We start from the raw sequence: 115,343 nt of genomic DNA, 5'->3' as shown, positions 1-115,343 counted from the left end.
TGCCAAAGTCCTCCTACCAGGCTGATTTGTTTGTTGCAGCGACCTTGTCAGCGACGAGTATAGGGATCACCGCCCGTGTACTTGCCGAGATGAAAAAATTACGCACCCGCGAAGCGAGAACAATTCTTGGCGCGGCCATGATTGATGATATCTTAGGGTTGGTAATTCTAGCTATTGTCAGTTCTGTGGTGATTAGTGGGGTAGTTGATCTGGTCATGGTAGGGCGCGTTATAATTTCTGCTACCCTGTTTTTTACTGTTGTTATCACTCTTGGTCCTTGGATTATCCGGAAGGCAGTAAGCTTTTTTAAATTTCTTGAGCTCTGGGAAGCTAAACTGTTTATTTCATTTATCTTTGTCATGTTGTTGGCATGGATAGCAACGCTGATTCATTTAGCAACTATTATCGGTGCGTTTGCGGCAGGACTCATTATTCATGATGGTTTGTTTGAATCGCGCACACGTTCTGCAAGTGATTCTTTAAGTATTCATAATCTTGTAGCGCCGCTTGAATCTATTTTGGCTCCATTATTTTTCATTCTCATCGGGATCCAGGTAAAACTGGAATCCTTTTGGGATTGGCAGGTACTGCTAATGGCCAGCGGTCTGATCGCTGCAGCTGTTGTTGGTAAATTAGTGAGTGGCTTGGGGGCAGATCGCAAAGATGATCGCTTGTTGATTGGGATCGGTATGTTACCGCGCGGTGAGGTTGGATTGATTTTTGCGTCTATAGGAAGAACATTGGGAGTGATGTCTGATCAACTGTTTTCAGCGATTGTTTTGATGGTTATTGTGACTACCGTTATTGCGCCGCCTTTTATTAAAGCCCGTTATGGCAAAAGTGATCAAAAAGGGGAGAAAGCATGAAGTTAAGCCAAATTGATATTTTGGCTGATGTTAAAAGGGCGCTGGAGGAAGATGTTGGGAATGGCGATGTTAGTGCTGCCTTACTGCCTGCTGAGTTATTTGCCGAGGCCGAAATTATCTCGCGTGAACCGATGTTGGTTTGCGGGCGCCCCTGGGTCGATGCTGTTTTTGCCGAGGTAAATCCTGCGATTAAATTGGATTGGCTGGTAGACGAAGGGCAGTGGCTTGGTCAGCCTGCCACTCTATGCCAAATTAAAGGCCCAGCAGCTGGAATTTTAACTGCTGAGCGTTCTGCTTTGAATTTTTTACAAACCTTGTCAGCTACCGCCACAAAAACCCATGAGTACCGGCTAAAGCTACAAGGCAGCAAGACTCGTTTACTGGACACCCGTAAAACATTACCAGGTTTACGCCATGCCCAAAAATACGCTGTAGCCTGCGCGGGAGGGGTCAATCATCGTATGGGTTTATACGATGCGTTTTTAATTAAGGAAAACCATATTAAAGCCTGTGGTTCTATTAGTCAGGCAATTAACCAAGCAAGACAAATGCGGAGTGATTTGCTGGTTGAGGTCGAAGTAGAGACGCTTGAGGAGATGCACGAAGCGTTGCTCGCCAGACCCGATCGTATTTTGCTCGATAATTTTAGCAATGCTATGCTGATGGAAGCAGTAGGAATTGCTAAACCTTATGGTTGTGAACTGGAAGCCTCAGGCGGTATTGATTTGAATACCATCGCTGCGGTAGCACAAATCGGCGTTGATTATATTTCAATCGGAGCTATTACGAAATCAATTCAAGCCATTGATTTAAGTTTACTGGTTAGGGAAGTTAAATGAATTCATCGATTGTTTTTTCTGGCGGCGGTACGGCTGGCCATGTCACACCTAACTTGCCACTCATAGAAGTGCTGCGACAGGAGGGTTGGCAAATTGATTATATTGGCTCAAAAGATGGTGTCGAAAAGGACATGATCAGCGCTTTAAATATCCCTTACCATGCTGTTAGCAGCGGCAAATTAAGAAGATATTTTAGTTGGCAAAATTTTTTGGATCCGTTCAAAATTCTTCTTGGTATCGTGCAGTCTTATTGCCTATTACGCAAGCTTAAAACAGAGATCGTTTTTTCCAAGGGTGGTTTTGTTGCTTTTCCAATTGTTGTGGCGGCCTGGTTAAATCGCATACCAGTTATTGCCCACGAATCAGATATGAGTCCCGGACTTGCTAACCGGTTAAGCTTTCCTTTCGTCGATAAAATTTGCGTTACTTTTGGAGCAGCAAAAAAACATTTTAAGAAACCAGAAAAGGTGGAAATAACTGGTACGCCTATACGACAAGAGCTATTCAAAGGTTCGAAAGAAAAAGGTTTGGATTTATGTGGTTTTAATTACGACAAGCCTTGTGTATTAGTGATGGGAGGAAGCCAGGGCTCGGTAAAACTGAATACAGCCTTAAGAAGCATTTTGGATCCGTTGACTGCTTCCTATCAGGTGATTCATTTATGTGGTAAGGGAAAATTGGATAGCAACTTGATTAACCATGCTAATTATTGCCAACTCGAATACGCGACTAGTGAGTTGGCGGATTTGTTTGCCGCAAGCGATTTGGTTATTTCACGAGCAGGAGCTAATGCGCTTTATGAAATTCTGTCTTTGCAGAAACCTCATGTTTTAATTCCGCTTTCTGCCAAAGTTAGTCGGGGCGATCAAATTCAAAATGCGCGTTATTTTGCCCAGCAGGGAATTAGCAAGGTCGTTGATGATGACAATTTAACAGCAGAGAATTTACTGGCTGCAATTACTGAAGCTGGCCAGCAACGTGAAGAAATTATTGCTAAAATCAAGGCGCTTCATATTGAATCAGCTACCTTGAAAATTATTGCTCTCATCAAGGAACAGTTGCATGCTGAACACCCTAAAACTATATGAGTACATCGAGCAGGAATGGCAGAAAGAAATTCTGCCAAGCTTGTGCGATTACATTAAAATTCCGAATAAATCCCCCCATTTTGATGAGCATTGGCAGGAACATGGTTACATGGAGCAAGCGGTTAACCATGTTGCTGATTGGTGCAAAGCGCATGCTCCAGCAGGAATAATTTTGGAAGTTATCCGTTTGCCAGGCCGTACCCCCTTATTGTTTATGGAAGTACCCGGTCAGGTGGATCAGACGGTATTACTCTATGGCCATTTAGATAAGCAACCGGAAATGACTGGCTGGCAAGAAGGGCTTGGTCCTTGGCAACCTGTAATACGCGATGGACGTCTTTACGGCCGAGGCGGGGCTGACGATGGTTATGCTGCGTATGCATCATTGACGGCGATAAACGCATTGCAAGAGCAGCAACTGCCCCATGCTCGCTGTGTGTTAATTATTGAGGCCTGTGAAGAAAGTGGCAGTTATGATTTACCTTATTATATCGAAGCATTAAAAGACAAAATTGGACAACCTTCTCTGGTTATTTGCCTGGATTCTGGTGCCGGTAATTATGAGCAATTATGGATGACGACATCTTTGCGCGGTAATGTTGTTGGTGAATTATCGGTTGAGTTGCTTAATGAGGGGGTGCATTCTGGCAATGCTAGCGGTATTGTTGCTGATAGTTTCCGTGTAGCCAAACAATTAATTAGCCGTATTGAAGATGAAACAAATGGCGAGATTAAATTGGCAGCACTGCATTGTGATATTCCTCAGGAGCGTGTGAAACAGGCAAATGCCTGCGCCGCTGTTCTAGGTGATGAGGTTTACTCTGGTTTCCCTTTTCATACTGGTGTTGAACCGGTGACGCATGATAAACAACAACTCGTATTAAATCGTACCTGGCGCCCGGCCTTAGCTATCACAGGGGCTGAAGGTTTGCCCGCCATAGCAGATGCAGGGAATGTACTTAGAGCGAAAACAGTATTCAAGCTTTCTATGCGTCTGCCGCCTTTAGTCTGCCCCCAAGAGGCTGCGACAGCCTTGCAACACACATTAACACAAAACCCACCGTATCAGGCAAAGACCAGTTTTCGTATTGATGATAGTGCTAAAGGCTGGAATGCTCCATTGATGGCAGACTGGTTGGCAAAAGCAGTGGATGAGGCTTCATTGGCTTTTTATAAGAAAACTGCTGTGTATATGGGGGAGGGCGGTACGATTCCCTTTATGGCGATGCTGGGTGAAAAATTCCCTGATGCACAATTTATGATTACAGGTGTTTTGGGCCCGCACTCTAATGCCCATGGTCCTAATGAATTTTTGCATTTAGAAATGGTAAAAAAATTAACGGCTTGCGTCGCCTATGTGCTTCATTCACATTTTATATCATTAAGTCTCGACAGATAAAAAAAATACTGAGATACTCACTTGGCTCGCACAGGAGGAGTCTGATGCGAGACAAACGGTTTAACAAAAACCGTATAGTCCAATCAATAAAGGAGAATAAAAAATGAAAGCAAGTTTGTTTGCTGTTGTCTGGTTGCTGTTGGTCATAATCCTTCCAATTCATGCTGCAACCAATCAGCTCAATACGGTAATCCCGGCCGCAAGCCAAAAATTGAATGCTAAAGTAGATCTCAACAAAGCGGATATCAATACTCTTGCCAAGGCTTTTAAGGGTATAGGGAGAAAACGTGCCGAAGCGATTATCAAATACCGCGAAAGTAACGGGAGTTTTAAATCAGTGGAAGAGTTATCTCATGTGCGCGGGTTAGGAAAGCAATTCGTGGAAAAGCATTTACTCCAATTACAAGAGGTTTTTACAGTGAGTTAACCCATACAGGGGGCTGTTAACAGCCCCTGAATTTAACTAATTTATTTTGAACACTAACGGCGCGGGGAATCCCGCCGATTTTTGATAAATATTGAAATAGATTACTTGGTCTGTTTTTATCTTCAAATAAATCTTCATCAAGATCTGTCGATTTTTATCCAAATATGAGTTAAAGTGTTCGCCAAAAAAAAGAAGAGGTTGTTGCAGATGTTTAGGAAATTAAGGGGCGTTTTTTCCAATGATTTGTCCATTGATTTGGGAACAGCCAATACATTGATTTATGTAAGGGATAAAGGGATCGTTTTAAATGAGCCGTCTGTTGTTGCTTTGCGCAATGAGTCGGGTCAGAAACGAGTGGCAGCTGTTGGTTTGGAAGCAAAACGCATGCTGGGTAGAACACCTGGCAATATCAATGCAATTAGACCAATGAAGGATGGAGTCATCGCAGATTTCTTTGTTACAGAAAAAATGCTGCAACATTTCATTCATAAAGTGCATGAAAACCGGTTCTTGCGCCCAAGCCCGCGTGTCTTGGTGTGTGTGCCTTGTGGTTCCACACAGGTTGAGCGTCGTGCAATCCGTGAATCAGCCATGGGTGCAGGTGCGCGCGAAGTCTTCCTGATTGAAGAGCCGATGGCAGCAGCCTTGGGTTCTGGTATGCCAGTGGAAGAAGCCAGTGGTTCTATGGTCGTGGATATCGGTGGCGGTACTACTGAAGTCGCTATTATCTCTCTCAGTGGTATAGTCTATCATCAATCAGTACGTATTGGTGGTGATAAGTTTGACGATGCCATTGTTTCTTACGTGCGTCGCAATTATGGTACTCTGATTGGCGAAACTACTGCTGAGCGCATTAAGCACGAAATTGGCTCCGCTTTCCCGAGTCGAGATTTGTTCGAGATCGAAGTCCGCGGCAGAAATTTGGCAGAAGGGGTACCTCGCAGTTTCACATTGACCAGTGCTGAAATTCTTGAAGCCCTGCAAGAGCCGTTGTCAGGTATTGTGGGTGCTGTGAGAGCTGCCCTTGAGTTAGCACCTCCCGAATTGGCGGCAGATATTGCCGAGCGTGGTATGGTATTAACCGGTGGCGGAGCTCTATTGAAAAACATGGATACTCTCTTGATGGAGGAAACGGGTCTACCCGTGCTGGTTGCAGAAGATCCTTTAACCTGCGTAGCTCGTGGTGGTGGTAAAGCGTTAGAAACCATGGATCTGCGTGGCGGTGATTTCCTCTCAACCGAATAACTCAAATAGCAGACTTTTTGCTAAAGGCAAACCTAAATCGGTTAGTTTTGCGTTTGCCTTGGTGCTCTCATTGTCGCTTATGTTTTCAGACTACCGCTATGGATATCTTGATAGCGTCCGTGGTGGTTTTGCCTTGCTTGTTTCTCCATTGCAATACGTTGTTGACTACCCTGTCCGGGTTATTGGTTGGATTCAATCTTTAGTCAGTGCCAAGAAAGCCCTCATTGATGAAAATATAAAATTGCGCTACCAGCAAACAATGCTTGAAGCGGAATTGCAGAAGCTTTTAGTTATCAAGGAAGAAAATTCACAATTGCGCGAATTACTGCTTACCTCGACCAAGGCGAGAATGCGTGCAATGGCTGCACAAATTCTGGCAGTTGATACCACGAGTGCACGGCAGTTAGTTGTCTTGAATAAAGGAAAGCGCGATGGTGTTTATACGGGTCAGCCTGTACTTGATGCTAAAGGGGTCATGGGACAAATTATTGATGTAGGCTATATGACCAGTACGGTTCTATTAATTTCCGATTCTAAAAGCGCGGTTCCGGTAAGAAACAATCGAACTGGCGAAAGGGCCATTTTGGCTGGTACTAACAGTATGAGCCAGTTATCACTAATCAATTTGCCAAGAACCTCGTCGATTAACAAAGGCGATCTCTTGGTTACTTCTGGACTTGGCCGTCTTTATCCAGAAGGTTATCCCGTTGGTCGAGTTGAAGAAATAAAAAGTATTCCTGGTGAAGATTTTATAAAAGTTGATGTTAGCCCTATTGCTTTACTCAACAGGAATCGCCTAGTACTTCTCATCTGGCCTGATAAAGAGCAGACTGCATTAACGGCACAGATTAATGAGCGCATGAATGCCATAGGAGCAAATGCATGAATTCGTTAAATTTGCGTTTGATTATTGCAATCATTTTAGCGCTTGTACTGACTATTTTACCTTTACCGGATCTTTTAGTGGGACTTAGGCCACCTTGGGTTTTGATGCTGGTTTTGTATTTACAGTATTATTTACCTGATCATTTCAATATCAGTCTCCTTGTGATTATCGGTTTAATGCTGGATGTTTTATTAGCTACTGTCATTGGTGAACATGCTTTCGCTCTTTGCTTTGTATCCTGGATAGCCAGTAATAAAGCTCGGCGGTTTTCGTTTTTTTCCATAGGGCAACAAATGGGGCTGATAGGATTTTTCTGTCTACTTTACCAAGTACTGATTTTAACCATAGATGCTTTCTTGGGATTTCATATTGGTTTTCTTATGTCTGTAGGCAGTGCGCTTATTAGTGTTTTATTTTGGCCGTGGGTGAGATTACTTGCGGATGATACCTTGCTTGCCAAGGCGCCTTACCGGCGATAGTTTATTAGGGTCTGTTGAAACGCCTCCCGAAAGCATTGATTGCCTGCCTTTCGCTGCTCATTTACCCAGGAAAAATGTCAACCAGCTCCTATTAGATCTGGAAAATTTATTTTTTAAATCAATATCCTCTTAAGATAGATCTAAGTATTTTACATTGTTATACTGAAAATCATTAAATCCTTTGGCATGGATTGCTATGTGGCTTGTGCGGATTGCCTTATCCCGACCTTATACTTTCGTCGTCTTGGCATTAATGTTATTGATTATTGGGCCATTGGCCATATTACGCACCCCAACCGATATTTTTCCAGATATTGATATCCCGGTGGTCAGTGTGGTATGGGGTTTCAGTGGTATGCCACCCCAACAGATGTCTGATTTAATCACCAGCATTTTTGAACGGGCAGCAACAACAACGGTTAATGACATCGAACATATAGAATCCGAATCGTTGCTTGGCGTCAGTGTGACAAAACTTTTTTTCCATAATGACGTCGATATTGCTGTTGCCTTAAGTCAGGTAACAGCGATTGCACAAACCTTGTTAAAGCAATTACCACCTGGCCAAACACCCCCTCTGGTATTAAGTTACAATGCTGCAACAGTCCCTGTACTGCAATTAATTTTAACTAGCCAAACTTTACCCGAGCAAGATTTATACGATTTAGGTAATAATTTTATTCGAACGCAGCTTGCCACAGTACAGGGCGCCGCATTGCCTTTCCCTTATGGTGGGAAAATACGTCAGGTACAAGTCGATCTTCAGCCGGAAAAAATGCAAACCTATGGTGTTTCGGCACAAGATATTAGTGCAGTGATTAATACACAGAATTTAATTTTACCTGCTGGCACAGAGAAGATTGGCCTGTATGAATATTTAGTCAAACTTAATGCCAGTCCTTTAACAGCGGATGAGTTTAATAATTTTCCCGTGAAAGCATTACCGCATGGTGGCGTGCTTTATATTCGCGATGTTGCTCATGTTCGTGATGGTTTCCCCCCGCAAACCAATATTATTACTGTTAATGGAAAACGGGCCGTGATGATGTCCGTGCAAAAAACAGGGAATGCATCGACCCTTAACATTGTAAGCCGAGTGAAAGCCCTGTTACCTGTCGTAAAAGATATGATGCCTGCAGCCTTGAATTTGTCTACTTTTGGTGATCAATCAATCTTTGTTCTTGCTGCCATCGATGGGGTTATTAGGGAGGGGCTTATTGCAGCCTGTTTAACAGGCTTGATGATTTTAATTGTTCTTGGTAGTTGGCGAAGTACTTTTATTATCGCACTTTCTATTCCTCTGTCTATCTTGGCTTCGCTAACGATCTTGTCTGCCTTGGGGGAGACAATTAATATTATGACCCTGGGTGGTTTAGCACTTGCAGTGGGAATCTTAGTCGATGATGCGACTGTAGCCATTGAAAATATCAATTGGAATTTAGAACAAGGTAAAGAGGTGGAACAGGCCATTCTGGATGGTGCGGAACAAATCGCTATTCCGGCACTGGTTTCAACACTTTGTATTTGTATTGTTTTCGTGCCTATGTTTTATCTGGGTGGAGTAGCACAGTATCTATTTGCTCCTTTAGCAGAAGCTGTTATTTTCGCCATGTTAGCGTCTTATATTTTGTCACGTACTCTTGTTGCGACGATGGCCAAATATTTGTTAAAAAAACATGAGCCTATCCATGATCCAGATAGTCTTAGCCGTTTTCAGCGTTTTCACGCTGGATTTGAAAGATGGTTTGAACGTTTTCGCCAACGTTATCTTACGCTGTTAACAAAAGCATTAGACAACAGAAAGGTTTTTATTCTCAGTTTCCTGGGGTTTATTTTAGTATCAATAGCTCTTTTAGCGCCCTGGCTGGGTTCTAATTTTTTCCCCAGCGTGGATGCTGGACAAATTAAATTACATTTTCAGGCGCCTACCGGGACAAGGGTGGAGGAAAGTGCTCGCTTGGCAGGAGAAATTGGTCATGTTGTTCGCGAACTTGTTCCCGAAGAAGAATTGCTTAGTATCGTTGCCAACATTGGTTTACCTGTCAGTGGTATCAATTTATCCTACAGTAACTCAGCGACCAATGGGGCTAGTGATGCTGATATTTTGATTGCGCTGCAGGAGAATCATAAACCAACAGACGATTATATTCGTGATTTAAGGCCGTTGCTCCAGAAAAAATTTCCAGGAGTCACGTTTTCCTTTTTGCCAGCGGATATTGTCAACCAAACGCTTAACTTTGGCTTACCTTCAGCGATTGATATTCAAGTCATTGGTTTAAAACAGGAGGAAAATATTCGTTACGCCTCTAAAGTATTAGAGCGTTTGAAACATGTCCCTGGCGTAGTAGATGCCCATCTGAGGCAAGCCTTTAACTACCCTGGTTTTCTAGTCGAGTCAAATCGCAGTCGTGCACGTGAGTTGGGGTATAGTCAATTCGATATTGCCAATAATTTGTTGATTACTCTTTCAGGAAGTTTTCAAACCTCACCGACCTTTTGGGTTAACCCAAAGAATCATGTTTCTTATCCCGTGGCCACTCAAACACCACAGTATTATATGAATTCATTACAGGCTTTGGGTAATATTACTGTTGCCAATGCTGCAAAAGATACAGATCCACAGATTCTGGGTGCGATGATGCATGCAAAACGCACTATGGAACCCGTTGTTGTTTCTCACTACAACGTTCAGCCTGTGATTGATATTTTTGCTTCTATACAAGATACCGATCTGGGTTCTGTTTCAAAGGCTATCAATAAAATTGTCAAAGATACCAAAAAGGATGTGCCAAAGGGGTCTTCTGTCGTTGTGCGGGGGCAGATACAAACCAAGGATGAAGCGTTTACGGGCCTCTATCTGGGACTTATTTTTTCTATTCTTCTCGTTTATTTACTTATCGTGATTAATTTCCAATCATGGCTAGATCCGTTCATTATTATTACCGCTTTACCAGCTGCACTTGCCGGTATTGTGTGGATGTTATTCCTTACTCATACTACGCTTAGTGTTCCCGCTTTAACGGGGGCTATCATGTGTATGGGGGTAGCCACTGCAAACGGTATTTTAGTGATTAGTTTTGCGCGGGATCATATGAAGGAAGGCCATGATCCATTTACCTCTGCTCTTGAAGCGGGAAAATCCCGCATACGACCGGTATTAATGACTGCTTCGGCGATGATTATTGGTATGTTTCCTATGGCACTTGGCATGGGGGATGGCGGTGAGCAAAATGCCCCGTTAGGACGTGCTGTTATTGGCGGCTTGTCATTTGCAACAATTGCCACCTTATTTTTTGTTCCTACGATTTTTTGCCTGATTCATAGCCGCAAGCATAAAAAAGAGCAAGGGGAAAAGCATGTCTGACGAAAGCCAATTGCCGATGGCGTCTCACACGTCGCGTCGGGTTATTATTATTGTTTGTCTTATTTTATTGCTTGCCTTTGTTATTATTTTTTTTCGTGTGCAGGCCAAGATGACGTTGCGTGTAGAAACCAATGCGAATGCAGTACCGATTGTGGCGACTCTTACTACTAAGCCAGGTCCTTTGACTGAGGAAATTATTTTACCAGGTAAGGTTGAAGCCTGGCATGAAGCAACAATTTACGCGCGTACAAATGGTTATATTAAAGACTGGTATGTTGACATTGGTAGTAAAGTTAAAGAGGGTGATTTACTTGCTATCATTGAAGCACCGGAAGTCAATGCCCAGTTACACCAAGCTGAAGCTGATTTACACACCGCGATTGCCAATAAAGATTTGGCTGATATTACAGCAAAACGCTGGCTCCATTTATTAAAATCAGATTCTGTCTCCAAACAGGAAACTGATGAGAAAGTTAGCAATCTAAAAGCGACGACAGCAATTATGAAATCCGCGCAAGCCAACCGCGATAGATTGCGTGATCTAGTTAGTTATGAGCGAGTCATTGCACCTTTTGATGGTACGATTAGTTTCCGCAATATTGATATTGGTTCACTCATTAATGCAGGTAGTGGTACTAATGTTTTTTCTTTATTTCATATTGTGCAATCGAATCCTATACGTGTATATGTGCAAATACCACAAACCTATGTGAATAATGTTAAACCGAACATGGAAGTAAGTTTATATTTCACTGAACATCCCGGGAAAAAATTTCCAGCCAAACTGTACAAAACAGCGGATGCGATTAATGTTGATTCCCTGACTTTGCTTGCTCAATTCTGGGCGGATAATCCCAAGGATGAATTACTGCCTGGCGGATATACGGAAGTCCATTTCAATATGCCCCTTTCGTCAAAACTGATTCGGTTACCAGTGAATACACTTATCTTTCGTGCCCAAGGCTTACAAGTGGCTGTAGTTAATAAGAATAATAAAGTGGATTTACGCCCAATCACTGTAAGTCGTGATTTTGGTACGGAAGTCGAGGTTAATACCGGTCTTCAAGTTGGAGAGCTAGTTATTTTAAATCCACCAGATGCTCTTATAGCCGGGCAAGAGGTGAAAATAGCATCCAAAGACAATGAAACACCACAAGAGCCAGCCCCAAAATGAAAAGACTAATGACTCTGATTTTATTTTCGTTATTATTGGCTGCTTGCTCGTTTGCACCCCGATATCAGCGCCCCCCGATGCCTATTCCTGTTGAATACAAAGAAACAAAGGAGTGGAAAAAGGCTAAGGGATATACTCCTACTGCTAAAGGTACGCGTTGGTGGTTTATGTTTAATGATCCAGTGTTAAATGAACTCGAAGAAAAAGTGACTTGTACGAACCAAAATTTGAAAGTTGCCTTTTCCCGTTTTCAAAACGCGCGTGCCGCAGCACAGGTTGCACGTTCTGCTTATTATCCTACCTTGCTTGGGGTAGGAAATGCGGACAGGCAACAAAAATCGAGGAATATTGCTAACCCAAGTACAAATAATTCCTTTAGTGATTTTTTAGCGGGTGTGGATGTCTCTTATGAGATCGATTTGTGGGGGCGGGTGCGGAATTCAGTGGCTGCTAGTGAGAGTCAGTTACGAGCCAGCACCGCTGATCTTGCCGCTACCTCTCTTAGCATGCATGCAGAATTGGCTATGGATTATTTTGCTTTGCGGGGGGATGAAGCTAGCCAACGGGTATTAGATGCGACAGTAGCGGCTTATGAAAAAGGTTTATACATAACTCGTAAACGTTATGATGGAGGGGCTGCACCGATAGCCGATGTTGATCAAGCCATTACGCAACTGGAAAATGCCAGAACTGCAGCAACGGAAATGCGATTGCGGCGTGCTCAACTTGAACATGCCATTGCAGTATTAGTGGGTGAAATACCAGCTAATTTTAAAATGCCCCCTGCAAAAACACGAATGAGTCTGGTTTCTATTGCGCCTGAATTACCTTCTTCACTTTTAGAACGCAGGCCCGATATTGCTGCTGCAGAACAACGCGTGCAAGCGGCAAATTTTGAGATAGGTGTTGCTTGTGCAGCTTTTTACCCGCAAATTAATTTTAGTTCAATAGCTGGTGTTGAAAGTCAAACCCTGGCAAACCTATTTGATCAGCCCAGTCTATTTTGGTCGCTTGGACCCATTAGTGGATTAGCTTTAGTAAAGCCTTTGGCAAACTTGGTATTATTTGATGGTGGCAAATTGCGTGGTTTATTGAACTCTGCAAAAGCGAGTTATCACGAAACAGTCGCTTCTTACCGGCAAACTGTGCTTACTGCTTTCCAGGAGGTAGAAGATAATTTAGTTGCCATACGCCGTCTTGATCAAGAAAACCGAAGTCAAACCGCCGCCACGGCTGCAGCAAAACGTGCCTTGGTCCAAGCAATCGATCGATATAAAGGTGGACTCACTAATTATCTGGATGTCGTTGTCAATGAAAACACCGCCTTACAAGCAGAACTGAATTCGGTGGATATTCGTACTCGCCGCCAGGTAGCCAGTGTATTACTTATTAAAGCTTTGGGAGGTGGATGGTCTTGCCAAACGGACTGTACCTGAATTAGATCTACCCTGTATTCTTTCAATTAATTCTATACTAGAAATTAATTAATAAAATTCTTTAATGGCGTTTTTATTAAAGAAAAATAACTTTCAGGGATCAAGGTATGCCTGCTCATAAAAAAGACTTCGCTCTCTTTGATGCAATGTCGCATGTTCTTTCGTTATTAGAAAATCCGGTACTTCTTTGTGATGTACAAGCCTCAATCCTTTATGCCAATCCTTCTTATTACAGATTGGTAAATATGGATTCAACCGGGTTGAAATTTTGGCATGTTTTTCCAAAGATTAATCAGGTTCCAGATTACTTTAAAGCGGCAGTTAAGTCTCATAAAGAAATAAAAGAAGCCATTAATTTAAACAAGAAAACGTTTATCGTTAGAGTTGTACCCGTCACTAAAATTATTGCACAAAAAACGATCTATATGATTTACTTTGAGGAGATAACTACCTTTTTAAGATTGGAAGAGCAAATTGAGCTTGATAAAGAAACTTTAGCAAATTCATTCTTTAATGCGATTAGAGCACTTGCAGAGGTAGTTGAGACACGTGATCTTTATACAGCAGGGCATCAGAAGCGAACCGCCTCGATTGCCTTGCATATTGCCAAAAAAGCGGATCTTTCAGAAATTAATCTTTTGGCTACCTTGTATTTAGGGGCTCTTATCCATGATGTAGGAAAAATTTATGTGCCTATGGACTATTTAGTAACTCCGCGCCAACTAGAAACTTATGAATATGAAGTTTTAAAGCAGCATGTGAATAAAGGCAGTGAGATTGTAAATAAGATTGTCTGTCCTTGGGACATTGAGGTGATTGTATCCCAACATCATGAGCGGTTGGATGGCTCTGGCTATCCTAAGGGATTAAAGAAAGAAGAGATTAATGAGTTAGCCAAATAGTTGCGATAGCCGACGTTTGGGACGCCATGGTCATAAATAGACCTTATCGAGCTGCTCGTACAATTAAAGAAGCAATTAGTTATTTAAATTCAACAGCAGGCATTTTATTTGATAAAAACTACGTCGAATGCTTGTTGAGTTTGATTCAAGAGGGAGTAACTATTTATTCTCAAGAGGTTTTTTCTTTTTTGGAGTTAAAAACGTTTCTTACCGAATAGGCCCTTGTAATAATTTACCAGTTTTGGAAGTGATAGGTAATAAACGGTACTCACCTGGTTGCAAATTGCCTAATGACCAATCAGCAATGCGATGTCGGACTAATCTTAATGTTGGAAAACCAATCGCTGCTGTCATTCGACGGATTTGATGATTTTTACCTTCCCGCAACACGATCTCTAACCAACTGGTTGGTATGGTTTTACGAAAACGCACAGGTGGATTCCTTGGCCATAGTGGAGGCTCATCAATTAATGTTACTTTAGCTGGCAAAAACCGTGTTTCTCTGATTACTAAGCCTTGCCTAATGGGGAAGAGGTCTTGTTCTTGTGGTATCCCCTCTACCTGAACCCAATAATATTTCTCTTTGTTGGCGTCAGGATGACTGAGCCGATGTTGCAATTTACCCTGATGAGTAAGAAGCAAAAGTCCTTCGCTATTTTTATCCAAACGCCCTGCTGCATAAAAATTCGGTTTATTAATATAGTGAGCCAGCGTTTGTTCATGTATGTCGCCGGTGAATTGGCTTAGAACCCCAAAAGGTTTATTGAATAGTAAAATTTCACTCATGTTGCTTGCAATAGAAAAGTAATTCTTACGTAGCCTATAATGCTGAATCATACCATAATACACTTTGTAGGTTTTATGCCTGCATGTTGGTAATCATTAAATTTTTTTAATGATAAAATCTTGACTTATATATATTCAAAAAGGATACTCGAAGCATTGCATGCTTCGCTTACTGGCTGATAGAGAGCATGCCTTGGTAACTCCCAAACAGACTTATCAATGAATGAATACCCAATAATTTTAAGTGGAGACAAAGGATGTTTAGTTTGAAAAAAACAGCTCTAAGTATACTTGCTTTAGGAAGTAGTGCAGTATTTGCTGGTACTATGGGACCTGTTTGTATCCCAGGTAATGTTACTGTTCCTTGTGAGAGAACTGCATGGGATATTGGTATCAGCGCCCTTTATTTGCAACCAGTCTATGATGCTGATTTTGGTTACTATGGCTCAAACACTACTGGTTCTAATACAACTTTTACTGATTTCGACCCGGATTGGGATTGGGGCTTCAAACTAGAAGGATCCTACCATTTCAATACAGGCAATGACATCAATGTAAACTGGTACCACTTCGACAACGATAATAATTTCACACCAGGGGCTTCATTCGCAAGCGGTAATTATTTGTCTATTAACAGTAAGTGGGATGCTGTTAATGGTGAGTTAGGCCAATTTGTTGATTTCAGTGCAAATAAGAAAATACGGTTTCATGGCGGCGTACAATATGCGCGAATTCAAACTCGTGCACACGTTTATAACAGCAGCGTATTTATTTCGCAATCGTCCGCTACATTTAATGGATTTGGCCCCCGTACTGGCCTGGATCTGAACTACGTTTTTGGAAATGGTCTGGGAGTTTACGCGAAGGCTGCAACAGCGATATTAGTTGGAACTAGCAAATTCAACTGTGGCATATGTTTAACCGAAGGTTCAAAGACTGCCATGGTTCCAGAACTGGAAGCCAAAGTAGGGGCTGATTACACTTATACTATGGCCCAAGGCGATTTAATTTTGGATGCAGGTTATATGTGGTTTAATTATTTCAATGCGCAAAATAACATTGGGGCTGTATTCAGAGGTATTGAAAGTGATTTTTCAGCGTCAGGTCCTTATATTGGCCTAAAATACATAGCCAATGTCTAACTCATTGAGTTATCGGTCGCTGGGTCTTCAGCTTAGCGACCGAGCCAATTGCTGTTGATCATAAGTGGTTATACCCAGTGCAATGAGATGGATTACCAAATTTCAAATCCTTTTCAACATTCTTGCTATCTCCCAACGCTTGCCTGAGCATTGAGTTGAGGTAATCACTAGTAAACACCCTTAGGCCCATTCAGGGCCTCTTCAAGGCAGACTTAATTCAGAAAGGGTAGTGTATATCGGCCACTAAGTGTCCTTATATTCAATTGTGAAGCCATACCTGTTTTTAGTTTAAAGAGGAGATTAAATGCATTTGGGACAAAGAGTTTGAGCGTGCTATGATTAATGTCTTTAACCCAGACGGAGTTATCAATGACCTACGAAAAAATCCATGTTCCAGCTCAGGGACAAGCTATTACTGTTGCTGCTGATTTATCCTTGAAAGTGCCTCAATTTCCTATTATTCCGTTTATTGAGGGAGATGGTATTGGCGTGGACGTGACTCCAGCGATGATACGGGTCGTTGATGCTGCAGTGGCAAAAGCGTATGGTGATAAAAAGAAAATTGCCTGGATGGAAGTTTATGCCGGTGAGAAGGCAACAAAAGTCTATGGTGGAGATCAATGGCTACCCAAAGAAACGCTGGATGCCATAAGAAAATTCGTTGTTTCTATTAAAGGTCCTTTGACTACGCCAGTCGGTGGTGGAATTCGCTCATTGAATGTTGCCATTCGCCAGGAACTTGATCTCTATACTTGTTTACGTCCAGTCCGTTATTTTAATGGTACACCAAGCCCAGTCAGAGAGCCTTGGAAAACCAACATGGTTATTTTCCGCGAGAATGCAGAAGATATTTATGCGGGTATAGAATGGCAAGCCAACTCAGCTGAAGCGAAAAAAGTTATTCATTTTCTGCAAAAAGAAATGGGCGTGAAGAAAATTCGTTTTCCCGAGAATTGCGGTATAGGAATTAAGCCAGTTTCTCAGGAAGGTACGGCGCGTTTGGTCAAAGCTGCTATTCAATATGCGATTGATAATCAGCGTGATTCTGTCACCTTGGTTCACAAAGGTAATATCATGAAATTTACCGAGGGGGCATTCAAGGATTGGGGTTATCAAGTTGCCCGCGAGAGTTTCGGAGCAAAAGAATATCAGGGTGGGCCCTGGATGGAATTAACCAATCCTAAAACAGGTAAACCCATCATAATTAAAGACGTCATTGCGGATGCTTTTTTGCAACAAATTTTGTTAAGACCAGAAGATTATAGCGTTATTGCTACCCTGAACTTAAACGGTGATTATATTTCTGATGCGCTTGCAGCACAGGTTGGTGGTATTGGAATTGCGCCTGGAGCTAATATTGGTGATGAGGTGGCTGTCTTTGAAGCAACTCACGGAACAGCGCCTAAATATGCAGGGCAAGATAAAGTAAACCCCGGTTCATTGATTTTATCGGCTGAAATGATGCTTCGCCATTTAGGTTGGGTTGAAGCGGCTGATCTAATTATCAAAGGAATGGAAGGGGCAATTGAAGCAAAAACGGTTACTTATGATTTTGAGCGCTTAATGCAAGGCGCTACCTGTGTAAGTTGCTCCGGATTTGCTGAAGCGATGATTAACCATATGTAAATAAAGTAATATTCTAAATTGGATAGTTATAAATCAAATTTATAACGAATAAAACGACGCCCCTGAAAAGGGGCGTTTTACGTCCAAAAAAGGACTTTTGGATACAAATAAATTTAGGGTATATTGGCAGCATTAAGAGCTCAACTGCCATTTTAAAGATTAACAGTGAGAGTATTTTTTATACTATTCATAATAACCAGTATGAATGCTATCTAATCAAGATGTTGTTGATTGTCGCAAGGTTTAATTTTTTCAATAATTAAATCATCTTTTTACTGGCCAAAAGTGCATTGTAAGTCTATAAAATTAATAAAGGGTGTATGTCATGAGCGGATGGTCTTTAGAGGAAATAATTGAGCGCAAAAAGGCGGAGTCAGAAGCCTTACCGGCGGTCAGACAGCCGAAGAAGTATAGGGTTATACTGCTTAACGATGATTACACGCCGATGGAGTTCGTTGTAGATGTATTGAAGCGGTTCTTTCACTTAAATGAGGAATTGGCGACACAGGTGATGTTACAGGTTCATATTTTAGGAAAGGGAGTTTGTGGTGTTTTTACCAGGGATATAGCAGAAACCAAGGTCGCTCTAGTAAACGACCATGCTAGAAGCAACCAGCATCCCTTGTTATGTACCATGGAACCCGAAAACTGGTAGTGGCTGGAGAGAGGAGCAATAAAATGTTAAACAAAGAACTTGAATTCACCTTAAATCTAGCCTTTAAGGAAGCCAAAGAGAAACGTCACGAGTTCATGACGGTAGAGCATTTGTTGCTCTCATTGCTTGATAATCCAGCAGCTGGTAATGTGTTACAGGCTTGTGATGCCAACATTGATTCGTTACGACGTGATTTGCTTGAGTTCATTGACGAAACCACCCCTAGGATTCCAGAGGATGAGCTAGATCGAGAAACTCAACCTACACTCGGTTTTCAGCGGGTGCTACAACGGGCAGTGTTTCATGTTCAGTCTGCAGGTAAAACCGAAGTGACTGGAGCTAATGTCCTTGCAGCCATATTTAGTGAGCAGGAAAGCCAGGCTGTTTATTTTTTGCGCCGTGAAAATATAACGCGTTTAGACGTCATTAATTATATCTCCCATGGTGTTTCTAAATATCATAACAATGATATGAATGACAGTATGAATTCCCCGATGGATGATGAAGGATTAGGCGGAGAAGGTAGTGAGTCCCCGCTTGAAAGTTATTGCATGAATCTCAATAAGCGCGCCAGAATGGGTAAAATCGACCCCCTTATTGGGCGCCACGAAGAAATTCAACGCACTATCCAGGTTTTATGCCGTCGCCGTAAAAACAATCCCTTACTGGTGGGTGAAGCAGGCGTGGGTAAAACAGCTATAGCGGAAGGGCTGGCGCGGCGTATCGTTGATGGTGAAGTCCCAGAGGCAATTAGTAACTGTGTTGTGTACTCACTGGATTTAGGAGCCTTATTGGCTGGTACCAAATATCGTGGTGATTTTGAAAAACGTTTAAAAGCTGTTTTAAAACAATTAAGTCAGCAGGATGGGGCCGTATTATTTATTGATGAAATCCATACCATTATTGGTGCAGGTGCGGCATCTGGAGGGGTAATGGATGCTTCTAACCTTATTAAACCTTTACTGGCTAATGGCGAATTGAAATGTATTGGTTCAACGACCTATCAGGAATATCGTGGGATTTTTGAAAAAGACAGAGCGCTTGCCAGACGTTTTCAGAAGATTGATATTACAGAACCAAGTATTGATGAAACCTTTGAAATTCTGAAGGGATTAAAAGGACGCCTTGAAGATCATCACGGCGTTAAGTTTTCTATTCCCGCACTGAAGGCTGCTGCTGAATTATCAGCGAAGTACATTAATGATCGTTTCTTGCCTGATAAAGCGATCGATGTGGTTGATGAGGCAGGTGCATATCAAAATCTGTTAACGGCGACAAAACGCAAAAAAATAATCTCTGTGACAGAAATTGAAAGTGTAGTAGCCAAAATTGCTCGCATACCGGTTAAGAAAGTTTCTGCTCGAGACAAAGATACGTTACGTAATTTGGAACGGGATTTAAAACTGTTAGTTTATGGCCAAGATAATGCAATAACCGCACTTGCTTCTGCAATTAAACTGGCTCGCTCCGGTCTGCGTGAACCGCAAAAACCAGTCGGTTGCTTCCTCTTTGCCGGACCAACAGGCGTCGGTAAAACAGAAGTCACTAAGCAGTTAGCCAATGTTTTGGGTATTGAGCTGTTGCGTTTCGACATGTCTGAATACATGGAAAAACACACGGTTTCACGCCTGATTGGCGCTCCTCCAGGCTATGTCGGTTATGATCAAGGCGGGTTATTGACGGAAGCTGTGACTAAGAACCCTCATGCAGTGTTATTGCTTGATGAAATTGAAAAAGCACATCCCGATGTCTTTAACTTGTTGCTGCAGATTATGGACCATGGCACTTTGACAGATACGAATGGGCGGCAAGCCGATTTTCGTCATGTGATACTCGTGATGACTTCTAACGCCGGGGCCTATGAAATCAGTAGAAATGCCATTGGTTTTTCTTTGCAGGATAACAGCAATGATGGATTAGAGGTTATTAAACGGCAATTTAGTCCTGAATTTAGAAACCGATTAGACGCTATCATTAATTTTGCGCCGCTTGATCAGATGACGATTGGTTTAGTTGTCGATAAATTTATCATGGAGCTTGATGAGCAATTAAGCAATAAAGGCGTAACCTTTAAGGTTGATAAATCAGCTCGAGATTGGCTGATTGAACATGGCTACGATAAAACTATGGGGGCGCGACCAATGGCGCGTTTAATCCAGGAAAATGTGAAGAAACCACTTGCTGACGAATTACTGTTTGGTAAGTTGGCGAATGGTGGTCATGTCACCTTGCAGGTAAAAGATGGCAAGCTTCATTTTGATAGCCATGATCACCGTGAAGGTGTCTGTTGATCCTGCCTGTTCTCACTATTCAAGGCACTCATGCTTTCAGCATGCAGTGCCTTTGTTTTTAGTGGGCGCAGCGAACTTAAGGATTGTAATTTTTGGAGAATGAGATTTTATAGTCGTATTACCGAAAGTTAACAAGTGGTTACCATTTTTCAGATCCTTACTAATTGGGCGATAATATTATCCAATTGATTGAAAATACCTGACTTTGAAGAGGTCATCGGTTTTTGCAAGGTCAATTTGGTTTGGACTTGCTGGTGAAAGCAGAAAAAAATAAGGCTGGCCAATTTGCAAATAGACGGGGTTATTTTATAAAGCATCAATTGTTTGATGAGCAAGTGACGATAGAACTACACTTATTTTTCCAACAGATATATAAAAGTCCTTATCATGATGGGTGATCTGAATCAACGTAATATTGTATATTCCTGTAATGAAAGGGAAACGAGGCAAATTTGTACTGGTTGATGGTTTTAGTGACAGGATTTTTTCCCTATATTAGTCCCTTTCCTTTTTTAAATTCTTATTTTAAAAGAAAAAGAATCAAGAGATTTTTGCAAAAGCCACCTAAGGATTTGTAAAATAATCTCTATTTAAATGGGCAAACTATTCTCCATTAAGAGAATGCGAGACGGCCTGAACAATGGTGACATTTAATAGTAATAGGGCGTTATTTTTACTTGAGATTTCTAATACGCATTGGCCATTAAGCCTGTTTCCTGTTGCAAATTACTTACATTTATGCCGTTATCCAGTTAAAATATTGCCATTATCGAGTTCTGGCTAGTTAATCATACATGCTCAGTGTCATTATCATCGCTAAAAATGAAGAAGCAAACATTAGACGTTGTTTGGAATCCGTGCAATGGGCTGATGAAATTGTCGTTCTTGATTCGGGTAGTAGCGATAATACAGTTGCCATTGCCGAAGAATATACTAAAAAAGTGTATTGCACCGATTGGCAAGGTTATGGCGTACAAAAACAGCGGGCACTTGCTTATGCCACGGGTGATTGGGTATTAAATCTTGATGCCGATGAATGGGTGGACGCAGGACTTAAAGAAACAATCATTGACGCCATTAACAGCGATGCAGCAGATGCTTATCGCATACCCATCTGTATGAGCTTCTATGGGAAACCCTTGCGTTTTTCCTCCAGTCCTAAACGACATGTGCGTCTTTTTAAGCGAGTTGGCGCTCGTTATAGTGAGGATATTGTGCATGAAAAAGTACTGCTTCCTGCAACAGCAAGAATCAGTCGAATAAAGCAGGGAATTATGCACAACTCTTTTCAGGATGTTAGTCATGCCCTCTACAAAATCAATCGTTATTCGTCTTATAGCGCCAAAATAAAGATCGAAGCAAAGAAATCGCCGAGTTTTGGCAAAACGTTATTAGGAACAGGATGGATGTTTTTCCGTTGTTATTTTTTACAACGGGGTTTTTTAGATGGCAAAGCCGGATTTTTATTTGCTGTTTTTAATGCGCAGGGGACTTTCTATCGTGGTATTAAACAGCTTTACCGTGATGCTCAGTTCGAAAAATTACCCAAGACAATAAGAGATAATTAATCGTATGGAAACAACACTCAGTTTTTCACAAAAATTTTCTTTGCATCGTGCTGTTCCCTTCTTGCTGGTCACAACACTCTTTCTTTTACCGATGAGTTCCAGTGGAAAGAGTATTGGTATGGCTTTGTCGGTAGTGGCCATTCTACTATCGCCTTCTTATCGCTCAGAGTTGGCTGGTCTTTTTGCAAAACCCTGGTGCAAGGCTGCCTTAATTTTATTCGGAATCGCTCTACTGGCTTGCTTCTGGAGCCCGGCCAATTTTTCAGAAAGATTTTTTGTCGTAGAAAAATACAGCAAATTGCTTTACTTGCCATTGTTAGTGGTTGGCTTTCGTGATGCTAAAACGAGAAAAACTGGTTTGCATGCATTCCTATGCGCTATTTTTATTACCTGTGCGCTTTCTATCTTGAAGTTTCATGGTTTTTTGCAATCGCTTGCTATTGATCCTGATAATGTGTTTCGCAACCATATTATTACTGGTTTTATGGTTGCTTTTGCGACGTATCTCTCGCTGCTGCTAGCCTACCGTCATCAAGGTTTAAGGGGGCGTATTGCCTACGTTTTACTGGCAGGGATCTACAGCTATCAAGAGCTTTTTATCAATATTGGTCGTACAGGCTACGTCGTTTATCTATTGATGATGGGTATTTTAGTTTTACAACTCTGCTCTTGGCGTCAGGCTATAGCAGGTATTCTGTTGATCAGCTCGGCATTTACATTAGCTTACTTTAAATACCCTTTAATCAACGAGCATGTTAATTCGATTGCCAAAGAATTAAATCGCTACCAAAACAATGATAAAAACTCCGCAGTGGGTTATCGGTTACAGTTTCATGATTTTGCGCACAAGCTATTTAATCAACATCCAGTATTTGGTAATGGTACCGGGAGCTTTACTTATTATTTTAGAACTGAGAAACCAGTACCAGCCTGGGGGCCTAAATTGTTAGAGCCTCATAATCAATATTGGTTGGTTGCTGCGGAATTTGGGATCGTGGGTTTTGCTGCTTTATTGTTCCTGTTTGTTAGTTTAATTCGAGCCAGTTGGCAGCTTAATACAACAAGAGCTATTGCTTTTGCCATGCTGATACCTTTTTTGCTCGGTAATCTCTCCGATTCTTTATTGTTTTATTCAGGATCAGGCTATTTCTTTCTCTTATTCATGGCCTTGTGTCTTGGTGAACGGGTTAGGCCTGAGAAAGAGCTTGGTAATACGCTCTGACAGGCTGGTTCCAAATGTTGATTTCAGGGCGAGAAGAGGATTTCTCTAGATTGCAGCTAAATTCTTTTCAATGCCATAGTGTTTTGGTAAGTATTTTACGATAACAACTAAGGAAACCAGTGCGCAAAAGACCACGTAATAGGCAATCATCATTGTATTAAAGCGATTAATAAGCCAGGTATTAATGGCCGGGGAAAAGCCGCCTACTAAAGCCATGGAGATATTGTAGGCCATGGAAATTCCCGTATAACGTCCTTTACCCGAAAACATTTCTGCCATTACTACCGGTGTGACAGCCTGTTCGGCGCTATAAAAAATAACTAAAGGTAGCAACACCCACCAAGCGGAAATCGTTTGTAAAACCCAAAAACTTGGAATAGCGCAAATTAAATAGCCAAGTGTTGAAAAAACTAAAATATTCTTTCGACCAACTTTGTCAGAAATATGAGCGAACACCGGCACAAATAATAAAGAAAGAACAATAAACAAGGTCTGCATTTGATAAGCTTGATTAAGCGGGACTTGCAAAAACTCATGTAAATAGGTAGAGAGATAGCCCATGAGAGTATAACTGCCGCAGGCACTAATAAATAATAATAAAATAATGTGAAACATAGAGCGATATTGTTTAGTAAGTACATATTTAACAGGCAAATATTTTTCACGAATGTTTTGCTGTAACTGTAGAAAAGTCTCTGATTCCGACAGGTCCCGTCTTAACCACAATCCTAAAATTCCCATTACTCCGCCAGAAATAAACAGAACACGCCAGCCATAACTTGCTAGGGCGTCGTTACCAATAAAGGCAGTGAGAGTAGTACAGGCTAGAATAGCGGCCAATACGCCAATATTGGAACCATTATTAGTCATACTGCTAACCAAGGCACGATGTTTACCTTGTGCTGACTCCGAAAGATAAATCATTGAGCCGGCAAATTCTCCACCGATACAAAATCCTTGTAGTAAACGGCAAATAATTAATAAGAGGGGAGCCAATAATCCTGCTTGTTTATAAGTTGGGAGAAAACCGGTCAAGATGGAAGCAATGGACATGAGTAAAATAGTAAACTTAAGGGTTTTAGCACGCCCATAGCGATCGCCTAAATGCCCTAAAACAATAGAGCCCAGGGGACGCACAATAAATCCTGCAGCAAAGACCAGCATCGTGGCCAGTAAACTCGTGGCAGGATTATTATCAGGGAAGAACAAGCTTGCAATAACAGGCGACAAATAAGCAAACAAACTAAATTCATACCATTCCAGGGCATTCCCAATAATGCAGGCAAGGATACTCCGATATTTTTTCATGAATTATGACGTCCTTTATTGAAATGGCTACCTGCTTGCTTTATGGACCGTATCAGTATCGTAGCCGAGTGAAACAGATGAAACCGGGTGCTGTAAAAAGAAGAATCATAGCATAACTCTTAGTCATGAAAGTCAACTTTACTGGGCAACAAGGATGATGTCTATATTTAGAACAAGAAGCTACAGAATTTCACCGAACCTACGGTAATTGGGTATTTAGCACGCCTGAATAATGGCATAAAATTAGCTTGTAAAATGGTGTTTTATCCTTATAAAGGTAAATTTTACATTAATGAGATGTAAGTTCTTCACTTAAGGTAAATTTTTGTTAGACTAGATAGGGAAATATTCCTAACGATCAACAACGGAGAATGATTATGAAACGTTTAGCCCTTCTGGCAGTTACTGCATGTTTAGCAGTTTTACTGTCTGCTTGCGGTGATAAAGCAGAGAAAAAAGCAGAAGACAATGCTGCAACTACTGTAGAGCAAACTCAGCCAGCCGGTACAACGGATACAACTACACCTAGCGATGCTAACAAGCCTGCTGAACAGCAAAATCAATAATAGCTTCTATATAGAATTTAAAACCCCGCTGTGACTTGTGGGGTTTTTTTTTAAAGAAAATCGAGATCCCAAATGGATAGCTTAGAGCATCTACTGATTAATTTGACCGATATATTACGGGAAAGGAGTTTACGAATTGCCACGGCTGAATCCTGTACCGGTGGTTTACTTGCCGGTTTACTTACGGAGTTGCCGGGAAGCTCGGTTTGGTTTGATCGAGGGTTTGTTACTTATAGCAATCAGGCCAAACAGGATATGTTAGGTGTTAAAGAATCCTTAATCCAGTTCAATGGCGCTGTGAGTCTGCCTGTTGCTGAAGCGATGGCCTGGGGGGCTTTATCACGTAGTCGTGCCGATATCACCTTATCAGTAACTGGCGTTGCTGGCCCTGACGGGGGTAGTCCGGAAAAACCGGTAGGAACGGTGTGTTTTGCCTGGGCTATGACAAATTTTCCGGTACAAAGTAGACGTTACTATTTTCAAAATGCATCTCGGCAACAAATACGCCATCTTGCCTGTCAACGCGCATTACAAGGTGCAATTTCTTTGTTAAATCAAACAACAAAATAACTTCTCACCCCTCATGATAAGATCTGCCTTAGACCCTTAAGAGAGGGTATCACTCACGCTTAAATTTAGGCTAATTCTAAGTTTGCTGCGGACCCATATCTGTGTGATAATTTGCGCTTTGCATACTACTACGGTGGGTGACCTATGGAAGACAATAAACAAAAAGCATTAAGTGCCGCTCTTGCTCAGATTGAACGTCAATTTGGAAAGGGTTCAGTAATGCGTATGGGCGATAATAATGCTGTGCGTGATATTGAAGCCATTTCAACGGGTTCATTAGGGTTGGATATTGCTTTAGGTATAGGTGGTTTACCCAAAGGGCGAGTTGTTGAAATTTATGGTCCCGAATCCTCAGGTAAAACGACATTGACTCTGCAAGTTATTGCCGAGTGCCAGAAAAAAGGGGGTACTGCTGCTTTCGTTGATGCTGAACATGCGCTGGATCCAAGCTATGCGGCCAAACTGGGTGTTAATGTTGATGAGCTACTGGTTTCACAACCAGATACCGGTGAGCAGGCTTTAGAAATCACGGATATGCTGGTTCGTTCTGCTGCAGTGGATGTTATTATTGTCGACTCTGTCGCCGCATTGACTCCTAAAGCCGAAATTGAAGGGGAAATGGGTGATACCCATGTTGGTTTGCAGGCTAGATTGATGTCGCAGGCCTTGCGTAAATTGACTGCAAATATTAAACGCTCCAATACCTTGGTGATCTTTATTAACCAGATTCGTATGAAAATTGGTGTTATGTTCGGTAATCCTGAAACGACCACAGGTGGAAATGCATTGAAATTCTATGCTTCTGTGCGTTTAGATATCCGACGCGTAGGTTCAATTAAGAAAGGTGAAGAAGTTTTAGGTAGCGAAACGCGAGTGAAAGTCGTTAAAAATAAAGTGGCACCGCCTTTCAAAACAACTGATTTTGATATTCTCTATAATGAAGGAATTTCTCGCGAGAGTGAAATCATCAATCTTGGCGCCCAGTTAGGGCTCATTGAAAAATCAGGGGCTTGGTACAGTTATAAAGGCGAAAAAATTGGTCAGGGTAAAGACAATGTTCGCTTGTACTTGAAAGAGAATCCACAAATTGCTGCGACCTTGGAGCAACAAATCAGAGCAGAATTGTTGACTAAAAAGCTGCCTGTAGAAGAATTTGAAGAAGTTAGTGGGTCTATAGATGACTAAAGCCCTGGACTGTGCAATGCGCCTGCTTGCCAGGCGCGAGCATGGTGCATGCGAATTGGCAGATAAATTGGCACAAAAAGGTTATAATCGGCAGGAAAGTAATGAAGCAATTGCCGAATGTCAACGTCTTGGTTTTCAGAGTGATCGTCGTTTTGTTGAGGCTGTATGTCATGTTCGTATCCGTCAAGGCTGTGGTCCTCTTAAAATTCATCAGGAGTTGCAAGCTAAGCACATTGAGTCCGAATTGATTGATGAAATTTTGGCACGGGAAGCAGATCATTGGCTGGATCACGCCTTAGCTGTATGGCATAAGAAATATAAAAAACAGGATCAGGTTTCTTTTGCCGAGTTACAAAAACGGCAGCGTTTTTTATTGTACCGTGGATTTCCCACCGATGTTATCGCTCGAGTTGTGAAAGAAATTTAGGAACTATTAATATTTCTACTATCTTGGCGCTTATGCCTTGATTTTCTGTGCTCCGTTGCTCACATACTATCCTGTATGTTCTGCTGCAATGCTCGAAAATCAAGGCACAAACACTCAAGCTAGCGAAGTGTCAACAGCTCCTGGGAAAGGTAAGTGAATAGGTGAGGAGAGGGGTTTGGTTTGTCCAAGCCAGCTCCAGATATTATATTGTAATAATAACCAGTAGATTCTAAGAGCATGAAAAGTTCAGAAATCAGACAAGCATTTTTAGATTATTTTGCTGCACGAGGCCATCAGATTGTTGAGTCGAGTCCACTTGTGCCTGGAAACGATCCAACTTTGTTATTTACAAATGCGGGGATGGTGCAGTTTAAAGACACCTTCCTGGGATTGGAAAAACGTTCTTACAGCCGCGCGGCCAGTTCTCAACGATGCGTACGTGCTGGTGGTAAGCATAATGATCTGGAAAATGTTGGTTATACGGCACGACATCATACTTTCTTTGAAATGCTGGGTAATTTTAGTTTTGGCGATTACTTCAAGCGTGAAGCGATTCAATTTGCCTGGGAGTTTCTGACCAAGGTATTGAAGTTACCGAGTGAACGATTATGGGTTACTGTCTATGAAGATGATGATGAAGCAGCCGATATCTGGTTGAAGGAAATCGGGGTTTCTGCTGAGCGTTTTTCTCGTTGTGGTGAAAAAGATAATTTTTGGTCTATGGGTGATACTGGTCCCTGCGGCCCTTGTACAGAAATTTTTTATGATCATGGCCCTGAAATTGCCGGCGGACCTCCGGGAACGCCTGAAGCAGAGGGTGATCGTTACATCGAAATCTGGAATTTGGTTTTCATGCAGTTTAATCGCGATAAAGAAGGCCATCTTCATCCTTTGCCTAAGCCTTCTGTGGATACTGGTATGGGACTTGAACGTATCGCGGCAGTGGTCCAGGGTGTACATAGTAATTATGATATCGATAGTTTCCAGTATTTAATTCATGCGATCTGCAAGCTGGCCCCACCTACGATTAATCCGGAGCATCCTTCATTAAAAGTGATTGCCGATCATATTCGTGCCTGTTCATTCTTGATTGCTGATGGTGTAATGCCCGGGAATGAAGGTCGAGGTTATGTTTTACGCCGTATTATTCGCCGTGCAATTCGTCACGGCAATAAGCTGGGTTTACCTACACCTTTTTTCTCTAAATTGGTTCCGGCTCTCATTACCGTCATGGGCGAGGCTTATCCTGAGTTAGTAAATAACCAAAAACAGATAGAACGTATTTTAGCGCAGGAAGAAAACCAATTTGCTCGTACACTTGAGCAAGGTTTACGCTTGCTGCAGGAGAAAATTCAAACGCTGGAAGGAAAAGCAATTCCGGGTGAAATGGCTTTTAGACTGTACGACACTTATGGTTTCCCCGTGGATTTAACAGCGGATATTGCCCGCGAATCAGGGCTTTCCATTGATATGGCTAGTTTTAATCAGGCCATGCAACAACAACGCGAGTTGTCGCAATCAGCAAGTCAGTTTACTACGGATTACTCAGTTTCAAGCCAATTGGATGAAGCATCAGTCTTTCATGGCTACGAAAAAGACAGTATGCAATCTACAGTCACCGCTATACTTTGCAATAGCGTTAAAGTAGATAAATTAACGGCGGGCGGTAAAGCAGCCGTGGTTCTTGAAAACACGCCTTTTTATGCCGAAAGCGGTGGTCAGGTTGGTGATCGTGGTCAACTTCAGGGCGAGAACCTTGTTTTCCAGGTAGAAGATACCCAGCGAGTGGGGCAAGCAATTGTCCATTACGGCCAATTGTTGCAGGGGGAGCTGTCTATTGGGCAAACCATTAATGCCAAGGTCGACTCTGCGAGACGGAATGCAATCCGCTTAAATCATACGGCAACTCATTTATTACATGCAGCCTTAAAAGCGATTGTTGGTCCTCATGTTCAACAGAAAGGTTCATTAGTTGATGCTGAACGGGCACGTTTTGATTTCTCGCATTTTGAAGCACTAACCTCCGAACAGTTACGCCAATTGGAAATTTTGGTGAATGATAGGATACGTGCCAACGATGAAGTAGAGACTCAGATCATGTCGCTTGATGAGGCAAAGCGCAGTGGGGCTGTGGCGTTATTTGGTGAAAAATACAGTGATGCTGTACGGGTACTTTCTTTAGGGGATTTCTCCAAAGAGTTATGCGGCGGCACCCATGCGGCAAGAACAGGTGATATTGGTTTGTTCAAAATCACCGCTGAATACGGTGTGGCAAGTGGTGTAAGACGCATAGAAATGGTAACGGGTGCTTACGCTCAGGCTTGGATTAACGAGCAATTGGGTATTTTGGATGGCGTTGCGCAAAAACTTAAAACAACCCCGGCCAATGTCTCTGATAAATTGTCACAATTTTTGCATGATGCAAAACAGCAGGAAAAAGAATTAACACGCTTGCAGGCCAAGTTGGCGGCAAAATCAGGTACTGATCTGCTTTCTCAATTTCAGGCCGTAAATGACGTTAACTTATTAGTGAAGCAATTGGATGGCATGGACAGTCAAGCGTTGAGGACAACTTTAGATCAACTGAAATCCAGTTTGGATCAGGCTGTGATTGTGTTGTTTGCTATTGAACAGGAGAAGATAAACGTTGTTGCTGGAGTGAGCAAGAATATTTTGGGCCGAGTGCCAACCGCCGCTATGCTGGTAAAACATTTATGCGGCAAGGGCGGGGGCCGTGACGATATGGCCCAGGGTGGAGGGCGTGTTCCGGATGATCTGGAAGAAAAAATTGCCCAGATTAAGACCATGATTGTTGAGCACGTGGGTTAACATAAAAAAGACGGGGCGCTGAAATGGCATTATTAGTGCAAAAATTCGGGGGAACGTCGCTTGCTACGCTAGAGCATATTAACCATGCAGCGGATTTAGTGGCAAAAGCAAAGCAAGCAGGCCACAGTGTGGTAGTCATTGTATCAGCAATGAGTGGGGAAACGGACAGACTCATTAATTTAGCGCATAGTATCAGTGAATACCCAAACGAAAGAGAGTACGCCGCACTTGTTGCTACTGGAGAGCAAGTGTCTATGGCTTTAATGGCGATGGCTTTAATTAATCGCGGCATTAATGCACGTTCTTATACGGGCGGACAGGCAAGAATTCATACCTGTAGCCAATTTAAAAAAGCACGTATTCAGGCAATTGATACCCAGCCGATCCTCAAAGATCTTGAGCAAGGTACCGTTGTGGTTATTGCTGGTTTTCAGGGTATTGATAAAGATGGCAATGTGACGACTTTAGGCCGTGGTGGTTCGGATACAACGGCAGTGGCTATTGCTGCTGCTTTAAAAGCAGATGAATGCCAGATTTATACTGATGTGGATGGTGTTTATACAACTGATCCCAGGATTGTACCTGATGCTAAGCGTTTAGAGCAGATTACCTTTGAGGAAATGTTGGAGCTATCCAGCTTAGGGGCAAAAGTGTTGCAAATTCGTGCCGTTGAATTTGCCGGTAAATATAATATTCCTTTGCGTGTTCTATCTTCATCACAGGAAGGACCTGGAACCTTAATTACCTATCAGCAAAAAAGCAGTATGGAAGCGCCTCTGGTTACAGGCATTGCTTTTAGCCGTAATGAAGCCAAGGTTACTTTATCCGGGGTACCTGATGCGCCAGGTATTGCTTCTGGTATTTTATCCGAAATTAGTGCAATCGGTGTTAATGTCGATATGATTGTACAGCATTTATCGGCTAATAATAAAACCAATTTTACGTTTACTGTTCACCGTGATGAATACCAGGCGACCCTGAAACAACTGCATAAAGTAGCTAAGGAATTAGGCGCCGGGGATGTGGTTGGTGTCAACAATTTAGCTAAGTTGTCGCTTGTTGGCTCGGGTCTTAAGAGTCATCCAGAGGTCGCATCAATCATGTTTAAAACCCTTGCTTCGAAGGGTATCAATATACAACTGATTGCGACTTCAGAAATTAAACTCTCAGTCCTCATTGATACCGCCATGCTTGATGAGGGTGTACGTGAATTACATAGCGTTTTCCATCTTGAAGATGATAGTCGCGATGAATCACGAATCATGCCGGTGAATGTAGCACAGGAATGTTTAGTCGCTGCGAGTAAATTGTAAAGCAGATCAAGATTGTATGTTTTCATGCAATCTTGGTTTTGTCTTTAAGCGAATGCTGCCATTTTGGATTCGCGTTGCACTTTAAGAAAGCGGTAATTTGTAATTAAAGGAGTTAATTATGAGTTTTCTTAGTGAATTTAAACAATTTGCTATGCGCGGTAATGTGATGGATCTTGCCGTTGCCGTCGTAATTGGCGCTGCTTTCGGTAAAATTGTTTCTTCACTGGTCGATGGGATTATCATGCCCGTTATTGGTCTCTTAATGGGTGGCATTAATATTACTGATAAAACCTTTAAAATTGGCGCAGCAGTAATTAAATGGGGTGCCTTTTTACAGACCATCATTGATTTTACAATTATTGCCTTTGCTATCTTTGTTGCCATTAAATTCATTAACATACTGCAGAAAAAGCAGGAAGAAACTGAAGAAAAAATTGGTAAGGAAGAAGCGATATTGATTGAAATTAGAGATCTGTTACGCGAAAAAACAAGTAAAAAATGATGAAAGAGAACCGTCTAGGATTTAAACGATAAGACAAGGTGGTTCTAACAATTCGTCATTTCCCCGAATATTCTAATTTCTCGAGAGCTGACATTTAGACTATCGTATAATTTGCAATACTCTCTTGAATTAGACAGCACAGAGGCATCAAAAGCGACTAGATTCACACCTTCTTGATGGCGAACTGATGGAACTCTTAGTAATGGATGCCCCTCTCCAGCCACACGCCGGCCTGTTTCTCGGCCTCTTATATAATTTACTTCATCACCACTAACCAGGGAACTCTCGTAGCTCCATCGCAGTGAAGCGGGCCACAAGAGCACCATCGAAAGAAACATTTTGCTATTAAGTGCTTATTTTTAGACTAAAATAAGGAGTGAAGCCATTGATAGGGAAAATTCATGAGTGACTTACTTAATCTCTTTGCCGTCATTATTGTGTTTGGCGTGATTTTATGGGCAGTTAATGTGTTTATACCCATGCCGGGTGCAATTAAAAGCTTACTTAACCTTTTGGTTTTAATTGTACTGATTATTTATATCCTCCAGTTTTTCGGGCTTATTCATAATGTGTTGCCGACGATACGGCTATTTAAGTGAGAAAGCTAAAAGGACATTTTCTTATAAAGAAAAGAGGGCAGGCAGCGAATGATGGACATGATATAACGCCAAAAAAAAGGGTGATAAAACAGGTGTTTTCCATTTTTTGCAGCTTGCCAACAGGCTTGAGCGCAAGCTTTGGGCGATGAAGCATAAAAAATGCCTGCCATACCATAAGTTTGCACTGTATCAATGAAGCCTAGTCTGGCGATAGTAATTTTTGTGTTGTTTTCTGCAGCTTGTTGTAAACCTTCCAGATAAATTTCAATAGCAGCTTTGCTGGCACCATAAAGACTATTCTTGGCCCGACCTCGGCAGGCGGCTACTGAACTTAAGAAAATCAACTGATGAGTAGCCTGTTGTTTATGCAAATAACGATTAATTAATTGAACCGTGCTTAAGACATTAATTTTAATTAAATCGTCTATAGTACGAGTATCCAAGGCATTGTTTTCTACAATATGGCTATAGGCGATAAATAGCGCTAACTCATTTGGATGTTGACTTAAAATTTCTGTTAAATGTGTTAAATCACTTGCAAAATCGGTGATGAGAAAATCACACTGAATGTGATAGCGCAAGCGTATATCAGCACTAATAACCTCCAGCTGTGCTTGATTTCGAGCAACCAGTAATAGCGTATAACCGGCTTGAGCAGCAAGGTGTGCAAATTCTTCAGCGATAATGGAGGTCGCGCCTAAGATGACCCAGGTTTTTATGGTCATGATGTGATTCCCAAACGATGGCTAAGATCAGAGTGCATACCACTTTTGTAATGGCTTAATAATTTCTTAAATTGTTCATAATTGGGGTATTGTTGTTGAAATTGTTGTTGGGTCAAGTACATATCTTTTGCCAAATAAATTTTGCCCTGGATACTGGTTATAAAGTCATTCAGATTGCGAATGACTTCTTGTGCTGCTTGATTGTTAATAAAATCAATTGCCAACGTAAACCCTGGTTGCACAAAAGACAATAAACCACTACCAGCCTGTGTCAAGTATTTCAGCACGGCCAAGGTTGGTGTTGCCTGACTGCTATTAATGATTGCGAGTAATTGATTGAAGGTGCTGTGGGCTGTGTTGCTGTCAAATACTGCTTGAAACTGTAATAGCCCCTGGCTGCCATAGAGACGGTTCCAATGTTGAATGGAATCGAGTGGGTTATTAAATTGGCGCAGGGATAGAATTTGCCGGTTTGTTTTCTTGCTGTTGAAATAATAGCGATTAAAATGTTTCATTACCCAGCGGCTGACCAGGCGAAAGGGTAATTTAGGTATACTAAAACGTGATAGTGACTCTGGGGCTTCCAATTCTGTATGGTTAGCAAGCGATAACACTGCGCGTGGTTCATTAAGTAAATCAAGCCAGGCTACTTGATAATCGTATTGGCAGCCGCTTTGTTGCATGCGTTGGAGTAAGGTTTCGAACTCACTGTATTTTTCAGTTTCTACTGCTACAAAAGGGGGTTTCTTAAGCATTTGCAGGGCAACACGTGTGATAATGCCCGTTAAGCCAAGGCCGGCTATGGTGGCATAAAATAAATCGCTATTTACAGCAGGGCTGCAGCGTAAAGATTGTTTCCCTAACTGCAAATCCAACCAGTTCAAATGCTGGCCAAAACTACCCGCATGGTGGTTGTTTTTACCATGGACATCATTGGCAATACCGCCTGCTACCGTAGCACGCAAAGTACCTGGTATGACAGGAGGAATATAGTGTGGATGCACTAAAAAAAGCTCCGCAAAAGTGACCCCACCCTGGCAGATCAACTCACCTGATAATTCATCAAAAGAGAGGAAGTGATTCAACCGCCTTGTATCAACAATGCCTCCGTCGTTGTTAAGACAACAATCACCATAGCTCGAACCATTACCGCGTGCGAGAAGGTTATCCTTGGCAGTCAATAGAGATTGAATTTGCTGTTCATTATCAGGGCGAAAACAATCCGATGTTGTTTGTACAGCGTGACCGAAATTAGAAAGCCGTTTGTTTTTGCTGAGCATGTCTGATCACTAAAAGCAATTGAAAGCTAAGTTTGGCACATTTTCTTAAGAAGTGTAATTATTGGATTAGCGCTAAAAAAATGAATAGGAATAAAAGAAATTTGCCCCGCCAGATATTGAGTCACTACCCAGGAGAGATTATGCCAAATAGTTGACTATGTTTTTTTTAGCTGCCAAATAAGCGAAAGATAATTTTATATCTTATTGATAATAAACAAATTTATTAACTGGCACGTACTTTGCTTAAGGAGTTAAAGCGATAAGTTTTAATGACTTATAGAGTTACTTTCAAGACAGGATGGCTATGGCTGAAAAAGACGTTTTATCGCAGGAAGAAATTGATGCACTGTTAAATTCAGTAGATAGTGAGGAAAATTCCGCGGCAGCTGCCGGCGCTAATGCAGAGCCAGCAGCCATCAAAGACGCAGAGGACGAACCTAATGAGAGCCTGAGTCGGCCGACTGAGCATGTGCAAGTTCTTAATTTTGCTAATCAAGAACGAATTGTTCGTGGTGAATTGCCGGTTCTTGATAAAATTCATGACCGAGCGGCCCGATTTTTTACAAATGATATTTATCAATTGATGGCGAAGGATTTTGACATTAAACAAGAGCCGTTAGCTATTGTTAAACATCGAGAATTTATGGGTAGTTTACCCAACCCTACCTTAATGACCATACGTCGTTTCAAACCTTTGCGTGGTAAAGCGCTAATCTTGTTTGATAGCACCTTTGTCTATGATCTGGTGAATTATTATTTTGGTGGTAGTTCACAATTTCTTGCGCAAACAGATCGCACAGACTTTACTGCTACAGAGCTGCGAGTCATGGAAATCATTATTAGCAAATTGGTTCGTAATATTCAGCAGGCCTGGGCTCCGATTATTAAATTGGATGCATTAAAGGTCGGGGATGAGACTAACCCGCAATTGGTTCATATTGGTGAACCCAATGAGTTGTTATTAGTTAGTCGTTTCAATCTGGATTTTGGTAAAGAGTCAGGTTCTTTTTCTTTTGTTATTCCTTATTCCATGGTTGAACCAATCAAACAACAGTTAGAACTTGGTGCAGCCCGTCCGGATGATGAAATTGATCCAAACTGGATGATGTCTTTACGAGAAGAGTTGATGGAAGTTGAGTTAACAGTAAGTGCATCGATGGCAGAAACCCATACTAGCCTCGGCCAAGTCATGAATTGGCAGGCAGGAGAGTTCATTCCCTTGGAAATGAAAGAGATAGTTACTTTAGACATTGAAAGTACACCTAGTTTTACCGCTACACAGGGCAGTGCCAATGATAAAAGAGCAGTAAAAATTATAAATAAAATCAATTATTAGGGGAGTTGAATGAGCAATCAAACGGATACAGAAGTAGCTGCAAATACCCAACAACCAAATGTCGCACCACAGGATGGTGATGCGGAAAAAATGGAGTTGGTTTTGGATATTCCTGTTGTAGTGACTGTTGAAATTGGACGTACCAAAATGACAATACGTAATTTGTTACAACTTAATCAAGGGGGAATTGTTGCTTTAGACCGTCTGGCTGGCGAGCCCTTGGATGTTTTAGTGAATGGTACGTTGGTTGCTCATGGAGAGGTAGTGGTAGTCAATGACAAATTTGGTGTGCGTCTGACTGATATTGTTAGTAAAACAGAACGAATCAAGCGTTTACGATGAGAATTTCATTTTTTCTATTCCTCGCTAATTTATTACCTTTAACTGCTGAGGCTGCTACCTTATCTTCTAACCCTGCAGCAATTAGTAGTGGTGAATTAATGCGTGTAATGGGTGGATTATTACTGGTAGTCCTGGTGATTGTGTTTCTATCCTGGCTATTGCGGCGTTTAAATGGGACAGGATTAGCAAATACAAGTGGATTTAAAATCATTGCTTATCTGAACTTGGGGACAAGGGAAAAAATTATGTTGGTGAAGGTAGGAAATCGCATTTTACTGTTGGGCGTAGCCTCAGGAAGTATTAATACGTTGCATGATTTTGGGGAAGAACTCCCTGCAGGTTTTGAAGCCGAATCCAAAGCATCATTCACTGCTTTTCTCAAAACAGCGCTGGGTAAGTCTTAAGATGAAAAAAACGCTTCTCCTAACTTGTTTTCTGGCACTGTTTTTAGGGCCTTGGCTGGCTCAGGCGGCGACTACCTCTTTGCCAGCTGTCACGGTTTCTCAAGCACCGGGCGGTGGCCAAACGTACAGCGTTAACTTACAAATACTAATTTTTATGACGTTGTTAAGCGTCTTGCCAGGTTTATTAATGGCAATGACCGCATTCACACGCATTATTATTGTTTTGTCCATTCTACGACAGGCTATTGGTATGGCCCAAACTCCAACAAACCAAATCTTGATCGGCATTGCTCTTTTCATGACCTTTTTTGTCATGTCGCCCGTTTTTAATCAAATTAATGAGCAGGCCTTAAAACCTTACCTTGCCGATAAAATAGAGTTTCCACAAGCAATGGCAAAGGCTCAGGAACCCTTGCGCCTTTTTATGCTGAATCAAACGCGTAAAAATGATTTGTCGCTTTTTCAAAAATTCAGTAACCAATCTTATGTTTCACCGACCGATGTACCTATGACGGTTTTGATTCCTGCCTTTGTTACCAGCGAATTAAAAACAGCTTTTCAAATTGGGTTTCTTTTATTTTTGCCGTTTCTAATCATTGATTTGGTTGTGGCTTCTGTGTTGATGGCAATGGGGATGATGATGTTATCGCCATTGATTATTTCTTTACCATTCAAAATTATGTTGTTTGTCATGGTAGATGGTTGGACACTCGTGTTGGGCTCACTGGCATCCAGTTTTGCCATAACGTAGGAGGGGCTAATGACGCCTGAAACAGTCGTATCGCTCTTTAGTGAAAGTGTATATGTAATGATTATTATGCTGACGGTCTTGATTGTTCCAGGACTTATTGTTGGTTTATTGGTTGCCATGTTCCAGGCGGCGACTCAAATTAACGAGATGAGTTTAAGCTTTATTCCTAAGCTATTTATTACTTTTTTGGTATTGGTTTTTGCCGGACCGTGGTTATTAAAAACCATCATGAACTATACCGATAATTTGATCACTAACATTCCCTATTTGATAGGCTAATCATGAATCTAAACTATCAAACGGTGATTAGTCAGTTTAGCCAGGCGATTTGGCCTTTACTACGTATTAGTGGTTTGTTTATGACCATGCCGTTGATTTCTTCCGTGCTTGTACCGATGAGAATCCGACTTGTTTTTGCCATGACTTTGGCTTTTTTATGTGCCCCAGCCATTTCAACAAGCCTTAGTTTTTTACATTTTAACAGTGCCTATGTAGCCGTTATTGTGCATGAACTGTTACTCGGTTTGTTAATGGGATTTGTTTTGCAATTGGTTTTTCAAGTCTTTGTTCTTGGTGGGCAAGTGATTGCCATGCAGGCGGGCTTAGGTTTTGCCACCATGGTAGATCCGGCAAGTAAAGCAAGTGTCCCTTTAGTCAGCCAGCTTTATTTAATGATGATGAGTTTGACGTTTTTATCACTGAATGGCCATCTTGCCGTGTTAGATGCGTTATTAAGCAGCTTTCGGCAAATGCCTGTAGGTACGATAGGAGTTGGTTTGTCCGCAATAGGCTCGGTGCTGACTTTTTCTGGATGGATGTTTAAAGAGGCTGTATTAGTTTCCTTACCTGCTATCTTGTCACTGCTGATTGTCAATCTGGCTTTTGGTGTAATGACTCGGGTAGCACCGCAATTAAATATTTTTTCTATGGGGTTTCCCATTACGTTGCTAATGGGAATAGTAATTATCCGTATCAGTTTGCCAGGTGTTTCGGCACAAATTGCCGATAGTTTGGAGCAGGGAATGCAACTTATTATAGGATTATTGCACTGATGGCTGAAGACGAACAACAAGCACAGGAAAAAACCGAACAGCCCTCGCTTAAACGCTTAAAGGAAGCACGGGAAAAAGGCCAGGTCGCACGTTCAAAAGATTTTAATGCAACCCTGATTTTATTATTTTCCGGAGGAGGTTTTTTTATTTTTGGCCATTACTTATCTGACCAATTCATGATGATGATGCGTCAATCTTTTGACTTTAACAGCTCCATTTTAACAACGCCAAATCTAACTTTGGAAAGGCTTTATTTCCTGGTGACAGCTGGATTTAGGGCTGCTTTACCCATTCTGTTATTCATTCTCTTATTTTCTCTGAGTGCGCCGCTTTTAATGGGTGGTTGGGTTTTTAGCCTTGAATCTCTACAACCTCAATTATCACGTTTAAGCCTGTTAAAAGGGTTAAAGCGAATGGTGTCACTGAAAGGTTTGATGGAAATGGTTAAGTCATTAGCGAAATTTTTATTGCTCTCTGTTGTCGCTATTTTGGTGTTGCGATGGCAGGTTCCTGCCTTACTTGCTCTGGCTGGTTTTCCTTTGGCTGGGGCAGTTAGCAATGGTTTAATGATTGTAGCCATTTCCTTTCTGATGATTAGTGCCAGTCTTATTTTTATTGCCCTTGTGGATGTTCCTTTTCAATTACATGAACACAACAAGCAATTAAAAATGACTAAACAGGAACTTAAGGATGAATACAAGGAAACGGAAGGTAAGCCGGAGGTGAAGAGTCATATTCGGCGTACGCAGCAAGAAATGGCAAAACGGCGAATGATGAGTGATGTACCGAAGGCAGATGTAGTGCTTACTAACCCCTCACATTATGCAGTCGCATTAAGTTATAAACAAAATGGCAATCGGGCTCCGGTAGTCATAGCAAAAGGGAAGGATTTGATTGCCTTGCAAATTAGCCGAGTCGCTCTTGCCAATGACGTACCTTTATTAACACTACCACCTTTGGCACGTGCTATTTATTTTTCTACTGATTTAAACGCAGAAATTCCCCGGGGCCTTTATGTCGCTGTAGCACAAGTCCTGGCTTATATTTTTCAACTTAATGATAAACGGAGCTATGAAAGAGAGCCGGCTATCTTACAAGATTTGCTCATTCCTGATGAGCTAAAACGGAATGCTGAGGAGAGTCTTTGATGAATGCTATTTTACAAACTATACGTCAATGGATGCAGCAAGGGTTGGGTACGCCGTTGATGCTCATCATTATGTTGAGCATGATGATGTTGCCTCTGCCGGCATTTTGTCTCGACATTTTATTTACTTTTAATATTGCTTTGTCTTTAGTGGTATTACTAGCGGTGATTTACAGTGAAAGGCCGCTCGATTTTGCTGTTTTCCCTACAGTAATTCTTATTACAACTTTATTGCGGCTGGCCTTAAATGTGGCATCGACGCGTATTGTTTTACTCAATGGTCATACGGGCACAGATGCCGCGGGGCAGGTTATCAAATCGTTCGGTGAAGTGGTTATTGGTGGGAATTATGCGGTGGGTTTGGTGGTATTTATTATCCTCGTAGTCATTAATTTTGTGGTTGTAACGAAAGGTGCTGGACGTGTTTCAGAAGTAAGTGCGCGTTTTACCCTTGATTCATTGCCCGGTAAACAAATGGCGATTGATGCTGATCTTAATGCGGGTTTAATTACTCAGGAGCAAGCCATTAATCGTCGTATGGATGTAGCGCAGGAAGCTGATTTTTATGGTTCCATGGATGGTGCCAGTAAGTTTGTACGCGGGGATGCTATTGCAGGAATTTTAATTTTACTGATTAATATTATTGGTGGTTTGATAATTGGCGTTTTACAGCATGATATGGGGTTCATGGATGCTTTGCATAATTATATTTTACTGACTATCGGTGATGGTTTGGTAGCGCAAGTTCCCTCTCTGGTTCTATCTACCGCAGCAGCTATTATGGTCACCCGTGTATCAACTGCTCAAAATATGGGCAATGCAGTGATGATGCAAGTTTTTGGCAATCCCCGTTCCCTCATCATTGCTGCTGCAATTATAGGCCTTATTGGTTTAATTCCCGGTATGCCTCATATTGCTTTTTTACTGTTAGCAGCCGGCTTGGGTGGGATTGCTTTCTTGCTGATTAAACAAAACAAACAAAAAACCAATAATGAGAAGGCTGTTGAAAGTAATGCCAATGTAATCAATGAACCGCTTGCATCGGAATTGTCTTGGGACGATGTAAACCCTGTTGATGTGATTGGCTTGGAAGTAGGGTATCGTCTTATTCCCTTGGTTGACAGCTCACAAAGTGGTTTATTGTTAGCGCGAATTAAAGGGGTACGGAAAAAAATATCCCAAGAGCTTGGTTTCCTTATTCCAACCGTTCATATACGCGATAACCTTGATCTTAAGCCCAATCATTACCGTATTAGTTTGGCAGGCGTCATTATGGGCGAAGCGGCCATTTTTAGTGAAAAATGGTTGGCTATTAATCCCGGACAGGTATTTGGTGAGTTAGATGGTCAACCGACCCGTGATCCAGCCTTTGGTTTAGAGGCAGTATGGATTAACGAGAATCAAAAAGAGGTGGCGCTTACCTATGGCTATACGGTTGTAGATGCATCCACTGTGGTTGCAACACACTTAAGTCAAATTCTTGAGCAAAATAGCCAACAGTTACTGGGTTATGAAGAAACTCAGCAATTATTGGATAAATTAGCAACTACGTCACCAAAATTGGTAAAAGAATTAGTACCTGATACTTTATCGCTTGGTGCGGTCTCTAAAGTTTTACAAGGGTTATTGATTGAACATATTCCTTTATCAGACATTCGCACGATTGTCGAAACATTGGCAGAAGCTGCGCCAAAATCCAAAGATCCGGATTACCTTATCAGTCAGGTCAGGGTTGCCTTATCGCGTCTGATAACGCAAAAAATTAGCGGTTTAAATGAAGAATTGCCAATTATCACTCTAAAACCCGAGTTGGAACAGTTATTGCAAAATACTATTCAGAACAGTAGTCATGGAGTCAGTTTCGAACCGGGAATGGCAGATAAAATACAACAATCCTTGATGCAACTTGCCGCTCAGCAGCAGGCGAAACAAGAGTTGGCTGTACTGGTAGTACAACCTGGAATACGAACTGTTTTGGCACGTTTTGTGCGTAATATTTCCAATAATCTACATGTTTTATCGTATCAGGAAATACCTGATAACAAACAGATACGGATTATTGGTACTGTAGGCTAATAAGGTGGAGGCCTTATGAAATTAAAGCGTTTTGTTGCCAAGGATACACGTAGTGCAATGCAACAAATAAAAACGACCTTTGGTCCTGATGCAGTGATCTTATCCAGTAGTCGTGTTGAAGGTGGGGTTGAAATAGTTGCTGCCGTTGATTTTGATGAATCAGTCATCACGGCAACCGCTGCGGTGGCAAGTCTGGAGCCAACTGGTCAAGCAGGAGGAAAAGATATTTCATCGCCTCTCGATGATATGCGGCAGGAAATTCAAACTTTGCGGGGCATGTTAGAAGCACAATTACGAGGTTATACCGGGCATGGGGAACAGCCTTTGCATACTGTACTCATGCAAAAATTATTGCAGTTAGGGGTTAGTCAACATACAGCTTCCCTTCTAGTCAGCAAAGTTAATCCAAGTCTGAATCAACAGCGTGCCTGGCAACAATTGCTTGGCTATTTTTCAGATGCCTTGCCGATTCGTGATTCACGACGGATAGAGGAGGGTGGAATTTACGCCTTTGTTGGACCTACTGGTGTTGGAAAAACAACCACACTGGCAAAAATTGCCGCTCGTTTTGTTTTGCGTTTTGGTGCTGAAAACTTGGGGTTGGTAACCATGGATACTTACCGGATTGCTGCCCATGAGCAATTAATGGTTTATGGAAAAATTTTGGGTGTCCAGGTATGCGTTGCTCAAGATGATGTTTCTTTAAGTCGGGTTATCAGACAACTGAATGATAAAAAATTAATTCTCATTGATACCGCAGGAATGAATCCAGCCGATGAGCGTGTGGCGGCTCAGATGAATCTATTGAGTTCACGTTTGCATTCAATATCGACAGTCTTGGTTTTACCAGCTACGAGCCACTACCAGGTTTTAAATGAAGCGATTAGTTGCTATCAGCGCGATCGAATCGAGCAATGCATAATTACCAAGCTGGACGAATCATTCGTTTTAGGTGGGGTATTAAGTGCAATCGCAGAAACAGGCATTGAAATAAGTTATTTAACGAATGGGCAGCGAGTACCTGAAGACATTAAGGTGGCTACTCGTCATCAATTGCTTGAGCAATTTATGGAACAGGAACGCAAAGTAAATCTGAGCAATAGCAACGAATTTAAGACTGATGTTGCAAGGGGGATTTATGTCGAAGGCTAAAAAGGTATTGGATCAGGCAGCAGGACTTCGTAATTTATCCCGTTCTAAACCGGTTAAAGTCATTGCTGTGTCAGCAGGGAAGGGAGGTGTTGGCAAAAGTAATGTATCTGTCAATCTCGCAGTCGCTTTAGCCAAGAAAAATAAAAATGTCCTTCTATTGGATGCTGATTTAGGTTTGGCAAATATTGATATCATGCTGGGCCTGCACACCAAATATAATTTATCACATGTGGTGCAGGGACTTTGCCATCTCAGTGACATTATGCTGCAAGATGCGAGCGGAATCCGTGTTATCCCTGCCGCATCAGGTACAGAGTACATGACACAGTTAAGTCCCGCGGAGCATGCTGGCATCATTGATTCATTTAATGAACTCACTGATGATGTCGATTATATGATAATTGATACTGCAGCAGGAATTTCCGACACGGTCTTAAGTTTTGCCCGCTCATCGCAAGAAATTATTGTAGTAGTTTGTGATGAACCTACGTCACTCACTGATGCTTATGCGCTCATCAAAGTCATGTCCAAGCGTTATAACTGGAGTCATTTTCATGTACTGGCCAATATGGTGCGCTCTACCCGTGAAGGCCGGGAATTATTTAATAAACTCTACCGTGTTGCAGAACAGTTTTTAGATGTGCGCCTGGATTATTTGGGGGCTATCCCTTTCGATGAGCGAGTCCATGAAGCAGTAAAAAAACAAAAACCAGTGCTTGTTGCTTATCCTGACTCGCATGCGGCAAAAGCACTGCTACAATTAGCTGAGACGGTTGAGGATTGGCCACTGAAGCAATCGCTGGGAGGGAATACCAGCTTTTTTCTTGAGCGTCTAGTGGCTGGGGAACACTGAAAAGGGTGATTTCAGATAGAAACACTAAGGAGAACGTCGTGGATGCTTTGGCAGCATACGGCAAGGTGAACCAACAAACCCAGGAAACATTAGTTAAAACACATGCATTAATGGTCAAGCGTATAGCACACCATTTACTGGGTCGGTTACCGCATTCTGTGCAGCTTGATGATCTCATTCAGGCGGGTATGTTAGGGCTGCTAGAGGCAGTCAGGCATTATGATTCAACCAAAGGCGCCTCTTTCGAGACTTATGCGGGAATCCGCATCCGGGGACATATGTTGGATGAAGTTCGCCGTAATGATTGGGTGCCACGCTCAGTTTATCGTAATGCGCGAATGATTTCCGAGGCAGTTAAAAACGTAGAAAATCGTTTAGGACGAGATGCTAAAGATCATGAAATAGCTGCCGAGCTCAAACTAGGCCTTGATGAATATCATGAGATGCTCAAAGATTCAGCGGGAAGCCAACTGTATGGGTTCGATGATATTGGTGTAACAGATGATAGCCTAAAAGCTGAGACAGGGAATGCTTCAACAGAACCCCACATTAATGCCTTACATGATGATTTGATTAGCCATTTGGCGCAGGTTATTGAAGGATTACCGAAGAATGAGCGTTTAGTATTGTCCTTGTATTATGAACAAGATTTGAATTTAAAAGAAATTGGCGAAGTGTTGGGGGTAAGTGAATCCCGTGTCTCGCAAATTCATAGCCAGGCAACGCTTCGCATTCGGTCTCGCTTATCGGAGTGACAAACAAATTATGGACGGGTTGACCTTACTTGGTTTAGTTACAGCGTTTTTGGCGATTATCATAGGCCAGATGATTGAAGGGGGCGATATCCACTCCCTGATGAATTTGCCTGCTTTACTGATCGTCCTTGGCGGCACTCTGGGGGCTGTGATGATCCAGACACCTTTCCGAACATTTATTCATGCATTCAGAATTCTGCCGTGGATTTTTCGGCCACCACAACAACCTTTTGATAGGAGTCGTGAGCAGTTAATCGATTTGTCTCGGCGCGCAAGGCAATTTGGTTTACTCTCGTTGGAAGAACACATGGAAAGGGAGAAAAACCCCTTAATGCGTCAAGGTCTCGAGCTTTTAGTGATTGGCGTAGACAAACAAACAATAAGGCAAGTACTGGAAGCGGAAATGATCCGCTGTGAAGAGCAAGACTTGCGTGCGGCCCATGTGTTTGAAAGTATGGGAGGCTATAGCCCGACAATTGGTATTTTGGGAGCTGTACTTGGTTTAATTCAGGTGATGCGTAATTTAGCCGAACCCAGTGAATTAGGGGCTGGTATTGCGGTGGCTTTCGTAGCAACTATTTATGGGGTTGGTTTGGCTAATTTAATGTTTTTACCTATCGCTAATAAAATCAAAAGTTGTATTGCAAATCAAATACATCATGATGAAATGATTGTTGAGGGTCTGGTTTCGATGGCAAGCGGTGAGAGTCCAAATATGCTAAACTTGAAGTTAAACAATTATGGACAACATCATCAGCATGCGCGGAAGAAAAAGTAAAGCTGTAGCTCATGAAGACACTCACCGTTGGATGGTATCCTATGCTGATTTCATTACTTTGCTCTTTGCTTTTTTTGTCGTTATGTACGCTATTTCCTCAGTAAATGTGTCCAAATATAAATCGTTAGCTGAGGGCATGCATTCGGCGTTTACCAAAAAGGGGAAACATCAATCCGTGGCTGAAATTGCCTCGCGAAAAGAAGCTAAAAGTGCATTAGAGAACCCTATTCAGGAAAAAGATCAATTTAATGAATTAATCAAAGCCTTGTCTGATTTACAAGATTCTGATTACCATATGAATCCACAAGATGGCTGGATTGAGCTGGATATTAAAGCAGGGGCTTTGTTTGACAGTGGTAGTGCGGACTTACGACCGATTGCCGTAGTGAAACTGATGCAATTAGCTGACGTTATCCGCAAACTCCCTTATCCAATTGCTTTGGAAGGGTATACCGATAATGTCCCCATTAATACACCGCAATATCCTTCAAATTGGGAATTATCTTCGGCAAGGGCGGCTTCGGTGGCTCGCTGTTTGACAACGTTTGGGGTGGATCAGAGTCGTATTACAGTGACTGGTTTTGGGGAACAGTATCCAGTAGCCGATAACGGTACAGAAGAGGGACGGGCTATGAACCGGCGTGTTAGCCTAATTATTGCCAAAGACAGGACTGTACCACGGCTATTCAATCCGGAAATGAGCTATAAGATTGACAAAGAGGCTACTGATAACGAGCAAACCCAGAGCAAAGAAGACAATGCGGTTGGTAATAGCCAAACGGAAACACCTAATAAGGATAATAATAAGGAAAACCCATGATAATTTTCTGTACTGGAATAATAGTTGGCGTACTTTTTTTGGGCTTAATGCTACACTATCGCAAGCACTTTGCTGATCTAAGACAGCAGTTGGCTGCATTAAGCAATGAGGTAAAGCAATATCAAAATCACCATAGTTTGTTAGTGAATGCTGATTTAGTTTTCGCTAAACAGCTTACTGAAATAAATCGCCAGTTTGTGAGTATGGATAATCAGCTACAGGCGCTGGAAAACAAGCGTGATAACGATGGTAGTTATCAGCATGCTTTGCGTATATTAGAAATGGGTGGGGATAAAGAAGAGATAATTGGTAGTTGTCATCTTTCCAATGCTGAAGCTGAATTACTAATGAACTTGAATGCCTACCGCACTGTAATCAAGAAAACGCCGCAAACTAACCTGTAAATACCAATCACTTTCTTTGCGCAGACAGTCTATTGCCAGTTCTGCGCAGTGGAAATCTATCTATCCAATTATTTTTCACTGATTTGTGAAATGCCCCCCAGGAAAACCTTAGGCCTTGGTCAAATGTTCTGCCTCTCTTTAAATCTCGAAGCCATCCATAATGAATGTCGCCATGACAAGCAGACCAATAGAATTTTTGAAAATATTTTTATTAGCCTGTAAAAATAGCTTCTAACTTGTCTGTTTTTCCTTCTTGTTTCTGTGTATCATCGGCGACAAAAGTGTACTTATTATTAACTAAAAAAGGGAAAGGATATGAAACTTGCTAATAATGCTTTGCGCACAAAAAACATGATCGCGTTACTCCAAGATATGGGGATTAAGGTAGGGAAGAAAGAAGAGGGCAAGGCTGAAGTTAGCTGCAAGGATGAACTGGTTATTTTGAAGCCAGCCACACAGGAAGAGGCTGAAAATCTTGCTGGAGAGATACAAACACTCCTTGAAACAGGTAAGACAAAACCTGCTATTAAACGGTTCACCCTGAGTGATTTACTCAATGCGGAAATTAATGCCGCTACCTGTACGAGTGTTCAAATGACTGAAAAGAACAAACGCTCATTACAGGCTTTATTACCTATTTTAGAACTTGGTTTTGCGCTGGATCCAGAGCAAGAATACCTGAACATTCAACTCCCCTCCATGGCCTATGCGCCTCTGTTTGGCTCTTTGACTTATAAGTACATGAAGCTTGAGGGGGAAACTTTAAGGTTCAATGTTAAAGAATTTTTAAAGGATCATCGCGAGGAACTCGTTTTAATTGATGGGGAAGCCCCCTTATTGTTATGCGATGCGGCTCAATTTGAAAAGAAAAAAGTATTTTATGCGCAAAAACGGTTAAATGAAAACGAAGTAGAGGTGACGCCGCATGTTTTTATTCCCTATGCGGCCAAGCCTCCCGCCTATACGTTTGTTCTAGATACTAGTGGGAGTATGGATGAAAAATATGGGACAAATGGTACACGCCTCCAACAGTTGCAAAAGAGCGTAATAAAATTTGCTGAGGCTTTGTATGCGTTTCACCCCGATGCCACAATCAATATTAAACAATTTAATAGTACAATAAACAATGTCGGTTCCTATAACAAAGGAGATCTAGCGACTTTGCGTATGCAGGTTAATGGCTTAAAAGCAAGTGGAGGGACTAATCTCTTTACTGCCACAACAAACCAATTATCTTCCTTTTCCAGTTCAACAAAGCATACTAATGTTTTGCTCTTTACTGATGGTCAAAATACAGACTCCGCAGAGCAAGACTTGCAATCAAAAATTGAGGCGTTGCAAAATGGTTCGCCTTTAATTCTTGCACGTAACAAATTTTTTATTATTAGTTATGGAGCGAGCCAACCACCGGTTTTACATACTGTTGCCCAAATATTCGGTTCACCAGTTATTAACACAGATAGTCCGGATTTCGTGGCTGCCTTATCGGAGAATGATAAGATGCAGGAATGGGCGGCCGGAAGAGAGTTGTTTACCTGCCGCCTTGTGGTCGAAGCAGAACTCGAAGCAGGACCAGAAACAACCTACGCTTGTTGCTATGATTTGTCGGGACAGTTTACGGCGTTGAAACCTGTACGCTGCAAAGATAATGAAGAATTGCATTTAACGCTTGTAGATGGTGATGATGCGGTAATCCTTGACGATAGAAAACCGGCGGTTAAACCCGTTGTACCTGTTGTAGAACAACTGCCTATGCAGACTCCCGTGTCACCTGGCAGTGTAAAAACAGCAACCAATATGGGAGTATTTAGTGGGGGTACACAACAGACTACAAAACCACCAGTTCAACAAATTACAGGCCAAACACCTGAGGTAGCTACTTTTAACTAGGATGAATCGTTTCCTCCCTGTTTACGGGGAGGAAACAACAAATTATTCAACGCAAAAAAATTATTGCGCTTGAGCGACTGTAGCGGCTATAGCACTTAATTTCACCGGATCGGTCTCACCATTGATGTTAATAATGTTAAGTTTACCTTCCTCATTCGCTTGCGAATCATCATTAAATTCATAGATTGCCCCAACTACCAATAATTGGCCATTTTTTACCTTTGCAGCAAATTCTTGCAAAGCTATAGCGACTTGATTATTAACATTGGTTTTAGCACTGTCGTTATCAGGAGCGCCTTTAACAATCCGCATGTTATTGAGCTCTTTCACAAGCGCAGGGGCTAATTTTGAATAATCACTGTTTGCCGTATGGATGGCTTTACAATTGGAGTGCCCCACAATTATTAGCAGTGAGGAACCAAGATAGTTTACACCATATTCGACTGAACCCAGGGAAGTAACCAGTTGATTACCTATATTACTAATCATAAATAAATTAGCCGCAGGTGTTTTATTGAGTATGTTGGTTTGTACGGGCGAGTCAGAACATGTTAATACGGTGGCATGGGGCTTTTGATTGCTGCCAGGTTGAGAAAGAGGACTGGGAGCAGGGGCTACCGCTGTTACTGGCACTGGTGCCGAAATAACCTCGGCGTCACTCGACTCCTGTATGGGCGGTGGTGTTATACCTACATTCGCCAGTGCAGCATCACTGGCTCGTCCCTGTGTGGCGATACCAAAAAGTGTTATAAAGGACAAAGTTAGAAAAGGTTTAAACATAGTGTCTTTCTCTTAATCTAAAAGGTTTTATTGAAAAAATAATGTTACTGCCTCAATAAACACTTCTCACTATTCTGATTGAAATATCCAAAGCTAATCATTGAAGTAGAAATAGTGGAGGGCAGAAATCATCTTAGCATAATCACTTTTGAAAGGTAGCTTTATCGTAACAAATAAAGTATTGCTTAAATCCGATCTGAGTTCAGTTTCTGGATTGCCATAAGATTGTTCTCTAAACTATAAAATAAGCAGACATAAGAGACAAATTGACGAGAATTTGTTTATACTTTCCTTTCCTTTTTGCCGTAAACGAGAACGATAATGAGTGCGGACTATGAGTTTTCTCCTCATGACTATACAGCGGTTGAATTGACTAGTCAGAGTCATCCACGGATTCAAGTTTGTCCCAAGTATTTTGAACTCGGGTTTAGCCCAGTGTCTCAAATTTGGGGGCGTTATGCAGTATTAGCCCGATTAAAGCAGGCTCTGAATTTTCTACCAGCAGAATATGGTTTTCTTGTCTGGGATGTTTATAGACCCAGGGCAGTGCAAGCCAAGCTTTTTGATTGGATGAGAGATGAGGTGCGCAGTAAATTCCCCTATTTTACGGAACAAGAGAATTATGAGGAAACGTTAAAATATGTTTCTTTACCATGCAGGGTAGGTGATAGCTATTGTTCGCCTCATCTCAGTGGTGGTGCTATTGATTTGACCTTGTTTGAGATGAGTACTGGTAAAGAACTGGATATGGGTACGCCCTTTGATGACTGCACAGAAAAAGCTCATAAAGATTATTTTAACTTACAGAGTGAATTGTCTGTTGAAGAGAAAAACATAAAAGAAAGAAGAAATTCGCTAAATCAGGCAATGACTAAGGCAGGGTTTACCTCTTACCAGTATGAATGGTGGCATTTTGATCTGGGCAATTTATTTTGGAGCCGTGTTTTGGGGAAGGCGGCCGTATTTGGGCCACTGTTTGGTGATCTCGAGTGGCCTGCCGAGATAGAGCACACCCTTCATTCTTCACAGGAATAACCCAACAATTCTAAAGATTTTTCCCAATAAGAAGCAATAAGCGGTTTGGAAAACAAATAATCTGTTAAATTAGGAGCCAAGCGGGCTTTCGCTTCCTTGTGTGCGTTGCTCCAGTCATTTGCTTCGAAATCACCTCGACCCAGATACATTAATGCGAGCAAATCAATTTTTTGTGCAGGATCGAGATCGTTGATGGTTGAACGGACCTCGAGATAAGTTAAATCGTCTTGGTGATCAGCCAATACCTGTGCCCAGTCATATTCATATTCTGAATCGGGCATTTCTTCGCCGAAAGTAACCTCTTCTTTACTATGAAATATTTTTGCTTTTTCAATTAAGGCACAAACGATTTCCGGATTAATATTTAATACATTGATATTTAACATGATTTTCTCCACTATCCTTGTATGATGATTTTTAATCCTTTCTTCTTGCTCATGAATTACTTTATTTAAGCATAGCTGAAAGCGACAAAGGATGGCATTTCAAGGAGAAACCGTTAACCTCCGGAGAGGAGGTTAGCGTCGTGATTGGTTTAGAGTTTATGCCCATGCTCTTCAGTGTCTGTCGGTTGTGGTGGTGTTTGCTCTGATTTCGCCTGCTCTTTCATGCTGCCCATTTTGGCACGCATATCGGTTGATTTTTCTATGGCAGCAATTCGCTGATCGATAAGTTCTTTTCCCGATTCGAGTTTTGCACGTTTCTGGGGATCTTTTTCAGCCTCTAAAGCTTTTGCCACTTGTGTTTGGATGTCTTTTAAGCCCCCTCTAAAAAGCTGGCCATTCCCACAAGAAAACACATGATCATCAACGGGCTTACCGTTCTCCAATTTTTGCATAAGGAATTCACGCGGGGGCTCTGCTTTTGCTTGGGACTCAAAAAATGCCAAGGCTTCTTGTTCTGATGGAAAGGTAAGAATGTTTTTTGTTGGTCCCTCGGGTTCTTTATTATATTTTTTCTTGAAATCTTCTACTATTTTTTCCCAGTCGCTACTTGGTTTTTCTGCTTTAAATGCAGTTTCCGGTGCAGGTTTTTTAGGTCCATCATCCTGAATTGGCTTTTTAGCTTTTTGAGCCTCTTCTTCAAGGGCTTGTTGTTTTTTTCTGGCTACCTCTGCCGCTTCTTCAGCGATGCTGCGCATTTTTTTTCTTACTTCATCTTCAGGGGTGGACATAGTTTTTTCTCCAATCTACTGTATTTATTAAATAAATAAAATTAATACAGTTTGATTCAATATAGATCAATAATAAGTTAGAATAGGCTTTCTAGCAAGTTTGCTAAAACTATTATAACGATACCGTATTTAAAGATACTTTGGGGTTTATGGTACGATTAATTGCGATTTTTTTACAATTCTCTGATGTTAAGGGTAAAACTATAGAAAATCCTCTATAGTCGACTGAAGTGGATGAAAAATGAAAATACAAAAAGTAAATTTAAATGATAAATTTGGCTTATTTAGTGACCATTGGTCACCCAAAATAGTAGGCGATTTAAATGACGCACAGGTCAAATTGGCTAAATTTAAAGGTGAGTTTGTTTGGCATAAACATGATAATGAAGATGAGTTGTTTTTAGTAGTAAAAGGAAACCTGCTAATAAAATTAAGAGACCAAGACATTACTATCCATGAAGGGGAGTTTCTTATTATTCCTAAAGGTGTTGAGCATCTACCTGTTGCTGAAGAGGAAGTTCATGTGCTGCTTGTTGAACCAAAGACGACACTGAATACGGGTGATGCGGTTAGTGAGCTAGTACAAAAAGAGCTCGGTAGAATCTGATGATTGTTCATCAAAACCGGTACAAGCAGGTCCAGGTATTAAAAATGGTCATTCTATGGCCTGAAATTCGCTTTGATTGTACAATATCGTCCTTTAATAAAAACACAATAGGGTACTCATGTTAGAAGTAAATCAAATCACTCTTGGTTTGGCTGATTTGGAGCAGCGTATTAATGCGCTTAGGGGGTATCTTTGACTTCGATACTAAGCGTGAGCGTTTGGAAGAAGTTGTTCGTGAACTTGAATCCTCAGGAATTTGGAACAACCCTGAACAGGCACAAGCTTTAGGGCGTGAGCGTGCGCAGCTGGAGGCTGTGGTTATGCAGCTCGAAAAATTAACCCAATCTATAGCCGATTTAACAGAGCTTTTTGAGTTAGCGCGTTCAGAAGAGGACGAGAGCGCTATTTCTGATGTTGCCGCCGAACTTGCGGTTATCGAACAACAGGTGGCTGGACTTGAATTTAGACGCATGTTTTCCGGAAAAATGGATAACTCGAGTGCTTATCTTGATATTCAAGCTGGCTCTGGCGGGACCGAAGCTCAAGATTGGGCTGAAATGCTTTTGCGGATGTATTTGCGCTGGGGAGAGCATCATGGTTTTACTACAGAGTTAATCGAATGTTCTGCGGGTGAAGTGGCAGGCATTAAAAGTGCTACTATTCATTTTACTGGTGAATATGCCTATGGTTGGTTACGCACCGAAACAGGGGTGCATCGTTTAGTACGTAAATCGCCATTCGACTCTGGTAATCGACGGCATACCTCCTTTTCAGCCGTATTTGTTTCGCCTGAGGTTGATGAAGATATTGATATCGAAATCAATCCAGCGGATTTGCGAATAGATACCTACCGTGCTTCCGGAGCAGGTGGGCAGCATGTTAACAGAACTGATTCAGCAGTACGTATTACACATGCGCCCAGTGGAATAGTAGTTCAGTGCCAGACTGATAGAAGTCAGCACAAGAATAAAGATCAGGCAATGAAACAGTTGCGCGCTAAGCTCTATGAGATGGAGATGCAAAAGAAAAATGCGGCGCAACAAGCCCTGGAAGCAACCAAATCTGATATTGGTTGGGGATCGCAGATCCGTTCTTATGTCTTGGATCAGTCTCGTGTTAAGGATTTGCGTACCGGCGTTGAGACAAGTAATACGCAAGCAGTTTTAGATGGTGATTTAGATCAATTTATTGTAGCAAGTTTGAAAGCAGGAGTAGGGGAAGCATGATAGAAGAACAGCACCTAGATGAGAGTGAAGTTTACCAAATTCGTAAACAAAAATTGGCTGATTTGCGCAGCAGCGGTTTTAATTTCCCTAACCAGTTTCGTCGTCAATATTTAGCCGCCAGCTTAATGAATCAATATGCGGATATTGAGAAAGAAGTTTTGGCAGAAGAACATATAAAAGTTGTTGTTGCTGGGCGAATTGTCCTGCGCCGTATTATGGGTAAGGCCAGTTTTTTTCACATTCAGGATGTTTCCGGACGTTTACAGGTTTATGTACGGCAAAATGATTTACCAGAAATCTATGAGCAATTTAAGCACTGGGATTTGGGGGATATTGTCGGAGTTCGTGGCGAGTTATTCAAGACGAATACCGGTGAGCTAACAGTGAATGCGGAAGATATCGAGTTATTGACTAAATCTCTACGGCCTTTACCTGATAAATTTCACGGTCTGGCTGATCAGGAAGTACGTTATCGTAAACGCTATGTTGACTTAATCGCCAATGAAGAGAGCCGCCAAACGTTTCTATTGCGTTCAAAACTGATAAAAGCCTTAAGGCATTTCATGGACAATCATCAATTTTTGGAAGTAGAAACCCCAATGATGCACCCTATTCCGGGTGGTGCTTTAGCACGTCCATTCGTGACTCATCATAATAGCCTGGACATGCAAATGTTTTTACGCATTGCGCCTGAGCTTTATTTAAAACGGCTGGTGGTGGGTGGATTTGAGCGTGTTTATGAGATTAACCGTAATTTCCGCAATGAAGGTATCTCAACACGCCATAACCCTGAGTTTACGATGGTGGAATTCTACCAGGCCTATGCTGATTATCGTGATTTAATGGATTTCACTGAACAATTATTACATCATCTCTGTGATGTTGTGCTAGGGACGAGAAAAGTGGAATATCAAGGGCAACTAATTGATTTTTCAAAATCTTTTTCTCGAATGACTGTTAAAGAGGCTATTTTGCACTATCATCCTGAACTCAGCGCGGCTCAGATTGAAACGATTGATGGTTGCCGAGCCTTACTCGACAATTTGGGGTTTGCTTATAAGGGCAGTGATGGTTTGGGCAAGCTGCAAATGATCCTCTTTGAAGAAACTGTTGAACACCAGTTAATTCAGCCAACGTTCATTATTGGTTATCCTACCGAAGTATCTCCTTTGGCAAGACGTAGTGATCAGGATCCAGAGGTGACGGATCGATTTGAGTTTTTTATTGGTGGTCGTGAGATTGCGAATGGGTTTTCTGAGCTAAACGATTCACAGGATCAAGCAGAACGTTTTCAAAAACAGGTTGCGGAGAAAGATGCTGGGGACTTGGAAGCGATGCATTTTGACAGCGATTACATTGAAGCACTGGAATATGGCATGCCACCGACTGCTGGCGAAGGGATAGGTGTCGATCGATTAGTTATGCTGTTTACTAATTCCCCTTCCATACGCGATGTCATTTTATTTCCTCATTTACGGCAAACACTTTAGGCTAAAGAGGCAATCGGCTGATTGCCTCTTCTTTCATTCTTATTGTCTGGGTTGGCGTAAATTTTCGGGCAAAGCAAAGCCAGGTGTAGCTCTTTGAGGATTAATATCAATTCCTCCGCGCCGTGTATAGCGTGCATACACAAGTAATTTCTCTGGCTTACAATGGTTGAGAATATCCATAAAGATACGTTCAACACAATGCTCATGAAATTCAGCATGATTTCTTAACGAAATAATGTATTTAAGTAATCCTTCATGCTTGATTTTGCGTCCCTCATAGCGAATGAAAATAGTTGCCCAATCAGGTTGACTGGTGATCGGACAGTTTGATTTCAACAGATTGGAATAAAGAAGTTCCTTGTCAAAAAAAGGCGCTGTTTCTAAAAACTCAGGGGCATAAGTATAACGATTAGTACTGAGATCATAATGGTCAAGATTTATCCCTGCGGGTAAAAGGATTGTAGCTAGTGGTGAGTACTCCCAATGTTGTAGAGTGACTAGAACAGAGACGCCTACTACTTCGCTTAAGTCTTTACACAGAATCTTACTGACTTCCCTTTCGCTGTTAAACCGGGAGGCATTAAAACTATGAAGATAAAGCTTAAGGGATTTGGATTCAAAAATGCGGGGAGACTCGGCCGGAACAATGAATGTTGCCAGGGCAATAACAGGTTTTCCTTTACCATTTAACCAGGAAAATTCATAAGCATTCCAAATATCTTCACCTTGAAAGGGTAGTATGGAGGGTATTTTGATTTCCTGGCGCCGCTCACGTCGCGTTATACTAAATAGGAGTGATTTATCATAACGGGTCGAGTAGACTGTTTTTTTACCGAGAGGAGAATTTTCCAGATTGTTTATTCGTGCCATAATCATGTCCATCCAAGCATAATGGTTAAGAGAGAGCCAGAATATAAACTGGGTTTATCACCAATTAACCCCGTATTGTGTACGGTAACAAAATCATTCTTATGTTGTTATTGAATAAATCAAAAAGTATCTTGCAGGAAGAAATGCGAGTTCTTCCTTATAGAAAGGGGATTAAACTTGCCTTGCCTAAACACATGGAAACACGAACCCCTGTTTCCAGAATTCACTTATTTGATTTACTAAAGCTGTCGATGAGTGTTTATTTTCTTGATGCCAACAGCACAACCCATTTAATGAATCAATATGGAGCCTTGCTTTGTGGCTTTGATTCAGCAGAGGATTCAAAAGGACGCTGTTTACTGGATGTCGCTGAAAAACAATCAGCACTGCAATTAATGCGTAATAGTTCTGATGTTTGCATAACCAATACAATTAAGGTTTATGAAGAACGCCTGGTGAATCATGAAGGAAATGAACAATTCATTTTTTCCGTTAAATTCCCTTGGTTTAACCATAATAATCAATTGGTTGGTTCTGCCGGTTTTAGTTTTAATCTGCATTCAAGTTCATTGATTTATTCTTTACAACAAATCAGAGAGTTAGGTTTGTTTCCACATATCACTGCGCTATTGGGTAATAATTCTTATGCGATTAATAGCCTTGATTTTACGGCGCGGGAAAAGGATTGTGCTTACTGGTTAGTAAGAGGCTATAGCGCAAAGCAGATTGCAGCCAAATTAGGTTTGTCTTTTCGCACTATTGAAGACTATCTTGGCAATATGAAAATTAAAATGAATGTTTCTTCAAAACAGGCGTTAATAGAAAAATTAATCGACGGTTTATGAGAGCGGGAGGGCGTGTATGTTTGCGCTAATCTGCATTTAACAGCTTTTTCATAATCCTTGTAAGGACTTACAGTACCTAATTTCGTCATTGCGAACCTTGGCGAAGCAACCGAAATGATTCTTTGTTAGAAACCTGTACTTGGTCGCTTCACGTCGTTCGCAATGACGACAGATCTTATTCGATTTAAAAAAATAACATACCCTGTGAACTTACTCCGTATTAGCGCGTCAAGAGATATGGCTACGATGGTGTAATGTGTCAGGCTTTAGATATTGATTTTTTTATCATACCGACGATGGCTGTTAAAACGGCTCCCCCAACTAATCCTGAGCCAACATTGCCTAATAATGCGTGAATAGACATATCCCCTAAGCCTAAACTATTTAACATTCCAACGGCTTGAAGGATGTAACCGCCTGCTGCGCCTCCAATAATGCCCGCGATTGAATTACCAAGTGCACCAAGGCTTTTATCTTTCCATGCAGCACCAAGAAGGTGCCCTCCTACCAGCCCGCTCACTAAATTTACTCCCAAGCTCACAAGATCCATAACTAACTCCCTTTAGTTGACTGTTTTAAAAACTAGCATGGGCTATTTTTCACGTCAATGTATCAATGCAACGAAACTAAAATAAGATCAATGACTTCATTTTAACTCTAGACCATAGCGGTATTGACTGTCGTTAGCTTTAGTTCACTTGTGTGTGACTAAAAAAATAGTTCAGGGAATTAATGATTGGTTTTGCTTCTTTAAGAATGTTTTTAAACTTTAAATCAGCATGCTCAAGCAATTTAGTAATTAATAAGCTATTTTTTATCTGATACTTATTAAGATGCTGCGATAAATCAACACTGTTTTTCGGGGAAAAAATGTCATCATGGAGTGAGTGAATAATAGTCACATTTGCATCTATTTTTGTAATGTGGTCTTCATATTGTGCTCGCTGTGAAATATCAAGAAAGAAAGGTCTTATTGAATCGGTGATAAATCCTTTTTTTCCTAAAAGCCTAACTAAAGAATATAAAGTGCTCCTTCGTGAAGATTCCTGATTAATAAATTTCAGCACATCTAGTCTTATTTCTTCTTCTTTTTTATTTTGAAAGCAAAAAGTGATCGCTTGATTCAGTAAGTTTATATCATCACCAGTCGATTCATTTTTCTCGTGCATATATTGACTGTGAAGGAGCATTTTTAACAGCACAAGTTGAGCATAGAAGCTTTTGGGTGATTCCAGGATTTCTGCAAAGCTATTTTGAGCAGAGAAATAAGGACTAATCAGACAAAGCGATTTAATTTTCGGTTTCAGTGGTTCTTTGGATGCCAATTTGCTCATGAATAGGCAAGAGGTTGAAGGGCCAAGAAAAGAATAATAGCCATTTATTTCGGTTGTCGTGATGGATAAATGATCTAAAAAACGGGTAAGCGAATCAAAATCATATTCAGTTGTAGATCGAAGTTCTACATAAGCAGGTATACGCGGAACTAGGCAAGTAAAACCAATCGCTACTAAAGCCCCCACTAATTTCAAGATGCGAGCATCGTTATTCCCCTCCTGGTTAAGGCCGTGAAATACAACAATGGTACCACGTCTCAGTTTCTGATCCGGCTGTGAATAAAAATCTGCCTCCAATTGGTCATGGCAGAAATGCTTTTTCGTCATTGATAAGGTATTTTTTTTAGCTAAAAAAAGAAGAAATTTAATAGAGTCTTTAGTTAAAAATACACTATCAATTGACATAGCCTTTCTGTCCTGTGAGCTGCAGTGGTTAATAACGATAGTTCAAGCGGTTTTCAAATCAATAACATTAAGACATTAAGACAAAGTAAAAACAAGATAAAGATGATTTTACGAATTTTAAAAAATATAACATTTTGATTTATAAATAATATTGAAATTTTTTATTGAAGAATTAAGGAGTTATTCTCGCTTGAAAATAAAATGATTCCTACTAATATTTATAAATATAGGTTAATTATTTTACAGAGTGAATTTCTGTGAAATACGGCATAGGAGATACGGAAATGAGTAATTTATCAAAACGAAAAGGAGATATTTCCAGCACAGCTGAATCTTTATTGAGTCCGTTTAGAGGCCTTCATCAAGAAGTTAATAGAGCCATGAGTGATTTGTATAATTTGTTCGAATCCAGCAACTTGAATTTAGAACATTTTCACAACCTAAGACTATCTCCAGCAATGGATATCATTGAAGATAAAGATTGTCTTAAAATTGAAATTGAAATGCCAGGCATGGATGAAAAAGACATTAAAATTTCTATTAGTGATAACGTAATAACTATTCAAGGTGAAAAAAGTACATCTAAGAAAGATGAAAATAAAAATTATCTGAGCCGTGAAATCAGTTATGGACGTTACGATAGAACCATTACTTTGCCTCAGTCAGTTGATGTTGATAAAGCGAAAGCGTCTTTCAAAAAGGGTATGTTGTGGGTAACGATACCTAAGAAAGCTGAAAGTAAAGGAAAGCTTCGTGAACTCAATATTAATAAGGAATAAATAAGAAAGCTTTCTCTCCTTCAGTATCTTGCTGAAGGAGAGTTTTTTATTGTGATTTTCGGTTAGTTATCTTCATCATCCCAGCTGAGAGTTCCGCCGGCTTGATATTCAATCACGCGAGTTTCAAAGAAGTTTTTCTCTTTTTTGAGATCCATCATTTCACTCATCCAGGGGAATGGGTTTTCAGCACCAGGGTATTGTTCTGGTAAACCAATCTGGCTAAGGCGACGGTTAGCAATGAAATGTAAATACTCTTCAAACATTTCTGCGTTCATGCCCAAAATGCCATGTGGCATGGTATCTCTAGCATATTGATATTCCAACGCTACACCTTCTTTAATCAATTGGATGATTTCCTCTTTAAAATCAGGTGTCCACAAGTGAGGATTTTCAATTTTTATTTGGTTAATGACATCAATACCGAAATTCATGTGCATGGATTCATCACGCAAAATATATTGAAATTGCTCAGATGTACCGACCATTTTATTACGTCTGCCCATAGACAGGATTTGTGTGAAACCAACATAGAAGAAGATACCTTCAAAAATCACATAGAAGGCAATCAGATCTCGTAATAATCGTTGATCATCCTCTGGTGTTCCCGTATGGAAATTAGGATCACTCAAGCTTTGGGTAAAAGGCAGTGCCCAAGCAGCTTTTGTAGCAACAGAAGGGATCTCGCGATACATATTAAATACAGCAGCTTCATCCAGTCCCAAACTTTCGATAATATATTGATAAGCGTGAGTGTGAAGAGCCTCTTCGAAGGCTTGACGTAACAGGTATTGACGGCATTCTGGGTTAGTAATGTGACGGTAAACAGCCAAGACCAGGTTATTGGCTACCAAAGAATCGGCTGTTGAGAAGAAGCCCAAATTGCGTAAAACAATCAATCGTTCGTCTGCAGTTAAACCATTAGGATCTTTCCATAAAGCAACATCAGTGCTCATATTGATTTCATTGGGCATCCAGTGATTAGCACAGGCAGTTAAGTATTTATCCCAAGCCCAAGTATATTTAAAGGGAACTAATTGGTTTAAATCAGCTCGGCAGTTGATAATTTGCTTGTCATCAACATGAATGCGGCCAGCCCCCATTTCTAAGGCTTCCAAGCCGGTAGCACCCATAGGATTGGGTGCTTTCATCGTTTCTAAAGTGGTTATTGACATCAAATTCTCCTCATTATTGGCAAGCTTCGCAGTCAGGATCCAGAATAGAGCATACTTTAGGTTCTGCTTCTATCTTGACTGCATTAAGTGCCCCGTCAGTGACAGTGGATTTTTCTGCATTACTAGCACCCAGGCTACGTAGATAGTAGGTTGTTTTCAAACCGCGTACCCAAGCAAGTTTATATAATTGATCAAGCTTTTTACCGGATGGCTGAGCCATGTATATATTCAGCGATTGGGCCTGATCAATCCATTTCTGGCGACGAGAAGCAGCCTCTACTAGCCACATGGGATCAATTTCAAACGCCGTTGCATAACGTGCTTTTAGTTCAGCAGGAATACGACTGATAGGTTGTACGCTGCCGTTGAAATATTTCAAATCATTAACCATGACTTCATCCCAAAGGCCGAGTGCTTTCAAATCAGCAACCAAATAAGGGTTAATCACTGTAAATTCGCCAGACAAATTAGACTTCACGTAGAGATTTTGATAAGTCGGCTCAATCGATTGTGATACACCACAAATATTGGAAATAGTGGCCGTTGGAGCAATGGCCATCACATTAGAGTTACGCATTCCCTGAGTACGTACCTTGACTCGTAAATCTTCCCAATCCAGACGTTGTGAACGATCTTGCTCAAGGTATTTGTTACGAGTTTGTTGTAACAAATTAATGGAATCAATAGGTAGAATCCCTTTGCTCCATAAAGAACCCTCATAACTTGAATAACTACCTCGTTCTTTCGCTAATTCACAGGAGGCTTCAATGGCGTAATAACTGATTAATTCCATTGATTCATCAGCGAATTCAACAGCTTTTTTAGAGGTATAATCAATTTTGAGTGCATAAAGCGCATCCTGGAAGCCCATTAAACCCAGGCCAATTGGACGATGCTGCAGGTTAGAGTTGCGGGCTTGTGGGACAGAGTAATAATTAATGTCAATCACATTATCAAGCATGCGAATAGCGGTAGTGATGGTACGCTTTAATTTTTCACGATCCAGTTTGCCATTATGGATATGGGCAGGCAAGTTAACACTACCTAGGTTACAGACTGCAATTTCATCCTGTGACGTATTGAGTGTAATTTCCGTACACAGATTGGAGCTGTGAATGACTCCCACGTGCTGCTGAGGTGAGCGCAGATTGCATGGATCTTTAAAAGTTAACCATGGATGACCGGTTTCAAATAACATGGAAAGCATACGGCGCCATAGTTTAAGGGCAGAAATTCTTTTAACATTTTTAATTTCACCACGTTGCGCCTTTTCTTCGCATTGAGTGTACAGGGTTTCGAACTCGCTTCCGTAGGCATCATGCAACTCAGGAACTTCATCGGGGGAGAATAAAGTCCATTCACCATCTTCATGCACACGCTTCATGAATAAATCAGGTATCCACAGGGCCGTGTTCATATCATGCGTACGGCGTCTGTCGTCACCGGTATTTTTACGTAATTCAGTAAACTCTTCTACATCGCGGTGCCAGCATTCAAGATAGGCGCAAACAGCCCCTTTACGCTTACCACCCTGATTTACAGCAACAGCTGTTGAGTCAGCAACTTTTAAGAAAGGTACAACACCTTGCGATTTACCATTCGTGCCTTTGATATGTGCCCCCATGGCGCGAACAGGAGTCCAATCATTGCCAAGCCCACCAGCAAATTTAGACAGCAGCGCATTATCCTTAATTGCACTGTAAATGCCATCCAGATGATCAGGGACTGTGGTCAAATAGCAGCTTGATAACTGGGGTCTGACTGTACCCGAGTTAAAGAGTGTCGGAGTAGAGGACATATAGTCGAAAGAGGATAACAGTAGGTAAAATTCGATTGCTTTATCATCTTTGTTTTGCTCACGAATCGCTAAGCCCATCGCTACACGCATAAAGAAGGCCTGCGGTAATTCATAGCGGACACCCTGTTCGTGAATGAAATAACGATCATAAAGCGTCTGCAGGCTTAAATAGGTGAATTTCATATCGCGTTGGGGTAACAATGCTTTTGCCAGCTTATCCAAATTAAAATCAGTCAATTTGTGTTCGAGCATGCCTTGGTTGATACCTTGGGCAATGTAGGCCTTGAAGTACGCAGGATAGAGGGCTGCCATTTCATCGAAGGTTGCTTCTGTTTGTATATTTAATTTATTTAATGCTTCAGCACGTAAACTGTCCAGGAGTAAACGAGCGCTGACGTAGCTATAATTAGGCTCTTTTTCTACCAGGGCACGAGCGGCCATAATTAAGGCTTTATGAACGTCCTCCAGTTTGGCCTGATTATAAAGGTTACGCAGGGCATCTTTAATAACAGGCTCTGCTTTAACATTATCCAATTCACGGCAGGCTTCGGCAACAATAGTATCTACACGCGCCATATCCAAAGGTTTCAATTCACCATCAGGCATAGTGATGAGCGGCACCTTGTTATCACTGGCTTGTTGTTTTAGAGCAGTTTCTCGGGCTTTACGGTGTTCTTCACGATAGAGCACATAAGCACGCGCAATTTTGTATTGACTGCTACGCATTAAAGCCAGTTCTACTTGATCCTGGATGTCTTCGATATGAATACTGCCGCCGCTTGGATGACGACGTTTAAAGGCTTGAGTAACCCGTTGAGTGATTTCATCAATTTGCTGATGAATCCTATTTGATGCTGCTGCATTGCCGCCTTCTACAGCAATAAATGCTTTAGTAATGGCAACTTTGATTTTGCTATCATCATAGCTAACAACTTTGCCATTGCGCTTTATGGTTTTCAGCAAACCTGGTGCTGTAGCGGTCAATTCCAGTTGACTTGTTTGCGGTACATCTTTTACCGACTCAAGAATCTCAGACATGTTTTCTCCACGGTGTTGTTTGGCCACCCAACTAATTTCAATCCTTAAGATTAGTTGGATCCATATTTAAAAATATAGAATAAATCGTTGCTGAATACAATCTTAAATACACCATATCTGGTGGTATTTTTGTTTTAAAAAAACAATATATTGTGTTTTTTGGAAAAATCAAGAGAACAAAGTGGGAGTAAGCTGTGGATAAGATGTGAGAGTATTGTTAACAGCTTTTTGCAGCGAAAAGCAATTGTTTGAATTTTCAGTTAAAACCCCGCCAGGGATTTTCCAGAATAGAAAATGCTTATTCTTAAGCTAAAATAATTTAAACCATTAGGCAATGGCAATGATTGTAAAGTGGAAGGCAAGAGAGATTTTGCTATAGTTGAAAAGATATTTAAACGAGGGTGGCTTAAAGTTCACTTAAGGATATAACGATGAAAGCTAAAGACGATTCCAATCATTTTAATAATTTTGCAAAGCGGGTTTCACACGCAGTTGGTCAATCCGGGTGTTTTATAATTGCATTGAGTTTAGTATTGATTTGGCTCGTTACAGGCCCTTTATTTCATTTTTCAGATACATGGCAGCTTATAATTAATACTGGGACGACCATTATTACCTTTTTAATGGTGTTCTTAATTCAGAATACGCAAAATCGTGATACGAAAATTCTTAACTTAAAAATTGATGAATTAATCAAAACGAAAAAAAATGCGCGTAATTCTATTTTGGATTTGGATAAATTATCCGATGAGGATTTAAAAAAATTGGAAGAAGAATATAAAAAACTATGTAAAGACAAGTAAGAGTTAATCTGTTTGACACAGTTCTATAGATGTAGAGAGTACGTTACCCTTAAATTATTATTAATATGAAGGCCTCAATTTTTTTTCATCTCGAGGTGTTTTTTCCATTCAAAGTTGATGTAATCATCAATTAATCGTTTAATTTCTGTTTTGGCTCCAATTTTTGTAGGGTGTTCAGTATGAAATTTCTGTAATAAGCAGGGATTACTTGAATCTTTGGTGTAAAAGAAGACTTCACCTTCAGCGTGGTACAGATTACTCTCCGTGGGTTTTATATCATAACAAACCCTAAATCCCTTTGAAGTATATTCTGTCATCACTTCTTGTCCTTACCAGTAATTTGCGGAGAGAAATCTGTGATAGTTAAACGTATTAATCTCCTTTTTTACCGCCATGATCCTGTTTGTTTACAGTTCGCCAGGCACGTTCTTCAGCTTCTTTTTTTGATACACCTTCTTTACGGTATTTTTCTTCAATATGATGGGCTTGGCGTTTTTGCTTGTCGGTATATTTTGACTTATCTCCTTGTGGCATTTTAATCTCCTTATTAGACATTTTCTTATCTTAATTATAGACAATGGTTTTCTGTGATTAATTTTCGAGATTTTTGCTTTAAATGCCCAGTGAGTTCTATTTAATAAATTTCTTGCCAAGAGTAGCTAAAACTGTAAGGAATTCTATACGAATGATGTACCTAAGCATATTTTTTATAAAGCTCCCTTTGGCACTTTCCCAACCGATTATAAAGGCAGGTAGAAGGCCAATGAGGGCATCAGTAGAGTGGATAAAGCTCGTCAAACAATGGTAATGCTTTCGCACTTTAATTTGTTGTTTATGTAAATTCCTATCTAGTTTTTCAATTTTGATAATCAGTTGCTTTCGGGAGTTTTTCATGGGTATTCTGCCTGGCAAAATAAGCTCTTGTTTTCTTGAAACTCATTTTTTCTAAATTGGATCTTAAATATCTTGCTAATAGAAAAGAAACACCAAGGTTAAATAATAAGACCATAGAAATGCCAAAAAAGGCATTACCAACAAGTTGGGTCAAGAAATATCCAAACAACAACATGGCTGATAACCACAACGTAGTGAGTGTAATTAATAACAGACATACATTAATTAACAGAGGATAAATACTTAGCCCTGCTAATTTTGCCTCTAACTTAATAAGACGAGTGACTAGTTTAAAAATGCGTATTTTCCCTGAAACTAGTCCCTCTAAGTGTTCAATAATATTCATTTATTTTTTAATATGAGAGAAAGCAAAAAACCTACCCCACCTGCTATTAGTAAAGAGGTTAGTGGATTTTTTTGTACTTTCTTCAAAAGCTCGTCGGAATACCCTTTAAGTTCATCTTGTACGTCTTCCAATTTATTTAAGCCTTCTTCATAAACGTCATTGGCCAGTTTTTTCCCTTCGTGTAATAAATGATTTGCGGCCTCGCCAACATGAGCTTTACTGCGGCCATTATGTGCGCTTTCTTTGAGAGAGGGCTTTTTATGTGCATGTGCAGCGGTGGTTCGTTTCGTTTCCATGTCTATTTACCTCCTTGGTTATTTATCATTAAGCATAGTTTAAAAATAGACATAAGAGTAAATTAAAAACAATATGCTTCCATTGAAGTACGAAAGCTGTTGCTACTCTTGCCTTTTATCTCTCTTTTGGCAGTCCGCTAAATTGTCACCTATAGTTTAAATATTCCATTTTTAAACAATGCTTCATAATAGATAAGGAATTTTATGAGTAACAAGGGAAAGGCGAAAACACCTGAAAATAATTCAGAACAATATATTCCTGGACAATGGTTCAATACCATGAAAATGTTGGAGAATAATCCTTGGCTTGAACTGCAGATGACTTTAATCAATAAACAAATTCAGTTCTTGAATACGTTTGCCAATAGTATGTGTAGTTATTTCAATTCTACTAATAAACTGCTTAATAAATGGATAGAACTTCCTACAACCAATATTGTGCTAGAAAATATAAATAATATAGCTAAGTCCATGAATTTACCGACGAATTCCGCTATATTACCGCTGCTGGGGAAAGCGATATTTGAACCTACTACAGATATGGATCCTATGCAAACTATCTTGGATATCGTGCAATCTCCTTTAATAACGACAACGAAACCTAAAAGCAAGAAAAAGAATAAGAAATGATTTATTAAATAGAATAAATTATTACATTCTGTCGCTAATTTTTGTTAAAAGGGCAATAGTCATCTATAGTATAAATAGGATCAACTATTAACCAAATTTAATGAATGGGGGTAGTTGTTGAATGATTTTGATGCTTTTATTCTAGTAAAATCAAAAAGTTAATTTATATGCTTAATTGGGAAGAAAGTATCATGGAAAGATATTTGAGAAAAGGGTCCCCCTTATTAGACAATCTTTATCACCAGCATTTTGGATAGTACAGGAATGGTTTCTTTTTCAACAGCACTAATAAAATGATCAAATTGAAGGGGCTGGTGCACAAAAACTGAGGAAACAAACTAAAGCATAATAAAGAATGGATAGTTTTTAAGAAAGGAGAAAAAAATGCTGAAATATATTATTGCCTGGCTACTAGGAGTGCCTATCAGTATATTGATCCTCATTTGGCTGGTTTCTCATATTTTTTAATCTCTAACCACCATGAGGAACATAACTGTAACATAGGAGTGCACTATGAAGCAGAAAAGCCCTCAACAACAACCGCCGCAAGAACAAAAAAAACAACCCGGTATTGAGGCTAAAATGCGGCCTCAACCTGAGTATTTATCTGCAGATTACAAAGGAAGTGATAAACTGCTCGGTAAAACAGCCTTGATTACAGGTGGTGATAGTGGCATCGGTCGTGCCGTCGCTTGCGCTTTTGCAAAAGAAGGCGCGGATGTGATTGTCCATTATTTAAATGAGCATCAAGACGCTGAAAAAACCAAACAATTAATCGAAGCGATAGGCAGGCATTGTTGGCTCATGCCTGCTAATTTACAGACTTATGGTGCCTGTAAGAAACTGGTCACTCAGGCTGAAAAATTAGTTAAGCAGATCGATATTTTAGTGAATAATATTGCAGAACAGCATCCACAAGATACTTTGGAGGAAATAAGTTGTGAGCAGTTAGAACGGACTTTTAAGACTAATTTCTTTTCTTATTTTTACATGATCAAAGCCTTATTGCCTCATTTGAAAAAAGGAGGCGTGATTATTAATACTACCTCTGTAACAGCATACAAAGGAAATGATCACCTAATTGATTATTCCGCAACTAAAGGCGCTATCATTGCGCTTACTCGCTCACTTGCGCAAAACCTTATTTCGCGCCAGATTCGTGTCAATGCTGTGGCGCCAGGCCCTGTTTGGACTCCTCTGATTCCAGCAAGTTTTACAGCAGAACAAGTAGCAGAATTTGGTCAACAAGTACCAATGAAACGGGCAGGGCAACCTGCAGAAATTGCTCCGGCTTACGTATACCTTGCCTCGAACGATTCATCCTATATGACTGGCCAAGTGCTGCATCCTAATGGTGGAGTCATCGTTAATGGCTAATTACATTGAATGGTTAGCATTATAATATTTTACATAGGCTTCATTATCATAAAATAAAAAACAATCAGTAAGCTGATAAAAGCAGGCCATCCTAAAAAAAACCACCAGCGAAAATAGTAATGGTACTCTGCTGGAAGAGACGTTTTATTTTTAATGCACATTATGATGATGTCGCGTAGCTTTATTTGAAAATAAACCACAGGAAACCAGCAACAAGCGGTAAAGGTATAGCCTGTTATAGCCCCCCAGATCCACAGGGATTTAAAGGAGTACCCTGCCAGGTAGATCATCCAAAAACCTGTGAGGGCTTGTATAAAGCCCGAGATACCAGTAAATAGCCAATCTACTAATACGACATATTGATTACAGACTGCCATGGTCGACATGTTTTTTGTAGAGTGCCCATAAAGCAAAACACAGGCAGTACCAAGTCCGGTACCAAATAATAGGGTAGAGCTTAAAATGTGAATATACTTTAGCCATAAATAAAGCATGCATTGTCTCCAAGGATCAAAATAAAAGAATACTATCAAAAGAACAAGGAGCAAGCTTTTATGAAACTCTCCACTACTGTTACCGATTGAGCCTATTAAGTTATCAGTTTTGGGGAGTGGAATAATTGTACTGTTGCTTTATTAAATTGAAGACTATCCTCTGGTTTTCGCATCGTTAAAAGATGCTTATCACAAAAAAGCTGCTTCGTACAATCCCTTCTCTATCGTATTAAGAAGATCCCCCGTTGAAGAAGAAATTTTAAAAACCATCATTCTCTTCATCATAGTTATCAACTTTTTTTTCTAATTTCGGAGGGTCGTCGGTGAAAAAAAGGCGTTTTTTCATGAGATCACGATTTAGGTGAGATTTATTGTTAGGCTTTTCCAACTCACTGCCTGCTAAAGCACTCTTCTTTTCCGTCCCTTGGCTTTTATTTTTTCTGTCAACGGCATGAGGTTGTGGATTTTTGCTCGTCTTGTTCATAACTACCTCCATGTAGTAATTAATTATAGACAAACATGAAGATTTAAATACAGGCTGGTAATTTTAGAATGGTAAATAGCCCTTTCGTATCAACGAAAGGGCTTAAAGTAACAAGTTAATCCTCCCGGCAACAACTCATTCCCCAGCAAGCACCAAAACAGCAGGATAAGGCACTGATGAAGAATAGAATAAAGACACAAAATACACTCCAAGCCGTTGTTTCCGTCGGCGCCGTTACATTCATCGCTTTTTGATGAATGTTCTGATGATGAGAAGCAGGAGAGACAGTGGCGGCGGATACTACCTTGCCAGTATCCATTGATTTCTTAGTGATTACTGAAATCGAAGGAGAAGCCATTTTTGTATAATTGGTTACATGATGGGTAAGAGGCATGGTAATTAAGGCCGATAGAATTAAGGCCAAAGTCCAGGTACTAAAACCATACAGGATACCGAGATTTCTCTGAGGACAATATAAGCGTCCGAGATAACCTGCCGCATACCCTGCAGCTAGCATAACGGCAATGATACCGATAAGAATTCCAAGCATCCCTCCAATGACTACAGTACTTGCTCCCGCATCGCTCATTGTAAAAGCACTCAAGCCTATAGCAAGTCCAAAAAGATTTAAGAGGAAATTCAGTCCTACTGCTACTAAGGCCCCAATGACAATGGCAGACCATGAAATGCGCTTGTAGGTGTGCGAACAATGCGAATGCTCTGTTACTACTACAGATTCTTTAGCCATTATAACTCTCCTTGTTTAATGAGATATATCAAACATGGGATATTAACCAAATTAAGATGAGTATGCTTATTGGGACACCCAAAAGCCAACCGATCAAATAACCCATTTTATCTCCCTATAAAATCATTATTTTAATTTTTATTATTTTGTTAAAAGATTATCCTTTGGTAATTGCAGGATTCTCTCTTAAGCATAGCTTATTTCAAGCTTAACAATAGTAAAAAGGTAGAATGATTGAAAGGCGGACCATTTCTTATTAACAAATTTGACAAGCAATTTTAGTGAGCTAATCTTTGATTGTGCAGTGCACACAAGGAGATGACCATGCATGAACAAATGGAACAGTGGAAAAATAGTGTCCGTAACTTTCAACAACCTTTACAAGAAATAATGGCCCTTAATCTTAAGACTCTGCAAAATATGTCTTATCTGAGGCCAGAAGAGCTCACGAAGCTTCGAAGACCCGAAGAGCTTCTAGAGCGTAATATTCACGTATTGATAGAAAATAGTCATAAAACCTTAAATTACATGGAAGAGGCTTTTCATATTTTTGAAAAGCACATGCTTTCCGCGGCTAGCAATGCCAGGAGATTTGGTGAGCAAAGTCTGCGACAGGCAGGTATTAAACGTAATTAACAGAATAGCGTGACAGCTCCTGGAGAGATATTCCGTCTTCAAAGCAAGACGGAATATACCTATTTCTATTCAACTTAAATAGAATAAATTTGATAGAAACTGGTTCTTTCTATTCAAGATTTGGTATATTAAAGCCTCCTAATTCAAGTTAATCGACTATGACTCGACTCTCAAAGCCTTACAGAAAGCTATGGCGCTCTCGTAGAGAAAGAAAAATTGCGGGGATATGCGGAGGATTAGGCATTTATTTTAATATGGATCCATTCTGGATTCGGTTTATCTTCGTTATTTTTTTTCTTTTAGGTGGTTCAGCACTGTTAGTCTATCTCATTATGTGGATTTTGATTCCCTTGGAGCCGACCGATTGGCGATAAACCGATAGTACTTCATTCTAATTGATCCAAGCGTAAAGATTGTTTTATTTCCCAAAAATTATGCCAAGGATCTTTTTGTAGATGACTAAGTCTTTTAGTGATTGTTCTTATCGTATAATAAGTATCCATAATATCATTAGTCAATTCATCCCAATGGAGGGGAGTCGCTACGGGAGCGTGTATCCGTGCGCGAGTTGAGTAGACAGCTATGGCTGTTGCACCTCGTTGATTACGCAAATAATCAATAAAAATTTTCCCTTTTCTTTGGGTTTTTGACATCTTGCCAGTATAGTTTTCCGGACTAATTTGTTCTAAAAATTGGACAAATACCTGGGCGAAATTTTTAACCTTATCCCATTCATATTCTGGTTGAATAGGTACAACAACGTGAAGGCCTTTACCTCCTGTTGTTTTAACAAAGGATTTTAATTTAAACTCGCTCAAATGTTTTTTTATTTCAAAAGCTGCTTCAACAACCTGTTTCCATAAAATGTCGGGAGCAGGATCCAGGTCAAAGACTAAAATGTCTGGGTATTCCAGTTTTTCAATACGACTTCCCCATGGGTGAATCTCAAGTACTCCCATTTGTATCAAGCTGAGTAAACCTTCTACATCATCCAAGTAAATATAATTCTCACTTTTCCCCTGATTAATAGTCGCTATTTCAATCGGATGCAGTGCTGTGAAGCTAGTTTCATTGAGTTTTTTTTGATAAAAACAATCTTTATAGGTTGTTGGACAGCGTACTAAAGTCAAGGGGCGTTTTTTAATAAAGGGAAGAATAAAATCAGCAATATCAAGATAATAGCTAAAAAGATCCCTTTTACTAATTTTATCTTCTTTATAGAGAATTTTATTTGGATGCGTTAGTTTTATATTAAGAGAGTTTTGCTTTTCGAGTGCGATCTTTTGTTTATTAATTTTATCCACTGGTTTCTCCACTTCTTTTATAATGTCCCTGGCTTTCTTGTCAAAACGTAATCCTTTAAAACTTGGATGGCGTAAACGTCCCTCTTTTGTCCATGCAGTAAACTCAACTTCGGCAACCAGTTCTGGTTTTACCCAAGTGGCAGTCGTAATACCTGGTGGTTGTGAATTAAACGGGTTTTTAGTAACGATGCGCTTTTTTAATTTTTCATAGATTTCCCTTAAGGAGGCCTCGCTAAAGCCTGTGCCAACATTGCCACTGTAGATAAAATGTCCCTTTTTATCGTAGAGCCCTAAAAAGAGCGAACCAAAGCAGCTTCGTGAGTTTTTCGGTGGACTAAAGCCTCCAATAATAAATTCTTGCCGTTTTAGGCATTTAATTTTTAACCAGGATTTAGAGCGTTTGGTCACGTAGTTACTTGTTGCTAATTTTGAAACAATCCCCTCTAAACCAAGATCACAGGAATAAGCAAAAATAGCTTCCCCATGTCCGAGAATGTAATCACTAAAATGCAAATGAGGGATTTCAGGGGTTAGTAATGGCTCTAATAGTTTTTTCCTTTCTAAAAGAGGAAGAGAGCGTACATCCCATTTATCGTAATAAAGCAGGTCAAATACGTAATAAATAAAGGGAGGGTTGTCGTCAGAGTCCAAGGCGTTTTGTAATAATTGAAAACTGGATCTATTGTGCTCATCAAAAAGTACAATTTCGCCATCAAGAATGAGTTTTGTTACAGGTATTTTCTCAACCGCTTTGATGATAATTTGAAACTTACGAGTCCACTCTATATTGTTGCGTGACATAAGACGGACGTGTTTACCATTCTTAAAAGCAAGAATCCGATAACCATCTAACTTAATTTCATGCAACCAATCTTCACCTGATGGTGGTTTATCCACTAGAGTAGCTAATTGTGGTGAAATGGTCTCTGGCATGCTAGTGGATGGCAGATCAATATTAATTTTTTTAAGGTTTTTTTTTAACCCGGTTTTTGTCCAAACAGCTTGATAATTTTTTTCAATTTCTTCTATTGATTGTTGGCTAAGAACACTCTTGTTTTTTTGGGTGGTAATATCATCATCTTCTCGGGCATAACTGTCCTTATATTTAATAAGAAACCAGGATTTATCTTCTTTTTTAAAACGAATTAAATCCCATCGCCCCCCGAGTTTTTCTGCATGTAATTCAAAACGCAGATGCCCTTTTTTATAAGCTTGCAGAGGATTTTTATCCAGCGATTCCCATTCCCCTTTGTCCCAGAGCATCACTGTACCTCCACCATATTCCTCTTTAGGAATAATGCCTTCAAAAGTGCCATATTCAATTGGATGATCTTCTACATGAATGGCTAAGCGTTTAACAGAGGGATCTAGAGAGGGCCCTTTGGGAATAGCCCAACTTTTAAGAACGCCCTCTAATTCGAGTCGAAAATCGTAGTGAAGGTGAGAAGCAGCATGTTTTTGAATATAAAAACGTCGTTGCTTTTTTCGGGATATTTTTCCTTTGGGCTCGGGTGTTTTACTAAAATCTCTTTTTTGGTGGTAATTTTCCAAGCTCATTAGACTACTCCCTCTAAGAAAAAGCCTGCCTCATAGACAGGCTAACTGAGTGCTGCAATTATTGCGTATTCGTGTTAGTTCCATTATTGGTGTTTGTTTCAGGGTCGTTAGTAGAGCCAGGAACTGAATTAGGATTAGGGTTGACTCCTGTATTTGTATCAATTCCAGATGGGGAATTTGTATTATTATGAATAGTGGTTCCTGTATTAGTATCCCCTCCTGTATTAGTGCCAGTGCTGTTATCAATTGGAGTTTCAGGATTGGAGTTGATAGTTGTATTCGTGTCTGTTCCCGTACTGGTTCCAGTTCCTGTGCTAGTGCCCGTTCCTGTGCTAGTGTCTGCTCCTGTGGTAGTGTCTGCTCCTGTGCTAGTGCCTGTTCCTGTGCTAGTGTCTGTTCCTGTGGTAGTGTCTGTTCCTGTACTTGTTCCGGCAGATGCATATAAGGTGGAAGAGGCTAGCATGGCTAATATTAAAAATATCCTTTTCATGATTCTCTCCTAAATTTAATATCTATTTAATTAATAGTCCTAATTAAAGGAATAGGACAATAAAATTACTAATGCAATTTTCTTTATTTTTTTATGAGAAAAAAATTATTTTTTTTCTTTTTAATTTTAATGGATTACTAATTTTAAGTTTATTTTAAGCAAATTCACTCCTATTGTTTTTACGATATTTTTTATGTAAAGAGGTGTAATTATTATTTTTATAAATGGGTGAGTTTTAGTCATTAAAATAGGGAGGCCTATAATTAAATAACGTGTAAAATTGGGAAATGCTATGAAAGCTATATGGAAAGGGGATATTTCTTTTGGTTTGGTTACCATTCCGGTCCAGATTATTTCTGTTGAAGAAAAAAAGGATTTGCACTTTCATCTATTGGATTCGCGCGATAAATCGCGTATTCGTTATAAACGAGTTAATGCCAATACTGATAAGGAAGTACCTTGGGAGAAAATTGTAAAAGGCTATGAATTTGATAAGGATAAGTACATTATTGTGGATGAGGAAGCGTTTGAAAAAGCCAGTCCTGAAGTTTATAAGTCCATTGATATCGAAGAATTTATTGAGTTGGCTGAAATTGACAACTTGTATTTTGATAAGCCCTATTATGTTATTCCTGATTCTAAAAACCAAAAAGCCTATGTTTTGTTACGCGAAGCATTAAAAAAAACCAAAAAAGTTGGTGTGGCAAAAGTTATTATCCGCACCAAAGAATATTTGTGCTTAGTGATGCCGCATGATCACGCTTTAGTACTCAACCTGATTCGCTTTCAACAGGAAATACGTAAAGAAGAGGACTTGGAAGTTCCTACTGAATCACTGAAATCCTATAAAATTTCAGATCGTGAAATAAAAATGGCTGTTGATTTAATTAAAGACATGACAACGACCTGGAAACCTGAAAAATATCATGATGAGTACCAAGAGGCTTTATCGCAGTGGCTTGATAAAAAGACGGCGGAAGCTGAAAAAGCAATGGGTACCAAGACGAAAACACGTAGACGAAAACCCGATGATGTCATCGATTTTATTTCCTTATTGAAAAAGAGTATGGGGAAAGATAAGACCTTACAGAAAAAAGTAGCTGCTAAAGCTAAGAAAAAAGCTTGATGTCGTTAGGTAACATTTTCGGCGCATTAAAACTCATCATCCCACAGGCTCAATTGTCTGGATGTTAGGTTTTTCCTCTGGGTAAATTTTTTTATCTCCAGGTTTGGTTCTGCTGCACCATTTAAACCAAAACGCTTGCAAGCCAAATGAAATCGGGTTGCTAAAAGTTTGGCATATTCTCCCTCTCCACGCATGCGCGAGCCAAAAGCGGCATCGTAGTCTTTACCTCCGCGCATTTGACGAATAAGACTCATAATGTGTTCTGCCCGTTGAGGAAAATGCTTGGCTAGCCATTCTTTAAATAAATCGTTTACTTCATGAGGCAATCTGATTAAAACATAACTCGCATGTTTAGCTCCTGCTTGTGCTGCAGCCTGGATAATTTTTTCCAGTTCTACATCATTAATCATTGGAATGACAGGAGCTACCATCACTCTCACCGGTATTTGGTTTTCTGATAAATATTTGATAAGTTTTAAGCGGCCGGCTGGCGCTGTAGTCCGAGGCTCCATAATATGTTTTAAATGGGTGGAAAGGGAGGTAACACTGACTGCAACCTTAACAAGGTTTTGTTTAGCCATTGCTGTGAGAAGATCCAAATCACGCTCAATAAGTGCATTTTTAGTGATAATAATGACCGGATGTTGATAATGATTTAATACTTCCAAAAGACTGCGAGTCACTTTGAGTTTGGCTTCTGCTGGCTGATAAGGATCTGTATTTGCACCTAAAACAATAGGTTTACACTGATAGTTTGATTTATTAAGTTCTTTTTCTAACAGAGTTGCTGCGTCAATTTTGTAAAAAATTTTAGTTTCAAAATCGAGGCCTGGCGATAGGTTGACATAAGCATGACTGGGACGAGCATAACAGTAAATACAACCATGCTCACAACCACGATAGGGATTAATAGATTGCTCAAAGCCAAGGTCGGGAGAATCATTGCGGCTAATAATTGTTTTAGCGGTTTCCGGCAATAAGAAGGTTTCTATAGCGGGAAGCGTTTCTTCCTCAAGCACCCAGCCGTCATCAAAATTTTCATAAGTGCTAACCTCAAATCGTCCTTCAGGGTTACTGAGCGCACCACGATTCTTGTGGGGGGGATTTGGCTTCATAGCTTGGAGTATTTAATCAGTTGGATTTTATTTTATCATGATGAAAAACTTGGGAACAGAATAATCTCTCCTTATGAAGGATGGGCTGAGCAGCGTAAATTTCCTCATCTAGTAAGGGATTGCCTGTAAGGCGACGCTCTCAACCTAGTATTTAGCAGTTGCATCACTGGCAGGAAAGGTATCTTCTATTAACTTATCCAATTTTCTTTCCTTTTTTTTACGTTTTTCTTTGGCAGTATCATCCCTGCTAGAATGATGAGGTTTCTTGATTGATTTAGCACCTTTCATGACGCCTCCTTTTCCTTGGTATCTCAATGTTATCTTAAGTATAGTAAATGCCTCTTTAAGAGGAGGTATTATTTTGCGGGGAAGGCTTGGATTGGCGGTTTTTTACATCATAAACAAGGGAGTAAACAGCAATAGCAGCGAGAAGATGTTTCAAAGTATGTCCGCTTATTGTCTCGAAGGTAAAATGATAAATGATTTTATCCAAGCCTTCAGTTATTTTGGCCAAACCAAACAAAATGAAACAGGTTGTAAGATAATAGTTGCGCACATAGGATGAGGGAAAAAAGAATAAAATAAAAATAATCATTATCAGAGGATAGCCCTGCGACCAAATATATAAGCGCATATCTCCCTGTCCCCACAGCTCGCTAAGCTCCCATTGCAAGGTACAAAGGGTTGCCAGCAAAATAAGGGGGAATAATAGATAAAAGCCAATCGAGCGATTGACCCGCTCTATAAAGATGGCCGCAAAAAATGACATTAAAAGCATGCCCATCGGGGCTCGATCCCAAAACAAGGTATAGTTATTGGGGTGTAAGTGATAATAGATCGAACCTAAGCCTGTTAAGATCGTGCCAATAAATCCAATGAGGTAGGCCCATTTTGCTTCTGGAGTGAGTGCGCATTGAGTTGGAGTAGGTTGGTGAATGGTTTTAATACCTAGATACCCCACAATAATAAAGGCTAGATTGGACATCACATCAGAAAAATTACTTATGTAAAATAAAGTGCGTTTATCTGCAAAATCATGGTAGCTCAAGGGTTGCGCAAAGGGAGGAACCAAACTAAGGGCAAGCGCTGTAACCACTGTAAAAAGCAGAAGAAAGCTGACAATTTTATCTGGAAAATTCTTCTGACTCATCGCTTATTAACCTGACATAGGATGAAAGAGCTAAGCCAATCTAACCCGTTTATCGCTTTATATCAAGGAACTCAGAGAAGTAAGCTTATCATAAAAAATGCGCATAAAATTCAGAAAATTTTATCGAGGAATCTTTCGTCATGCGAGTTATTCCATATTTACTTTTCCAGATTTTCTTGATTACTGCGGGAAAATGTTTGTTAGTCGCTTTTAACGCAATAGTCCACAGATGAGCTATAAAAGCACAACCTTTGGTTTTACAATCAATATCCATGAAATAAAGGGTATTCTTAAATAAGGTGAGATTTTCTCTTTTAAGCAATGAGATTGTGCGGCTGTTAGCTTTTAATAATTTTCTTTTACGCAAGATTTTATTTATCAGTTTATGAAATTCCGCTGAATCCCTGCGGTGTTTGCCAAAGCTTTTAGTGATTGATTTATAGTGTACTATCAACGGAATATCAGGCTGTGAAAATTTATCAATATGAATAAAAAGGTCATTAATATTTTTCTTCAAATCCGTTACAGAAATTTCTGTGGGGGAAATAAGATAATCTAATTCGGAATTAATTAGCATATATTGGATAAGAGGCGGTTTCTCTTTGCCTTGTGGTAACCATCTTATTGCAGCAATATTAGACATGTAAATATTTTAGATTTTTCATCCTCAGGTTATCTTTATATTTTAGTGTAAAAATCGAGTTCGAATTTTTCTTAGAGCAGCTGGGATTTAATTTTCTCTTGTACTGCAAGCATATGCTCTTCATTTTGATACTTGGTTCTTGGCCAAAAAAAGCCTTTTAAACCATCTTGCTTATTCCTAGGGACAATATGGACGTGCAAATGTGGGATACTTTGGCTAATCGTGTTATTCATGGCAATAAAACTTCCTGCTGCCTCTGTGGCTTTCTCCACTGCCACCCCAATTTTTTTAGTTAACATAAAAAGAGGGCTGATCAAGGAATCTGGCAAATCATATAAGGTCTTAAAATGGTTTTTCGGCGCAAGCAAGGTATGGCCAGGAAAGAGAGGACGGTGGTCTAAAAAAGCAATGAATTGTTCATTTTCATAGACGATATAAGCCTTTTCTTTTTTTGCAATGATTAAATCAATGATGCATGTAGCTGATTCTGGCGCAGGCATATGAACCTCCCTGTTTCCCCTCCATCTTATCTTAGGGTCTATTGGCATTTCTACTATCTTGCCGAAAAGTGTTGATTTTTTGTGCTGCTCATAAATCAACATTTTTCGGCTTAAGCTGGCGAAATGTCAACAGACCCTAATTTCTCGCGTAGGAAAAATTATTACAGCGTACAAAGCCTGGGTTAACTTGGCTTGGATTGCGATGAGGTCAATGCATAGTTTGCCGGGTTTGACAGTTCATTATGCGGCAATGGCTTATTTGCCAGAGCAAAAAATGACGATCTTGTTTGATTCGGGATGTGAGGTCGTGCGTCACCTGGGTTTGGTAGGGGGCCTGTACTCAATGCAGGTTGCGCCGAACTCGTGGTTGATTGTACTCTTATGGGGGTTGGCTTTAGTATGTTTGCTGTCATTGGTTCTATTGTAGATACAGGTTGTATCATTGGCGGTATTCTTCCAGCGATTGATACTTCGGTTACTGGCGCTGGCTCTACTTTCCCCGCTGTTGCTCGTAGTATTGGTCCAAGGGCTTGCATTGCTTCCGCTGTGGTTTGAACGAGGTCTGGGACTGGTTGTGCTGTTGTTGTCGGTAATTGTTGTGCTTCTTTTAGAGCTTTTAATTCTTCCTGGAGTGTTTTAACCACCTCTTCTTGAGCTTTAAATTTTTCCTCGAGAGTTTTTACTTTTTTTATCAGGGTGGTGTAGTGCTTGTCAATCGTCGATTTATCTATCAGTTTTTGAACGCTTACTTTCGGTACCGCCTGCGAACTGGTTGATTGATTTTCTTGTTGAGAAGCACGACTGGTCCAATTACGCAGCAATTGAGCTATTTCAGGATGTTGATGCTGGTCTGCAAAGTTAGAGGCTGTTAGCAGTTCACCATGCGTCGCATGGGGTATAAGAAGTCCCAGAGTAGCGGATTTACCCTCTTGTGCTGCTAGATCGAGCGCTGTAGTTCCTCGAGCATTTTTCAAATGAATTCCTTTCCCTGTTTCTACAAGTAGTTTTACACACGCTAGAAAGTCATTGGAAACTGCGACCATTAACGGAGTCACATTAAAGTGTCCTAATTGCCTGGCTGGATCGGCTCCCTTGGCTAAGAGTTCCCTAACCATATCAGGCTGGTTTAGTTGGGTACTCCACAATAAAGGATTGCGAGGATAAGGCTTATTTTGAAATTTGCCAGTATAGGTTTCTTGATTCAGATCGAGTCCTTTGAAGTCAAGTAATAATCTGAATGCTGCGAGATTTCTTTTTTTTATAGCGATAATTAAGGCTGAATCACCCTGTTCATTTAGCGCATTAATATCAATTTGACCTTGGGCACGTAGTTTACGAATTTCATCTAAATCACCGTCAATAACCGCTTGAAAAATAGTTTTCACTGGAATTCCCCAACTAAAAAGGGGGTTATTATGTAAAAAATGATCAATTGATAAAGAGAAACTTTAGGAAAGTTGTATTCCAGAAAGGAATTTGCCAAGCGATAGAGGATTTTTATTGATCTAAGGGCTATAGTCATTTTTATAATAAATCAAGGCGATTGCTAATCATGTCCAATCTCTACGCTTCGATATTGAATAAAGAAATTGATGCCATACAAAATTTCTTGCCACAACTTTCTTCCCGGTTAAGCTGGAGTAAAGAAGAGGTCAAAGCAGAACAGCAACGCGCTTTAATCGCTTTATTAGCTTATGCAAAAGAAAACTCACCGTATTATGCGAGCAAATTTTCTCATATTGAGCCATCCCGCTTTACTTTGAGTGATTTGGCTAAACTGCCTGTCATGACCAAAAAAGAAGCCATGACGCATTGGGATGAGATTATCACTGATAGAAAACTAACCTTGGAAAGGGCCCGTCAATTTCTCCATAACCAAATTGAACCGGAGCTATTGGATAATGCCTATCATTTTACAGCGACAGGAGGCTCTTCAGGCGTCAGGGGGGTATTTGGGTGGAGTATTGAAGAGTTTATCTTGTTTGTGACTGCTTTTTTTCGTTTTCAATATCGTGATGAGTTTTCTTCGCAAAAGGATAATAGCCGTTTACTCATGGCAGCAATTACTGCAGCCAAGCCGGTTCATCTGAGCCGATTTGTATTCACGATTCCTCTTATACCACAAATGAAAGTCCTCCTATTACCGGCTACGATGCCTATTACTAATATGGTTGAGCAACTGAATATCCAGAAGCCCAGCTATTTAATTGGCTACACGACGGAAATTTATCGCTTGGCTCAAGAGGCTTGTCGCGGAAAATTAAAAATTTTTCCTCGCCGCGTGAGTGTTAATTCAGAGCCCTTGTTCCCTGATATGTTAAAGACCATTAAAAAAGCGTGGAATGTCCCTGTGACCAATATGTGGGGGTCATCCGATGCTGGTCCACACGCGCAAAGCTGTGATCATACTAATCATCTTCATCTCAATGAGGACCTCATCATTTTTGAGGCGGTTGATGAAAATAATCAACCAGTTCTAGATGGACAAGAAGCAACGAAAGTATTGGTGACTAATTTATTTCATAAAAGCATGCCTCTATTCCGCTATGAAATTGATGATCGTATTACCATTCTGGCGGATTCATGTTCTTGTGGGGCACCGTTTAGATTAGTGCAATCCATTAAAGGGCGTAATGACGACAGTTTTTCCTATGCCAACGGCATTTGTGTTATTCCCGAAGTATTTGAAAATCTAATTTTTCCGGAAGAGCAAGTAGAAGAGTATCAAGTATTTCAAACCATTCAAGGCGCTGAAATTTGGTTAACGGCCAGAAAAAATTTCGCTACCGAGAAAATGCAAAAAGATCTGGTTGCTGCCTATCGGCAAGTGGGTATAGAAAATCCTCTGATTGAAATCAAGATTGTGCCTCAATTAAAGCGCCATCCTGAAACAGGAAAATTAAAGCGCTTTGTCAAACTCGAGAGCTAACTGGATTAATAGGGCTGAATAATTACTGGGTATTATTCCATTTTAAAGCTAGTGATAGCGGTGGGCATTTCTTGATAAATGGTATGGATTAAGTTATTCATCTCTTTGGATTCGGCCGTTTTTCTAAACAGCATTTCAACAAAATCAGCTGCATTCATTGGCCACTTATGTTCGTCAATTGTTTCAGATTGATTTTCATCATCGATAAGTTTTGCATTTTGCTGCAAAAAAAGATCTACTGCTTCTATATCATAGGCAACGAGGGCTCCTGATTGGATACTATAGAATTGTCCTTTGGGAACAACATCATACATTTTTTTATCGGCCATATGGATAAATTTCTTAGTCTCGGGTTTATAAGCATAGATTTCTTCAGGTAAGGCAGCTGGAATGACCAGGATCTTTAAGCCTTTCTTTTTCAATAAAAGAGAGGTTTGAAAGACATCGTAACCCGCTTCGCGTATTCTGGCTAATGGCAAATAACCTAAGGCTTTTCTCTCTCCAATGTCGGTTAAGTCCCTCATTCTTGGATCAGAAAAGAAATCTCTATTTTCAGTCTCAATTTGTTTTGATTCTTCTAAAAAAGGAGATTCTTGAGTGGGTACTTCACTTTTTTTTACTGTGGGTTTTTTAGTCTTCTTCAGACCTGCAAAAAATTTTTTCATTACTTTATCCGAATTCATCTTTTAAATTATGGTATCAAAAAGCACAATTTTCCAATGATTGCTCTAAATGAGAAGCAATTGTTTAAGGCTCAATTAACGGGAAATGGTTAGTTGTTCTTGAAAGGATTATTTTTTTCTTGCTTTAACAATGACCGCATCACTGACATTAGAAAAACCATGGACGTCTAATTGAAAGGATGCGACTTGAGCACGTAATTGACTCGAACTACCACCGTCCAGATTAAGTGCATTTTCGCAATTGAGCGGAGCTGCTTTCATCAGTTGCGCTAATTCCGTAGTGGACATAGGCATATTATCGGTAACGAGAATAATGACACGTCCATCTTGAGTGATACCTAAAGCAGAACGCTCAGCTCTACCTGGTTTAAGAGGAGGAATACGATTATTAATTAACAATCTTGGGCCGCTTTGTATGGCAAAGTCGATTTGTCGATCAGGGCTGTATTGCCTGATATTGCTTAAATAAGCTTTCTGATGTTTGACGTAAAAAATTCCCCACCAGCTGATATTTTTAGCAGGATTTTTTTGCCGCCTATTATAAACTCGTAAACCTAGCGGTTTATAATTACCATCAAAGAACCCCCCATTGATGGCCAGGAGCGCATTACTATGCTGCGCATATTCATTAACTGATGCATGTTCACGTGATAAATCTTTAGCGGTAACCAGGGAAAGCTCATTGTTTTTCAGGTTAATACGAAAGGCGTGGATATGGGACCAAGGTGTCAAAAAGCGCCCCTCAAGATCTTGATACTCAATGCCGGGTGCCAATTGACGCCAACCATTGCTAGCAATCACATAATGAGTAAAAAACAACAACAGTAGAGCAATAGTTATAAATTTAGAGGCTTGTGTAAGCCATTTTACAAGAGCAATGGTTTGCCTGGGCATATTAATCTTGTATCCTTATGAACAAACTTTGATAGCGGTAGACCCACCATGAAAACATTACCGGAAAATAACAATAGAGTAGCGCTTAAGTCAACCAACAATTTATTAGAATTAATGCATGACGTCCTGGATCGCGCTCGTGCGCAGGGTGCAACGGATGCGATGGTTTCAGTTAACCATGATAGTGGTTTTTCAGTCGATGTTCGTATGGGGGAAGTTGAGACAGTTGCTTTTAGTGAGGATAAAGGAGTAAGTCTCGTTGTTTATATTGGACATCGTAAAGGTGGTGCAAGCAGTACAGATACCTCACCTGCTGCTTTGGATGCCTTGGTCGCTGCTGCTTGTGATATCGCCAAAGTGAGTGCCGAAGATCCCTGTTTTGGACTTGCGGATCGAGAGTTGATGAAGAATCATCATCCTGATCTTGATCTTTATCATCCTTGGGAAATAAAGCCGCCTCAGGCAATAGAGAAAGCACTTGCTTGTGAAGCTCATGCGTTGGCCCTGGATAAACGGATTTCTAACTCTGATGGGGTTAATTTTTCCACCTATGCTTTTTGCAATGGTTTTGCCAATAGTTATGGCGGGGAGGGTGTAATTCACAGTACGCGTCATAGTATTAGTTGCTCTCTTATTGCGAAGGAAGGAGAGAGCATGCAACGCGATTACGATTATACGACGGCAAGGTATGCAGAAGGTTTAAATTCACTGGAAGCCTTGGCGCAAAAAGCAGTTGAGCGCGCTACCAGTCGTTTAGGGGCAAGACAGGTCAAAACGCAAAAAATACCGGTGTTGTTTTCTTCACGTGTCTCGAGTGGTTTGCTGGCAAGTTTTATTAATGCTATTAGTGGTTCAAATTTGTACCGTAAGAACTCTTTTTTACTGGATGCCTTGGAAAAGCAGGTTTTTCCTGCTGGTTTTAAAATTTATGAGCAACCTTATCTTTTAAAAGCATTAGGAAGTTCACCGTTTGATGGTGAGGGTGTGCCAACAAGAAATAATGTCTTTGTTGAAGATGGACGTTTATGCCAATATGCATTAAGTAGTTATTCAGCTCGTCGCTTAGGTCTGAAAACAACCGCTAATAGCGGTGGAGTTCATAACTTAACGCTTGATCCCACTGCAGGCGATTTGCAGGATTTATTACATAGAATGGGTACGGGCTTGTTGGTGACCGAGTTAATGGGACAAGGCGTAAATGGCCTAACTGGTGATTACTCACGCGGGGCAAGTGGATTCTGGGTAGATAATGGTGTTATTCAATATCCCGTTGAGGAGATAACAATTGCCGGTAATTTGAAAGATATGTTTAAAATGATTACTGCTGTTGGTACAGATATTAACCCAAATATCTCCACTCGTTGCGGTTCTATCCTGATTGAACAAATGATGATTGCGGGACACTAGGTGCTGGTTACCTTTCCATTATCATAAATGTGCATGTCGAGCCAGGAGCCCAAGCTACATGATTAAGCTAGATCACAAGCTAATAGGTGTAGGTTGGGCTCTTCGCTATGTTTTGAGCCTGATAGTGGAACAGAAACGTCAAGATTGTAATAATATCAACAATTTCTAACCACAGGAGTTAACTTTTCTTGCTATAGTTAAAAATAAAATGGAGCGCGCTTATGTGCCGTTTTGTTGCCTACCTTGGACATGATGTTGTGCTGGAAGATGTACTGGTTAAACCAGTTAATTCCATTATAATGCAAAGCTTACATGCTCGGGAATCCACAATCCCTACGAATGGTGACGGTTTTGGCCTGGGTTGGTATGTTCCCTCTATTAGTCCAGAACCTGCATTATTTACATCCATTTCACCAGCATGGAATGATAGAAATTTGCTTCATTTGACTGCAAAAATTAAATCCCCCTGTTTTTTTGCTCATGTACGTGCTGCCAGTGCTGGTGGTGTGACTAACTATAATTGCCATCCCTTTATTCATGGACGATGGATGTTAATGCATAATGGCGGGATTAACGATTTTATTGTCGTTAAACGCCATTTACGGCATTTATTGGAGGATGATATTTACCATTGGATTCAAGGAGAAACGGATTCCGAACATTTATTTGGCCTCTTTTTACAATTGGCCAAGGGGAAAGATCTTAGTAAATTGTCGGTTGTAGCAGATACATTACAAGACACTTTGTATGAAGTGATTCAATTGGTTCAACAATTTGGTACGAAAGGCCCTTCCTATTTTAATATCTGTCTGACTGATGGTGAGCGGATAGTTGCTAGTCGTTATTGTACTGATAAAGAGGACTCTCCAGAATCCCTGCACTATTTTAATGGCGCTTGTTTTGCTGGCAGGGAGCATTTCCATAAGCTAAAGGAAAATCATAAGCATGAGTGTATCTTGGTAACTTCGGAGAAATTAACCAATATCAGTGATCAATGGGGTGATGTGCCGGCTAATCATTTGTTACTGATTGATAAAGACAGACGGATACAACTACGCCCACTGTGAAACAGTGGTAGCAAGATGACTCAAAAGACAGTAGCTCGGATCTATGAGTTAATTTTTATCTCGGAAAATAATACGACCCTTGCTTAGATCATAGGGTGTTAACTCTACTTTGACCTTATCACCAGTTAATATGCGAATATAGTTTTTGCGCATACGGCCAGAAATATGAGCAGTAACAACGTGACCGTTTTCAAGTTCAACACGAAACATAGTATTTGGTAAGGTATCAACGACAGTACCAAACATCTCAATATGATCTTCTTTTGCCATGGGTCCTCAAAAATGAAACTCAATAAGGCGCAAATAGTGCACTAAAATAAGAAAAATGGCAATCCAGTCTTTCCTCTAAGTCACTATTTTTCTTTAATTAACCTCTTTTGTCCATAGTCCTTGCCGAGTAGGGTATTTTAATGTTTCCTGTAAATGGTGCAAAAATTCACGACGACTGATAGTAATTGCACCCAAACTTTGCAGATGTTTGGTAGGTAACTGGCAATCTATAAAATCAAATTTCCAGGTCGCCAAAGTATGGCAAAGATAATATAAGGCTAATTTTGAAGTATCCCGAAGTCGATGGAACATCGACTCACCAAAAAAAGCTCGTCCTAGACTAATACCATATAAGCCACCAACTAGTTGCTCCTCTAACCATATTTCAAAAGAATGTGCATAACCCATTTGGTGCAAGAGGGTATATGCCTCTCTCATGCCATCAGTAATCCAGGTATTATTTATTCTTCCCTCACTGTTAGCGCAAGCGAAAATGACCTCACTAAAGGCTGTATCAATAGTGAAGCGATAAGGTTTTTTAAGGGCCTGTTTTAAACTGTGGGACACTTTAAAGGCTTGGGGTTTTAAAATCAAACGAGGATTAGGTGACCACCAAAGAATAGGACATCCTGGTTCAAACCATGGAAAAATACCTTGCTTATAAGCCACTAACAAGCGCTCTGGTGACAAATCCCCGCCAATTGCGAGTAAGCCTTGTGCATCACTACTCTCAGGGTCCGGGAAGTTTATATCTTGGGTTGTGCGGGATGTTGAAGAGGGAATGGTCGGCCTCCTGCTTGTGATATTAATGTGAGTTTAATATAAAAAACAGGATCCTGTTTTTATATCGCACAACGAACGTTATTCCATAAAATGCGCAGCAGTTATAGGGGGACAGGACTAATCAATAGTCCATTCCTGTAGTAAGATTGCTCTATTAGCAACAGTGATTCCACCTTGATTTTTCCCAAGGGTATTCTCGATATTCAAGATCTAAATGTCACTTGAATAAATAAAAAATCAAGGTGTATGAAATTGAAATTATGAATTTGTAATAGAGCCTAAACTATCCAAATATTTTTCAGCATCTAAAGCAGCCATGCAACCAAACCCTGCTGACGTAATAGCTTGGCGATAAACATGATCAGCAACATCACCACAGGCGAAAACCCCATTGATACTCGTAGCAGTGGCCATGCCCTCCAAACCAGAGCGGATAGTCAGATAGCCATCTTTCATGGCAAGTTGTTCTTTAAACAAACCCGTATTGGGATCATGACCAATTGCAATAAAAACGCCATCAACAGCCAGATCGTGGCAGCTATCATCGAGAACATTGCGGACACGGGCTCCGGTGACTTTCATATCATCACCAAGCACTTCTTCCAAGGTATGATGCCATAAGAGTTTTATATTACCTGTGCGTGTTTTTTCAACGAGTTGATCCTGGAGAATTTTCTCGGCTCGTAAACTATCACGGCGATGAACAAGGGTAACAGAAGCTGCAATATTTGACAGATATAAGGCTTCTTCAACAGCGGTGTTTCCTCCGCCTATAACGCAAACAGCTTTGTTACGATAAAAAAAGCCATCACAGGTTGCGCAGGCTGAAACGCCACGTCCCTGGTAGGCTTTCTCTGAGGGCAGTCCCAGGTAACGGGCAGATGCTCCGGTTGCAATAATCAGCGCGTCGCAGGTATACGTTTCACTATCCCCTTGCAAGACAAAAGGACGTTGCTGTAGATCTGCCTTTACAATATGATCGAAGATAATTTTAGTTTCAAAGCGCTCAGCATGCTGTTGCATGCGCTCCATTAGCGCCGGACCCTGTAAGCCTTCTACATCGCCAGGCCAGTTATCGACATCAGTCGTCGTGGTTAACTGGCCACCTGGTTGCATTCCAGTAATGAGCACCGGGTTAAGATTAGCACGGGCGGCGTAGACCGCTGCAGTATACCCGGCGGGACCTGAGCCAAGAATTATCAGGCGATGGTGATTGCTTTCGCTTATCATCTCTGCCTTCCTTATGAATTATGTTAAGATGGCAAATAGTATGACAAAATAAGGCACATTAAAATACCTATGCGAAAACAACAAACGGGTAATCAGGCCGGCACCCCGAAGCAGGCTATGCCAAATTTCTTGCTCAAACGTGTTAGTGAAGGCAGCTTTATTTTGGTATTAACCTGTGCTTTCTTCATGATACTCGCGCTTAGTACTTATCAAACCACCGATCCAGGCTGGTCACATGCCAATAAAGGAAATATCGGGATAGGCAATGCAGGCGGCCAGGTTGGTGCTTATATTGCTGACGGACTTTATTTTATTTTTGGCTATCTCGCATACCTTTTACCGTTTTGTTTTGCCTATGTTGCCTGGCTAATTTTAAAAGATCTGCGTGCCTTGCGGATTGTGAATCGGCTAGCCATGTTTTTACGTGCCAGTGGATTGGTTTTTCTGATGATTGGCAGTTGTGGGTTGCTAAGTTTATCTTCTATTGCGCCAATTGATGCAGTGCATAGTGCGGGTGGCATACTGGGCAGTTTCGTCTCTGGTGGTTTTGATTATGCGTTGAACACCCAAGGGGCTGCTTTATTACTGTTTGCCATTTTACTAGTGGGTATTACCCTGTTAACGGGGCTCTCCTGGGTTGGAGCTACGGAGTTACTTGGTTTTTATTCCGCTACCTTATTAAATCGCGGTTTTCGTGGCCTGGTTAGAGGCTCTCGTTTTATACGAGCAGTGATTAAGCGTTTTAGAGAACGAGAAAAATCAACCGTTGTTGAGAGCAGTAAACCAACACGTAGATTAATAGGTGGAAAAAAAGAGAAACCTGTTGTAGTGAATATACCTTCCCTGGAGCCTCTTGACTCAGTGATCAAAACGCCCTCTCCTGTGGTTACACCCAGTATACCTGCTCCCTCTATTTTGAAATCTGTAAAAGAGCCAGCCCGTCCTGTTGCCAAGCCACCTGCACAAGCGCTGACTGGGAGTTTACCAGCGCTTAGCCTGCTTGATAAAGGACGACCCGGCAAGGTAATGGGGGGATATACCCACCAGGAGTTGGAAACAGTATCGCGAGAAGTCGAACAGCATTTATTGGATTTCGGTATTCAGGCAGATGTAGTTGCTGTCCATCCGGGACCAGTAATCACTCGCTTTGAATTACAACTGGCAGCCGGGATTAAAGTCAGTAAATTGTCAGCACTGGCTAAGGATTTAGCTCGATCTTTATCGGTTACCAGTGTGCGAGTAGTTGAGGTTATTCCGGGTAAGACAGTCGTCGGTCTAGAGTTACCGAATCAACAACGGGATATGGTCTCTCTGTCCGAAGTGTTATCAGCGGATGTTTATCAGCAATCCCATTCACCATTAACCCTGGCTTTGGGGGTTGATATTGCAGGCCATCCAATGGTGGTTGATTTGGCAAAAATGCCTCATTTACTTGTAGCTGGTACAACTGGGTCTGGTAAATCAGTGGGGATCAACGCAATGATTTTGAGCCTCTTGTTTAAATCAACTCCTGAACAAGTACGACTCATTATGGTTGATCCCAAAATGCTCGAATTATCAGTTTATGACGGGATCCCACACTTATTAACGCCGGTAGTGACTGATATGAAAGAGGCTGCCAGTGCGTTGCGCTGGTGTGTCGGTGAGATGGAGAGGCGTTATCGTTTAATGGCTTCTTTAGGGGTTAGAAATCTGGCAGGTTTTAATGCCAAGATTGCGGAAGCTGAGGCAAAAGGTGAGCCCTTGGCTGATCCTTTGTGGAAACCGGTTGATTCTGTAGATGAAACTCCACCTGTCTTACAATCGTTGCCTTATGTGGTAGTCATTATTGATGAACTAGCCGATATGATGATGGTGGTAGGCAAAAAGGTAGAGCAATTAATCGCTCGTATTGCCCAAAAAGCCCGTGCAGCGGGTATCCACTTAATTCTGGCAACACAACGGCCTTCTGTAGATGTGTTAACTGGGCTTATTAAGTCAAATATCCCTACTCGAATGTCTTTTCAGGTCTCTTCAAAAATAGATTCTCGCACCATTCTTGATCAACAAGGGGCTGAACAGTTACTTGGCCATGGTGATATGCTTTACTTAGCGCCTGGAAGCGGAGCCCCATTACGTGTGCACGGAGCATTTGTTGATGATAAAGAAGTGCATCGTGTCGCTGATGATTGGCGAGCACGGGGTGAGCCTGAATACATTGATGATATTCTCCAAACACCTGGTGAAGGTTCTGAGGGTGGTTTCGGTGAAGAAGGACAAGAGACAGAAGAAACAGATCCTCTTTATGATCAAGCTGTTGAGTTCGTGATTCAGACACGAAAAGCGAGTATTTCTTCTGTGCAACGTCGTTTGAAAATAGGTTATAACCGAGCTGCGCGACTCGTCGAAGAAATGGAGCGGACCGGAATTGTAGGACCCTTGGATGGGGGGTTCAGAGATGTATTAGTGTCTACAGTTAATGAGGATTAACTATGAAAAAATTAGTTTTATTGCTATCGCTTGTATTTGCCGCTAATGCCTTTTGCGAATCGGTTGGGGATGTTTTACAGACAAAACTCAATGCTATTCGCAGTATGACTGCCAGTTTCAATCAAGTCATCAAAACCAAAGAAAAAGAAATCTCGCGCTCTTCTGGAACTATGGCCCTTGAGCGTCCTGGACGTTTCCGCTGGCAAACTAAAAGTCCTATGGAGCAATTGGTCGTTGCGGATGGAAAAAAACTTTGGGTTTATGATGTTGACCTGGAGCAAGTAACCGTTAAAAAACAGGAAAAAAGTTTGGGTGGCACAGCGGCTCTGTTTTTAAGTGGTTATGATGATACGGTTACCCGTGATTTTGATGTCACTGCAACGACGGCTGGTGATAAGCAATCTTATGATTTGCAATCTAAATCCCATAAAGCAAATTTTCAGCGAATGAAGCTGATTTTTAATCGTGATGTATTAATTGCCATTGAAATGTTTGATCAACTTGGCCAACACACCGTTGTCAATTTGAAGAACGTAAAAACCAACCCTAAAGTTGCTGCCAGTTTGTTCCAATTTAAGCCGCCTAAAGGAACAGATGTAGTACACCAATGAATTTATTTAATACTCAACCCAACGCTCCTCTCGCAGAGTTATTAAGACCCAAACATTGGGATGAGGTCATCGGGCAAGAACATTTGTTGGGAACAGGGAAACCATTAAGGCTTGCTTTTGAATCCGGCAAGCCGCATTCCATGATTTTGTGGGGACCGCCTGGTGTAGGAAAAACAACCTTGGCACGATTAAGTGCAGCGGCGTTTGATTGTGAGTGGATAGCGCTTTCTGCTGTTTTTTCTGGTGTTAAAGATATACGTGCTGCGGTTGAGGAGGCCAGGCAGCATTTAATGCAACAACGTCAAACGTTACTTTTTATTGATGAAATCCACCGTTTTAATAAATCGCAACAAGATGCTTTACTGCCTTTTACTGAATCAGGTCTCATCACGTTTATTGGCGCAACAACAGAGAACCCTTCTTTTGAAGTCAACTCTGCCTTATTGTCCCGCGCCCAGGTTTATGTGTTAAAGCCGTTAACAGATACGGAGCTTAAACGTTTATTAATTCGTGCTCAGGAGAGAGTACTTAGCCATCTGCAATTTGAAGCGGACGCTGAGGCTCATCTTATTGCTTCTGCTGATGGCGATGCTCGTCGGTTTTTAAATCTTTTGGAACAAGTCAATACTGCTGCGCAGGCTCAAGGGACAGTCCAAATTACTGCTGAATTAATTAACAATGCCCTGAGTTCGACAAGACGTCGTTTTGATAAGAGTGGAGAAAATTTTTACGATCAGATTTCAGCCTTACATAAATCAGTTCGTGGCTCCAATCCTGATGCAGCACTTTATTGGTTATGCCGTATGCTTGATGGTGGTGTTGATCCCTATTATCTTTCTCGCCGCATTGTGAGAATGGCTTGGGAGGATATTGGATTAGCTGATCCACGTGCTATGCAACTTGCAAATGATGCTGCCTTAACTTACGAGCGCTTAGGCTCTCCTGAAGGCGAACTGGCTCTTGCTCAGGCGGTTATCTATATGGCAGTTGCCGCTAAAAGTAATGCTGGTTATGTTGCTTACAATAAAGCGACGGCTTTCGTGAAACAGGACAAATCGCGAGAAGTACCACTTCATTTGCGCAACGCACCGACCCAATTAATGAAACAGTTGAGTTATGGCCATGAATACCGTTATGCCCATGATGAACCGGATGCTTATGCTGCAGGAGAAAACTATTTACCAGAAGGGATGAAAGAACCTCGCTGGTATCAACCAGTTTCACGAGGCCTTGAAAGTAAAATTGCGGAAAAGATGGCATTCTTGCGGAAACTCGATGAAAAAGCAGGGAAGAAGTAAAATTCTGAGATTATTTAGGGGCTGTTTACGTTTCGCTGCAGTAGTTATGACTTGATTTTGAGGCCTGCAGGTTATCCCTTGGCTCGACAAGCTGTTGGGAGCGGCGGCCAACCTGCATTTGCCTATGGTTTGGCCTGCTATTCGAGTAGCGGTCAGAATATCCTAAACAAGTTTGTGGGTGGCAGCATTTATCTTACGATAGAGAAAAGCCAAAACGGGTGGTAGAAGGGAGAGGGCGATAATACCATAAATAACGATGGCAAAATTGTCCTTAATAATGGGAATAGAACCAAAAAAATACCCTAAACTGAGCAAGCTGCCCACCCAAAATAGAGCACTAACCAGATTGTAGATGGAAAATAGTGAGACAGTCATATAGCCGACTCCTGCCACAAAAGGGGCAAAGGTGCGAATGATAGGAATAAAGCGAGCGAGGATAATTGTTTTCCCCCCATGCCTTTCATAAAACTGATGGGCTTCAATTAAGTATTTTTTATTCAATAATCGAGAATGATTTGCAGAAAATACCCGTGGACCAATAGCTTTTCCTATGAAGTAATTTATTTGGTTTCCGGCAATCGATGCGATTACTAATAGACTGAATAAAGGCAGAATACTCAAAGGTGTACTTTGCTGCGCTGCAAGACTGCCTGCAGCAAAAAGCAACGAATCACCTGGTAGAAAAGGGGTGATAACTAGCCCTGTTTCGCAAAATATAATGGCGAACAATGCTAAATAGGTCCAAATACCATATGCTGATACAAAAGCAATAAGGTAAGTATCTATATGTAAGATATAATTTAATAATTGATGTATAGTTTGCATTGAGTCCCCAATTTTTGTAACTTCAAGAGTGTGATCTAAGCCGGGTTCAGAGCCAGTTTACAGTATATGGTATAATCTTGTCTTTATTATAAAGTTGAGGCAAGTTTAATTTGACGCCAAACCTTTTATAAATGTCAAAATAGCGACTTTAATTCGTTTTTTATAGATTAATTATCTGATTTTATTTATATTTTAGTTTTGGCTTAAACTTTGCTACGGGTTTTCCAATTAATCAAGGTACTAATGTATGCATTGCACTGAGGTTTCTCCAAACGAAACACAAGCAGCAGTCAGCTTACCTGCTCAAGACATTTTAACATGTCTACCTTGTGGTCTAGTTGTGCTGAATGCGCAAGGTTACATTGTTTGGCTCAATAAAGCAGCTGAGGCTTTGTTAGGAACGGGACTACAGGGAATCGCCTGGCTTAGGGTAATTAAGCAAGTGTTTGCTCCTCGCGCCGATGATGGTCATGAAGTTTCTTTAGTGAATGGTCATAGATTACATGTAGCCATTTCTTCGCTCGAAAGTTTACCAGGACAATTAATTACCTTAACAGACGTCACCGCTAGTCGTGATTATGAACAATCCAAAGCAAATCAGCATCGTTTAATGGCTATGGGTAGAATGACCGCCCAGCTTGCTCACCAGATTAGGACCCCTTTGTCATCAGCAATACTCTACACAGAGCATTTAGCCGCGCAGCCGCAGAGTGATAGCCGTTGTTTACAGTGGATTACTCGTTTACAAGGTTGCCATGCCAGTATAGAACAGCAAATTCAAGAGTTGTTGTTATTTGCCAAAGGTGAAATGATTGAGCTTGTTTCGGTATCACTACAAGAGTGTTGTAATCAGTTAGCTGAACGAGCACAGCCTTTTATTCAGGCTGAGTCTGCAAGTTTTACGATTGATAATCAATCACAGAAAGATGAAATGCTTTTGCATAAAGAATCATTTATCGGGGCTGTGTTAAATCTCGTTATCAATGCCTTGCAAGCCAAGGCAAATTGTATCAGTCTCACCATTGAGGATCAGGCCGATGGTGGCGTGCAATTTAAAATGATCGACAATGGTCTCGGGATGCCTGATGATGTAAGAGGGCAGGCCTTTACGCCCTTTTTCACAACGAAAGCACAGGGAACAGGATTAGGGCTTGCTGTTGTTTATGCAGTTGTAAGAGCGCACGGTGGAGAGGTTATGTTAGATTCTTTACCAGGGCAAGGGAGTTGTATAACGATTAATCTACCAGGATAATGGTATTTTACCCGAGGATAACTCATGAGTGACGTGTTAATTGTTGAAGATGATCCCGTTTTACGTGAAGCACTGGCAGAAACAATGAATCTGGCAGGACACTCTTATCTGGCAGCGAAAGATGGTAAAGAAGCATTGGCCATGCTGGAGCGTCATAGCCCCGCAATTATCTTAAGTGATGTACGTATGGATAAGATAGATGGGCAACAACTTCTTGCTGAAATTCAACGTCGAAATCCAGGTGTTCCTGTTATTTTGATGACAGCGCATGGCTCAGTTGAAGATGCGGTCGCTGCAATGCGTCATGGTGCGGTTGATTATCTGCAAAAACCTTTTAGTGCGCACGCGCTTACTGAAAAAATTAATCGCTACATCAAACCTGTTATCCTGGAAGATGATAGTCAGCCAGTGGCTCAAGATCCGAAGAGTCAAGCCTTGTTGTCCATGGCGTTGCGAGTTGCGCAATCAGATGTTGGGGTGATGATCAGTGGTGAAAGTGGTACAGGAAAGGAAGTGTTAGCGCACTTTATTCATGATCATTCTCCGCGTAAGCAACATCCTTTTATTGCTATTAATTGCGCAGCAATACCTGAGCAAATGTTAGAAGCGACTTTATTTGGCTATGAAAAAGGAGCGTTTACTGGTGCTTACAAGTCAACTGCTGGGAAGTTTGAACAGGCCCAAGGTGGTACTTTATTATTGGATGAAGTCAGTGAAATGAATTTGGGTCTGCAGGCAAAATTATTGCGGGTGCTGCAAGAAAAAGAGGTCGAGCGCATAGGGGCTAATAAACTGATTAATCTTGATGTACGCGTATTAGCTACTAGTAATAGAAAACTGCTTGATGAAGTTAAGGCAGGCCGTTTTCGAGAGGACTTGTATTATCGCTTAAATGTTTTTCCTCTCCATTGGTTGCCATTAAGAGAAAGAATCTGTGACATTATTCCGTTGGCAAATTATCTGATTCGTCGTCATTGTCAGAATAACCAACCACTAATTCCAAGTTTGAGTGATGAAGCCAAGCAAGCTCTACTTGAATACAGCTGGCCTGGTAATGCTCGTGAACTGGATAATGTTGTACAGCGTGCATTAGTACTTCAAACACAGGGCATCATTGAAGTGCCCCATTTGCAATTACCAATGCAAGGGGTGGATGAACCAAGGGTTGTTAAGAAGGTTGATAGTAAAAATCTTCAGAATCACGAGTTTGAGTTAATCGAACAAACACTGAAAGAATATGATGGTAACCGACAAAAAGTTGCAGCGGTTTTAGGGGTGAGTGAGCGTACATTGCGTTATAAATTAGCAAAAATGCGCGAAGAGGGATATGTCGTATAGGAACTCAGTAAGCAGGGATAGAGGAGAACGATAATGAGCGATATTAATACCGTCTCTTTGCTAAATCAAATGCGTGTATTGGCAGCTAAAGCTGAAGGTAGTAGTGTAGAGAATGCAACCCAGACTTCATTTGGTGATGTTTTTAAACAGGCCTTGGGTGAAGTCAATCAATTACACCAAAATGCAGACAATTTAAGAACCAAATTTGAGTTGGGTGATAAAAGTGTCGGTATTGGCGAGGTCATGGTCGCAGCACAGAAATCAAGCCTGGGTTTTGAAGCGACTTTAAGGGTAAGAAACAAATTAGTACAAGCTTATGAAGATATTATGAATATGCCTATATAGCGGGCATCTAATTACGGAACTGTTAGAAAAAGAACAGCCACCTATTGGTGATACAGGAGTTAATCATGGCATTGGCTGACAGTGCTTCAACTGCCGCAGCAAGATTTGCAAGTCTCTCTGTCCCAAGGCAATTGGGATTGATGTTAGGGCTTGCTGCAAGTGTAGCAATTGGTGTTGGAGTGGTTTTATGGTCACGCGAACCAACCTATCTACCTCTTTATAGTGAAATAGGACCACGAGACGCGGCTGATATTGTGGAACTTTTACAACGTAATAATATCCCATTCAAAATTGATAAAAGCCATGGCACCATACTGGTACAAGCCGATGAGGCGCAGGAAGCGCGCTTGAAAGTAGCTGCGGAAGGCCTGCCGCGTGGTAAGGGGGTCGGTTATGAAGCATTCTCCACCAATTCCAATGTTTTTAACAGCAGCCAATTTATGGAAAATGCTCGCTATAAACAAGCTCTAGAGACAGAGTTAGCGCGCACTATTAGTCAATTTCATGATATCAAATCTGCTCGAGTCCATTTAGCTATTCCTCGCGAATCTGCTTTTGTCAGGGATAATCGTGAACCCAGTGCTTCGGTGTTTATTGATGTTTATTCCGGACTTGAATTGAAAAAACAAACGATTGCATCGATTATTAATTTGGTCGCCTCCAGTATTCCAAGTCTTTCTGCCAATCGAGTCACTGTTGTTGATCAAAACGGCCAATTGCTAAGTGAGGGCGGAGGGCAAACATTATTTACCAATACCGAACGCTTTATGGATTATCGTCAAACTCTTGAACAACAATACGTTCAAAGAATTCAGGATATCTTAACGCCTTTACTTGGCTATGGGCGAGTTAGGGCGAAGGTTTCAGCGGATCTGGATTTTACTTCTTTTGAGCAAACCCAGGAAATTTACAATCCTGAATTGCAATCACTGCGCAGTGAGCAAAGCATGGAAGAAAAACGTAATGTAGGGGGTAATGCCAGTGGTGTTCCAGGTTCCTTATCAAATACAGCGCCAGCCAATGCGAACTTGCAGCAAAATAAAGGCAACAACCCCAATGCCAAGAATAGTACCCAGGTGAGTAACGCTGATGTTGATGTACAAGCGAGTGACTATCGCAAACAAAGTACAAAGAATTTTGAATTGGACAAGACAATTAGTCATACCAAAAATCAACCAGGAACCATTAAACGTTTAACGGTTGCTGTTTTGGTAGATGATAAACCGACCTTGAATCCCAAAACTAAAAAAATGGAAGTTAAACCGTTAACACAAGCTGAAATTGAGCAAATTAAAGTCCTTGTTGCCAACGCAATTGGTTTAAATGCCAAACGGGGTGATAGCTTGAATGTCCTTAATAGTCATTTCGTCAAGCCTGATCCGGTCCCTCCATTACCCGAAGAAAAATTTTGGCAAAAAGATTCTTTTTGGTCAATAATGAAACAAGTTGGTGCTGCATTATTTGTATTGACGATGGTGTTTGGCCTTCTCAGGCCATTGTTCAGGAACTTATCTGGCGTACGTCGGGAAGAAAATACAGAGGAGAAGGCTGCGGAACTTACTCACGAGGGTCAAGCGATGTTGCCTCATGCTAATGATTATGAATCACAATTGTCATTACTTCGTCAGGTGGTAGACAAAGAGCCAAAACGGGTAGCGCAAGTCGTTAAAACTTGGGTTGAGCGGGGATAGTACTATGGATGGCATTGAACGGGCTGCAATTTTGTTGTTAGGGATGGGAGAGAAAAATGCTGCTGAAGTACTGAAGCACTTGGAGCCGCGTCAAGTTCAAAAAGTTGGTATGGCTATCTCAACAATGAGCAGTGTCAGTAAAGCAAAAATGCAAGGTGTGTTAGGTGAGTTTTTAACTGCGATTGAAGATCAAACAAGTTTGACAGTCGATGCTGAAAATTATTTACGTACGGTCCTGATCAATGCCCTGGGTGAGGAAAATGCAATTCCGTTTATTGACAGGATTTTAGTATCTGATAAAGATAGTGGGCTTAATCGACTTAAATGGTTGGATGCCCGTCTTATTGCTGACGTGATCCGTAATGAACATCCACAAATTATCGCCACCATTCTTATCCATCTGGACAGTGAACAATCCGCTGAAGTGGTCAGTTATTTTACATCGGAAAAACGAGCTGAAGTTTTATTAAGGATGTGTACGATTGATACGGTTAAACCTGAAGCTATTTCGGAGCTTGGGCATGTTATTGAAAAGCAATTAAGCGGTCAGAAAGTCGGAAAAATAGCGTCAGTCGGGGGCATTAAAAGCGTTGCTGATGTGATTAACTTTCTTGAGGGTTCGGTAGAGACAGAAGTACTTGAGAAAATTCATGAATGGGATGAAGAGCTTTGCGACAAAATTAAAGACAAAATGTTTGTTTTTGAAAATTTAGTGGATATGGATAATCGCAGTGTACAGACTTTATTACGTGACGTATCTACTGAGCAGTTGATGTTGGCACTGAAGGGTACAACAGAACCAGTCAAAGAAAAGATTTTTACTAATATGTCAAAACGGGCTTCAGATTTGTTACGTGATGATTTGGAGATGCAAGGCCCCGTGAAGGTCAGTGATGTGGAAAAAGCCCAACGGGATATTCTGGCCATTGCCAGGAGCCTGGCGGATGAAGGTAAAATTGCTCTGGGTACTAAAGGTGGCGACGAGATGATCTAGGGCTTGTTAATTAATTCGGCTAAAAATGAACTGATGATCATTTCCTGCGGTTCGCAGCTCGCGTATCTCTATGTATACCTCGCTGTAATGCTGGTCAATAAACGTTGTTGTTTTATTTTTAGCGAATTAATTAACAAGCACTTAGAGCCAACGGGTGTGTTATCAAAATAATTATGGAACTGTATCGATCTATAGATGCTAAGAGGACTAGTGTGGATAACGATTTCCAGCCCTTATATGAAGAAAAGGATAAGGATGCTTTTGATGTCTGGCAAATGAAAATGCCAGAACCAGAACCAGTCATCGAAATTGATGAAAAGGAAGAGTTTGCTAAGGAATGCGCACGTTTACGAGAAGAAGTTAAAAAAGCTGCTTACGAAGAAGGTATGCAACAGGCCGCGGCGGAATTACAACAAAAAAGACAAGAATTAGCCTCTTGGCTGACTCTAATCCAAAACCCAGTCGAATTACTGGATGATGCTTTGAGTCAAGAAATCGTCCAAACCATTGCCTGGATTTGTGAAGCCTGTATTGGTATTGAGTTATCAATTCATCCGAAAAAATTATTAACGTTACTCGAAGAAATAAAACGTGAATTTTCTACGTTGCAAGGTGATAGAGAGCTGGTTATGAATCCCTTGGATGTGGAGTGGTTATTGAATGAATTGAGTGAACAGCAGGTAGCAGGATTGACGGCGCTATTGGTTGCTGATCCCTCTTTATCGAGAGGTGATTTTTATTTAAAAAATGAATACGGCGAACTTGATGGACGTTTGAAAACCCGTTTGCAAAAATTATTCAAAAATTATTTGCTTGAAGATGGGGCCGAGTCAACTAACAATAAAGATTCACAATGAAAATTTATGAATCGCAATTAACCAACGCTTTAAAAATACTGCGCACAAAACCATACAGGGGTCTGATTCATTGTGGGCGCGTGAGTCGAGCAATTGGTTTAACCTTGGAGGCACAAGGCTTTCATCTACCAGTAGGTGCACGTTGCTGGGTGAAAATTAGCGATAATGAACGCGTTGAGGCCGAAGTGGTCGGTTTTGATAATGAAAATGCTTATTTGATGTCCATAGGACATACACAGGGTATTGGACCTGGCATGTTAATTGTTCCGAGTGGCAAAGTGGCGCAAGTGGGAGTAAGCAACGACTTGTTAGGCAGGGTACTTAATGGGGCAGGTATTGCTATTGATGAGGGCGGTCCTCTGGATACTACGCAGAATTATCCTTTGATGAGCCAGCCTTTTAATCCTTTAAAACGAGCTGCCATAGAAACACCTTTAGATGTCGGTGTGCGGGCAATTAATGGTCTACTCACGGTGGGACGTGGTCAGCGTATTGGTTTATTTGCTGGAAGTGGTGTGGGTAAATCGGTGTTACTTAGTATTATGACTCGCTTTACAGCAGCTGATTTAGTGGTTGTTGGTTTAGTTGGTGAGCGAGGAAGAGAGGTCAAAGAATTTATCGAGTGTAATTTGGGTGAAGAAGGGTTAAAGCGGGCCGTTGTTGTAGCAGCGCCTGCTGATGAGAGTCCTTTAATGCGTCTGCATGGAGGGATGGTAGCAACCAGCATTGCAGAGTATTTTCGTGATCAGGGTAAGCATGTATTGTTACTCATTGATTCTTTAACACGGTTTGCCCAGGCGCAACGAGAAATCGCTTTATCCATCGGTGAACCTCCGGCAACAAAAGGTTATCCTCCTTCGGTTTTTGCTAAATTACCTCAGTTAGTTGAGCGGGCGGGTAATGGCAAACCCGGAAGTGGCTCGATAACCGCTTTTTATACTGTTCTCACCGAAGGTGATGATCAACAGGATCCGATTGCGGATGCGGCCCGTGCTATCCTTGATGGGCATATTGTCCTGGACCGTGAGTTGGCGGAGTCAGGGCAATTTCCAGCCATTGATTTAGAAGCCTCCATTAGTCGTGTTATGCCGGCCATTGTTCCAGAAGCCCAAATGAAACAAATGCTATTATTGAAGAAATACCTTTCGATTTATGAAAAAAATAAGGATTTGATTTTGTTAGGTGCTTATGCAAAAGGGAGTGATCAGCAATTGGATAAAGCCATTGCTTATCGAGAAAAAATTAGGGACTATATTGCTCAAGGAATGGATGAAAAGGTTGATTTTTCAACTAGTATAGCTCTTTTACAAGACTTGGCTGAGTTACTGGAAAACGCATGAAACAGCGGATAACCCGATTATTGCGGATTCTTGAATTAAAAGAACAGGCAACCCGCACTGCGATGGAAGATTTAATTCGTGCTCGTGAGCAATTCATAACAGGCAAAATGAAACATGAACAATTGCTCGGATATCGACAGGACTATATGCAGCAACTGAGTAATTTAGGCGATGCGGGGTGTACAGTCGGTCGGGTACGTAATCGTATTGATTTCATTGCCCAGCTTGATATGGCTTTGTCTCAACTCAATCAACAATTAGCGCAATTTGCAAAGCAACGTTCAAAATGCGAAACAATTTATTTACAGGTAAAATCCGAGCAAGATGCTGTAAAAAAACTGATTGAGCGGGTTGAGCAACAACAAAACCTTAAAAGAGAACGTGCTGAGCAGAAAGAAAGTGATGAGTACGCGCAAAAGCAGTGGTATAGTAAAAACTCTACCACTAACTCAACAAAACGCGGTGATTAAATTTTTAAAGCGATGCTGGATGCCTCTGGCCATCTTGATTATTACTGCCGCGGTTATTTCTAGCCTTTTCCGCGCGCTTACCCCTTGGGCTAAGCAATACAAGAAGGAAGTAGAGCATCATTTATCAACCTTACTTGGTGAGCCCGTTAGTATTCATACTATGGAGACAGGATGGTATTGGTTTGAACCAGTAATCAAATTAAAGCAGGTGAGTATTTCAGACGGCAAACAGAAACTTATCAAGCTTGACAAGTTATTGGTTGGTATCAATATTTTTAGTTCCCTTTGGCACTGGCAAATTCAACCAGGTGTATTGTTTCTTGATGAGCTCCACTTAACCCTGCGTCAAAAAAATGGGCAATGGCAGGTTGATGGTTTAACCGGTTCTAATAAGTCAACAATGACTTGGGATACAGATACTTATAAGCCTATTCTTGCCTGGATCCTGAGTCAGCAAAAAATTATCATTAAAAATCTCTCTGCCCAGATTTATCTGGAGAATGGCACACTAATTCCTGTACGCGAATTTAATCTTACCATTGCTAATCGGTCTGGGCGTTATCGTATCAAAGGTAAGGCACACCTTGCGCAAACAACGCGGACTGATTTTCAATTGCTCGCTGAAATGTACCTCGACCCCCGCGCCTTGAATAAGACTGTTGGCCATGCTTTTTTCTCCGTTGATGATCTTCTGCTTGCACAATGGCAAAGCTTTTTCCCTCAATCGCGTATTCATCTGTTAGGTGGAAAGGGGGATATACAGGTATGGGCTGATGTTGGCGCAGGGCAATTAGAAAATGTTCAGGCAAGATTGGATCTGGATCATCTAGCCTGGGATGATACTCAAACGCAAAAAAATCAATTGGTGCAATCGTTAAAAGCAAATTTAGCCTGGAATCCTACGAAAGAAGGCTGGCAATTGGCAGGAGACCACATAAAATTACGTTTGGGGGATACGCTGTGGCCTGAAAATTCTTTGTTGGTTCGTTATGAGAGATCCAACCATGATTATTTTGTTTTTATAAAAAATATTCTGTTGCAATCGTTGTTTTCTACATCGATCCCTTGGCCAAATAATATAAGTACAGTTTTGGCTATGAAACCGCATGGACAGTTTCATGATACACAAGTGCATATTAAAGACGGCGGCATTGCTTATATCTTGACACGTTTTTCAAAATTGGGGTGGCTGGCTCAGGAAACCCGTCCTGGCGTAGATAATCTTTCAGGAGTCATTCATTGGCAGCCGACCGAAGGGCGTTTAGAACTCGATGGTGAGAAAACAGTCATTGACAATAAAAATCAGCCACCAATCACCTTTGAAACGCTTAATGCTGCTTTTGATTGGAAAGAATTAAGTCATGGTATGCGCTTAAGTATGGAGCGACTTGTCTTAAAGCATCCCAATCTATTGCTCAGTGCTCAGGGAGTAGTTGACGAAGTATCAACCAACTCAGCAGGTAATTTACGTTTGACAGCGGAATTTTCAGCCAATGATGCGCATAAATGGCTGCCTTATTTGCCAGTCAAACATTTGAAACCGAAACTGGCTATTTGGCTGAAACAGGATGTTAAACGTATTGCAACGGCCAGTGGTGAGTTGACCGTTAATGGCTTGGTTGCGGATTTTCCTTTTGATAAACAACCCGGTGAGTTTGCGATCAAAAGCTATTTAACCGGTGTTGATTTAGTTTTCGCTCCTAACTGGCCGTTAACGAAAGACATTGAAGGTTATTTACGGGTCAACAAAAGAGCTTTGGAAGCAGATATTGTTCATGCTGATCTCAAAGGCATTGTTGCAGAGAAAGGAAATTTGCGTGTCAACGATATTGGATTGGACAAAGAAACTTTACTTATCCATAGCAAAATTACAACAGACTCCGGTAAAGCTCAGTCCTATATTTTATCGTCTCCTTTAAATAAAAAATTATCTGTTTTAAACATGCTTAAAATGAAAGGCCTACTGGAACTTGATCTCCAGTTGGAGGCGCCACTTTATCCTGAAAACGATGATGTTTTAGCGCTAGGCGATCTTGCCTTTATAAATAACACCGTCGATGTACATCATACTTTGGATGATGTGCAATTAAATAAGTTAAATGGTACTTTGCAATTTGATCAGCAGGGGATTTTAGACAGTGACTTAAAAGCGATTATTATGGGGTATCCTGTCGCCATTCTTATTCGATCAATTCGCCATCCTGAGCCTTACACGGAAGTTCGGATTAAAGGTAAAACAACAATGGATGTGGTACGCAGTAAATTTAATTTACCTATTTTTTCTCTAATGCATGGCTCCTTATGGTTAGAAAGTTTATTAACGTTAACCGATGATCCCAGTGATTTGGATCATTTGCGTATTCACACTTCTCTGCAGGGGCTAAGTATTGATTTACCCTCACCTTTAGGGAAGTTGGCTGGTGTAAAAACGCCCTTAACAATCGATATTGATTTTAATCCTCAAAAAGCAATCCGGGTACGTTTTAATTATGATAATCGGCTACGTAGTGATTTATGGTTTTCTGGTTCTAAAGACGAATATCTCTTACAAAAAGGAGAAATTCTGGTAGGTGATACTAACCAACCTCCGATGGAGCAAAAACAAAAAGGATTACGCCTGGTTGGCGCCCTGACTACTTTTGATTTACAAGAATGGCTTGCTACTTGGGAAAAATTGTCGGATTTAAGAACTAAAAAAGGCTTGATGGATGTCCTTAATTATGTTGAATTCAAATTGCGCGAAGCGAAGATATGGCGCGAAAATTATAAGGATTTAGCAGTCAAAGCAGTAAAATCAACAAATAATTCCTGGTCTATCCGCCTCGAACAGGAAAGATTGGCTGCGAACTTGAAATATCAGCCATCAACCAATAGCTTAACGGGGGTTTTTGATAAATTAAGTCTTACCAAACAGGCTGACGCGGATAAATTAGGGGAGGCGACTCCCTGGACTCTTAAACCTGCCGAGATGCCAAATCTTGATCTGAGTATTCATTCTTTTCAATTTGATAGTTTAAATCTAGGTGACGTAACCCTAAAAACAAGCAGAGCAAATAATTTATGGCAACTTGAATCCTTTAAAATGGAATCACCATACTATCTACTAAGCGCAAAAGGGCAGTGGCAGCAAGAAGGCAAAATAAATACAACGAGACTTCGTGCCGATTTACACATTAATGATTTAGCAAAAAGTTTGGTTAGTTGGGAAATTAGCCCAGTGGTTGAAGCGCATCGAGGAGATGTAAGATTTCAGGGGAGTTGGCCAGGTGCTTTTCATGATTTTTCCTTAGTCAATGTTGTTGGGCAAATGGGGATCAGTTTTAAAAATGGTCGCATTACCAATTTAAGCCCGGAAACGGAGGAAAAACTTGGCTTAGGAAAGTTGTTAAGTATTCTTAGTTTGCAAACTATACCCAGACGCTTGAAATTGGATTTCAGTGATCTTTCACAAGCCGGTTACAGTTTTGATGAATTTAGTGGAAGCTTTACTCTGGCAAAAGGGGTTCTGACTACACAAGATAGTTATATCGATGGTCCTGTAGCTTATGCCAGTATGAAAGGAAACCTGGATGTAGTAAAACAACTGTATGATGTTAATTTGAAAGTCTCTCCTCACATCACAGCAAGTTTACCGGTTGTGGCAACAATTGCAGGTGGCCCAATAGCAGGAATTGCCACTTGGGTAGCCTCTAAAATTATTAATCAGGGAATGCAGAGAATCAGTGGCTATACTTACAAGATTTCCGGTCCCTGGAAACAACCGGTCGTACAACAAGTGAGTATTATCAAGAAACGCCAGACTTGATGATTTTCTTTCACTTTAAGAGAGAGTAGGGTCTGTTGACATTTCGCTGGCTTGAGTTGAAAAACATGGATTTATGAGCATCGCAGCATGGTTTACATAAGGGTAAATAAGTCGCGAAGGGCAAGAAATCAATGCTTTCGGCCAAGATAATAGAAATGTCAACAGACCCCTGAAAGCTATTTAAATTTATTGATAGGACACAGGTATGTGGGACATGCTTTTTAAGCGTTATTGGAGAGTTTGCATTTTTAAGGAAACACCGGCAAACACCCCTTATTCTCATTTTTTACTGGGGTTGGTTGCTTTTTTATTCCTTGCTTTGATTATTCTGCAATGGTACATCACCGATGTACAAAAGGAATTTAAATTAATAACATCAATTTTTGCTGGCCTTAGTTTGCTTTGTTCCTATTTTATTTATACTTTTGTATTATTAAAAGTTTATCGAAAAACCAATCGGTTTGCCCAAACGTTAACTGCGCTTTTGGTAAGCCATTTAATTGTTCATATATTTGCTATGCCTTTATTATTGGTGGCACCAATTTTTAATTCAACTATCAATCCAACATTCGTTTTATTCTTTGGAATTTTGTATTTGATTCTTACTTTGGTATTGACTGTTTGGCAATTTTTAATCACTGCTCATATCTATAAACATGCTTTGGAAGTGGATAATCTAGCTTCAATTTTAGCAAGTGTTGGTTTATTGGCTTGTAATATTTTAACTGTTTCATTTTGGTGATAGGACTATTTATGCATTTACATATCTTGGGTGTTAGCGGAACTTTTATGAGTGCTCTTGCTTTATTAGCGAGGGATGCTGGTTTTAAAGTGACAGGATGTGATGCGAATTGCTATCCGCCAGTCAGTGATTTATTGCAGGCAAAAGGTATTGAATGGACGGAAGGTTATGAGGACAGTACACAAGCATTGAAGGCCGATTGTGTGATTGTCGGCAATGCTATCAAAAGAGGAATGCCTGTTCTGGAAGCAGTGCTTAATGCCGGTAAGAATTATACTTCAGGTCCGCAGTGGTTAGCTGAAAACATTTTGCCTCGCTATCGCGTAATGGCTGTTTCTGGTACACATGGCAAAACAACGACAACCTCTATGCTTGCTTTTATTTTGCATCAGGCAGGTTTACAACCTGGTTTCCTAATCGGTGGGGTAGCACCTAATTTTAATACCAGTGCCAATTTGGGAGAAGGGGAATGGTTTGTTATTGAAGCGGATGAGTACGATAGCGCATTTTTTGATAAACGACCCAAACTCATGCATTATCGGCCTGAAGTAGCGATTTTAAATAATTTGGAATTTGATCATGCTGATATCTACGAAAACCTCGCTGCTATTCAGCAGCAATTTCATTATTATTTAAAGACTATTCCTGCCAAAGGGGTGGTTATTAAGCCTCGTGATGATGCTGCCTTAAACGAAGTTCTTGCAAGGGGCGTTTTTTCAACTGTTAATGATTTGGCTTTTAGCGGGAATGCGACTTGGCGGGCTGAGTTGCTTGATGATAGCGGTCAGACTTTCCGTGTATGGCATCAGGGGAAGGTCGTGACGGAAGTAAACTGGCCTTTGATTGGTCAATTTAATGTTGAAAACGGGTTGGCAGCAATTGCAGCAAGTTCTTTTGCCGGAGTCGATGCAGAAACAGCAGCGAAAGCATTAGCAGAATTTAGCCCCGTTAAGCGACGTTTGGAAGTAAAATCCAATCGTCATGGGATCACTGTTTATGATGATTTTGCACACCACCCCACCGCAATAAACAAGACCATTAAGGCACTTAAACAAAGTGGAAGGCATCAGCGTATTTTCGCTGTTCTTGAATTTGCCTCTTATACCATGAGAACAGGCGTGCATGTTGGTGCTATGTCACAGGCTTTAGCGCCTGTAGATGGTGCCTTTGTGTTGAACCCCGAGCAATTTAGTCTGGCTAATGTGGTGAAAGATTGGATTTGTCCGCATCAGGTGTTACCTAGTACCGATGCAATTGTTAATGCTGTGGTTGATACGGTACAGCCTGGCGATGCTGTATTGATTATGTCTAACCGTGGCTTTGGTAATATTCATCAAGATCTGGTTTCACAGATTGATTTGCGCTTTAACAAATAGCAAATAAAGCATTCGTTGATTGCAAATTCTTTGGCAGATTGTTATAAAAATAGAAGCTCCCAGCGCAAGGAATTGGGAGCTGCAGCTCCACTAAGTAAATGGACAGTGGCTGTGGATGGACAAAGAAATGCCAAGGAGAATATATGGGGTATGAGCCACCATCTTTTGAAAAACTATGTGAAGAAACAGATAAATTAGAAGGTGTTTTTAATAAATTTGCATCGCGCTATTTTGTTGCTAGTTATTCCGATCTGTGCAGTATCGCTGAAACGTTAAAGGACGAGTATTGTAAAAACGTTAAAAAGAAAACATCCTGGGTTTTTACTCCAATACCTAAGGAGTTACGTCTTTCCCAAATTGCTTGTATTAGCCAATTAAAAAATGATCTTAAGCCGCGTACGGAGGCTGAGGTAAAGAAGGCTGTTTCTATCTTGATGGGAGCCTTTATGTATCGCTTATTGCGTCTCGAACATGAACAGATCAATCTTTATGAGTTTTTCAAAGCAGCTCGCATTGAGGATTATTTTAATATTTCTATTGTCAATTCCTGCGCCTTACACACTACCTTGAGGGAGGCACTTATCAAGAAAGGAAATGTTTTTGATGCTCAAACTGTTGCTGTCTGTTGCGGGGCTTATAAGCAGTATTTAATGCAAGAGGGTGTGAGTGACCGATATACCTACATAAAAGGGGATGCTGATTTTTTTTCCAATCTTGATCTTATCATTGCTAAAGCTAAATTGGTTGCAGCGCCGATACAGGCGCAACTACATTATGTTAATTTTATCCAATCGGTAGCTAAATCATTAAAAAAATATGATAAAGAGGTTAGGGATGGTTTAAACACGTTAGATGAGCTCTTAAAAACAAAATTGGCGACGAAAGATTCCATCAAACGGGAAGAAATTATTAAGTGTTTACTGTCTCTGGAGTTAGGAAGTGGTACCACGCAGTATATCAAGGAACTTTTGCCGGGTGATTTAGTTATTGATGAAGAAAGCAGTGTTGATTTTGAGGAAAAAATGATAGCGAGATTGACTATCTACAATCAACACGTTCTTTTAGGCGCTCATATCTTACCCTTAAAAGCTTGTCAAACTGTACCTTATCCTGATCTTGATAGTGCAATCCGTCATGTTATTGAGCGCTTGAATAATTCGCTGGATACCAAGACCCATGACCTTGCCTTTGATGCTCTGAATTTTTTTGTCAACTTACCTGGAGAAGCCACGATTAAGTATGATGCCTGGGGAGATGCTGAGGCTATGAAAGCTGATTTACTGAAACAATGGGATGAATTGAAAGAGGCAAATAGGCTTGAGTTCATATTGGTTACGTAAATAGACTTTCTAATGCAAAAGCAAGGCGTGCTCGCATGAGACGCCTTGCTTTTATCAAACTCAGGTAAACTGCAATTGCTCATCGTTCCAGATAACATTTATTTTATCACCTGGTTTAAATTGGCCTGTTAATAAAGCCTGAGCCAATGGATTTTCCAATTTTTGTTGAATAGTCCGCTTCAATGGCCTTGCACCATAGACTGGATCAAAACCCGCCTCAGCCAAGTGGGCCAATGCATCGGGACTCACCTGCAAGATAATATTTTGCTGCTGTAATCGTTGTTGCAAATAACCAATTTGGATAGTTGCGATATTGGCAATTTGCTCTTTCGTTAACGCATGGAATACGACGGAATCATCAATTCGATTGATGAACTCGGGGCGGAAATGCTGACTGACTAAATCCATGACAGCGGTTTTAATCTGCTCATAATTGAGTTTGGCGCCCATATCTTGAATCAGGGAGGAGCCGATGTTGGAGGTCATAACAATCACGGTATTACGAAAATCAACCGTCCTACCTTGGCCATCCGTTAAACGCCCGTCATCAAGAACTTGTAAAAGAATATTAAATACATCGCTGTGCGCTTTTTCAATTTCATCCAGCAAGATCACTGAATAAGGACGGCGGCGTACAGCCTCAGTTAAATAACCCCCTTCTTCATAACCTACATAGCCAGGTGGGGCGCCAATCAAGCGGGCAACGGAATGTTTTTCCATGAATTCAGACATATCAATGCGCACCATGGCGTCTACTGTATCGAAGAGAAAAGCGGCCAAGGCTTTACAAAGCTCTGTTTTACCAACACCTGTTGGACCAAGAAATAAAAAGGAACCGATAGGGCGGTTCGGATCAGACAGGCCGGCTCGTGACCGACGAATGGCATTGGCTACTGCATCAACGGCTTCATTTTGGCCAATGAGCCGTTTATGTAAGGCCTCCTCCATGTGCAACAATTTTTCCTTTTCACCTTCCAGCATTTTAGAAACGGGAATGCCAGTCCATTTGGAAACAACGTCAGCAATTTCTTCCTCGGTAACTTTGTTACGTACCAGTCTTGTTTCACTGGGTTCAGAGGTAGAAACCTGATTCAGTTGTTTTTCAAGTTCGGGAATGCGGCCGTATTGTAATTCTGACATGCGCGCCAGATCGCCAGCTCTTCTCGCTGTTTCCAGTTCAATTTTGGCTTGTTCCAGGGCTTCCTTGATTTGGGTTGCGCCTTGCAAGGTGGCTTTTTCTGTTTTCCAGATTTCGGCCAGGTCAGCGTAATTTTTTTCCAGTTCCTGAATTGTTTTTTGTAAATCGTCTAAGCGTTTTTTAGAGGCTTCATCATGTTCTTTTTTGAGTGCCTCCCGCTCAATTTTCAACTGGATGAGGCGTCTGTCAAGTTTATCCAGGCTTTCCGGTTTGGAATCAATTTCCATGCGGATCTGACTACCTGCTTCATCGATTAAATCAATGGCTTTATCAGGTAATTGCCTGTCACTGATATAGCGATGAGAGAGTGTGGCGGCTGCAACGATAGCAGGATCGGTGATTTCAACGCCGTGATGGACTTCATAACGTTCTTTTAAGCCGCGTAAAATAGCTATGGTATCTTCAACACTTGGTTCGTTAACCAGCACTTTCTGGAAACGGCGTTCAAGGGCTGCATCTTTCTCAATGTATTGACGGTATTCATCCAGTGTTGTGGCACCAATACAATGCAATTCACCGCGGGCGAGAGCTGGTTTTAACATATTCCCTGCATCCATTGCGCCTTCTGCTTTCCCAGCACCAACCATGGTATGAAGTTCATCGATAAATAAAATGATTTGCCCTTCTTGTTTCGCCAAATCATTCAAGACGGCTTTTAATCGCTCTTCAAATTCACCACGAAATTTAGCGCCAGCAATGAGTGCGCCCATGTCTAAAGACAGTAACCGTTTGTCTTTTAAGCCTTCGGGTACTTCACCATTAACAATTCGTTGCGCCAAGCCTTCTACAATGGCTGTTTTCCCCACTCCCGGCTCCCCAATGAGGACGGGATTATTTTTTGTACGCCGTTGCAGCACCTGGATAGTACGGCGGATTTCATCATCGCGACCAATCACTGGATCCAACTTACCCTGTTCTGCACGCTCCGTTAAATCAAGCGTATATTTTTCCAGTGCTTGCCTTTGTTCTTCGGCGTTGGGATCATTCACTGTTTCATTACCACGAATGTCATTGATCGCTTTTTCAATCGCTTGCTTGTCAGCACCAGCCTGCTTTAATAGTTTTGCAAGAGTACCTTCCTCGCTAATGGCTGCTAAGATAAATATTTCGCTGGAAATATAACTATCTTTTCTTTGTTGAGATAATTTATCGGTGAGATTAAGTAAGCGTCCGAGAGCGTTGGAAATATGGATATCGCCCCCAGTACCTGAGACTTTAGGCAGTTTATCGAGTGCTTGGTCTATTAAGGTTCGCAGTTGTGATAAATTAACGCCAGCCTTGGTCAGCAAAGGCCGGCAACTACCTCCTTGCTGATCAAGCAGCGCTTTCATGAGATGTTCCGGTTCAATAAAACCATTATCTCTCCCCAACGCCAGTGATTGGGCATCGGCTAAAGCCATTTGGAATTTTGAGGTAAGCTTGTCCATTCTCATAAAAGGCCTCTCTTTTTCAGGAAATGATTGTTTAAATGATGCAGTACCCCGTAAAATGAGGGCTCTTTTGACAATATCAAGTATTAACTATGAATAATAATCCGATGACTGAGAATCCAGATTCCCAAACCTTGTTAAACCAGATTGTTATTGAATTTATGAGGGAGCAAAAGAGTAAACGCCGTTGGCGTTGGGTGAAGAGAGTCATTTACTTATTGTTATTTGCCTTTGTCATTTATCTTATCGCCACTTATAAAGATGAGGATAAAGTTTTACGTGCTAAACCCCATGTCGGTTTGATTGATGTGAATGGCACGATATTCGACACAGACAGTGGTAATGCTGAGAATTTTGCGAAGGGTTTGGACGATGCCTATAAAAATACTGGTTTGAAGGCTCTGATCATACGGATTAACAGCCCAGGCGGCAGCGCGGTACAAGCTGATTATATGTACAATACGCTGCAATACTATCGTCAAAAATACCCTGATATTAAAACGTACGCTGTGTGTGTTGATATGTGTGCCTCGGCTGCTTATTATCTTGCTGCGGCAGCTGAGGAAATCTATGCTAACCCTGCAAGTATGGTTGGTTCGATTGGTGTTCTGTATAACGGGTTTGGTTTTACTGATGCCATGCAAAAAATTGGTGTTAGCCGGCGCTTGCAGACAGCAGGGATTAATAAAGGCTTTTTAGATCCTTTTTCACCCGTTGCCCCTGGCGATAAACAACTTCTGCAAACGATGTTGGATGATGTCCATCAGCAATTCATCGCAAAAGTGAAAGAAGGGCGTGGCAGTCGTCTTAAAATTGATGAGCTGACCTTCTCAGGGCTTTTTTGGACAGGTCAACAGGCAAAAAATCGTGGATTAATTGATGGTTTTGCCAGCAGCGGCCAGATTGCCCGTAATATGGTCAAGATTGACCAGGTAATTGACTATACCTATAAGCAAAGTGTATTTGAGCGGATGGCAAAAAATATCGGTACGGCGGTTGCCAATCAATTACCAATAGCAATGGGGATGCAGCAAGGAATAAGAGCTTGAATATTACCCTGTAGTACTTCGAGATGCATAGAGGCCTCCAGATATTAATATTCCCATGGCCTCTTTCTCTTTCCGATTATTTTTTCTACCCTGACCAGGATCATTGTCAACATGCTCTGGAGACAGGCAGTTTTAAGCGTCGTCTTTTTTAAGAACAACGGGTTAAATAAGGACGGTCATCTGGCCTAGTGAAAGCCTCAGTCATTTCGTTCTCTTTATCTGGAACCCGTAAGTTTAAATGGGTACGAAAAGCCACTGATATCGATTCATCTTCTTCCATTTTAGCTTTCTTTTTATTGTCAAGAGGACTTGCAGGACGCTTTGGTTGCGAAGCTCTTGGTTCATTGTCATGCCTAAGGTAGTCATGAATAAGCGCCGCACCGAAAAGAGAAAAATGGGATTCAGCATCAGGACTAAAATGTTTCAGGTTTAGTATAAGCGTTTCTTTTTGGGGGATGATTTCAAAATCAAACGCGTCTAGTATTTTAGTCTCATGGAGGGCTTGGTACATTGCTTCTCTGATAGTTTCATCAATTGAAAAAATTAAGCTTGTTCCTTCGATTTCAGCGTGACCGGATTGGTATAGCTCAGCAAGTAATCTCATCATGGAATCATTGGACTGTGCTTGAGTACTGAAGAAAGCAGGGCTTTTGGGCGTTAGTTCTACTATAGGAAGAGTAAATGAACCTATTTGTACAGTTTGAATTTCTGGTGGATTTTCATCCACGACGTCTAACGCCACGCCAGTGCATGATTGGCTATCATTTCGTGTTCGTGGTGGGCGAGTTTGGAAAAATCTGGCGGAATATTTTTGGGCTTCAGCGAGGTCGTAATCCACCACCACACAGCTATCATCCTGAAGATGGTATTCTTTTGCATCAGCATTGGCTAGATAATCTGTAGAAAGAGCGGGTAATTTCTCCTGTTTTTGGATAAGGGGATGGATGTATTGCTTGTAAATATCCTCAAAGGTGACCACATAGCCAAGTTTGTCTTGATAGTGACGAATCACTCGTCCTAGCATTTGCTCTATGTCTTGTTGTGCTGTTTGTCGAGAAGGAGGGCGTAAAATAAACTCCCATGCCAAATCAGGGCAATCAAATCCAAAGCGAAGCTTTCTTACTGCGAGGAGAATGCCTGGTTGATTGCTTTGGACAAATTGTTTTACCTCTTCAAGAGAAAGCGCATTATCACTATGAATGGCATAAGCATTTAACCCTGCCTCGCGCAGGATTTTTTGTGCCTTGTTACACAATTCGATGGATTTTAAATAAATAAGGCCTTTGGTTTCAGCCAAAGTAACGCCTTCCTGAAATCCTGGGTGATACTGATTTCTCAGGATTTTCGGCAGCCATTTAAGGATAAGGTTTAGATTGGCCAGTGAGTAAGGAATATTAATGGTATCTACAATCAAGGGCGCATGAAAATGACTATTAAGTGCTTGTTGAAGACTAAATGAATACAACGTATTTTTGAGCAGGTCCTGGTTAGGAGGGGTTGCACTACTGGCAATGACCATTGGGGCATCAGAAGGAAGCTCTGCAATCAAGTTTTTCACTGTTGCTGTGTACTCATGATATTCATCTAAAAGAATTAAAGCGGCCCGATGAATCATTGACTGGCTTTCCAGAAGTTTTTTAAAACTATCCTCACAGCAAATAATGATAGCGCTTTGTTGGTGAATGCGTTGGTTTTTAAGCAGCGTTATTGCACTGATACTTTGCGTATGACTGGAAACGGTGAGGATATGCTGTTGCGGAATTGAAAGAGGATTATCCTCTTGTTGCAACGCTTTATTATAGCGGAGTAAATCCTGATAGAACTGGATGACGAGTTCGATATGCGGGGTGACAATAAAGACGGATTGATTTGCGGCTGCGGCATGATAAGCCATCAATGCCAGTGTAGATTGAATAAGGCTTTTACCACTTCCCGTCGCCATGACAAGCCGTGAAGGGCCTGAATAGCTTGCCGCTGCTTGAATGGCTTCAATCTGGTAGCGGCGCAGGGGGGTACTTGCAAAATCATACCCATGAATGAATTGAGCAAAACAGGTTTTAAACTCAGCGGCACTTTGAACCAACGAAGGTCTTGACGGTATTAAATCAAGACGCTGCCCATTGGCTTTAGCATGGAGGCTTAATAAATCAACCTGTTGCATGGAGCCTTCATAACCCTCATGATGCCTGTAGTTTTCTTCGATAATCTGATTTAGTTCTTTAATAGCGGCTTCAATAATTCCGTAAAAGGGGGAGGGAACAGCCTTAATTGGGCAGGGAAGCTCAAATAGCTCCGCTTTTTTTCCTGTGGCAGCAAATAAATTTTTCTGTTGTTTGGAGCGGAATAAACCGATTTTTTCTAAAGGCAGAATGCCATAGCCAGCAATATTTTGTTCTGCAAAGAGATAATGTAGAACAATCTGGAAATAATAATCTTCGCCCCATTTTTTTGCTTGTGCTGCTTCAGGAAAGAGGCAGAATAAATCCTCTTCCTCTTGAAGCATTTGCCGGATGAGTTGCATATTGACCATAAAGAATTTAGAACCAAGTTCCCCAGGCCTCTTTTTATGGCCGCCTAAGGTTCCAACACTCAGACTTGCTTGCTCTGCCGTTTGAAGCCCTAAAAAATCCATTACTGAATCCCAGGAGTCAGAAGGAATTATTTCCGGCGAGAAAGATAGGCTGGCAATATTATCGTCCAGAAGGGCAAACTGAGGGCTGTTGGTGTAATAAGAAAACAAAAAGGCCGCAAGCCTTCGCGCTGTGATACTTCCTGCTTCGCTATACACGCCATAGTATTTACTCTCAATTTTACTTATTACCAGTAAATCAAGATGGCTGGAGAGGTAGGGTAATAACTGGATGCTCTCTTCTTCAGTACAAATTAACGTGCAACGAGTCTTTTGAGTAAGGGGAACAAGCGCATTTACTGTGCGGCCAGCACAAATAAATAGGGCAGGTGAAGCAAATTCCATGTCTTTCTTTTGAGTGATAAGCTTTGCACCGAAAGCAGGAGTAGCAATAGAGTGAGTGTAAAATGAGCCGGAGGCTAGGCTCATGTTGCAGACCGGCGTCAATGGCAGTTTGTGATGCATAGAGCTAGTGTCATTAACGGCTTTTTGTGATTTAGGCAGGCGCGGATGGGGGGTGCCTGTCGTATACTTGGTATGGATACCACCCTGGATACCCGGGATGCTCTGGGGGGCGATGATATCTGAAAGTTCCTTGTATTCTTTCTCTTTGGCATGGTTGCCAGCTCGAGCATAGCCTAGGACGATTCCATGGACTGAAGCTTGATGCCTAATTCGGTATTCTTCTACTTTGTCATGGTTGCCGCCTTGAGCATAGCCACCGGCAATTGCATGAACTGAAGCCTGATGGCTGGTTCGGTACTCTTCCACTTTGTCATGGTTGCCGGCCAGAGCATAGCCTCTTGCGATTTCATCGACTGAAGCCTGATGCCTGGTTCGGTACTCTTCTACCTTGGCATGGTTGCCCCCTTGAGCATAGTCCTTAACAATTGCATGTATCGAAGCCTGATGTCTGGTTCGGTACTCTTCTACCTTGTCATGGTAGCCGGCCAGAGCATAGCCTCTTGCGATTTCATGGACTGAAGCCTGATGCCTGGTTCGGTACTCTTCTACCTTGGCATGGTTGCCCATTTGAGCATAGCCTTTAACAATTGCATGTATCGAAGCCTGATGGCTGGTTCGGTACTCTTCCACTTTGTCATGGTTTCTAGCCCCAGCATAGGCTTTGGCAATCATGTCTACTGAAGCTTGATGCTTAGTCCGGTACTCTTCTACCTTGTCATGGTAGCAGGCCAGAGCATAGATTACGGCGATTTCATGGACTGAAGCCTGATGCCTGGTTCGGTACTCTTCCACTTTGTCATGGTTTCCAGCCCCAGCATAGGCTTTGGCAATCATGTCTACTGAAGCTTGATGCTTAGTTCGGTACTCTTCTACCTTGTCATGGTAGCCGGCCAGGGCATAGATTACGGCGATTTCATGGACTGAAGCCTGATGCCTGGTTCGGTACTCTTC

General features: G+C 41.0%; 109 protein-coding genes (1 of these 109 only partly in view). 73 read left to right on the top strand and 36 right to left on the bottom strand.

The features are described from left to right. From ACN4Z1_RS06975 to ACN4Z1_RS06915, 13 genes are all read left to right on the top strand, one after another. Positions 1-866, top strand: the 3' portion of a protein-coding gene (locus ACN4Z1_RS06975) for a cation:proton antiporter (protein ID WP_228364810.1). Its footprint begins 580 nt before the window's first position; only the last 866 of its 1,446 coding nucleotides appear in the window; the start codon falls outside the window, past its left edge; the stop codon is at positions 864-866. After that, on the top strand, positions 863-1,705 hold the full coding sequence (gene nadC, locus ACN4Z1_RS06970) for a carboxylating nicotinate-nucleotide diphosphorylase (protein WP_228364811.1): 843 nt from the start codon (positions 863-865) through the stop codon (positions 1,703-1,705). The genes ACN4Z1_RS06975 and nadC overlap by 4 nt, the downstream gene beginning before the upstream one ends. Beyond that, the gene (locus tag ACN4Z1_RS06965) at positions 1,702-2,793 is read left to right on the top strand and encodes an undecaprenyldiphospho-muramoylpentapeptide beta-N-acetylglucosaminyltransferase (RefSeq protein WP_228364812.1); all 1,092 of its coding nucleotides are present in this window, start codon (positions 1,702-1,704) and stop codon (positions 2,791-2,793) included. Before nadC ends, ACN4Z1_RS06965 begins: the two co-directional genes overlap by 4 nt. After that, the gene (locus tag ACN4Z1_RS06960; RefSeq protein WP_228364813.1) at positions 2,768-4,192 is read left to right on the top strand and encodes a M20 family metallopeptidase; all 1,425 of its coding nucleotides are present in this window, start codon (positions 2,768-2,770) and stop codon (positions 4,190-4,192) included. The genes ACN4Z1_RS06965 and ACN4Z1_RS06960 overlap by 26 nt, the downstream gene beginning before the upstream one ends. 103 nt (positions 4,193-4,295) lie before the next feature. After that, the gene (locus ACN4Z1_RS06955) at positions 4,296-4,619 is read left to right on the top strand and encodes a ComEA family DNA-binding protein (protein WP_115221728.1); all 324 of its coding nucleotides are present in this window, start codon (positions 4,296-4,298) and stop codon (positions 4,617-4,619) included. 207 nt (positions 4,620-4,826) lie between these two features. After that, positions 4,827-5,864, top strand: a complete 1,038-nt coding sequence (locus ACN4Z1_RS06950; protein WP_025385468.1) for a rod shape-determining protein — start codon at positions 4,827-4,829, stop codon at positions 5,862-5,864. After that, the gene (gene mreC / locus ACN4Z1_RS06945; RefSeq protein ID WP_228364814.1) at positions 5,842-6,750 is read left to right on the top strand and encodes a rod shape-determining protein MreC; all 909 of its coding nucleotides are present in this window, start codon (positions 5,842-5,844) and stop codon (positions 6,748-6,750) included. Before ACN4Z1_RS06950 ends, mreC begins: the two co-directional genes overlap by 23 nt. After that, entirely contained in the window at positions 6,747-7,229 is a 483-nt protein-coding gene (mreD, locus tag ACN4Z1_RS06940; RefSeq protein ID WP_115221726.1) for a rod shape-determining protein MreD, read from the top strand. The genes mreC and mreD overlap by 4 nt, the downstream gene beginning before the upstream one ends. A 196-nt stretch (positions 7,230-7,425) precedes the next feature. Beyond that, positions 7,426-10,593 carry an efflux RND transporter permease subunit gene (locus ACN4Z1_RS06935; protein ID WP_228364815.1) on the top strand — a complete coding sequence of 1,056 codons (3,168 nt, stop codon included), beginning with the start codon at positions 7,426-7,428 and terminating at the stop codon, positions 10,591-10,593. Then, positions 10,586-11,767 carry an efflux RND transporter periplasmic adaptor subunit gene (locus tag ACN4Z1_RS06930; RefSeq protein ID WP_228364816.1) on the top strand — a complete coding sequence of 394 codons (1,182 nt, stop codon included), beginning with the start codon at positions 10,586-10,588 and terminating at the stop codon, positions 11,765-11,767. The genes ACN4Z1_RS06935 and ACN4Z1_RS06930 overlap by 8 nt, the downstream gene beginning before the upstream one ends. Before the next feature lie 8 nt (positions 11,768-11,775). After that, positions 11,776-13,203 (top strand): efflux transporter outer membrane subunit, encoded by a 1,428-nt coding sequence (locus tag ACN4Z1_RS06925; RefSeq protein ID WP_419388189.1) that lies wholly within the window; start codon positions 11,776-11,778, stop codon positions 13,201-13,203. A gap of 107 nt (positions 13,204-13,310) precedes the next feature. Next, positions 13,311-14,105 carry an HD domain-containing phosphohydrolase gene (locus tag ACN4Z1_RS06920; protein ID WP_228364818.1) on the top strand — a complete coding sequence of 265 codons (795 nt, stop codon included), beginning with the start codon at positions 13,311-13,313 and terminating at the stop codon, positions 14,103-14,105. Positions 14,106-14,131: 26 nt separating this feature from the next. After that, positions 14,132-14,323, top strand: coding sequence for a hypothetical protein (locus tag ACN4Z1_RS06915; protein WP_228364819.1), 192 nt, complete (start codon positions 14,132-14,134; stop codon positions 14,321-14,323). Here the strand turns inward: ACN4Z1_RS06915 and ACN4Z1_RS06910 are convergent. Continuing rightward, positions 14,313-14,891: a pseudouridine synthase gene (locus ACN4Z1_RS06910; protein ID WP_228364820.1), complete on the bottom strand. Its 579-nt coding sequence runs from the start codon at positions 14,889-14,891 to the stop codon at positions 14,313-14,315. The two genes, ACN4Z1_RS06915 and ACN4Z1_RS06910, sit on opposite strands and share 11 nt — an antisense overlap. Before the next feature lie 257 nt (positions 14,892-15,148). On the opposite strand from ACN4Z1_RS06910, the gene ACN4Z1_RS06905 reads away from it, so the two are divergent. From ACN4Z1_RS06905 to ACN4Z1_RS06880, 6 genes are all read left to right on the top strand, one after another. Further along, positions 15,149-16,033 (top strand): Lpg1974 family pore-forming outer membrane protein, encoded by an 885-nt coding sequence (locus ACN4Z1_RS06905; protein ID WP_228364821.1) that lies wholly within the window; start codon positions 15,149-15,151, stop codon positions 16,031-16,033. 369 nt (positions 16,034-16,402) lie between these two features. Next, on the top strand, positions 16,403-17,659 hold the full coding sequence (icd, locus tag ACN4Z1_RS06900; protein WP_115221719.1) for an NADP-dependent isocitrate dehydrogenase: 1,257 nt from the start codon (positions 16,403-16,405) through the stop codon (positions 17,657-17,659). A gap of 325 nt (positions 17,660-17,984) precedes the next feature. Continuing rightward, the gene (gene clpS / locus ACN4Z1_RS06895; protein ID WP_019216488.1) at positions 17,985-18,314 is read left to right on the top strand and encodes an ATP-dependent Clp protease adapter ClpS; all 330 of its coding nucleotides are present in this window, start codon (positions 17,985-17,987) and stop codon (positions 18,312-18,314) included. A gap of 23 nt (positions 18,315-18,337) precedes the next feature. Continuing rightward, positions 18,338-20,605 carry an ATP-dependent Clp protease ATP-binding subunit ClpA gene (gene clpA / locus ACN4Z1_RS06890; RefSeq protein ID WP_228364823.1) on the top strand — a complete coding sequence of 756 codons (2,268 nt, stop codon included), beginning with the start codon at positions 18,338-18,340 and terminating at the stop codon, positions 20,603-20,605. A 794-nt stretch (positions 20,606-21,399) separates the two neighbouring features. After that, positions 21,400-22,173, top strand: a complete 774-nt coding sequence (locus ACN4Z1_RS06885) for a glycosyltransferase family 2 protein (protein WP_228364825.1) — start codon at positions 21,400-21,402, stop codon at positions 22,171-22,173. Positions 22,174-22,177: 4 nt separating this feature from the next. After that, positions 22,178-23,395 (top strand): O-antigen ligase family protein, encoded by a 1,218-nt coding sequence (locus tag ACN4Z1_RS06880; RefSeq protein WP_228364826.1) that lies wholly within the window; start codon positions 22,178-22,180, stop codon positions 23,393-23,395. 45 nt (positions 23,396-23,440) lie between these two features. On the opposite strand, the gene ACN4Z1_RS06875 is transcribed toward ACN4Z1_RS06880, so the two are convergent. Then, positions 23,441-24,703 (bottom strand): MFS transporter, encoded by a 1,263-nt coding sequence (locus tag ACN4Z1_RS06875; RefSeq protein ID WP_228364827.1) that lies wholly within the window; start codon positions 24,701-24,703, stop codon positions 23,441-23,443. 377 nt (positions 24,704-25,080) lie between these two features. On the opposite strand from ACN4Z1_RS06875, the gene ACN4Z1_RS06870 reads away from it, so the two are divergent. The 7 genes from ACN4Z1_RS06870 to mscL all read left to right on the top strand — a co-directional run bounded on the left by ACN4Z1_RS06870 (position 25,081) and on the right by mscL (position 32,095). Beyond that, positions 25,081-25,269, top strand: a complete 189-nt coding sequence (locus ACN4Z1_RS06870) for a hypothetical protein (RefSeq protein ID WP_115221714.1) — start codon at positions 25,081-25,083, stop codon at positions 25,267-25,269. Positions 25,270-25,341: 72 nt separating this feature from the next. Beyond that, positions 25,342-25,839, top strand: a complete 498-nt coding sequence (locus ACN4Z1_RS06865; protein ID WP_228364828.1) for a CinA family protein — start codon at positions 25,342-25,344, stop codon at positions 25,837-25,839. Positions 25,840-25,983: 144 nt separating this feature from the next. Next, a complete protein-coding gene (gene recA / locus ACN4Z1_RS06860) occupies positions 25,984-27,024 on the top strand; it encodes a recombinase RecA (RefSeq protein WP_115221712.1) in 1,041 nt (346 codons plus the stop codon). Next, on the top strand, positions 27,017-27,451 hold the full coding sequence (gene recX, locus ACN4Z1_RS06855) for a recombination regulator RecX (RefSeq protein ID WP_228364829.1): 435 nt from the start codon (positions 27,017-27,019) through the stop codon (positions 27,449-27,451). The genes recA and recX overlap by 8 nt, the downstream gene beginning before the upstream one ends. Positions 27,452-27,688: 237 nt before the next feature. Beyond that, on the top strand, positions 27,689-30,280 hold the full coding sequence (gene alaS / locus ACN4Z1_RS06850; RefSeq protein ID WP_228364830.1) for an alanine--tRNA ligase: 2,592 nt from the start codon (positions 27,689-27,691) through the stop codon (positions 30,278-30,280). Between the two features lie 23 nt (positions 30,281-30,303). Further along, complete coding sequence (locus ACN4Z1_RS06845) at positions 30,304-31,593, top strand: aspartate kinase (RefSeq protein WP_228364831.1); 1,290 nt, start codon at positions 30,304-30,306, stop codon at positions 31,591-31,593. Between the two features lie 118 nt (positions 31,594-31,711). After that, entirely contained in the window at positions 31,712-32,095 is a 384-nt protein-coding gene (gene mscL, locus ACN4Z1_RS06840; RefSeq protein WP_228364832.1) for a large-conductance mechanosensitive channel protein MscL, read from the top strand. A 44-nt stretch (positions 32,096-32,139) separates the two neighbouring features. On the opposite strand, the gene ACN4Z1_RS06835 is transcribed toward mscL, so the two are convergent. Beyond that, positions 32,140-32,421, bottom strand: coding sequence for an RES family NAD+ phosphorylase (locus ACN4Z1_RS06835; RefSeq protein ID WP_228364833.1), 282 nt, complete (start codon positions 32,419-32,421; stop codon positions 32,140-32,142). A 75-nt stretch (positions 32,422-32,496) separates the two neighbouring features. Here ACN4Z1_RS06835 and ACN4Z1_RS06830 point away from each other — a divergent pair, with 75 nt between their 5' ends. Then, positions 32,497-32,694 carry a Thivi_2564 family membrane protein gene (locus ACN4Z1_RS06830; protein WP_228364834.1) on the top strand — a complete coding sequence of 66 codons (198 nt, stop codon included), beginning with the start codon at positions 32,497-32,499 and terminating at the stop codon, positions 32,692-32,694. 5 nt (positions 32,695-32,699) lie between these two features. Here ACN4Z1_RS06830 and ACN4Z1_RS06825 read toward each other — a convergent pair whose 3' ends face one another. Together ACN4Z1_RS06825 and ACN4Z1_RS06820 are read right to left on the bottom strand one after the other, a co-directional pair. Next, positions 32,700-33,419, bottom strand: coding sequence for an SDR family NAD(P)-dependent oxidoreductase (locus ACN4Z1_RS06825; protein WP_228364835.1), 720 nt, complete (start codon positions 33,417-33,419; stop codon positions 32,700-32,702). Beyond that, positions 33,416-34,699 carry an FAD-binding oxidoreductase gene (locus tag ACN4Z1_RS06820; RefSeq protein ID WP_228364836.1) on the bottom strand — a complete coding sequence of 428 codons (1,284 nt, stop codon included), beginning with the start codon at positions 34,697-34,699 and terminating at the stop codon, positions 33,416-33,418. The genes ACN4Z1_RS06825 and ACN4Z1_RS06820 overlap by 4 nt, the downstream gene beginning before the upstream one ends. A 304-nt stretch (positions 34,700-35,003) precedes the next feature. On the opposite strand from ACN4Z1_RS06820, the gene fliM reads away from it, so the two are divergent. From fliM to ACN4Z1_RS06745, 15 genes are all read left to right on the top strand, one after another. Continuing rightward, positions 35,004-36,035: a flagellar motor switch protein FliM gene (fliM, locus tag ACN4Z1_RS06815; protein ID WP_228364837.1), complete on the top strand. Its 1,032-nt coding sequence runs from the start codon at positions 35,004-35,006 to the stop codon at positions 36,033-36,035. 90 nt (positions 36,036-36,125) lie between these two features. Then, complete coding sequence (fliN, locus tag ACN4Z1_RS06810; protein ID WP_370634635.1) at positions 36,126-36,377, top strand: flagellar motor switch protein FliN; 252 nt, start codon at positions 36,126-36,128, stop codon at positions 36,375-36,377. Further along, positions 36,374-36,781 (top strand): flagellar biosynthetic protein FliO, encoded by a 408-nt coding sequence (fliO, locus tag ACN4Z1_RS06805; protein WP_228364838.1) that lies wholly within the window; start codon positions 36,374-36,376, stop codon positions 36,779-36,781. The genes fliN and fliO overlap by 4 nt, the downstream gene beginning before the upstream one ends. Position 36,782: 1 nt before the next feature. Then, positions 36,783-37,532 (top strand): flagellar type III secretion system pore protein FliP, encoded by a 750-nt coding sequence (fliP, locus tag ACN4Z1_RS06800; protein ID WP_115221701.1) that lies wholly within the window; start codon positions 36,783-36,785, stop codon positions 37,530-37,532. A 9-nt stretch (positions 37,533-37,541) separates the two neighbouring features. After that, entirely contained in the window at positions 37,542-37,811 is a 270-nt protein-coding gene (gene fliQ / locus ACN4Z1_RS06795) for a flagellar biosynthesis protein FliQ (RefSeq protein ID WP_115221700.1), read from the top strand. 2 nt (positions 37,812-37,813) lie between these two features. Continuing rightward, entirely contained in the window at positions 37,814-38,584 is a 771-nt protein-coding gene (gene fliR, locus ACN4Z1_RS06790) for a flagellar biosynthetic protein FliR (protein WP_228364839.1), read from the top strand. Further along, complete coding sequence (gene flhB / locus ACN4Z1_RS06785; protein ID WP_228364840.1) at positions 38,584-39,732, top strand: flagellar biosynthesis protein FlhB; 1,149 nt, start codon at positions 38,584-38,586, stop codon at positions 39,730-39,732. The genes fliR and flhB overlap by 1 nt, the downstream gene beginning before the upstream one ends. Next, positions 39,732-41,807 (top strand): flagellar biosynthesis protein FlhA, encoded by a 2,076-nt coding sequence (gene flhA / locus ACN4Z1_RS06780; RefSeq protein WP_228364841.1) that lies wholly within the window; start codon positions 39,732-39,734, stop codon positions 41,805-41,807. The genes flhB and flhA overlap by 1 nt, the downstream gene beginning before the upstream one ends. Before the next feature lie 15 nt (positions 41,808-41,822). Next, on the top strand, positions 41,823-42,959 hold the full coding sequence (gene flhF / locus ACN4Z1_RS06775; protein ID WP_115221696.1) for a flagellar biosynthesis protein FlhF: 1,137 nt from the start codon (positions 41,823-41,825) through the stop codon (positions 42,957-42,959). Next, the gene (locus ACN4Z1_RS06770; protein WP_115221695.1) at positions 42,946-43,812 is read left to right on the top strand and encodes a MinD/ParA family protein; all 867 of its coding nucleotides are present in this window, start codon (positions 42,946-42,948) and stop codon (positions 43,810-43,812) included. The genes flhF and ACN4Z1_RS06770 overlap by 14 nt, the downstream gene beginning before the upstream one ends. Before the next feature lie 47 nt (positions 43,813-43,859). Beyond that, entirely contained in the window at positions 43,860-44,567 is a 708-nt protein-coding gene (locus tag ACN4Z1_RS06765) for an RNA polymerase sigma factor FliA (protein ID WP_255673252.1), read from the top strand. Between the two features lie 10 nt (positions 44,568-44,577). Next, complete coding sequence (locus ACN4Z1_RS06760) at positions 44,578-45,345, top strand: flagellar motor protein (RefSeq protein ID WP_115221693.1); 768 nt, start codon at positions 44,578-44,580, stop codon at positions 45,343-45,345. After that, positions 45,308-46,165 (top strand): OmpA family protein, encoded by an 858-nt coding sequence (locus ACN4Z1_RS06755; protein WP_419413432.1) that lies wholly within the window; start codon positions 45,308-45,310, stop codon positions 46,163-46,165. The genes ACN4Z1_RS06760 and ACN4Z1_RS06755 overlap by 38 nt, the downstream gene beginning before the upstream one ends. Then, positions 46,162-46,569, top strand: coding sequence for a DUF2802 domain-containing protein (locus ACN4Z1_RS06750; RefSeq protein WP_228364845.1), 408 nt, complete (start codon positions 46,162-46,164; stop codon positions 46,567-46,569). Before ACN4Z1_RS06755 ends, ACN4Z1_RS06750 begins: the two co-directional genes overlap by 4 nt. A 315-nt stretch (positions 46,570-46,884) precedes the next feature. Continuing rightward, positions 46,885-48,459: a VWA domain-containing protein gene (locus tag ACN4Z1_RS06745; protein ID WP_228364846.1), complete on the top strand. Its 1,575-nt coding sequence runs from the start codon at positions 46,885-46,887 to the stop codon at positions 48,457-48,459. 60 nt (positions 48,460-48,519) lie between these two features. On the opposite strand, the gene ACN4Z1_RS06740 is transcribed toward ACN4Z1_RS06745, so the two are convergent. Then, the gene (locus ACN4Z1_RS06740) at positions 48,520-49,239 is read right to left on the bottom strand and encodes a carbonic anhydrase (protein ID WP_228364847.1); all 720 of its coding nucleotides are present in this window, start codon (positions 49,237-49,239) and stop codon (positions 48,520-48,522) included. 321 nt (positions 49,240-49,560) lie between these two features. Between ACN4Z1_RS06740 and ACN4Z1_RS06735 the strand changes: the two genes are divergently transcribed. Then, positions 49,561-50,274 (top strand): M15 family metallopeptidase, encoded by a 714-nt coding sequence (locus ACN4Z1_RS06735; RefSeq protein ID WP_228364848.1) that lies wholly within the window; start codon positions 49,561-49,563, stop codon positions 50,272-50,274. Here the strand turns inward: ACN4Z1_RS06735 and ACN4Z1_RS06730 are convergent. Together ACN4Z1_RS06730 and ACN4Z1_RS06725 are read right to left on the bottom strand one after the other, a co-directional pair. Further along, positions 50,256-50,660 (bottom strand): DUF3775 domain-containing protein, encoded by a 405-nt coding sequence (locus ACN4Z1_RS06730; protein ID WP_115221687.1) that lies wholly within the window; start codon positions 50,658-50,660, stop codon positions 50,256-50,258. The two genes, ACN4Z1_RS06735 and ACN4Z1_RS06730, sit on opposite strands and share 19 nt — an antisense overlap. Positions 50,661-50,809: 149 nt before the next feature. Beyond that, the gene (locus ACN4Z1_RS06725) at positions 50,810-51,448 is read right to left on the bottom strand and encodes a hypothetical protein (protein WP_115221686.1); all 639 of its coding nucleotides are present in this window, start codon (positions 51,446-51,448) and stop codon (positions 50,810-50,812) included. A gap of 241 nt (positions 51,449-51,689) precedes the next feature. Here ACN4Z1_RS06725 and ACN4Z1_RS06720 point away from each other — a divergent pair, with 241 nt between their 5' ends. The 3 genes from ACN4Z1_RS06720 (at position 51,690) to lysS (ending at position 54,771) form a co-directional block, all read left to right on the top strand. Beyond that, positions 51,690-52,055: a cupin domain-containing protein gene (locus tag ACN4Z1_RS06720; protein WP_228364849.1), complete on the top strand. Its 366-nt coding sequence runs from the start codon at positions 51,690-51,692 to the stop codon at positions 52,053-52,055. Between the two features lie 118 nt (positions 52,056-52,173). Next, a protein-coding gene (gene prfB / locus ACN4Z1_RS06715; RefSeq protein ID WP_228364850.1) for a peptide chain release factor 2 occupies positions 52,174-53,281 on the top strand; the annotation gives its coding sequence in 2 pieces (ribosomal slippage) (positions 52,174-52,248 and positions 52,250-53,281; 1,107 coding nt in all). Then, complete coding sequence (gene lysS / locus ACN4Z1_RS06710) at positions 53,278-54,771, top strand: lysine--tRNA ligase (RefSeq protein ID WP_228364851.1); 1,494 nt, start codon at positions 53,278-53,280, stop codon at positions 54,769-54,771. The genes prfB and lysS overlap by 4 nt, the downstream gene beginning before the upstream one ends. A 39-nt stretch (positions 54,772-54,810) precedes the next feature. On the opposite strand, the gene queF is transcribed toward lysS, so the two are convergent. Continuing rightward, positions 54,811-55,641, bottom strand: coding sequence for an NADPH-dependent 7-cyano-7-deazaguanine reductase QueF (gene queF, locus ACN4Z1_RS06705; protein ID WP_228364852.1), 831 nt, complete (start codon positions 55,639-55,641; stop codon positions 54,811-54,813). Between the two features lie 101 nt (positions 55,642-55,742). On the opposite strand from queF, the gene ACN4Z1_RS06700 reads away from it, so the two are divergent. Further along, positions 55,743-56,486, top strand: coding sequence for a helix-turn-helix transcriptional regulator (locus ACN4Z1_RS06700; RefSeq protein WP_228364853.1), 744 nt, complete (start codon positions 55,743-55,745; stop codon positions 56,484-56,486). A gap of 259 nt (positions 56,487-56,745) precedes the next feature. Here ACN4Z1_RS06700 and ACN4Z1_RS06695 read toward each other — a convergent pair whose 3' ends face one another. Both ACN4Z1_RS06695 and ACN4Z1_RS06690 read right to left on the bottom strand, forming a co-directional pair. Continuing rightward, positions 56,746-57,036 (bottom strand): hypothetical protein, encoded by a 291-nt coding sequence (locus ACN4Z1_RS06695; RefSeq protein WP_228364854.1) that lies wholly within the window; start codon positions 57,034-57,036, stop codon positions 56,746-56,748. 139 nt (positions 57,037-57,175) lie between these two features. After that, positions 57,176-58,225: an alpha/beta fold hydrolase gene (locus tag ACN4Z1_RS06690; RefSeq protein WP_228364855.1), complete on the bottom strand. Its 1,050-nt coding sequence runs from the start codon at positions 58,223-58,225 to the stop codon at positions 57,176-57,178. A gap of 284 nt (positions 58,226-58,509) precedes the next feature. On the opposite strand from ACN4Z1_RS06690, the gene ACN4Z1_RS06685 reads away from it, so the two are divergent. Then, positions 58,510-59,004: an Hsp20/alpha crystallin family protein gene (locus ACN4Z1_RS06685; protein ID WP_115221679.1), complete on the top strand. Its 495-nt coding sequence runs from the start codon at positions 58,510-58,512 to the stop codon at positions 59,002-59,004. Between the two features lie 62 nt (positions 59,005-59,066). On the opposite strand, the gene ACN4Z1_RS06680 is transcribed toward ACN4Z1_RS06685, so the two are convergent. Together ACN4Z1_RS06680 and ACN4Z1_RS06675 are read right to left on the bottom strand one after the other, a co-directional pair. Then, a complete protein-coding gene (locus ACN4Z1_RS06680; RefSeq protein WP_115221678.1) occupies positions 59,067-60,176 on the bottom strand; it encodes a ribonucleotide-diphosphate reductase subunit beta in 1,110 nt (369 codons plus the stop codon). Between the two features lie 13 nt (positions 60,177-60,189). Continuing rightward, positions 60,190-63,012 (bottom strand): ribonucleoside-diphosphate reductase subunit alpha, encoded by a 2,823-nt coding sequence (locus ACN4Z1_RS06675; protein WP_228364856.1) that lies wholly within the window; start codon positions 63,010-63,012, stop codon positions 60,190-60,192. Positions 63,013-63,443: 431 nt separating this feature from the next. On the opposite strand from ACN4Z1_RS06675, the gene ACN4Z1_RS06670 reads away from it, so the two are divergent. Further along, complete coding sequence (locus ACN4Z1_RS06670; RefSeq protein ID WP_228364857.1) at positions 63,444-63,815, top strand: low affinity iron permease family protein; 372 nt, start codon at positions 63,444-63,446, stop codon at positions 63,813-63,815. Between the two features lie 74 nt (positions 63,816-63,889). On the opposite strand, the gene ACN4Z1_RS06665 is transcribed toward ACN4Z1_RS06670, so the two are convergent. From ACN4Z1_RS06665 to ACN4Z1_RS06650, 4 genes are all read right to left on the bottom strand, one after another. Further along, on the bottom strand, positions 63,890-64,132 hold the full coding sequence (locus ACN4Z1_RS06665) for a hypothetical protein (RefSeq protein ID WP_228364858.1): 243 nt from the start codon (positions 64,130-64,132) through the stop codon (positions 63,890-63,892). A 55-nt stretch (positions 64,133-64,187) separates the two neighbouring features. After that, complete coding sequence (locus ACN4Z1_RS06660) at positions 64,188-64,349, bottom strand: hypothetical protein (RefSeq protein ID WP_228364859.1); 162 nt, start codon at positions 64,347-64,349, stop codon at positions 64,188-64,190. 322 nt (positions 64,350-64,671) lie between these two features. Beyond that, positions 64,672-65,055 (bottom strand): hypothetical protein, encoded by a 384-nt coding sequence (locus ACN4Z1_RS06655; RefSeq protein ID WP_228364860.1) that lies wholly within the window; start codon positions 65,053-65,055, stop codon positions 64,672-64,674. Continuing rightward, positions 65,052-65,351, bottom strand: coding sequence for a hypothetical protein (locus ACN4Z1_RS06650; RefSeq protein WP_228364861.1), 300 nt, complete (start codon positions 65,349-65,351; stop codon positions 65,052-65,054). Before ACN4Z1_RS06650 ends, ACN4Z1_RS06655 begins: the two co-directional genes overlap by 4 nt. Before the next feature lie 204 nt (positions 65,352-65,555). On the opposite strand from ACN4Z1_RS06650, the gene ACN4Z1_RS06645 reads away from it, so the two are divergent. Together ACN4Z1_RS06645 and ACN4Z1_RS06640 are read left to right on the top strand one after the other, a co-directional pair. Further along, entirely contained in the window at positions 65,556-65,981 is a 426-nt protein-coding gene (locus ACN4Z1_RS06645) for a hypothetical protein (protein ID WP_228364862.1), read from the top strand. Between the two features lie 513 nt (positions 65,982-66,494). Then, positions 66,495-67,358 carry an SDR family oxidoreductase gene (locus ACN4Z1_RS06640; protein ID WP_228364863.1) on the top strand — a complete coding sequence of 288 codons (864 nt, stop codon included), beginning with the start codon at positions 66,495-66,497 and terminating at the stop codon, positions 67,356-67,358. A gap of 29 nt (positions 67,359-67,387) precedes the next feature. Here ACN4Z1_RS06640 and ACN4Z1_RS06635 read toward each other — a convergent pair whose 3' ends face one another. From ACN4Z1_RS06635 to ACN4Z1_RS06625, 3 genes are all read right to left on the bottom strand, one after another. Beyond that, on the bottom strand, positions 67,388-67,852 hold the full coding sequence (locus ACN4Z1_RS06635; protein WP_228364864.1) for a DUF2269 family protein: 465 nt from the start codon (positions 67,850-67,852) through the stop codon (positions 67,388-67,390). Positions 67,853-68,111: 259 nt separating this feature from the next. After that, the gene (locus ACN4Z1_RS06630) at positions 68,112-68,336 is read right to left on the bottom strand and encodes a hypothetical protein (protein WP_228364865.1); all 225 of its coding nucleotides are present in this window, start codon (positions 68,334-68,336) and stop codon (positions 68,112-68,114) included. A 115-nt stretch (positions 68,337-68,451) separates the two neighbouring features. Further along, entirely contained in the window at positions 68,452-69,084 is a 633-nt protein-coding gene (locus ACN4Z1_RS06625) for a hypothetical protein (protein WP_228364866.1), read from the bottom strand. 324 nt (positions 69,085-69,408) lie between these two features. Here ACN4Z1_RS06625 and ACN4Z1_RS06620 point away from each other — a divergent pair, with 324 nt between their 5' ends. Together ACN4Z1_RS06620 and ACN4Z1_RS06615 are read left to right on the top strand one after the other, a co-directional pair. Beyond that, a complete protein-coding gene (locus ACN4Z1_RS06620; RefSeq protein ID WP_228364867.1) occupies positions 69,409-69,720 on the top strand; it encodes a phasin family protein in 312 nt (103 codons plus the stop codon). Between the two features lie 158 nt (positions 69,721-69,878). Continuing rightward, positions 69,879-70,094, top strand: a complete 216-nt coding sequence (locus ACN4Z1_RS06615) for a PspC domain-containing protein (protein WP_115221666.1) — start codon at positions 69,879-69,881, stop codon at positions 70,092-70,094. Between the two features lie 12 nt (positions 70,095-70,106). On the opposite strand, the gene ligD is transcribed toward ACN4Z1_RS06615, so the two are convergent. Continuing rightward, complete coding sequence (gene ligD, locus ACN4Z1_RS06610; RefSeq protein ID WP_228364868.1) at positions 70,107-72,581, bottom strand: DNA ligase D; 2,475 nt, start codon at positions 72,579-72,581, stop codon at positions 70,107-70,109. 58 nt (positions 72,582-72,639) lie between these two features. Beyond that, on the bottom strand, positions 72,640-73,071 hold the full coding sequence (locus tag ACN4Z1_RS06605; protein WP_419388226.1) for a hypothetical protein: 432 nt from the start codon (positions 73,069-73,071) through the stop codon (positions 72,640-72,642). 292 nt (positions 73,072-73,363) lie between these two features. Between ACN4Z1_RS06605 and ACN4Z1_RS06600 the strand changes: the two genes are divergently transcribed. Beyond that, on the top strand, positions 73,364-74,197 hold the full coding sequence (locus tag ACN4Z1_RS06600; protein WP_228364870.1) for a Ku protein: 834 nt from the start codon (positions 73,364-73,366) through the stop codon (positions 74,195-74,197). A 26-nt stretch (positions 74,198-74,223) separates the two neighbouring features. On the opposite strand, the gene ACN4Z1_RS06595 is transcribed toward ACN4Z1_RS06600, so the two are convergent. The 6 genes from ACN4Z1_RS06595 to ACN4Z1_RS06570 all read right to left on the bottom strand — a co-directional run bounded on the left by ACN4Z1_RS06595 (position 74,224) and on the right by ACN4Z1_RS06570 (position 78,990). Beyond that, positions 74,224-75,312 (bottom strand): PA0069 family radical SAM protein, encoded by a 1,089-nt coding sequence (locus tag ACN4Z1_RS06595; protein ID WP_228364871.1) that lies wholly within the window; start codon positions 75,310-75,312, stop codon positions 74,224-74,226. A gap of 144 nt (positions 75,313-75,456) precedes the next feature. Next, positions 75,457-75,600, bottom strand: coding sequence for a hypothetical protein (locus ACN4Z1_RS06590; RefSeq protein ID WP_181879374.1), 144 nt, complete (start codon positions 75,598-75,600; stop codon positions 75,457-75,459). A gap of 55 nt (positions 75,601-75,655) precedes the next feature. After that, complete coding sequence (locus tag ACN4Z1_RS06585; protein ID WP_228364872.1) at positions 75,656-76,462, bottom strand: ceramidase; 807 nt, start codon at positions 76,460-76,462, stop codon at positions 75,656-75,658. Between the two features lie 88 nt (positions 76,463-76,550). Next, positions 76,551-77,105, bottom strand: a complete 555-nt coding sequence (locus tag ACN4Z1_RS06580) for a hypothetical protein (protein WP_228364873.1) — start codon at positions 77,103-77,105, stop codon at positions 76,551-76,553. 71 nt (positions 77,106-77,176) lie between these two features. Beyond that, entirely contained in the window at positions 77,177-77,707 is a 531-nt protein-coding gene (locus ACN4Z1_RS06575; protein ID WP_419423041.1) for an HIT family protein, read from the bottom strand. Between the two features lie 80 nt (positions 77,708-77,787). Then, entirely contained in the window at positions 77,788-78,990 is a 1,203-nt protein-coding gene (locus ACN4Z1_RS06570) for an ankyrin repeat domain-containing protein (protein ID WP_228364875.1), read from the bottom strand. Positions 78,991-79,157: 167 nt separating this feature from the next. On the opposite strand from ACN4Z1_RS06570, the gene ACN4Z1_RS06565 reads away from it, so the two are divergent. Next, positions 79,158-80,534, top strand: coding sequence for a phenylacetate--CoA ligase family protein (locus tag ACN4Z1_RS06565; RefSeq protein ID WP_228364876.1), 1,377 nt, complete (start codon positions 79,158-79,160; stop codon positions 80,532-80,534). Positions 80,535-80,566: 32 nt separating this feature from the next. Here the strand turns inward: ACN4Z1_RS06565 and ACN4Z1_RS06560 are convergent, their stop codons facing one another. Together ACN4Z1_RS06560 and ACN4Z1_RS06555 are read right to left on the bottom strand one after the other, a co-directional pair. After that, on the bottom strand, positions 80,567-81,199 hold the full coding sequence (locus ACN4Z1_RS06560; protein ID WP_228364877.1) for a hypothetical protein: 633 nt from the start codon (positions 81,197-81,199) through the stop codon (positions 80,567-80,569). A 126-nt stretch (positions 81,200-81,325) separates the two neighbouring features. Then, entirely contained in the window at positions 81,326-82,111 is a 786-nt protein-coding gene (locus ACN4Z1_RS06555; protein WP_228364878.1) for a phosphodiester glycosidase family protein, read from the bottom strand. Positions 82,112-82,159: 48 nt separating this feature from the next. Here ACN4Z1_RS06555 and pmbA point away from each other — a divergent pair, with 48 nt between their 5' ends. Then, positions 82,160-83,518 (top strand): metalloprotease PmbA, encoded by a 1,359-nt coding sequence (gene pmbA / locus ACN4Z1_RS06550; protein WP_228364879.1) that lies wholly within the window; start codon positions 82,160-82,162, stop codon positions 83,516-83,518. Positions 83,519-83,739: 221 nt separating this feature from the next. Continuing rightward, a complete protein-coding gene (locus ACN4Z1_RS06545; protein ID WP_115221655.1) occupies positions 83,740-84,585 on the top strand; it encodes a class II glutamine amidotransferase in 846 nt (281 codons plus the stop codon). Positions 84,586-84,633: 48 nt separating this feature from the next. Here ACN4Z1_RS06545 and infA read toward each other — a convergent pair whose 3' ends face one another. From infA to trxB, 3 genes are all read right to left on the bottom strand, one after another. Further along, positions 84,634-84,855, bottom strand: coding sequence for a translation initiation factor IF-1 (gene infA, locus ACN4Z1_RS06540; protein ID WP_058447834.1), 222 nt, complete (start codon positions 84,853-84,855; stop codon positions 84,634-84,636). A gap of 93 nt (positions 84,856-84,948) precedes the next feature. Then, positions 84,949-85,605: a leucyl/phenylalanyl-tRNA--protein transferase gene (gene aat / locus ACN4Z1_RS06535; protein WP_228365071.1), complete on the bottom strand. Its 657-nt coding sequence runs from the start codon at positions 85,603-85,605 to the stop codon at positions 84,949-84,951. 291 nt (positions 85,606-85,896) lie between these two features. Further along, a complete protein-coding gene (trxB, locus tag ACN4Z1_RS06530) occupies positions 85,897-86,868 on the bottom strand; it encodes a thioredoxin-disulfide reductase (RefSeq protein ID WP_255673212.1) in 972 nt (323 codons plus the stop codon). Between the two features lie 69 nt (positions 86,869-86,937). Here trxB and ACN4Z1_RS06525 point away from each other — a divergent pair, with 69 nt between their 5' ends. The 3 genes from ACN4Z1_RS06525 to ACN4Z1_RS06515 are packed head-to-tail and all read left to right on the top strand — an operon-like array spanning position 86,938 to position 91,246. Then, complete coding sequence (locus ACN4Z1_RS06525; protein ID WP_228364880.1) at positions 86,938-89,337, top strand: DNA translocase FtsK; 2,400 nt, start codon at positions 86,938-86,940, stop codon at positions 89,335-89,337. A 2-nt stretch (positions 89,338-89,339) separates the two neighbouring features. Then, positions 89,340-89,948 carry an outer membrane lipoprotein chaperone LolA gene (gene lolA / locus ACN4Z1_RS06520; protein ID WP_115221652.1) on the top strand — a complete coding sequence of 203 codons (609 nt, stop codon included), beginning with the start codon at positions 89,340-89,342 and terminating at the stop codon, positions 89,946-89,948. Continuing rightward, positions 89,945-91,246: a replication-associated recombination protein A gene (locus ACN4Z1_RS06515; RefSeq protein WP_228364881.1), complete on the top strand. Its 1,302-nt coding sequence runs from the start codon at positions 89,945-89,947 to the stop codon at positions 91,244-91,246. The genes lolA and ACN4Z1_RS06515 overlap by 4 nt, the downstream gene beginning before the upstream one ends. A 162-nt stretch (positions 91,247-91,408) precedes the next feature. Here ACN4Z1_RS06515 and ACN4Z1_RS06510 read toward each other — a convergent pair whose 3' ends face one another. Continuing rightward, a complete protein-coding gene (locus tag ACN4Z1_RS06510; protein WP_115221650.1) occupies positions 91,409-92,071 on the bottom strand; it encodes a DedA family protein in 663 nt (220 codons plus the stop codon). A gap of 247 nt (positions 92,072-92,318) precedes the next feature. On the opposite strand from ACN4Z1_RS06510, the gene ACN4Z1_RS06505 reads away from it, so the two are divergent. The 12 genes from ACN4Z1_RS06505 to ACN4Z1_RS06450 all read left to right on the top strand — a co-directional run bounded on the left by ACN4Z1_RS06505 (position 92,319) and on the right by ACN4Z1_RS06450 (position 107,621). After that, positions 92,319-93,323 carry a sensor histidine kinase gene (locus ACN4Z1_RS06505; protein WP_115221649.1) on the top strand — a complete coding sequence of 335 codons (1,005 nt, stop codon included), beginning with the start codon at positions 92,319-92,321 and terminating at the stop codon, positions 93,321-93,323. Between the two features lie 24 nt (positions 93,324-93,347). Continuing rightward, a complete protein-coding gene (locus tag ACN4Z1_RS06500; RefSeq protein ID WP_228364882.1) occupies positions 93,348-94,661 on the top strand; it encodes a sigma-54-dependent transcriptional regulator in 1,314 nt (437 codons plus the stop codon). Positions 94,662-94,694: 33 nt separating this feature from the next. Then, the gene (gene fliE / locus ACN4Z1_RS06495; protein ID WP_115221647.1) at positions 94,695-95,006 is read left to right on the top strand and encodes a flagellar hook-basal body complex protein FliE; all 312 of its coding nucleotides are present in this window, start codon (positions 94,695-94,697) and stop codon (positions 95,004-95,006) included. A 65-nt stretch (positions 95,007-95,071) separates the two neighbouring features. Then, on the top strand, positions 95,072-96,697 hold the full coding sequence (gene fliF / locus ACN4Z1_RS06490; RefSeq protein WP_228364883.1) for a flagellar basal-body MS-ring/collar protein FliF: 1,626 nt from the start codon (positions 95,072-95,074) through the stop codon (positions 96,695-96,697). A 4-nt stretch (positions 96,698-96,701) separates the two neighbouring features. Further along, positions 96,702-97,691 carry a flagellar motor switch protein FliG gene (fliG, locus tag ACN4Z1_RS06485; protein WP_115221645.1) on the top strand — a complete coding sequence of 330 codons (990 nt, stop codon included), beginning with the start codon at positions 96,702-96,704 and terminating at the stop codon, positions 97,689-97,691. Between the two features lie 212 nt (positions 97,692-97,903). Then, positions 97,904-98,548 carry a FliH/SctL family protein gene (locus tag ACN4Z1_RS06480; RefSeq protein ID WP_181879372.1) on the top strand — a complete coding sequence of 215 codons (645 nt, stop codon included), beginning with the start codon at positions 97,904-97,906 and terminating at the stop codon, positions 98,546-98,548. Further along, on the top strand, positions 98,545-99,888 hold the full coding sequence (gene fliI / locus ACN4Z1_RS06475; protein ID WP_228364884.1) for a flagellar protein export ATPase FliI: 1,344 nt from the start codon (positions 98,545-98,547) through the stop codon (positions 99,886-99,888). Before ACN4Z1_RS06480 ends, fliI begins: the two co-directional genes overlap by 4 nt. Continuing rightward, positions 99,885-100,358, top strand: a complete 474-nt coding sequence (gene fliJ / locus ACN4Z1_RS06470; protein ID WP_228364885.1) for a flagellar export protein FliJ — start codon at positions 99,885-99,887, stop codon at positions 100,356-100,358. Before fliI ends, fliJ begins: the two co-directional genes overlap by 4 nt. Continuing rightward, positions 100,291-104,163 carry a YhdP family protein gene (locus ACN4Z1_RS06465; RefSeq protein ID WP_228364886.1) on the top strand — a complete coding sequence of 1,291 codons (3,873 nt, stop codon included), beginning with the start codon at positions 100,291-100,293 and terminating at the stop codon, positions 104,161-104,163. The genes fliJ and ACN4Z1_RS06465 overlap by 68 nt, the downstream gene beginning before the upstream one ends. A 205-nt stretch (positions 104,164-104,368) precedes the next feature. Beyond that, positions 104,369-104,905, top strand: coding sequence for a hypothetical protein (locus ACN4Z1_RS06460; protein WP_115221640.1), 537 nt, complete (start codon positions 104,369-104,371; stop codon positions 104,903-104,905). A gap of 11 nt (positions 104,906-104,916) precedes the next feature. Continuing rightward, positions 104,917-106,281 (top strand): UDP-N-acetylmuramate:L-alanyl-gamma-D-glutamyl-meso-diaminopimelate ligase, encoded by a 1,365-nt coding sequence (mpl, locus tag ACN4Z1_RS06455; protein WP_228364887.1) that lies wholly within the window; start codon positions 104,917-104,919, stop codon positions 106,279-106,281. A 143-nt stretch (positions 106,282-106,424) separates the two neighbouring features. Continuing rightward, positions 106,425-107,621, top strand: coding sequence for a hypothetical protein (locus tag ACN4Z1_RS06450; protein ID WP_228364888.1), 1,197 nt, complete (start codon positions 106,425-106,427; stop codon positions 107,619-107,621). A 60-nt stretch (positions 107,622-107,681) separates the two neighbouring features. Here ACN4Z1_RS06450 and clpB read toward each other — a convergent pair whose 3' ends face one another. After that, the gene (clpB, locus tag ACN4Z1_RS06445; protein ID WP_228364889.1) at positions 107,682-110,252 is read right to left on the bottom strand and encodes an ATP-dependent chaperone ClpB; all 2,571 of its coding nucleotides are present in this window, start codon (positions 110,250-110,252) and stop codon (positions 107,682-107,684) included. Positions 110,253-110,341: 89 nt separating this feature from the next. Here clpB and ACN4Z1_RS06440 point away from each other — a divergent pair, with 89 nt between their 5' ends. Further along, complete coding sequence (locus ACN4Z1_RS06440; RefSeq protein ID WP_228364890.1) at positions 110,342-111,298, top strand: S49 family peptidase; 957 nt, start codon at positions 110,342-110,344, stop codon at positions 111,296-111,298. Positions 111,299-111,446: 148 nt separating this feature from the next. On the opposite strand, the gene ACN4Z1_RS06435 is transcribed toward ACN4Z1_RS06440, so the two are convergent. Continuing rightward, positions 111,447-115,343, bottom strand: a 3,897-nt coding sequence (locus ACN4Z1_RS06435) for a DEAD/DEAH box helicase (protein WP_419423040.1), incomplete at its 5' end; no start/stop codon positions are given.

Origin of the sequence: Legionella sp. ST3F1 (genome assembly GCF_048553315.1) — a bacterium.
Classification (GTDB): domain Bacteria; phylum Pseudomonadota; class Gammaproteobacteria; order Legionellales; family Legionellaceae; genus Tatlockia; species Tatlockia donaldsonii.
The sequence above is the reverse complement of the archived record's forward strand: the minus strand, read 5'-3'. Positions and strand labels throughout refer to the sequence as shown.

Excerpts from the sequence above, each read along its gene's own strand:
- ACN4Z1_RS06925 (WP_419388189.1), top strand. The coding sequence starts at position 11,776 with ATGACTCTGATTTTATTTTCGTTATTATTGGCTGCTTGCTCGTTTGCA.
- ACN4Z1_RS06870 (WP_115221714.1), top strand. The coding sequence starts at position 25,081 with ATGAAACGTTTAGCCCTTCTGGCAGTTACTGCATGTTTAGCAGTTTTA.
- ACN4Z1_RS06760 (WP_115221693.1), top strand. The coding sequence starts at position 44,578 with ATGGACGGGTTGACCTTACTTGGTTTAGTTACAGCGTTTTTGGCGATT.
- lolA (WP_115221652.1), top strand. The coding sequence starts at position 89,340 with ATGAAAAAATTAGTTTTATTGCTATCGCTTGTATTTGCCGCTAATGCC.
- ACN4Z1_RS06510 (WP_115221650.1), bottom strand. The coding sequence starts at position 92,071 with ATGCAAACTATACATCAATTATTAAATTATATCTTACATATAGATACT.
- ACN4Z1_RS06580 (WP_228364873.1), bottom strand. The coding sequence starts at position 77,105 with ATGTCTAATATTGCTGCAATAAGATGGTTACCACAAGGCAAAGAGAAA.
- fliE (WP_115221647.1), top strand. The coding sequence starts at position 94,695 with ATGAGCGATATTAATACCGTCTCTTTGCTAAATCAAATGCGTGTATTG.
- recA (WP_115221712.1), top strand. The coding sequence starts at position 25,984 with ATGGAAGACAATAAACAAAAAGCATTAAGTGCCGCTCTTGCTCAGATT.
- flhF (WP_115221696.1), top strand. The coding sequence starts at position 41,823 with ATGAAATTAAAGCGTTTTGTTGCCAAGGATACACGTAGTGCAATGCAA.
- ACN4Z1_RS06565 (WP_228364876.1), top strand. The coding sequence starts at position 79,158 with ATGTCCAATCTCTACGCTTCGATATTGAATAAAGAAATTGATGCCATA.
- ACN4Z1_RS06905 (WP_228364821.1), top strand. The coding sequence starts at position 15,149 with ATGTTTAGTTTGAAAAAAACAGCTCTAAGTATACTTGCTTTAGGAAGT.
- clpS (WP_019216488.1), top strand. The coding sequence starts at position 17,985 with ATGAGCGGATGGTCTTTAGAGGAAATAATTGAGCGCAAAAAGGCGGAG.
- fliF (WP_228364883.1), top strand. The coding sequence starts at position 95,072 with ATGGCATTGGCTGACAGTGCTTCAACTGCCGCAGCAAGATTTGCAAGT.
- ACN4Z1_RS06615 (WP_115221666.1), top strand. The coding sequence starts at position 69,879 with ATGACTCGACTCTCAAAGCCTTACAGAAAGCTATGGCGCTCTCGTAGA.
- ACN4Z1_RS06585 (WP_228364872.1), bottom strand. The coding sequence starts at position 76,462 with ATGAGTCAGAAGAATTTTCCAGATAAAATTGTCAGCTTTCTTCTGCTT.
- ACN4Z1_RS06880 (WP_228364826.1), top strand. The coding sequence starts at position 22,178 with ATGGAAACAACACTCAGTTTTTCACAAAAATTTTCTTTGCATCGTGCT.
- ACN4Z1_RS06665 (WP_228364858.1), bottom strand. The coding sequence starts at position 64,132 with ATGACAGAATATACTTCAAAGGGATTTAGGGTTTGTTATGATATAAAA.
- mscL (WP_228364832.1), top strand. The coding sequence starts at position 31,712 with ATGAGTTTTCTTAGTGAATTTAAACAATTTGCTATGCGCGGTAATGTG.
- ACN4Z1_RS06695 (WP_228364854.1), bottom strand. The coding sequence starts at position 57,036 with ATGGATCTTGTGAGCTTGGGAGTAAATTTAGTGAGCGGGCTGGTAGGA.
- ACN4Z1_RS06640 (WP_228364863.1), top strand. The coding sequence starts at position 66,495 with ATGAAGCAGAAAAGCCCTCAACAACAACCGCCGCAAGAACAAAAAAAA.
- ACN4Z1_RS06700 (WP_228364853.1), top strand. The coding sequence starts at position 55,743 with ATGTTGTTATTGAATAAATCAAAAAGTATCTTGCAGGAAGAAATGCGA.
- ACN4Z1_RS06930 (WP_228364816.1), top strand. The coding sequence starts at position 10,586 with ATGTCTGACGAAAGCCAATTGCCGATGGCGTCTCACACGTCGCGTCGG.
- recX (WP_228364829.1), top strand. The coding sequence starts at position 27,017 with ATGACTAAAGCCCTGGACTGTGCAATGCGCCTGCTTGCCAGGCGCGAG.
- mpl (WP_228364887.1), top strand. The coding sequence starts at position 104,917 with ATGCATTTACATATCTTGGGTGTTAGCGGAACTTTTATGAGTGCTCTT.
- ACN4Z1_RS06505 (WP_115221649.1), top strand. The coding sequence starts at position 92,319 with ATGCATTGCACTGAGGTTTCTCCAAACGAAACACAAGCAGCAGTCAGC.
- ACN4Z1_RS06635 (WP_228364864.1), bottom strand. The coding sequence starts at position 67,852 with ATGCTTTATTTATGGCTAAAGTATATTCACATTTTAAGCTCTACCCTA.
- ACN4Z1_RS06865 (WP_228364828.1), top strand. The coding sequence starts at position 25,342 with ATGGATAGCTTAGAGCATCTACTGATTAATTTGACCGATATATTACGG.
- ACN4Z1_RS06885 (WP_228364825.1), top strand. The coding sequence starts at position 21,400 with ATGCTCAGTGTCATTATCATCGCTAAAAATGAAGAAGCAAACATTAGA.
- ACN4Z1_RS06675 (WP_228364856.1), bottom strand. The coding sequence starts at position 63,012 with ATGTCTGAGATTCTTGAGTCGGTAAAAGATGTACCGCAAACAAGTCAA.
- ACN4Z1_RS06575 (WP_419423041.1), bottom strand. The coding sequence starts at position 77,707 with ATGTTGATTTATGAGCAGCACAAAAAATCAACACTTTTCGGCAAGATA.
- fliJ (WP_228364885.1), top strand. The coding sequence starts at position 99,885 with ATGAAACAGCGGATAACCCGATTATTGCGGATTCTTGAATTAAAAGAA.
- pmbA (WP_228364879.1), top strand. The coding sequence starts at position 82,160 with ATGAAAACATTACCGGAAAATAACAATAGAGTAGCGCTTAAGTCAACC.
- ACN4Z1_RS06460 (WP_115221640.1), top strand. The coding sequence starts at position 104,369 with ATGTGGGACATGCTTTTTAAGCGTTATTGGAGAGTTTGCATTTTTAAG.
- ACN4Z1_RS06595 (WP_228364871.1), bottom strand. The coding sequence starts at position 75,312 with ATGAAGCCAAATCCCCCCCACAAGAATCGTGGTGCGCTCAGTAACCCT.
- ACN4Z1_RS06720 (WP_228364849.1), top strand. The coding sequence starts at position 51,690 with ATGAAAATACAAAAAGTAAATTTAAATGATAAATTTGGCTTATTTAGT.
- ACN4Z1_RS06730 (WP_115221687.1), bottom strand. The coding sequence starts at position 50,660 with ATGTTAAATATCAATGTATTAAATATTAATCCGGAAATCGTTTGTGCC.
- fliQ (WP_115221700.1), top strand. The coding sequence starts at position 37,542 with ATGACGCCTGAAACAGTCGTATCGCTCTTTAGTGAAAGTGTATATGTA.
- ACN4Z1_RS06625 (WP_228364866.1), bottom strand. The coding sequence starts at position 69,084 with ATGGCTAAAGAATCTGTAGTAGTAACAGAGCATTCGCATTGTTCGCAC.
- infA (WP_058447834.1), bottom strand. The coding sequence starts at position 84,855 with ATGGCAAAAGAAGATCATATTGAGATGTTTGGTACTGTCGTTGATACC.
- ligD (WP_228364868.1), bottom strand. The coding sequence starts at position 72,581 with ATGAGCTTGGAAAATTACCACCAAAAAAGAGATTTTAGTAAAACACCC.
- ACN4Z1_RS06545 (WP_115221655.1), top strand. The coding sequence starts at position 83,740 with ATGTGCCGTTTTGTTGCCTACCTTGGACATGATGTTGTGCTGGAAGAT.
- ACN4Z1_RS06845 (WP_228364831.1), top strand. The coding sequence starts at position 30,304 with ATGGCATTATTAGTGCAAAAATTCGGGGGAACGTCGCTTGCTACGCTA.
- ACN4Z1_RS06770 (WP_115221695.1), top strand. The coding sequence starts at position 42,946 with ATGTCGAAGGCTAAAAAGGTATTGGATCAGGCAGCAGGACTTCGTAAT.
- ACN4Z1_RS06525 (WP_228364880.1), top strand. The coding sequence starts at position 86,938 with ATGCGAAAACAACAAACGGGTAATCAGGCCGGCACCCCGAAGCAGGCT.
- fliR (WP_228364839.1), top strand. The coding sequence starts at position 37,814 with ATGAATCTAAACTATCAAACGGTGATTAGTCAGTTTAGCCAGGCGATT.
- ACN4Z1_RS06560 (WP_228364877.1), bottom strand. The coding sequence starts at position 81,199 with ATGAAAAAATTTTTTGCAGGTCTGAAGAAGACTAAAAAACCCACAGTA.
- ACN4Z1_RS06465 (WP_228364886.1), top strand. The coding sequence starts at position 100,291 with ATGAGTACGCGCAAAAGCAGTGGTATAGTAAAAACTCTACCACTAACT.
- ACN4Z1_RS06660 (WP_228364859.1), bottom strand. The coding sequence starts at position 64,349 with ATGCCACAAGGAGATAAGTCAAAATATACCGACAAGCAAAAACGCCAA.
- ACN4Z1_RS06950 (WP_025385468.1), top strand. The coding sequence starts at position 4,827 with ATGTTTAGGAAATTAAGGGGCGTTTTTTCCAATGATTTGTCCATTGAT.
- icd (WP_115221719.1), top strand. The coding sequence starts at position 16,403 with ATGACCTACGAAAAAATCCATGTTCCAGCTCAGGGACAAGCTATTACT.
- ACN4Z1_RS06755 (WP_419413432.1), top strand. The coding sequence starts at position 45,308 with ATGGACAACATCATCAGCATGCGCGGAAGAAAAAGTAAAGCTGTAGCT.
- ACN4Z1_RS06875 (WP_228364827.1), bottom strand. The coding sequence starts at position 24,703 with ATGAAAAAATATCGGAGTATCCTTGCCTGCATTATTGGGAATGCCCTG.
- ACN4Z1_RS06820 (WP_228364836.1), bottom strand. The coding sequence starts at position 34,699 with ATGCTCAGCAAAAACAAACGGCTTTCTAATTTCGGTCACGCTGTACAA.
- ACN4Z1_RS06915 (WP_228364819.1), top strand. The coding sequence starts at position 14,132 with ATGGTCATAAATAGACCTTATCGAGCTGCTCGTACAATTAAAGAAGCA.
- ACN4Z1_RS06965 (WP_228364812.1), top strand. The coding sequence starts at position 1,702 with ATGAATTCATCGATTGTTTTTTCTGGCGGCGGTACGGCTGGCCATGTC.
- ACN4Z1_RS06830 (WP_228364834.1), top strand. The coding sequence starts at position 32,497 with ATGAGTGACTTACTTAATCTCTTTGCCGTCATTATTGTGTTTGGCGTG.
- queF (WP_228364852.1), bottom strand. The coding sequence starts at position 55,641 with ATGGCACGAATAAACAATCTGGAAAATTCTCCTCTCGGTAAAAAAACA.
- nadC (WP_228364811.1), top strand. The coding sequence starts at position 863 with ATGAAGTTAAGCCAAATTGATATTTTGGCTGATGTTAAAAGGGCGCTG.
- ACN4Z1_RS06960 (WP_228364813.1), top strand. The coding sequence starts at position 2,768 with ATGCTGAACACCCTAAAACTATATGAGTACATCGAGCAGGAATGGCAG.
- ACN4Z1_RS06745 (WP_228364846.1), top strand. The coding sequence starts at position 46,885 with ATGAAACTTGCTAATAATGCTTTGCGCACAAAAAACATGATCGCGTTA.
- ACN4Z1_RS06825 (WP_228364835.1), bottom strand. The coding sequence starts at position 33,419 with ATGACCATAAAAACCTGGGTCATCTTAGGCGCGACCTCCATTATCGCT.
- ACN4Z1_RS06630 (WP_228364865.1), bottom strand. The coding sequence starts at position 68,336 with ATGAACAAGACGAGCAAAAATCCACAACCTCATGCCGTTGACAGAAAA.
- ACN4Z1_RS06835 (WP_228364833.1), bottom strand. The coding sequence starts at position 32,421 with ATGGTGCTCTTGTGGCCCGCTTCACTGCGATGGAGCTACGAGAGTTCC.
- ACN4Z1_RS06935 (WP_228364815.1), top strand. The coding sequence starts at position 7,426 with ATGTGGCTTGTGCGGATTGCCTTATCCCGACCTTATACTTTCGTCGTC.
- lysS (WP_228364851.1), top strand. The coding sequence starts at position 53,278 with ATGATAGAAGAACAGCACCTAGATGAGAGTGAAGTTTACCAAATTCGT.
- ACN4Z1_RS06515 (WP_228364881.1), top strand. The coding sequence starts at position 89,945 with ATGAATTTATTTAATACTCAACCCAACGCTCCTCTCGCAGAGTTATTA.
- fliN (WP_370634635.1), top strand. The coding sequence starts at position 36,126 with ATGGAGTTGGTTTTGGATATTCCTGTTGTAGTGACTGTTGAAATTGGA.
- ACN4Z1_RS06645 (WP_228364862.1), top strand. The coding sequence starts at position 65,556 with ATGAGTAACAAGGGAAAGGCGAAAACACCTGAAAATAATTCAGAACAA.
- ACN4Z1_RS06555 (WP_228364878.1), bottom strand. The coding sequence starts at position 82,111 with ATGCCCAGGCAAACCATTGCTCTTGTAAAATGGCTTACACAAGCCTCT.
- ACN4Z1_RS06740 (WP_228364847.1), bottom strand. The coding sequence starts at position 49,239 with ATGTTTAAACCTTTTCTAACTTTGTCCTTTATAACACTTTTTGGTATC.
- ACN4Z1_RS06655 (WP_228364860.1), bottom strand. The coding sequence starts at position 65,055 with ATGAATATTATTGAACACTTAGAGGGACTAGTTTCAGGGAAAATACGC.
- fliI (WP_228364884.1), top strand. The coding sequence starts at position 98,545 with ATGAAAATTTATGAATCGCAATTAACCAACGCTTTAAAAATACTGCGC.
- fliG (WP_115221645.1), top strand. The coding sequence starts at position 96,702 with ATGGATGGCATTGAACGGGCTGCAATTTTGTTGTTAGGGATGGGAGAG.
- ACN4Z1_RS06910 (WP_228364820.1), bottom strand. The coding sequence starts at position 14,891 with ATGAGTGAAATTTTACTATTCAATAAACCTTTTGGGGTTCTAAGCCAA.
- fliO (WP_228364838.1), top strand. The coding sequence starts at position 36,374 with ATGAGAATTTCATTTTTTCTATTCCTCGCTAATTTATTACCTTTAACT.
- ACN4Z1_RS06440 (WP_228364890.1), top strand. The coding sequence starts at position 110,342 with ATGAATAATAATCCGATGACTGAGAATCCAGATTCCCAAACCTTGTTA.
- fliM (WP_228364837.1), top strand. The coding sequence starts at position 35,004 with ATGGCTGAAAAAGACGTTTTATCGCAGGAAGAAATTGATGCACTGTTA.
- ACN4Z1_RS06605 (WP_419388226.1), bottom strand. The coding sequence starts at position 73,071 with ATGAAAAGGATATTTTTAATATTAGCCATGCTAGCCTCTTCCACCTTA.
- fliP (WP_115221701.1), top strand. The coding sequence starts at position 36,783 with ATGAAAAAAACGCTTCTCCTAACTTGTTTTCTGGCACTGTTTTTAGGG.
- ACN4Z1_RS06450 (WP_228364888.1), top strand. The coding sequence starts at position 106,425 with ATGGGGTATGAGCCACCATCTTTTGAAAAACTATGTGAAGAAACAGAT.
- flhA (WP_228364841.1), top strand. The coding sequence starts at position 39,732 with ATGAATGCTATTTTACAAACTATACGTCAATGGATGCAGCAAGGGTTG.
- ACN4Z1_RS06600 (WP_228364870.1), top strand. The coding sequence starts at position 73,364 with ATGAAAGCTATATGGAAAGGGGATATTTCTTTTGGTTTGGTTACCATT.
- trxB (WP_255673212.1), bottom strand. The coding sequence starts at position 86,868 with ATGATAAGCGAAAGCAATCACCATCGCCTGATAATTCTTGGCTCAGGT.
- ACN4Z1_RS06750 (WP_228364845.1), top strand. The coding sequence starts at position 46,162 with ATGATAATTTTCTGTACTGGAATAATAGTTGGCGTACTTTTTTTGGGC.
- ACN4Z1_RS06955 (WP_115221728.1), top strand. The coding sequence starts at position 4,296 with ATGAAAGCAAGTTTGTTTGCTGTTGTCTGGTTGCTGTTGGTCATAATC.
- flhB (WP_228364840.1), top strand. The coding sequence starts at position 38,584 with ATGGCTGAAGACGAACAACAAGCACAGGAAAAAACCGAACAGCCCTCG.
- ACN4Z1_RS06735 (WP_228364848.1), top strand. The coding sequence starts at position 49,561 with ATGAGTGCGGACTATGAGTTTTCTCCTCATGACTATACAGCGGTTGAA.
- ACN4Z1_RS06690 (WP_228364855.1), bottom strand. The coding sequence starts at position 58,225 with ATGTCAATTGATAGTGTATTTTTAACTAAAGACTCTATTAAATTTCTT.
- alaS (WP_228364830.1), top strand. The coding sequence starts at position 27,689 with ATGAAAAGTTCAGAAATCAGACAAGCATTTTTAGATTATTTTGCTGCA.
- clpA (WP_228364823.1), top strand. The coding sequence starts at position 18,338 with ATGTTAAACAAAGAACTTGAATTCACCTTAAATCTAGCCTTTAAGGAA.
- ACN4Z1_RS06680 (WP_115221678.1), bottom strand. The coding sequence starts at position 60,176 with ATGTCAATAACCACTTTAGAAACGATGAAAGCACCCAATCCTATGGGT.
- ACN4Z1_RS06590 (WP_181879374.1), bottom strand. The coding sequence starts at position 75,600 with ATGAAAGGTGCTAAATCAATCAAGAAACCTCATCATTCTAGCAGGGAT.
- clpB (WP_228364889.1), bottom strand. The coding sequence starts at position 110,252 with ATGAGAATGGACAAGCTTACCTCAAAATTCCAAATGGCTTTAGCCGAT.
- ACN4Z1_RS06920 (WP_228364818.1), top strand. The coding sequence starts at position 13,311 with ATGCCTGCTCATAAAAAAGACTTCGCTCTCTTTGATGCAATGTCGCAT.
- ACN4Z1_RS06685 (WP_115221679.1), top strand. The coding sequence starts at position 58,510 with ATGAGTAATTTATCAAAACGAAAAGGAGATATTTCCAGCACAGCTGAA.
- ACN4Z1_RS06650 (WP_228364861.1), bottom strand. The coding sequence starts at position 65,351 with ATGGAAACGAAACGAACCACCGCTGCACATGCACATAAAAAGCCCTCT.
- ACN4Z1_RS06725 (WP_115221686.1), bottom strand. The coding sequence starts at position 51,448 with ATGTCCACCCCTGAAGATGAAGTAAGAAAAAAAATGCGCAGCATCGCT.
- mreD (WP_115221726.1), top strand. The coding sequence starts at position 6,747 with ATGAATTCGTTAAATTTGCGTTTGATTATTGCAATCATTTTAGCGCTT.
- ACN4Z1_RS06670 (WP_228364857.1), top strand. The coding sequence starts at position 63,444 with ATGAAAGCTAAAGACGATTCCAATCATTTTAATAATTTTGCAAAGCGG.
- ACN4Z1_RS06500 (WP_228364882.1), top strand. The coding sequence starts at position 93,348 with ATGAGTGACGTGTTAATTGTTGAAGATGATCCCGTTTTACGTGAAGCA.
- ACN4Z1_RS06620 (WP_228364867.1), top strand. The coding sequence starts at position 69,409 with ATGCATGAACAAATGGAACAGTGGAAAAATAGTGTCCGTAACTTTCAA.